This window comes from Komagataeibacter sp. SM21, assembly GCF_041402665.1.
Lineage (GTDB): Bacteria > Pseudomonadota > Alphaproteobacteria > Acetobacterales > Acetobacteraceae > Komagataeibacter > Komagataeibacter saccharivorans.
The window spans coordinates 114308-229650 of sequence record NZ_JBGLOV010000004.1 but is presented as its reverse complement, the minus strand read 5'-3'; the positions used below and the strand labels follow the sequence as shown (position 1 = coordinate 229650).

107 protein-coding genes, 1 tRNA gene and 1 riboswitch (2 of these 109 running past the window's edge) are annotated in these 115343 nt (G+C 62.0%); of the genes, 62 read left to right on the top strand and 46 right to left on the bottom strand.

What is annotated here, in order from left to right; translation table 11 throughout:
• On the bottom strand, positions 1-189 hold the 5' portion of the coding sequence (locus tag ACBR42_RS06450) for a carbohydrate porin (RefSeq protein WP_102325474.1). The gene continues 1290 nt to the left of window position 1, outside the view; the window shows 189 of its 1479 coding nt (coding positions 1-189); the start codon lies at positions 187-189; the stop codon falls past the left edge of the window.
• A gap of 253 nt (positions 190-442) precedes the next feature.
• On the opposite strand from ACBR42_RS06450, the gene moaB reads away from it, so the two are divergent.
• Entirely contained in the window at positions 443-1006 is a 564-nt protein-coding gene (gene moaB / locus ACBR42_RS06445) for a molybdenum cofactor biosynthesis protein B (protein ID WP_102325475.1), read from the top strand.
• A gap of 16 nt (positions 1007-1022) precedes the next feature.
• On the top strand, positions 1023-1598 hold the full coding sequence (locus ACBR42_RS06440) for a DJ-1/PfpI family protein (protein ID WP_110547078.1): 576 nt from the start codon (positions 1023-1025) through the stop codon (positions 1596-1598).
• A gap of 45 nt (positions 1599-1643) precedes the next feature.
• Here the strand turns inward: ACBR42_RS06440 and folE are convergent, their stop codons facing one another.
• From folE to metZ, 3 genes are all read right to left on the bottom strand, one after another.
• Positions 1644-2249 carry a GTP cyclohydrolase I FolE gene (gene folE, locus ACBR42_RS06435; RefSeq protein WP_102325477.1) on the bottom strand — a complete coding sequence of 202 codons (606 nt, stop codon included), beginning with the start codon at positions 2247-2249 and terminating at the stop codon, positions 1644-1646.
• Between the two features lie 60 nt (positions 2250-2309).
• Complete coding sequence (gene apaG / locus ACBR42_RS06430; RefSeq protein WP_102325478.1) at positions 2310-2720, bottom strand: Co2+/Mg2+ efflux protein ApaG; 411 nt, start codon at positions 2718-2720, stop codon at positions 2310-2312.
• 86 nt (positions 2721-2806) lie between these two features.
• Complete coding sequence (gene metZ / locus ACBR42_RS06425) at positions 2807-4009, bottom strand: O-succinylhomoserine sulfhydrylase (RefSeq protein ID WP_118962767.1); 1203 nt, start codon at positions 4007-4009, stop codon at positions 2807-2809.
• Positions 4010-4138: 129 nt separating this feature from the next.
• A riboswitch (SAM riboswitch) is annotated at positions 4139-4219 on the bottom strand.
• Positions 4220-4335: 116 nt separating this feature from the next.
• Between metZ and ACBR42_RS06420 the strand changes: the two genes are divergently transcribed.
• A tRNA-Gly gene (locus ACBR42_RS06420) sits at positions 4336-4409 on the top strand.
• Positions 4410-4444: 35 nt separating this feature from the next.
• Here ACBR42_RS06420 and ACBR42_RS06415 read toward each other — a convergent pair.
• The 11 genes from ACBR42_RS06415 to ACBR42_RS06365 form a co-directional block, all read right to left on the bottom strand.
• Complete coding sequence (locus tag ACBR42_RS06415; RefSeq protein WP_257997658.1) at positions 4445-4927, bottom strand: hypothetical protein; 483 nt, start codon at positions 4925-4927, stop codon at positions 4445-4447.
• Positions 4928-5033: 106 nt separating this feature from the next.
• Complete coding sequence (locus ACBR42_RS06410; protein WP_110547005.1) at positions 5034-5711, bottom strand: membrane integrity-associated transporter subunit PqiC; 678 nt, start codon at positions 5709-5711, stop codon at positions 5034-5036.
• Positions 5708-6661 (bottom strand): MlaD family protein, encoded by a 954-nt coding sequence (locus tag ACBR42_RS06405; protein ID WP_257997659.1) that lies wholly within the window; start codon positions 6659-6661, stop codon positions 5708-5710. Before ACBR42_RS06405 ends, ACBR42_RS06410 begins: the two co-directional genes overlap by 4 nt.
• 5 nt (positions 6662-6666) lie before the next feature.
• Positions 6667-7470: an ABC transporter ATP-binding protein gene (locus ACBR42_RS06400; protein WP_371207518.1), complete on the bottom strand. Its 804-nt coding sequence runs from the start codon at positions 7468-7470 to the stop codon at positions 6667-6669.
• Positions 7471-7475: 5 nt separating this feature from the next.
• Positions 7476-8612, bottom strand: coding sequence for an ABC transporter permease (locus ACBR42_RS06395; protein WP_371207517.1), 1137 nt, complete (start codon positions 8610-8612; stop codon positions 7476-7478).
• 223 nt (positions 8613-8835) lie between these two features.
• Positions 8836-9894 (bottom strand): hypothetical protein, encoded by a 1059-nt coding sequence (locus ACBR42_RS06390; protein ID WP_371207516.1) that lies wholly within the window; start codon positions 9892-9894, stop codon positions 8836-8838.
• Positions 9891-10625: a 2OG-Fe dioxygenase family protein gene (locus tag ACBR42_RS06385; protein ID WP_102325485.1), complete on the bottom strand. Its 735-nt coding sequence runs from the start codon at positions 10623-10625 to the stop codon at positions 9891-9893. The genes ACBR42_RS06390 and ACBR42_RS06385 overlap by 4 nt, the downstream gene beginning before the upstream one ends.
• On the bottom strand, positions 10618-13209 hold the full coding sequence (locus ACBR42_RS06380) for a mechanosensitive ion channel domain-containing protein (RefSeq protein WP_371207515.1): 2592 nt from the start codon (positions 13207-13209) through the stop codon (positions 10618-10620). Before ACBR42_RS06380 ends, ACBR42_RS06385 begins: the two co-directional genes overlap by 8 nt.
• Positions 13210-13401: 192 nt before the next feature.
• Positions 13402-13992 carry an RDD family protein gene (locus ACBR42_RS06375; RefSeq protein WP_118962773.1) on the bottom strand — a complete coding sequence of 197 codons (591 nt, stop codon included), beginning with the start codon at positions 13990-13992 and terminating at the stop codon, positions 13402-13404.
• 111 nt (positions 13993-14103) lie between these two features.
• Positions 14104-15339 (bottom strand): bifunctional glutamate N-acetyltransferase/amino-acid acetyltransferase ArgJ, encoded by a 1236-nt coding sequence (argJ, locus tag ACBR42_RS06370; RefSeq protein ID WP_371207514.1) that lies wholly within the window; start codon positions 15337-15339, stop codon positions 14104-14106.
• Between the two features lie 97 nt (positions 15340-15436).
• Positions 15437-16342: a peptidylprolyl isomerase gene (locus ACBR42_RS06365; protein WP_254057996.1), complete on the bottom strand. Its 906-nt coding sequence runs from the start codon at positions 16340-16342 to the stop codon at positions 15437-15439.
• Positions 16343-16589: 247 nt separating this feature from the next.
• On the opposite strand from ACBR42_RS06365, the gene secA reads away from it, so the two are divergent.
• From secA to ACBR42_RS06270, 19 genes are all read left to right on the top strand, one after another.
• Entirely contained in the window at positions 16590-19331 is a 2742-nt protein-coding gene (secA, locus tag ACBR42_RS06360) for a preprotein translocase subunit SecA (RefSeq protein ID WP_110547079.1), read from the top strand.
• 58 nt (positions 19332-19389) lie between these two features.
• A complete protein-coding gene (locus ACBR42_RS06355) occupies positions 19390-20139 on the top strand; it encodes a YebC/PmpR family DNA-binding transcriptional regulator (RefSeq protein ID WP_102325490.1) in 750 nt (249 codons plus the stop codon).
• A gap of 8 nt (positions 20140-20147) precedes the next feature.
• Positions 20148-20654, top strand: coding sequence for a crossover junction endodeoxyribonuclease RuvC (ruvC, locus tag ACBR42_RS06350; protein WP_102325491.1), 507 nt, complete (start codon positions 20148-20150; stop codon positions 20652-20654).
• Complete coding sequence (ruvA, locus tag ACBR42_RS06345) at positions 20651-21271, top strand: Holliday junction branch migration protein RuvA (protein ID WP_102325492.1); 621 nt, start codon at positions 20651-20653, stop codon at positions 21269-21271. The genes ruvC and ruvA overlap by 4 nt, the downstream gene beginning before the upstream one ends.
• On the top strand, positions 21268-22341 hold the full coding sequence (gene ruvB, locus ACBR42_RS06340; RefSeq protein WP_102325493.1) for a Holliday junction branch migration DNA helicase RuvB: 1074 nt from the start codon (positions 21268-21270) through the stop codon (positions 22339-22341). Before ruvA ends, ruvB begins: the two co-directional genes overlap by 4 nt.
• Entirely contained in the window at positions 22331-22750 is a 420-nt protein-coding gene (locus tag ACBR42_RS06335) for a YbgC/FadM family acyl-CoA thioesterase (protein ID WP_102325494.1), read from the top strand. Before ruvB ends, ACBR42_RS06335 begins: the two co-directional genes overlap by 11 nt.
• A gap of 201 nt (positions 22751-22951) precedes the next feature.
• Positions 22952-23617, top strand: a complete 666-nt coding sequence (gene tolQ, locus ACBR42_RS06330; RefSeq protein WP_102325675.1) for a protein TolQ — start codon at positions 22952-22954, stop codon at positions 23615-23617.
• 2 nt (positions 23618-23619) lie between these two features.
• Positions 23620-24057 carry a protein TolR gene (gene tolR / locus ACBR42_RS06325; RefSeq protein ID WP_102325495.1) on the top strand — a complete coding sequence of 146 codons (438 nt, stop codon included), beginning with the start codon at positions 23620-23622 and terminating at the stop codon, positions 24055-24057.
• Positions 24058-24092: 35 nt separating this feature from the next.
• Positions 24093-25085 (top strand): energy transducer TonB, encoded by a 993-nt coding sequence (locus ACBR42_RS06320; RefSeq protein ID WP_371207513.1) that lies wholly within the window; start codon positions 24093-24095, stop codon positions 25083-25085.
• A 30-nt stretch (positions 25086-25115) separates the two neighbouring features.
• Positions 25116-26480, top strand: coding sequence for a Tol-Pal system beta propeller repeat protein TolB (gene tolB / locus ACBR42_RS06315; protein ID WP_371207512.1), 1365 nt, complete (start codon positions 25116-25118; stop codon positions 26478-26480).
• 249 nt (positions 26481-26729) lie between these two features.
• Entirely contained in the window at positions 26730-27200 is a 471-nt protein-coding gene (gene pal, locus ACBR42_RS06310; RefSeq protein WP_102325498.1) for a peptidoglycan-associated lipoprotein Pal, read from the top strand.
• Positions 27201-27317: 117 nt separating this feature from the next.
• Positions 27318-28079, top strand: a complete 762-nt coding sequence (locus tag ACBR42_RS06305) for a hypothetical protein (protein WP_102325499.1) — start codon at positions 27318-27320, stop codon at positions 28077-28079.
• 20 nt (positions 28080-28099) lie between these two features.
• Entirely contained in the window at positions 28100-29374 is a 1275-nt protein-coding gene (gene tilS, locus ACBR42_RS06300) for a tRNA lysidine(34) synthetase TilS (protein WP_371207511.1), read from the top strand.
• Between the two features lie 130 nt (positions 29375-29504).
• Positions 29505-31445 carry an ATP-dependent zinc metalloprotease FtsH gene (gene ftsH, locus ACBR42_RS06295; protein WP_102325501.1) on the top strand — a complete coding sequence of 647 codons (1941 nt, stop codon included), beginning with the start codon at positions 29505-29507 and terminating at the stop codon, positions 31443-31445.
• A 96-nt stretch (positions 31446-31541) separates the two neighbouring features.
• Complete coding sequence (gene folP / locus ACBR42_RS06290; RefSeq protein WP_371207510.1) at positions 31542-32579, top strand: dihydropteroate synthase; 1038 nt, start codon at positions 31542-31544, stop codon at positions 32577-32579.
• A 50-nt stretch (positions 32580-32629) separates the two neighbouring features.
• Positions 32630-33988, top strand: coding sequence for a phosphoglucosamine mutase (glmM, locus tag ACBR42_RS06285; RefSeq protein WP_102325503.1), 1359 nt, complete (start codon positions 32630-32632; stop codon positions 33986-33988).
• Between the two features lie 3 nt (positions 33989-33991).
• Entirely contained in the window at positions 33992-34801 is an 810-nt protein-coding gene (thiD, locus tag ACBR42_RS06280; protein ID WP_118962780.1) for a bifunctional hydroxymethylpyrimidine kinase/phosphomethylpyrimidine kinase, read from the top strand.
• 131 nt (positions 34802-34932) lie between these two features.
• The gene (locus ACBR42_RS06275; protein ID WP_102325505.1) at positions 34933-35658 is read left to right on the top strand and encodes a response regulator transcription factor; all 726 of its coding nucleotides are present in this window, start codon (positions 34933-34935) and stop codon (positions 35656-35658) included.
• Between the two features lie 432 nt (positions 35659-36090).
• Entirely contained in the window at positions 36091-36489 is a 399-nt protein-coding gene (locus ACBR42_RS06270) for a hypothetical protein (RefSeq protein WP_102325676.1), read from the top strand.
• Positions 36490-36513: 24 nt separating this feature from the next.
• On the opposite strand, the gene ACBR42_RS06265 is transcribed toward ACBR42_RS06270, so the two are convergent.
• From ACBR42_RS06265 to ACBR42_RS06255, 3 genes are all read right to left on the bottom strand, one after another.
• Entirely contained in the window at positions 36514-36774 is a 261-nt protein-coding gene (locus tag ACBR42_RS06265; protein WP_174234098.1) for a hypothetical protein, read from the bottom strand.
• Positions 36775-36996: 222 nt separating this feature from the next.
• On the bottom strand, positions 36997-37620 hold the full coding sequence (locus ACBR42_RS06260; protein ID WP_371207533.1) for a hypothetical protein: 624 nt from the start codon (positions 37618-37620) through the stop codon (positions 36997-36999).
• Positions 37621-37744: 124 nt separating this feature from the next.
• Entirely contained in the window at positions 37745-38434 is a 690-nt protein-coding gene (locus tag ACBR42_RS06255; RefSeq protein ID WP_102325506.1) for a YfdX family protein, read from the bottom strand.
• Positions 38435-38856: 422 nt separating this feature from the next.
• On the opposite strand from ACBR42_RS06255, the gene dinB reads away from it, so the two are divergent.
• Positions 38857-39942, top strand: a complete 1086-nt coding sequence (dinB, locus tag ACBR42_RS06250) for a DNA polymerase IV (RefSeq protein WP_371207509.1) — start codon at positions 38857-38859, stop codon at positions 39940-39942.
• Positions 39943-40093: 151 nt separating this feature from the next.
• On the opposite strand, the gene ACBR42_RS06245 is transcribed toward dinB, so the two are convergent.
• From ACBR42_RS06245 to ACBR42_RS06235, 3 genes are all read right to left on the bottom strand, one after another.
• Positions 40094-40663, bottom strand: coding sequence for a DUF1643 domain-containing protein (locus ACBR42_RS06245; protein ID WP_102325508.1), 570 nt, complete (start codon positions 40661-40663; stop codon positions 40094-40096).
• Between the two features lie 79 nt (positions 40664-40742).
• A complete protein-coding gene (locus ACBR42_RS06240; protein WP_371207508.1) occupies positions 40743-42029 on the bottom strand; it encodes an FAD/NAD(P)-binding oxidoreductase in 1287 nt (428 codons plus the stop codon).
• A gap of 55 nt (positions 42030-42084) precedes the next feature.
• Complete coding sequence (locus ACBR42_RS06235) at positions 42085-43008, bottom strand: MBL fold metallo-hydrolase (RefSeq protein ID WP_102325510.1); 924 nt, start codon at positions 43006-43008, stop codon at positions 42085-42087.
• Positions 43009-43098: 90 nt separating this feature from the next.
• On the opposite strand from ACBR42_RS06235, the gene ACBR42_RS06230 reads away from it, so the two are divergent.
• The 5 genes from ACBR42_RS06230 (at position 43099) to ACBR42_RS06210 (ending at position 48488) form a co-directional block, all read left to right on the top strand.
• Positions 43099-43773, top strand: a complete 675-nt coding sequence (locus tag ACBR42_RS06230; RefSeq protein WP_110547020.1) for a peroxiredoxin — start codon at positions 43099-43101, stop codon at positions 43771-43773.
• 24 nt (positions 43774-43797) lie between these two features.
• Positions 43798-44679, top strand: a complete 882-nt coding sequence (gene purU / locus ACBR42_RS06225) for a formyltetrahydrofolate deformylase (protein ID WP_110547021.1) — start codon at positions 43798-43800, stop codon at positions 44677-44679.
• Positions 44676-45209 (top strand): manganese-binding transcriptional regulator MntR, encoded by a 534-nt coding sequence (gene mntR, locus ACBR42_RS06220; protein WP_118962782.1) that lies wholly within the window; start codon positions 44676-44678, stop codon positions 45207-45209. The genes purU (ACBR42_RS06225) and mntR overlap by 4 nt, the downstream gene beginning before the upstream one ends.
• 21 nt (positions 45210-45230) lie before the next feature.
• The gene (locus ACBR42_RS06215; RefSeq protein WP_371207507.1) at positions 45231-46568 is read left to right on the top strand and encodes a DUF763 domain-containing protein; all 1338 of its coding nucleotides are present in this window, start codon (positions 45231-45233) and stop codon (positions 46566-46568) included.
• A 90-nt stretch (positions 46569-46658) separates the two neighbouring features.
• Positions 46659-48488, top strand: coding sequence for an ABC transporter ATP-binding protein (locus ACBR42_RS06210; protein ID WP_371207506.1), 1830 nt, complete (start codon positions 46659-46661; stop codon positions 48486-48488).
• A gap of 10 nt (positions 48489-48498) precedes the next feature.
• Here the strand turns inward: ACBR42_RS06210 and ACBR42_RS06205 are convergent, their stop codons facing one another.
• On the bottom strand, positions 48499-49578 hold the full coding sequence (locus ACBR42_RS06205) for a retropepsin-like aspartic protease (RefSeq protein WP_371207505.1): 1080 nt from the start codon (positions 49576-49578) through the stop codon (positions 48499-48501).
• Positions 49579-49603: 25 nt separating this feature from the next.
• On the bottom strand, positions 49604-50593 hold the full coding sequence (locus ACBR42_RS06200; protein WP_371207504.1) for an ion channel: 990 nt from the start codon (positions 50591-50593) through the stop codon (positions 49604-49606).
• A 156-nt stretch (positions 50594-50749) separates the two neighbouring features.
• Here ACBR42_RS06200 and ACBR42_RS06195 point away from each other — a divergent pair, with 156 nt between their 5' ends.
• Together ACBR42_RS06195 and speB are read left to right on the top strand one after the other, a co-directional pair.
• The gene (locus ACBR42_RS06195; RefSeq protein WP_282761299.1) at positions 50750-51649 is read left to right on the top strand and encodes a 3'-5' exonuclease; all 900 of its coding nucleotides are present in this window, start codon (positions 50750-50752) and stop codon (positions 51647-51649) included.
• Positions 51650-52335: 686 nt separating this feature from the next.
• On the top strand, positions 52336-53298 hold the full coding sequence (gene speB / locus ACBR42_RS06190) for an agmatinase (RefSeq protein ID WP_102325519.1): 963 nt from the start codon (positions 52336-52338) through the stop codon (positions 53296-53298).
• Positions 53299-53368: 70 nt separating this feature from the next.
• Here speB and ACBR42_RS06185 read toward each other — a convergent pair whose 3' ends face one another.
• The gene (locus tag ACBR42_RS06185) at positions 53369-54046 is read right to left on the bottom strand and encodes a DUF1028 domain-containing protein (RefSeq protein ID WP_118962788.1); all 678 of its coding nucleotides are present in this window, start codon (positions 54044-54046) and stop codon (positions 53369-53371) included.
• Between the two features lie 435 nt (positions 54047-54481).
• Here ACBR42_RS06185 and ACBR42_RS06180 point away from each other — a divergent pair, with 435 nt between their 5' ends.
• From ACBR42_RS06180 to argE, 4 genes are read left to right on the top strand one after another with little or no spacing between them, the layout of a single operon-like run.
• Entirely contained in the window at positions 54482-54988 is a 507-nt protein-coding gene (locus ACBR42_RS06180; RefSeq protein ID WP_371207503.1) for a flavin reductase family protein, read from the top strand.
• Between the two features lie 21 nt (positions 54989-55009).
• On the top strand, positions 55010-56461 hold the full coding sequence (locus ACBR42_RS06175) for a 4-hydroxyphenylacetate 3-hydroxylase family protein (RefSeq protein ID WP_371207502.1): 1452 nt from the start codon (positions 55010-55012) through the stop codon (positions 56459-56461).
• Between the two features lie 28 nt (positions 56462-56489).
• Positions 56490-56897: a RidA family protein gene (locus ACBR42_RS06170; RefSeq protein ID WP_162900523.1), complete on the top strand. Its 408-nt coding sequence runs from the start codon at positions 56490-56492 to the stop codon at positions 56895-56897.
• Between the two features lie 24 nt (positions 56898-56921).
• Positions 56922-58091 carry an acetylornithine deacetylase gene (argE, locus tag ACBR42_RS06165; RefSeq protein ID WP_371207501.1) on the top strand — a complete coding sequence of 390 codons (1170 nt, stop codon included), beginning with the start codon at positions 56922-56924 and terminating at the stop codon, positions 58089-58091.
• Positions 58092-58140: 49 nt separating this feature from the next.
• On the opposite strand, the gene ACBR42_RS06160 is transcribed toward argE, so the two are convergent.
• Positions 58141-58992 carry an alpha/beta hydrolase gene (locus ACBR42_RS06160; protein ID WP_371207500.1) on the bottom strand — a complete coding sequence of 284 codons (852 nt, stop codon included), beginning with the start codon at positions 58990-58992 and terminating at the stop codon, positions 58141-58143.
• On the bottom strand, positions 58989-60245 hold the full coding sequence (locus tag ACBR42_RS06155; RefSeq protein ID WP_371207499.1) for an amidohydrolase/deacetylase family metallohydrolase: 1257 nt from the start codon (positions 60243-60245) through the stop codon (positions 58989-58991). Before ACBR42_RS06155 ends, ACBR42_RS06160 begins: the two co-directional genes overlap by 4 nt.
• Before the next feature lie 131 nt (positions 60246-60376).
• Here ACBR42_RS06155 and ACBR42_RS06150 point away from each other — a divergent pair, with 131 nt between their 5' ends.
• Genes ACBR42_RS06150 through ACBR42_RS06130 form a run of 5 tightly spaced genes read left to right on the top strand, consistent with a single transcriptional unit; the run spans position 60377 to position 65859 of the window.
• On the top strand, positions 60377-62761 hold the full coding sequence (locus ACBR42_RS06150; protein ID WP_132305002.1) for a xanthine dehydrogenase family protein molybdopterin-binding subunit: 2385 nt from the start codon (positions 60377-60379) through the stop codon (positions 62759-62761).
• The gene (locus ACBR42_RS06145) at positions 62758-63564 is read left to right on the top strand and encodes a xanthine dehydrogenase family protein subunit M (protein ID WP_371207498.1); all 807 of its coding nucleotides are present in this window, start codon (positions 62758-62760) and stop codon (positions 63562-63564) included. Before ACBR42_RS06150 ends, ACBR42_RS06145 begins: the two co-directional genes overlap by 4 nt.
• Positions 63561-64694 (top strand): 2Fe-2S iron-sulfur cluster-binding protein, encoded by a 1134-nt coding sequence (locus tag ACBR42_RS06140; protein WP_102325527.1) that lies wholly within the window; start codon positions 63561-63563, stop codon positions 64692-64694. The genes ACBR42_RS06145 and ACBR42_RS06140 overlap by 4 nt, the downstream gene beginning before the upstream one ends.
• Complete coding sequence (locus tag ACBR42_RS06135; protein ID WP_254057997.1) at positions 64684-65190, top strand: MarR family winged helix-turn-helix transcriptional regulator; 507 nt, start codon at positions 64684-64686, stop codon at positions 65188-65190. The genes ACBR42_RS06140 and ACBR42_RS06135 overlap by 11 nt, the downstream gene beginning before the upstream one ends.
• 36 nt (positions 65191-65226) lie before the next feature.
• Positions 65227-65859: a DUF1989 domain-containing protein gene (locus tag ACBR42_RS06130; protein ID WP_371207497.1), complete on the top strand. Its 633-nt coding sequence runs from the start codon at positions 65227-65229 to the stop codon at positions 65857-65859.
• Positions 65860-65879: 20 nt separating this feature from the next.
• Here ACBR42_RS06130 and ACBR42_RS06125 read toward each other — a convergent pair whose 3' ends face one another.
• Positions 65880-67337, bottom strand: a complete 1458-nt coding sequence (locus ACBR42_RS06125; RefSeq protein WP_371207496.1) for a sodium:solute symporter — start codon at positions 67335-67337, stop codon at positions 65880-65882.
• Entirely contained in the window at positions 67334-67594 is a 261-nt protein-coding gene (locus ACBR42_RS06120) for a DUF3311 domain-containing protein (protein ID WP_371207495.1), read from the bottom strand. The genes ACBR42_RS06125 and ACBR42_RS06120 overlap by 4 nt, the downstream gene beginning before the upstream one ends.
• Before the next feature lie 222 nt (positions 67595-67816).
• Between ACBR42_RS06120 and ACBR42_RS06115 the strand changes: the two genes are divergently transcribed.
• From ACBR42_RS06115 to ACBR42_RS06075, 9 genes are all read left to right on the top strand, one after another.
• A complete protein-coding gene (locus ACBR42_RS06115) occupies positions 67817-69211 on the top strand; it encodes a cytosine permease (RefSeq protein ID WP_110547036.1) in 1395 nt (464 codons plus the stop codon).
• Positions 69208-69960 carry a class II aldolase/adducin family protein gene (locus ACBR42_RS06110; protein WP_371207494.1) on the top strand — a complete coding sequence of 251 codons (753 nt, stop codon included), beginning with the start codon at positions 69208-69210 and terminating at the stop codon, positions 69958-69960. Before ACBR42_RS06115 ends, ACBR42_RS06110 begins: the two co-directional genes overlap by 4 nt.
• A 125-nt stretch (positions 69961-70085) precedes the next feature.
• Positions 70086-71837, top strand: coding sequence for a Hint domain-containing protein (locus ACBR42_RS06105; protein WP_371207493.1), 1752 nt, complete (start codon positions 70086-70088; stop codon positions 71835-71837).
• A 172-nt stretch (positions 71838-72009) separates the two neighbouring features.
• Positions 72010-73506, top strand: coding sequence for a 2-hydroxymuconic semialdehyde dehydrogenase (locus ACBR42_RS06100; RefSeq protein ID WP_132304991.1), 1497 nt, complete (start codon positions 72010-72012; stop codon positions 73504-73506).
• 5 nt (positions 73507-73511) lie between these two features.
• On the top strand, positions 73512-74333 hold the full coding sequence (locus tag ACBR42_RS06095; protein ID WP_371207492.1) for a 2-keto-4-pentenoate hydratase: 822 nt from the start codon (positions 73512-73514) through the stop codon (positions 74331-74333).
• Entirely contained in the window at positions 74323-75114 is a 792-nt protein-coding gene (locus ACBR42_RS06090) for a 2-keto-4-pentenoate hydratase (protein WP_102325535.1), read from the top strand. Before ACBR42_RS06095 ends, ACBR42_RS06090 begins: the two co-directional genes overlap by 11 nt.
• Positions 75111-75533: a RidA family protein gene (locus ACBR42_RS06085; RefSeq protein WP_102325536.1), complete on the top strand. Its 423-nt coding sequence runs from the start codon at positions 75111-75113 to the stop codon at positions 75531-75533. The genes ACBR42_RS06090 and ACBR42_RS06085 overlap by 4 nt, the downstream gene beginning before the upstream one ends.
• A 10-nt stretch (positions 75534-75543) precedes the next feature.
• The gene (locus ACBR42_RS06080) at positions 75544-76089 is read left to right on the top strand and encodes a 3-hydroxyanthranilate 3,4-dioxygenase (protein WP_102325537.1); all 546 of its coding nucleotides are present in this window, start codon (positions 75544-75546) and stop codon (positions 76087-76089) included.
• The gene (locus ACBR42_RS06075; protein ID WP_110547042.1) at positions 76086-77087 is read left to right on the top strand and encodes an amidohydrolase family protein; all 1002 of its coding nucleotides are present in this window, start codon (positions 76086-76088) and stop codon (positions 77085-77087) included. Before ACBR42_RS06080 ends, ACBR42_RS06075 begins: the two co-directional genes overlap by 4 nt.
• Positions 77088-77103: 16 nt before the next feature.
• Here ACBR42_RS06075 and ACBR42_RS06070 read toward each other — a convergent pair whose 3' ends face one another.
• Entirely contained in the window at positions 77104-78132 is a 1029-nt protein-coding gene (locus ACBR42_RS06070) for a LysR family transcriptional regulator (RefSeq protein WP_371207491.1), read from the bottom strand.
• A 265-nt stretch (positions 78133-78397) separates the two neighbouring features.
• Between ACBR42_RS06070 and ACBR42_RS06065 the strand changes: the two genes are divergently transcribed.
• The 4 genes from ACBR42_RS06065 to ACBR42_RS06050 all read left to right on the top strand — a co-directional run bounded on the left by ACBR42_RS06065 (position 78398) and on the right by ACBR42_RS06050 (position 84355).
• Positions 78398-79342, top strand: a complete 945-nt coding sequence (locus tag ACBR42_RS06065) for a DMT family transporter (protein WP_102325539.1) — start codon at positions 78398-78400, stop codon at positions 79340-79342.
• 12 nt (positions 79343-79354) lie between these two features.
• Entirely contained in the window at positions 79355-80785 is a 1431-nt protein-coding gene (locus ACBR42_RS06060; RefSeq protein WP_371207490.1) for an MFS transporter, read from the top strand.
• Between the two features lie 109 nt (positions 80786-80894).
• Positions 80895-83147, top strand: a complete 2253-nt coding sequence (locus ACBR42_RS06055; protein ID WP_371207489.1) for an MGH1-like glycoside hydrolase domain-containing protein — start codon at positions 80895-80897, stop codon at positions 83145-83147.
• Between the two features lie 287 nt (positions 83148-83434).
• Positions 83435-84355: a LysR family transcriptional regulator gene (locus ACBR42_RS06050; RefSeq protein ID WP_162900428.1), complete on the top strand. Its 921-nt coding sequence runs from the start codon at positions 83435-83437 to the stop codon at positions 84353-84355.
• A 44-nt stretch (positions 84356-84399) separates the two neighbouring features.
• Here the strand turns inward: ACBR42_RS06050 and ACBR42_RS06045 are convergent, their stop codons facing one another.
• Entirely contained in the window at positions 84400-85830 is a 1431-nt protein-coding gene (locus tag ACBR42_RS06045) for an aminotransferase class V-fold PLP-dependent enzyme (RefSeq protein WP_371207488.1), read from the bottom strand.
• Between the two features lie 141 nt (positions 85831-85971).
• Between ACBR42_RS06045 and ACBR42_RS06040 the strand changes: the two genes are divergently transcribed.
• Positions 85972-86433 carry an Lrp/AsnC family transcriptional regulator gene (locus ACBR42_RS06040; protein WP_102325684.1) on the top strand — a complete coding sequence of 154 codons (462 nt, stop codon included), beginning with the start codon at positions 85972-85974 and terminating at the stop codon, positions 86431-86433.
• A gap of 857 nt (positions 86434-87290) precedes the next feature.
• Positions 87291-89816, top strand: a complete 2526-nt coding sequence (locus ACBR42_RS06035; RefSeq protein ID WP_110547049.1) for a TonB-dependent receptor domain-containing protein — start codon at positions 87291-87293, stop codon at positions 89814-89816.
• A gap of 554 nt (positions 89817-90370) precedes the next feature.
• On the opposite strand, the gene ACBR42_RS06030 is transcribed toward ACBR42_RS06035, so the two are convergent.
• From ACBR42_RS06030 to ACBR42_RS05955, 16 genes are all read right to left on the bottom strand, one after another.
• Positions 90371-91435 (bottom strand): ABC transporter ATP-binding protein, encoded by a 1065-nt coding sequence (locus ACBR42_RS06030; RefSeq protein ID WP_371207487.1) that lies wholly within the window; start codon positions 91433-91435, stop codon positions 90371-90373.
• Positions 91432-92229, bottom strand: a complete 798-nt coding sequence (locus tag ACBR42_RS06025; protein WP_371207486.1) for an ABC transporter permease — start codon at positions 92227-92229, stop codon at positions 91432-91434. The genes ACBR42_RS06030 and ACBR42_RS06025 overlap by 4 nt, the downstream gene beginning before the upstream one ends.
• 18 nt (positions 92230-92247) lie before the next feature.
• Positions 92248-93108: an ABC transporter permease gene (locus ACBR42_RS06020; RefSeq protein WP_102325547.1), complete on the bottom strand. Its 861-nt coding sequence runs from the start codon at positions 93106-93108 to the stop codon at positions 92248-92250.
• Positions 93109-93115: 7 nt separating this feature from the next.
• Positions 93116-94132 carry an ABC transporter substrate-binding protein gene (locus ACBR42_RS06015; protein WP_371207485.1) on the bottom strand — a complete coding sequence of 339 codons (1017 nt, stop codon included), beginning with the start codon at positions 94130-94132 and terminating at the stop codon, positions 93116-93118.
• Between the two features lie 17 nt (positions 94133-94149).
• A complete protein-coding gene (locus ACBR42_RS06010; RefSeq protein WP_102325549.1) occupies positions 94150-94464 on the bottom strand; it encodes an NIPSNAP family protein in 315 nt (104 codons plus the stop codon).
• A gap of 5 nt (positions 94465-94469) precedes the next feature.
• A complete protein-coding gene (locus ACBR42_RS06005) occupies positions 94470-95939 on the bottom strand; it encodes an aldehyde dehydrogenase (RefSeq protein ID WP_132304967.1) in 1470 nt (489 codons plus the stop codon).
• Between the two features lie 24 nt (positions 95940-95963).
• Positions 95964-96998, bottom strand: a complete 1035-nt coding sequence (locus ACBR42_RS06000; RefSeq protein WP_371207484.1) for an LLM class flavin-dependent oxidoreductase — start codon at positions 96996-96998, stop codon at positions 95964-95966.
• Between the two features lie 40 nt (positions 96999-97038).
• Positions 97039-97848 carry an alpha/beta fold hydrolase gene (locus tag ACBR42_RS05995; protein WP_371207483.1) on the bottom strand — a complete coding sequence of 270 codons (810 nt, stop codon included), beginning with the start codon at positions 97846-97848 and terminating at the stop codon, positions 97039-97041.
• Positions 97841-98425 carry an amino acid synthesis family protein gene (locus ACBR42_RS05990; RefSeq protein ID WP_102325553.1) on the bottom strand — a complete coding sequence of 195 codons (585 nt, stop codon included), beginning with the start codon at positions 98423-98425 and terminating at the stop codon, positions 97841-97843. The genes ACBR42_RS05995 and ACBR42_RS05990 overlap by 8 nt, the downstream gene beginning before the upstream one ends.
• A gap of 112 nt (positions 98426-98537) precedes the next feature.
• Positions 98538-99044, bottom strand: a complete 507-nt coding sequence (locus ACBR42_RS05985) for a flavin reductase (RefSeq protein WP_102325554.1) — start codon at positions 99042-99044, stop codon at positions 98538-98540.
• A complete protein-coding gene (locus ACBR42_RS05980; RefSeq protein ID WP_102325555.1) occupies positions 99041-99952 on the bottom strand; it encodes a bifunctional 5,10-methylenetetrahydrofolate dehydrogenase/5,10-methenyltetrahydrofolate cyclohydrolase in 912 nt (303 codons plus the stop codon). Before ACBR42_RS05980 ends, ACBR42_RS05985 begins: the two co-directional genes overlap by 4 nt.
• Complete coding sequence (gene purU / locus ACBR42_RS05975; RefSeq protein WP_110547057.1) at positions 99952-100830, bottom strand: formyltetrahydrofolate deformylase; 879 nt, start codon at positions 100828-100830, stop codon at positions 99952-99954. The genes ACBR42_RS05980 and purU (ACBR42_RS05975) overlap by 1 nt, the downstream gene beginning before the upstream one ends.
• Positions 100827-101408: a sarcosine oxidase subunit gamma gene (locus tag ACBR42_RS05970; RefSeq protein WP_371207482.1), complete on the bottom strand. Its 582-nt coding sequence runs from the start codon at positions 101406-101408 to the stop codon at positions 100827-100829. Before ACBR42_RS05970 ends, purU (ACBR42_RS05975) begins: the two co-directional genes overlap by 4 nt.
• Positions 101401-104436, bottom strand: coding sequence for a sarcosine oxidase subunit alpha family protein (locus ACBR42_RS05965; protein ID WP_371207481.1), 3036 nt, complete (start codon positions 104434-104436; stop codon positions 101401-101403). The genes ACBR42_RS05970 and ACBR42_RS05965 overlap by 8 nt, the downstream gene beginning before the upstream one ends.
• The gene (locus ACBR42_RS05960) at positions 104433-104720 is read right to left on the bottom strand and encodes a sarcosine oxidase subunit delta (protein ID WP_102325559.1); all 288 of its coding nucleotides are present in this window, start codon (positions 104718-104720) and stop codon (positions 104433-104435) included. The genes ACBR42_RS05965 and ACBR42_RS05960 overlap by 4 nt, the downstream gene beginning before the upstream one ends.
• Before the next feature lie 7 nt (positions 104721-104727).
• Positions 104728-105987 (bottom strand): sarcosine oxidase subunit beta family protein, encoded by a 1260-nt coding sequence (locus ACBR42_RS05955; protein ID WP_371207480.1) that lies wholly within the window; start codon positions 105985-105987, stop codon positions 104728-104730.
• An 85-nt stretch (positions 105988-106072) separates the two neighbouring features.
• Here ACBR42_RS05955 and ACBR42_RS05950 point away from each other — a divergent pair, with 85 nt between their 5' ends.
• The 8 genes from ACBR42_RS05950 to ACBR42_RS05915 form a co-directional block, all read left to right on the top strand.
• Positions 106073-107041 carry a LysR family transcriptional regulator gene (locus ACBR42_RS05950; protein WP_110547060.1) on the top strand — a complete coding sequence of 323 codons (969 nt, stop codon included), beginning with the start codon at positions 106073-106075 and terminating at the stop codon, positions 107039-107041.
• Positions 107042-107065: 24 nt separating this feature from the next.
• Positions 107066-107719, top strand: coding sequence for a helix-turn-helix domain-containing protein (locus ACBR42_RS05945; protein ID WP_371207479.1), 654 nt, complete (start codon positions 107066-107068; stop codon positions 107717-107719).
• 104 nt (positions 107720-107823) lie between these two features.
• Entirely contained in the window at positions 107824-108720 is an 897-nt protein-coding gene (locus ACBR42_RS05940; protein WP_118962815.1) for a glutamine amidotransferase family protein, read from the top strand.
• 8 nt (positions 108721-108728) lie between these two features.
• Positions 108729-109406, top strand: a complete 678-nt coding sequence (locus ACBR42_RS05935) for a protein glxC (RefSeq protein ID WP_371207532.1) — start codon at positions 108729-108731, stop codon at positions 109404-109406.
• Between the two features lie 7 nt (positions 109407-109413).
• Entirely contained in the window at positions 109414-110751 is a 1338-nt protein-coding gene (locus ACBR42_RS05930; RefSeq protein ID WP_110547063.1) for an FMN-binding glutamate synthase family protein, read from the top strand.
• Positions 110752-110832: 81 nt separating this feature from the next.
• Positions 110833-112161, top strand: a complete 1329-nt coding sequence (glnT, locus tag ACBR42_RS05925; RefSeq protein ID WP_118962816.1) for a type III glutamate--ammonia ligase — start codon at positions 110833-110835, stop codon at positions 112159-112161.
• A 261-nt stretch (positions 112162-112422) separates the two neighbouring features.
• Positions 112423-114810 carry a beta-L-arabinofuranosidase domain-containing protein gene (locus tag ACBR42_RS05920; protein ID WP_371207478.1) on the top strand — a complete coding sequence of 796 codons (2388 nt, stop codon included), beginning with the start codon at positions 112423-112425 and terminating at the stop codon, positions 114808-114810.
• Positions 114811-114917: 107 nt separating this feature from the next.
• Positions 114918-115343, top strand: the 5' portion of a protein-coding gene (locus ACBR42_RS05915; RefSeq protein ID WP_132304945.1) for an NAD(P)H-dependent oxidoreductase. Its footprint extends 165 nt past the window's final position; the window shows 426 of its 591 coding nt (coding positions 1-426); the start codon lies at positions 114918-114920; its stop codon lies beyond the right edge, outside the window.

Here is a 115343-nt window from a genome sequence, read left to right as displayed (position 1 = left end):
TACGGAAACATTCCGTCGGGAATTGACGTTCAGGCTGGGCTGGGAGCCCACGACGCCCTGACCTTCACCCGCGATGGCCTGCGCCCGTGCGGGCGCGCTCAGGGTGAAAAGCGCCAGAAGAAACAGGGGGAACGGTATTAAAAAGCGGGTAAATGTTCTGATCATCCGCACATCGATAGCATATTTCATGCCTATTATAAACCTTGGGAGGGGAATTATGAAAAAACTAAAGGTATGTAAAATAATCGTAAAGAGGATTTTTTTGTTATAGCAATATATTGATACAGTGCTTCGCTAATCTTTGTTATATCTTTTTGTGCAACGCACAAATACATCGTAAGTTTACGCTTCTTCTCACATATTACTGATTTCTTTATATCCAGCAGGCCCCGGGCGTTCCGGACCGTTGACGTCTGGCTGTCGGAATGGTGAACATGGCCGCATGTCGCGCCTTGATATGAAAAGACCCTTCCTGCCGGTCCGCATCGCGGTCCTGACGGTATCCGATACCCGCACACCGGAAACGGACCGCTCGGGCGATATCCTTGCCAGCCGCATTGCCGGTGCCGGGCATATCGTGGCCGCACGCGCCATCGTGCCCGATGATGCGCGCCAGATCGCGGCCACCCTGTCTGGCTGGATCGCGGATGAGCAGGTTGATGTCGTCATCTCGACCGGCGGCACCGGTGTAACCGGGCGCGATGTCACCCCCGAAGCGTTCGGGCAGGTGATCGAGAAGCGTATCGAAGGGTTCGGTGAACTGTTCCGCATGCTGTCTTACCAGAAGATCGGCACGTCCACGATCCAGTCCCGTGCGCTGGCCGGGGTGGCGGGGGGAACCTACCTGTTCGCGCTGCCCGGTTCGTCCGGCGCGGTGAAGGACGGGTGGGACGATATTCTCGTCTGGCAGCTCGACAGTCGCCATGTGCCCTGCAACTTCGTGGAACTCATGCCCCGCCTGCGCGAACATCTTGCCCCCGGCCCGGATGCTGGACACGGGCACTGAAGGAAAGAAACGGATAATGGCCACACCCAGACTGCTGCTTCTCGCTGGCGATTATGTCGAGGATTATGAGGTCATGGTGCCGTTTCAGGCGCTGACCATGCTGGGCTACCAGGTGGATGCGGTCTGTCCGGGCCGCAGCCGGGGCGAGCATGTCCTGACCGCCATTCACGATTTCGAAGGCGCGCAGACCTACAGCGAAAAGCCGGGCCACCGCTTTGCCCTGACCGCCAGTTTCGATGAAATCCGCCATCAGGATTATGCCGGGCTGGTGCTGCCCGGCGGGCGGGCGCCCGAATACCTGCGGCTGGACGCGCGGGTGATCGAACTGGTCCGCGCCTTTGCCGACAGGCCGATCGCCGCCATCTGCCATGCGGGTCAGTTGCTGGCTGCCGCGCGCATCATTTCGGGCCGCAAGGTGTCGGCCTATCCCGCCTGCCGCCCGGAAGTGGAACTGGCGGATGGCGTTTACGCCGATATCGCCATGGACGCGGCGATAACGGATGGCAGGCTGGTGACCGCCCCCGCATGGCCTGCCCATCCCGCATGGCTTGCGCAGTTCATCGCCGTGCTTGGGGCGAAGGTCACGCTCTGAACCGTCTGCCGGGGCGCGTCATGTGCGTCCCCGGCGCTGTCATGTTCAGATGCCGCTGCTGTTCATGGGCGGACGGTTCAGGATCGACAGGAATTCCCGCCTTGTGTCCGAATTGCTGCGGAAGGTGCCCAGCATGCGGCTTGTCACCATCGACACGCCGGGACGATGCACGCCGCGTGTGGTCATGCACTGGTGCGATGCCTCAATGACCACGCCCACACCGTAGGGCTGGAGTTCTTCGTTGATGGTGTTGGCGATCTGGGCCGTCAGGCGTTCCTGGATCTGGAAACGCCGGGCATAGGCATCGACCACGCGGGCCAGCTTGGAAATCCCGACAACGCGCTTGCGCGGCAGATAGGCCACATGCGCCACGCCGATGATCGGCACCATATGATGTTCGCAATGGCTTTCCACGCGGATATCGCGCAGCAGGACCATTTCGTCATAATCCTCCACTTCGGAAAAGGTCCGGCGCAGCAGGTCGACGGGGTCTTCGGCATAACCGCAGAAGAATTCGTCATATGATTTTATGACCCGCTCGGGTGTATCGCGCAGGCCTTCGCGGTCGGGGTCTTCACCAGCCCAGCGCAGCAGGGTGCGTACGGCTTCTTCTGCATCCGTGCGGGAGGGGCGGGAATCGATGGCGTTCATTATGTGGGTTCTTGTTGCATGGGCGCGTCCCTTGGGAATGCGCGGCAGAGGGGGAATTTGCTAGTGCAGGATGGTCGGGTGGTGCGGGCTGTCCAGACTGAACACGGGTATGGTGACATCGAAATGCTGCCGGCTGGCCGGGCAGATCATGTGGTAAGTGCCCCCCATGAAGCCCGTGGGCGTTTCAAGGGCGGCACCTGACATGTATTCGAAACTGGCGCTGGCGTCGATAAGCGGCTGTTCGCCTACCACGCCATCACCATCCACCCGCTCGATCCGGCCCTGTCCATCCACGATGCGCCAGCTTCGCCGCAGGAGCTGGACCGTTTCCGTACCCTGATTTTCGATACGGATGCGGTAGGCCCAGACATAGCGGTGTTCATCGGGTTCCGACTGGTCATCAAGCCAGAAGGTCTGGACCACCACGCGCACATTGTCGGTCGTCGCCTCGAAACAGGGGGCGTTGTCCATTGTCTCGCCCAGCGGGGACTCCGCTCCTTCCCCACCGGGGGGAGGGAAAGGCCTGTTCTTGCTCATGGAGGGGAACTCCTCGGGGGTTAGCGGTTTGCCAGCGCCGCAATGCCGCGCTTGAGGTCGTCAATCAGGTCGTCGGCATCTTCCAGCCCGACGGAAAAGCGGATCGCGCCATCGGTAATGCCAAGGCGGGCACGTTCTTCGGGGGCCAGCTTCATATGTGTGGTCGTGGCCGGGTGCGTGACAAGGGAGCGCGCATCGCCAAGGTTGTTGGAAATCGAGATGACGCGCAGGGCGTTCATGAAGGCGAAGGCTTCTTCCTTGCCGCCTTCGACCTCGAACGCGACCAGCGTGGAACCGGCGGACATCTGCTTTTGCGCCAGTTCATACTGCGGGTGATCCTTGCGACCCGGATAGAACACGCGCGCGATGCCCGGTGCGTCCGCCAGGAAGTCGGCCACCTTTGCCGCATTCTGTGTCATGGCGTTCACGCGCAGGGCAAGTGTCTCGATGCTCTTGAGCATGACCCAGGCGTTGAAGGGGGACAGGCTGTTGCCGGTATTGCGGGTGAAGGGGCGCAGCACCTCGTCAATCCACTTGGCATTACCCAGAACCGCGCCACCCAGCACGCGGCCCTGACCGTCGATATGCTTGGTGCATGAATACACGACCACGTCCGCACCCAGTTCCAGCGGCTTCTGGTACAGCGGGGTGGCGAAAACGTTATCCACCACCACGATGGCGCCCGCCTTGTGGGCAAGATCGCAGATCATGCGGATATCAAGCACATCCAGCATCGGGTTGGACGGGCTTTCCAGCAGCACGGCGCTGGTGGGCCTGGACAGCGCATCCTTCCACGCGGCCAGATCGCCGCCATCGACAAACACCGTCTCCACGCCGTAGCGGGGCAGCAGTTCGGCTACGATCCAGTGGCACGAACCGAACAGGGCGCGCGACGCGACGACCCGGTCACCGGAACGCACCTGCGCCAGCAGCGCGGAGGAGACGGCCCCCATGCCCGTGGCGGTCAGCACGCAGGATTCCGCGCCTTCAAGGTCGCACAGGCGGCGTTCAAGGTTGGATACGGTCGGGTTGCCGAAACGCGAATACTGGTAATGCGAGACATCGCCGGTAAATGTGCCTTCCGCCTGTTCGGCGTTGTCGTACACAAAGCCGGAGGTCAGGAACATCGCCTCGCTGGTTTCACCGTAGGGGGTGCGTTCAAGGCCCGCATTGATCAGGCGCGTTGCCGGGCGGAGGGTTCTGGGATCAGGCTGGTCAGTCATGACGGATGTGAATTCCTGCAAACAGGGTGGTCTGGATATGCGGACCACGACCCGTGCGCACGGGTCATGTGCGCCAAGTCAGGCCCGCAAGGGCGGTTCACGACCGTGGAAACCATGATACCCGCGCCCTGCCGACGGGATCAGGCCTCTTTAGCGCGTATGTTTTACCTCGCCGCAAGCCGGCCATATCAAATCACGAGGGCCCGGCACATGGCGCGCCGGACATTGATGCTTATTGCGGATCAGGGCCGGGTGCGTCAACTGCTGCCCGTGCTGCATGGGGGTGATTGCATCTGCCATGCTTGTGCAGTATAGAAAGCCCGCATGCGGGTGTAGTTCAATGGTAGAACGGCAGCTTCCCAAGCTGCATACGAGGGTTCGATTCCCTTCACCCGCTCCATTTTCCCTGAAAAATCCGGCGATCCTGATGCACCCTTACGGGGCTGTGGTGGCCTGCGTGTCCGTATAGGTCGTGCCATTCCAGACCCAGCGGTCCGTACCATCGACCAGCAGGTCGTGCATGCCGTCATGGGTCTGGGGCGTTATGACGACCGGACCGCTTACGGAATCCAGAACCCGTGTCCAGTTGCGCCGGGCATCGGGCAGGTAAACCGATGTGGAACAGCCCGCCGATCCGCACAGGCTGACGGATTGCACCTGCACGAACAGCGCCGTGCGCGACGGGTCATCGGACAGTTGTCCCGATCCGGTCAGCAGCACCGGGCGTTCGCCATGTGTGGTGGCGGTATGCAGGTCTTCCACCATCAGCCTGCGGGCCTGACGGTCCAGTTCCGTGCCGGGATGCTGCGCCAGGATGACAGGCGCGCCAGCCGCACGCGCCATGCCCGGCGCTGTTGTCAGCAGTATGGATGCGACGAGCCCGCCTGCAAGCGGTGAAATGGAAAAGGCACGCGGCATGGGGGAAACCCTCCCTTGGTTACATAAGGTTATGCACCCAATGCCCCGTGCGGGGGAAGGTTTCAGCCGTGTTCGGGGCACGAAAACCGTCCCCGTTGCCGATGGATCAGTGTCGGCCGTGCTGATGTCCGGCGGGGGTGGAGGCTTCCCCGGTGGGCCAGCTCGCCTCGATCCGGTTGCTCAGTTCGTTGAGCAGGTTTTCCGTCACCCCGGCGATATTGGCGTTCCCGCTGGTATTGCCGTCCGTGACGATGACGGTGCGGTTGCGCAGGATGTTGGCGCGCGAATCCTCCGGAATGATGGCCCAGTCCGCATTGAGCGCGGATTTGCCATCCCGGCTGACATCAAGGCGGCTGATATTGAGCTGAAGCCGCCACGTGGGGCGGTCCGGCTGCGGCTGGTCGGTTACGAACATGTCCGGCCATTTCTGGGCAAGGCGGGCGGTAATCAGGTCTGTCGCGCCCACCGACAGTCGGCTGGCCCACCGGCCCAGCCCGCTACGCACGATTTCATGCCCGTCGCGGACCATGATGTCCTGACTGTCCAGATAATCCGGCAGGCGGGCGCGCTCGACTTCGATGACCGGGGTTGCGCCGGTGATCGGCTGACTGGTCGTGGTGGGAGACAGCGCCCCGGTTGCGATGGCGGGCGCCCCCAGCGTGTAGAAGCGCACCGGCGCCGAGGAACAGGCCGACAGCATGAGGGCCGAAAGCAGCAGGCCGCCACCTGCCCGCAGGGCCGGATGCAGACGGGAAGGGGAGACAGCGGGCTGGCGCGATTTCATTGGTTGCGTCCCATAAGCAGAAGTTGCGGATTACTTTCGACTTCATTGGCGAATCCGCGCAGCCCGTAACCGGCTTCCATGATGTCGCGCATCGTAGCGTCAAGATTGAGCCTGTCACGCGATTGCGGGTCGGTCAGGGTGCGCAGGCTGGCAAGGGCTTCACGCGCCTGTGTCATGGTGTGGTGCGTATTGTCGATCAGGGCCTCCAGCTCCGCATGGCGGGCGGCGAACTGGTGATCATTGGCGGTTATCAGCCTGTCCATCGCATTGATGGTGCGGGCCGACTGGTTCTGTATGTCGGCCATGGCGGCGCGGATGCTGCGCACCGCGTCCTCGCTATGGGTGGATGTGGTGCGGATGCTGGCGATCATGCCCGGCAGGTCGCGGTTTATGTCCGCCGCCAGCCTGCGGATGCTCACGATCGCAGCCGCAAGATCCCCCTGAAGCCGCTTGACGGATGTCGCGACAAGCATGCTTTCCATCTGCTGCAGCGCCGTCTGGCCCATCGGTATTTCCGGCAGGTGGCTCATGCCCGGATGCATCACGGCGGGGGTGGCGGGCGACATGTCCAGATCAAGCTCGGTCTGTCCCGTCACAAGGCTGTGCAGCGCCATTTCGGCGCGCAATCCGCTGTGGACCAGTTCGGATAGCGGCGGCAGGTCGCCTCTGCCCGGCGTGTGTGCCGGATCGAACAGGATGGTCACGGGCATATAGGTCCTGTGATCGACCGGATTGACCCGGACCGACATGCTTTCGACCGCACCCACCGTCACCCCGCGCAGGTTGACGGGCGAACCGATATCCAGCCCGTTGGTCGGGCCTTCAAACACCACGATGGCCTCACTGCCACGCCCCGGCAGGGGCAGGCTGCCGCTGCCCACCAGAATGCCAAGCGCAATGGCCCCACACCCCAGTACGGCCGAGCCGATCAGCGTCTGCCTGCCGGCCATCGGGATTACCCGTTTCCGTGGGAGCTGGAACTGTCCAGCTGTTCACGGTGCATGAAGGCGTGGACCATCGGGTCGTCGCAGTGATCGCGCAGCCATGTGGGGGAGCCGTGGGCGATTGCGGTTTTCTGTTCGGCATCAAGGAAGATGCCGTCATCAGCAATGTGGAACAGGCTGGACAGTTCGTGGCTGACGATGATGATCGTGGCCCCCAGCCCGTCGCGCAGGTTCAGGATCAGGTCATCCAGCCGGGCGGAGGTGATCGGGTCAAGCCCGGCGGAAGGTTCATCAAAGAACAGGATATCCGGGTCCAGCGACATGGCGCGCGCCAGCCCGGCGCGCTTGCGCATGCCGCCGCTGAGTTCCGATGGATACTGGTCAATGGCATGCAGCATGCCAACCAGCCCCAGCTTCAGTTCCACCAGCCGGCGGATGACGGGGGCCTCCAGCTTTGTGAACATCTGCATGGGCAGGGCCACGTTCTCGCCCACCGTCATCGAACTCCACAGCGCGCCACTTTGGAACAGGACGCCAAAGCGCCGCCCGATGCGGATGCGGCTGGCGTCGTCGCCTGCCCAGTAATCGTCCTTTTCCACCTTGTACGTGCCGCCAGTGGGGCGCAGCAGGCCGATCATGCTCTTGAGCAGGGTGCTCTTGCCGCAGCCCGACCCACCCATGACGGCGAAGATACTGCCGCGCTTCACCTGGAACGACACGTCATGCTGGATCACGCGCGGGCCGAAGGCCAGCGTCAGGTCATTGACGGTAATCAGCGCCGGACGGTCGTCGGTGGAGGGCATCTGGTTATTCATGGCGCTCAGATCCCGATAACATTGGCGATGACCGCGAAGATCGCATCCAGCGCGATCACGCCCACGATGCCCACAACCACGGCCTTGGTCGCAGCAATACCCACATCAGCCGCGCTGCGCCCGGCCTTCAGCCCGATGCGGCAACTGGTCAGCCCGATGAAGGAGCCGAATACGAAGCTCTTGATGAAGCCGAAGGTGAACTGGTCCAGTGGCAGGGCGCCCAGCGTTTCGTGGAAGTAACCCAGCGGCGAGACATGCAGCATGATGTAGGACACGCAGAACCCGCCCAGCATGCCGATCAGGCAGCCATACAGGTAAAGCAGCGGCATGGTGAAGGCGAGCGCGAGAACCGAAGGCAGGATCAGGTAATTGGAAACCGGGATGCCGAATACCTGTAGCGCGTCGATTTCCTCATTACCCTGCATGGTGGAAATGCGCGCGGCATAGGCGCCGCCGGTCCGGCCCGCCATGATGATGGCGGTCATGACGGCCGACATCTCGCGCACCATGGCAATCGCAACCAGACTGGCGACATAGATGTCCGCCGCGAATTTGTGCAGTTCCACCGAACCGACAAAAGCAAGGATCGCGCCGACAAGGAAGTTCACCACCCCCACGATCAGCAGGGCCGCCGGTCCCGCCGCGTTCAGGTCGGACATGAGATCGACGGTGCGCATCATCCCGCGGCCCAGCGCGGTGGCAATGCCGCCGCGTGCGGCATCCGCCCCCATCTCGCTTACGCAGCCGACCTCGTTCAGCGTATCGAGCGTGAACTGACCCACGGCGGCAACCGGCGCGAAAGCGTGCCTGGCAGGTGGTGGCGGCTGCGGCGGATTTTCAGGCAGCAGGTCCAGCAGCTTGTGCGCGGATTCCGGCAGGGTGTCGATGCGCAGTTCCACGTGCGCCTCGCGTGCGTCGCGCATGAGTTCCCACAGGAAGGAGATCAGCGATGTATCCCATTTTCCCAGATGTTCGGTGCTGAATTCCACCGGTTCGTTAGGCGGGATATCCTTCAGGGCGGATTGGGGAAAGTCGGGCACGCGCCCGTCCTGCGCGATCCAGTCTCCTGACAGGGTGACAAGGGTCCGGTTCGCCTCGGGCTGCAGATGCCATTGTGGTGCATCATTGACGGACGTGTTCACCTGTCTCTCCAACCTCAGTGCCGCTACCGCCCCTGCCCGGTCGCGGGGACGGCGGGCGCCAGACGAATTCCGTTCCTGTCACCTGCCTGCGTCGCGCATGCGAATGGCCGGGTTCCTGTACAATCTCTAGTTCCCATACCAGATGACCCGCATGGCACAAGCCCCGCCACCGGGGAGGCTACGCGATGGCAGTGCATGGCTTTGGCGCGCATGAGGGGATGGTCTAGCGCGGGGCATCGGCGGGCAGCCTGTCCATGATGGCATCATCCGCCCGGCCGGTGCGGATGGTGGCGGCGATGTCGGTCATGAGGCGTTGCGCCACGGGAATGCGGTAATGCAGCGGGTCCCAGAAATTATCGCGGTTTTCCGTAAGTGTGCTGTCGTGGTTGAAATCCAGCGCCACCGTGTCCGGCGTCCGTGCCGCAAGGCGGCCCACCCCCAGCCTGCATGCCTGCAGCCGGGCTGCCGCAATACTGCCAGCCGTTCCGTGCAGCATGGATGATGCGGGCGGAAACCACAGGATCTTGAGGGTGGAAGCTGGCATGCGTTCGAGCATTTCCGCCAGAAGACCCATGGTGGCCGGGGGGGTATCGGCCATGCCGGGCGGGGCGGGCGTGTTGTCGGGCGGTGCCCAGCGCGCGAAGACGGCCTGCACACGGGCCGGGTCGTAATGATCGTCGGGCGGGACGAAGCTGGTATAGCCATCGGTCCCGAAACGCTGCGCTTTCAGCCCGGCCAGCCACAGGAACTGGTTCGCGGCTTCCTGCAGGGCGTAGAGACTGGCCATATGCAGGTAGCCCGTCCATGCCGGATGGCCGTACATCCATTCCGGCCACGGGCGGTTGGGAGATGTCAGGCTGCCGGGGCGTTCATGACACCATGCCGCATCAATCCCGATCATGACGATGCGCGGCCGGGGATGATGGCGCAGGAACATGTCCAGTTCCCGGGCCTGTTCCCACGGGCTGGCGCTGTTCATGGCCATGTTGAGGAAACGGGCGTCGAATGCCCGGTCCAGCAGGGCAGGCTGCATGAGGCGGCTGGTCGATGTGCCGATGACCACGGAATCGAACCGGGGGTTACGCGCCAGCGCGGGCATGGTGTAGCGCGCATTGGATGTAACGGGCACGCGCGCGAACCGGGGCGAAAGGGGCAGGGCATCCCACGGGTCAACGGTTACGATGAACAGGTAAAGTCCGCCGCCCGCCATCATGATGGTGATGAGGGCGAGCAGGCAGAACTGTCGCCACCGGCTGCCCCGCCCCGGTGGAGCAGGCGTCATTGATGGCGGAACGTCACGACCAGTACATCACGATAGGCCGGGCGCGACGGGTCCAGCGGCCGTACGGCGGTGACCCCGTGATAGACGCGGTTGTCGTTGACAATGGCCGTATCGAACGGCTGGTCGAGCATGAAGCCGCCAACCATGGTGCGTTGCAGGTCATGGATCGTCGTTTCGCCGCTCATGACGTTTTCGCGCCGGATCATGACCACCATCACCCAGTCCACACCATCGCGGTGCAGCCCTTCGGGGGTGGGCTGGCCCGGACTGTCATCCGATGCCTCGATGCGGAACTGGTGGATTTCGGTGTGCCAGATATCGGGCAGACTGGCCGGATCGCTCAGGTCGGTCACGATCCGGTGCATGAGCTGCAGGATGGCGAGAAGGGCCGGATGCGCGCCCGTTTCCGGTTCCACCGCGCGGAACCAGCGTTCGATGCCACCATTGAGTTCGTTGTAATCGCGGCTCTGGTAATGGGGCTGGTGTTTCTTGCGCTGGATGCCACCATCGCTGATGGCAAACGTGGCATGGCGACGGCGGCGGTAGCGACCGCCGTCGGCCATGTAGCGGTCCAGTCCCAGCCGGTTCCAGCTACTGGCGAAGCTGTCCCAGTCCCGCAGGCCATAATGTTCCAGCAGGGGCAGCATCTCCCCTGCCGGGACGAAGGCGTAGCCGTCCATGCGCAGGGGGGATTCCAGCCGCGTCAGCAGGGAAGTCGTGCCATCAGCCATGGGTGGAATCTTTTCCTTCCGCTCTGCTGGCGTCACTGCCGCCTTCCTTATGCGATCCATCGGCAGCCGGGGCGTCGGCCTGTTCGGGCCTGGCCGGGGCTGCGATGGCCTGTGATGCCCGCGCAATCATTTCCGGGTTTTCTTCCATGTTCATGCGCAGCGCGCCAGCAGGGCTGTTCGCCAGCAGGTTGACGGAAGTCGGGATCGGGAAGGCAACCTTTTCCTTGACCATCCGCGCTCCCAGACGGCTGTAATATTCACGGTAGACCTTCCATTTCGCGCCTGCCGCCGTGCGGATGGAACCGAGGAACTTGGCCCCGTTGCCGTCCGCCTGCTCCAGACCCAGGAATGCGAAATCCGACTTGATGAGCGGCCCATATACCGGGTCCTTGCGCAGTTTCGCCAGTTCATCCTGCAGGATCGCGCTGACGCGGTGCGGGTTTTCCGACAGGTCAAGCATGAAGCTGACCACCACAAGGTTGTAATCGCGCGATGTATTGGCGATCGACGTGACGGAGGAGAACGGAATGATATGCAGGTCCCCGTTCACCGCGCGCAGGCGCAGGGTGCGGATGGACAGATGTTCCACCGTGCCCGAAACGCTACCCGCGGTAACCCAGTCGCCCACCTGCATCGCGTTTTCCACCAGCATGAAGAAGCCGGTGATGAAGTCCTTGACCAGGCTCTGCGAACCGAAGGCGATGGCCGCACCCATGATGCCAGCACCCGTCAGCAGCGGGGTCACGTTGATGCCGATCTGCGACAGGGTGGTCACCGTCACGATGATGATGATGAAGGTCAGCAGCACCGTTCGGATGATGGGCAGAACCGTGCGCAGCCGTGTGGCGCGCGATGCCTGTTCCGATGTCTCGAAGCGGGTGATCTGGTTCTGCAGCATCGCGTTGACGACTTCCCACACCACGATGGCGATGGTGTAGGCGATCATGATCGTCAGCATCGCGCCCACGATCCGCGGGCCGAGCGTGCCATGCAGGAAGAAGCCGATGGCCGGCAGGCCCCAGGACTGCAGCAGCAGCACCACGGTCACGAATATCAGCATGATGGACAGGCTGCGGCGCGCGATCGGGTAATAATAGTCCACCCGTGCCTGCAGGCCCGGATAACGTTTTTCCGTGGCCTCGGGCACATGGAAAATCCTGTTCTGCAGGCTGAACGCCAGAACCGACAGCAGGCGGGCGGCAAGGATGACAATGATGGTCAGCGAAAGGGTGCGCAGTATCCATGTATAGCCACCGCGGATCTGCGTGGCCCAGACCAGCCACAGGGCCAGGTCAAAGAACATGGCGGGGATCCACCAGAAGCGGACCATCCGGCCCACGAACAGCCAGAACGGCTTTTCCTGAAGTCGTGAGGAAGGCTGCAGCGCCGCCCCCACATGGTAGCGGATGCGCCAGATGAAGATCGCGATAAGGATATGCTCGATCAGCACGACCGCGCGGATGATGGCTTCCGTGCCACGCGCGGGCATGGCGAACACCGTGCCCAGCGTGGACAGGCAGACCACGATGGAGGGCGCTGCGACAAGGAAGTTCCACCACCGCGTGACCATGCGTGCCGTGGCGTCCGACGCGCTGCACAGGCGGATGGTGGGGGAATGGGGAACAAACACCGTTTCCAGCAGCAGGTAGATCACGCGCGCGATGGCGTAGGCGTTCGTCAGCGTGATGGTGACCATTGCGGCCTGATGGGTGGATGTCAGCAGCGCCGAACCGGCGTAACCCACCCCGAAGAACAGTGCGACGGGCAGCAGTTTGATCAGGAAGTGCAGCAGCGAATAGGGAATGCGCGTGATGACGCGCAGCGTTTCATGCTGCTTGCGGTCGTCCTGCTTGCGGGTCTGTTCGGTTTCCTGTTCCGCCTTCGCGTCCGCGCCGGTTGCGGCGGGGGAGACGGGCTGGCTGTTTTCCTGCTGGTCTTCCGTCGTCAGGCGGCGGTTCAGGTTCGCTTCGGTCGCGACCGCGCGGGCGGTTACGGCGGCCAGTGGCTTGCGGGTCGCGATGGACAGCCCGCGTTCGGCCAGAAGGGCCAGCACGAAAATGATGCCCGCCCGGGTCAGCGCATCCAGCAGGATCTGCCGGGAATCCGCATTGGACAGGATCGAATGGACCCAGCGGCCCACAAAGGCCAGATCCTTGAACAGCGCCATGAAGTTCTGGCCCTGCTGCAACGCGATGTCGCGTATGTGGGTCAGTTCATTCATGGTCTGGGAACTGATGCTGTCGGGTTCGAGCGACACATCGGAACTGGCGGCGGGTGCCGGTGCGGCCTTGGCTGGCGCGGGTGTCGGTGCCGGTGCGGGCAGGCCCTTGGCGATCGCTTCCAGCGTGCGGGTGAACTCCTCGCGCTTTTGCGGGTCATTCATGACCGACAGAACCTGCTGCGCCTGCTGGGCGTTGATGCCCTGCGTGCTGGCGGTGGCCGGGGCTGCCTGCGGGTCCGCCGCCCTGCCTTGCGACAACCAGGGCGTGAACACCAGCATGAGAAGAGCGAGGACTGTCAGGATGCCGCCCCGTATGGCGCGGCGTGGCACGGGATGGGCTTTAGTCGCAAATTGGGCCGGCATGCCGATTGTTCACCTCCAGGAAAATAGGAAACCCGACAACAGGGCGACACTCGCCCCACCGTAACGACCATGCTGCCGCGTGTGTCGGGGCACGCGACCGGGCATCAGGTTGCCGTAAAAGAATCCGATATCAGAGTAATAAAAGATTGCCACGGGCACCAAGGTTGCATGCCGTCGTGCCTTTTCCCCGTTTCAGCCCCATAGCGGGGGTGGCGGCGCAGGGGCGCGGGCTTCGCGGCGGATGACGCAGGTACCGGCCAGAATGTCATGCAGACCCTGCTTGCGCTGCGTCCACATGACCATGAGAAAGCCGATCCCAAGGATCAGCGCCGACAGGTATTTGCCAAAATAACGCCCGGCGGAACGCAGCAGCGTGATGCGGTTGCCATGCAGGTCAGTCACCCGCAGGCGGCATACCATCTTGCCCGGCGTGGCCTGCAGGGTCGATGCCTCGCACACAATGAAATAGGCGGCGGGCAGGAGCAGGGAAATCAGCTCGAACATCCCGTTGCCGTTCCAGTGCATGTGCGGCGTGGTGGACAGGATGGTGTAGTCCGCGTGCTGGATATAGGAAATGCGGTAATCCCCCCCGCTGCCGCCAATCGGCTGCGGGTCGAATATGGAAAAGGACAGGCTGGGGGGAACCAGCAGCAGCCCCAGCAGGGCCAGAATCGCCCATACCACGATGGAATCGATCACATAGGCGACGACCCGGATCCAGAACCCGCCATAGGTCCAGACATCCTGTGGGTGGGGATCAGGGCGGGCAAACTGGTACATCATGCAGGGGCGTTCCTGTCTGGCTGCAATGGAATTACCTCAACAGCAATGCCATCGCGGCGCGCGGAACGGAACAGGAAAATAAGCGCGCGCCCGACCGGCGCACGCTGCAGGCTAGCTGCGGTAGGAACCGTTGATGTCGATGTAACCGTGTGTCAGGTCACAACCCCACGCCTGCGCCGTGCCGTTGGCCAGCCCCAGATCGATCGTGATTTCGATTTCCTGCCCTTTCATGTGGGCGACGACCGGGGTTTCATCATAATCCGGCACGACCGTGCCGTTCTGCGCGATCCATGTGCCGCCAATGCCCACGCTCAGCGTATCGCGGTTTGCAGGTTCACCGCACTTGCCCACCGCCATGACAACGCGGCCCCAGTTCGCGTCCTCACCGGCGACGGCGGTCTTGACTAGCGGGGAATTGGCAACGGCCATCGCAACCCGGTGGGCCGATTCATTGGAAGTCGCACCCGTGACGGTGATGTGCATCATCTTCGTCACGCCTTCCCCGTCGCGGATGACCAGCAGTGCCAGGTCAAGCAGAAGGGAATCGAGGGCCGCGCGGAAATCGGCCAGTTCAGGCGCATCCGCCTGCGTGATTTCCGCATTGTCCGCCTGTCCGGTGGCGAACAGCAGGACCATGTCGGAAGTGGAGGTATCGGAATCCACGGTAATGCAGTTGAAACTGCGGTTGACCCCGTCCGTAAGCAGGGACTGGATCACGCCCGCGGGCAGCTTCGCATCGGTGGCGACGAAAGACAGCATGGTCGCCATGTCCGGCGCCACCATGCCACTGCCCTTGGCGATGCCCTGAATGCGTACGGTGGTGGACCCGATGCGCGCCGTGCGGGTCGCGGCCTTGGGGAATGTGTCCGTGGTCATGATGCCACGCGCGGCATCCGCCCATCCATTTTCGGACAGGGTGGCGTGCAGGCCCGGCAGTGCCGCCGAAATCTTCTGGTAGGGCAGGATCTCGCCGATGACGCCGGTGGACGCAAGGAAGACCTCGCTTGCGGCACAGTTCACCAGCCGGGCGGCATCGGCCGCGTTGGCCTGCGTCGCCTCGAAACCGGCACGGCCCGTAAAGACGTTCGCATTCCCCGCATTGACCACCAGCGCGCGGGCGCGGCCATCGGCCATCGCGGCGCGGCACCAGTCCACCGGGGCGCCGGGGCACTTGCTGCGGGTATAGACACCGGCCACCGTCGTACCCGGCGCAAATTCCGCCATGACCAGATCGGTGCGTCCCTTGTAGCGGATGCCGGCCTCGGTTGCGCCAAAACGTACACCCGCCAGTGGGGGCAGTTCAGGCAGTGGCCGGGCGAGGGGGGACACGGGCAGGGCGTTGGCCATGGTCAGTCACGATCCTGGAATGACAGCGGAAGATGGGAAACAGGGGAAAGGCCGTGGGTGGAGATGCCTGCGCATCCCCACCCCGGCGGCAGACCGTTCAGTGCGTGGGCTGCGTTTCCGGCAGCGGCTTGCCATCGGGTCCGAAGCGGACGACCTTGACCTGCGCCAGTGCGTTGCTCACGGCTTTCTGCACGCCGTCCTGGATCAGCTTCTGGCGGATCTGGTCGCGTGTCGCTTCAAGCGTGGGGGTGGCTGCCGTGCGCTTGCCCAGTACCTGGATCACGTGCCAGCCGTACTGGGTGTGAACCGGGGTCTGGCTGAAGCTGTTGGGCTGCATGGCCGATGCCGCGTCCCAGAACGTGGGCAGCATGTCACCCTTCTTGAACCAGCCCAGATCGCCGCCATTCGACTTGGCCGAGCCGGGATCTTTCGACAGCTTGGTCGCAAGCTGGGTGAAATCGGCCCCGCCCTTGAGCTGCTTGATGATGTCGTTGGCTTCGGCTTCGGTCTGGACCAGGATGTGACGGGCGTGGATTTCTTCCGCGCCCGGCTTGTTGGCGTAATTCTGGTCGTAATACGCCTTGATGGCGTCATCCGTCAGCGCCGGTGTGACCTGTGCGGACAGATAGGCGTTCTGCAGCGCGTTCTGCGATGCGGTTTCCATCTGCTGGCGCACGTCAGGCTGCTTGTCCAGGCCGGACTTGGTCGCGGCGATCTGGATGGCGCGCTGGTCGACAAGCTGGTTGAGCAGGATCGGCACGATGATGTTATCGGGCAGCTTGCGAAGCTGCTCGGGCATCGAGGCCATGGCCTGACGCACGTCGGTAAGGCGGATGTCCTGTCCGTTCACGCTGGCGAGGACCGGATTCTGGTCCGCCGTGCCGGTTGTGGCCGGCTTGGCTGCCGCGGGAGCGGGGGAGGCCGCGAATGCAGGAGGAATGATGAAGGAGGAAGCAAGCAGGGCCATCGTTGCGACAGCCTTTGCCGGACCGGTCGTCCGCATGTGCAAAAAACCCTAGTTATGAACGCGTTCGGCAGGCATCATGACGAAGGGCGGCCCGGCCTGCAAGGGCCGGATGCCCGATGGCTGTTTTTCGCCATTCCACCCGCATCGCTGTGGTCCATCGGTTGACCAGTTGCGGTGTGGGTCCTATCTCATGTCTCCGCGCGAGAATTTTATCCGCCACGCCTGTCCCCGCCCTGCCGGTTTTGTGGCGGGTGCGCGGGAATGTCATTCCGGGAAGGTCTTCATGTTCGCCAGTATTGCCCGCGCTCTGTTCGGAACCGCCAATGACCGGGCGCTGAAATCATATCAGCGGCGCGTGCCCGCGATCAATGCGCTGGAACCGCAGATCCAGGCGCTGGACGACGCGGCCCTGACCGCGAAGACACAGGAATTCCGTGACCGGATCGCGAAGGGCGAAACGCTGGACGCCCTCCTGCCTGAAGCCTTTGCCGTCTGTCGTGAAGCCTCCCGACGCGTGCTGGGCATGCGCCATTTCGATGTGCAGCTTATCGGCGGCATGGTGCTGCATGATGGCAAGATTGCGGAAATGCGCACGGGTGAAGGCAAGACGCTGGTCGCTACACTTGCGGTCTATCTCAGCGCGCTGGCCGGACGTGGCGTGCATGTGGTGACGGTAAACGACTATCTGGCCAGCCGTGACGCCGAACAGATGGGCACGCTGTACTCCTTCCTCGGGCTGACCACCGGCGTGGTCGTGCCCAACATAGCCGAGGAGGAGCGCCGCGCCGCCTATCGCGCCGACATCACCTACGGCACGAACAACGAATTCGGTTTCGATTACCTGCGCGACAACATGAAGTATCGCGTGGAGGACATGGTCCAGCGCCCCTTCCACCATGCCATCGTGGATGAGGTCGACTCGATCCTGATCGACGAGGCGCGCACCCCGCTCATCATCTCCGGCCCGGCGGAGGACAGTTCCGACCTGTACCGTGCGGTGGACGAGGTCATGGTGGCCCTGGTGGCCGACCCCGAAGCCTATGAGAAGGACGAGAAATTCCGCTCCGTCATCCTGACGGAAAAAGGTGCGGAACAGGTGGAGGACCTGCTGCGGCAGGCGGGCGTCCTGCAGGAGGGCGGCCTGTACGACAGTCACAACGTGGCGGTGATCCATCATGTCCAGCAGTCCCTGCGTGCCCACACGCTGTTCACCCGCGATGTCGATTATATCGTGCGCGGTGGCAAGGTGGTCATCATTGATGAATTCACCGGCCGCATGATGGATGGCCGACGGTATTCGGACGGCCTGCATCAGGCGCTGGAAGCCAAGGAACATGTGGAGGTCCAGCAGGAAAACCAGACGCTGGCCTCCATCACGTTCCAGAACTATTTCCGCATGTATCCGCGCCTGTCCGGCATGACTGGCACCGCCATGACGGAAGCGGACGAATTCGCTGATATCTACAAGCTCGAAGTGATCGAGATCCCGACCAACCTGCCCGTCGCCCGAAAGGACGACGATGATGAGGTCTACCTGACCGCGCGGGAAAAATACGAGGCGGTCAGCAACCTCATCAAGGAAATCAGCAGCACATCGGGGCAGCCGGTGCTGGTTGGCACCACCTCCATCGAGAAGAGTGAATACCTCTCCTCCCTGCTGCGCCAGAACGGGATCGAGCATAACGTGCTCAACGCCCGCTTCCATGAACTGGAAGCCGAGATCGTGGCGCAGGCCGGTGCGCCGGGCGCGATCACCATCGCCACCAACATGGCCGGGCGCGGGACGGACATCAAGCTGGGCGGCAATGTGGACATGCTGATCAGCCAGCAGCTTGGCGGTATCGAAGACCCCGAAGAACGCGCCATGCGCGAGCAGGAACTGCGCGCGAAGGTGACCCGCGACCATGCCACGGTAAAGGCTGCGGGCGGACTGTATGTCATCGGCACGGAACGGCATGAAAGCCGCCGGATCGACAACCAGCTCCGTGGTCGTGCGGGCCGTCAGGGCGATCCGGGCAATTCGCGCTTTTTCATCTCGCTTGAAGATGATCTCATGCGCATCTTCGGCACGGACCGCATGGGCAACATGCTGCAGAAGCTGGGCCTGAAGGAAGGGGAGGCCATCGTCCATCCCTGGATCAACAAGGCCCTTGAGCGCGCGCAGAAGAAGGTCGAGGCCCGCAATTTCGACATGCGCAAGAACACGCTCAAATATGATGACGTGATGAATGACCAGCGCAAGGAAGTGTATGCCCAGCGCCGGGAATACATGGCGGCGGAGGATGTTTCCGCCATCATCACCGAAATGCGCGAAGACGTGGTCCACGATCTGGTCGCCCGCCGCATCCCCGAAAAGTCGTTCCCCGAACAGTGGCTGAAAGAGGAACTGACACAGGACATACAGACCACGCTGAACCTGTCCCTGCCGATTGCGCAGTGGGCGGAGGAAGACGGCGTGGACAGCACGGTCGTAACCGAGCGGATCGAACAGGCCACGGCGCAGGCGCAGGCCAGCCGCGCGGCCAATTTCGGCCCGTCCGTCATGCGCTATGTTGAAAAGCAGGTTCTGCTGACAACATTCGATGCGGTGTGGAAGGAACATCTGCTGGCGCTGGATCAGCTTCGGCAGGGCATCGGGCTGCGGGCCTATGGTCAGAAAGACCCGCTGAACGAGTTCAAGCATGAGGCATTCGAACTGTTTCATGCCATGCTCGAACACCTGCGCGTGCGCGTGACCTCGACCATGGCGCGGGTGGAAATGGCGCCCCCGCCCATCGACAATCCGTTCGCGGGTGTGGCTGAAATCCATTCCGATCCCGAAGTGCCGGGGCTGGAAAACGAACCGGGACCGGGTCTCATGCCCGATGCCACGGGCCGCCAGCCCGATCCGTCCATGGCGACGCCGATCGGCGGGGCTGCGGTCATGCCTGATGACCCGTCAAGCTGGGGCGAGGTTTCACGCAATGCGTCATGCCCCTGCGGGTCGGGCAGGAAATACAAGCACTGCCACGGGCGGCTGGTCTGACCAGCCCCCCGGCAGGCAGGCACGAATACAAGACGAAAGACAGGATCAGAGACGAACGATGGCGGGTCATTCCCAATTCAAGAACATCATGCACCGCAAGGGCGCGCAGGATGCCAAGCGGGCCAAGCAGTTTGCCAAGGTCATTCGTGAAATCACCGTGGCCACGCGCGAAGGCATGCCTGACCCGGCCATGAATCCGCGCCTGCGCGCCGCCATTTCCGCCGCGCGTGAAGTCAACATGCCCAAGGATACGGTGGAGCGCGCGATCAAGAAAGCATCGGGTGCTGGCGGTGGCGATGACTACGCGGAAGTCCGTTACGAAGGGTACGGCCCCGCCGGTGTCGCCGTGATCGTGGAAGGGCTGACCGATAACCGCAACCGCACTGCATCCGACGTGCGCGCGGCCTTTTCCAAGCATGGCGGCTCGCTGGGGGAGACGAATTCGGTTTCCTTCATGTTCACCCGGCTTGGCGTCATCACCTATCCGCTTGATGCGGCCAGCGAGGACGACCTGATCGAAGCCGGTCTTGAAGCTGGTGCGGAAAATGTCGAGACCGTGGACGGCATGCACGAAGTGACCTGTCCGGTCGAATCCTTCTTCGCCGTGCGTGACGCGCTGGAAACCCGCTTTGGCGAACCGGCTTCGGCCAAGCTGGACTGGCGTCCGTCCAACACGGTCGAACTGGATGAAGACAAGGCCCGCAGCGTGTTCAAGCTGATTGACACGCTGGAAGACCATGATGACGTGCAGGCGGTGTACGCCAATTTCGACGTGCCGGACGACGTGGCCGAAAAGCTGTCGGCCTGAACCGGCCCGTGGTCCGCATTCTTGGCATTGACCCCGGCCTGCGGTTTACAGGCTGGGGCGTGGTCAATGCGCAGGATAACCGGCTGACCCATGTCGCCGATGGGGTGATCGCCACCGAATCGGCGCATAGCGTGCCGGAACGGTTGCGCCAGCTTCATGACGCGCTGCTGGAACTGGCGCGCAACTTTGCCCCCGATGAAGCAGCGGTGGAAGAAACCTACGTCAATCGCAACGGGGCCGCGACGCTTAAGCTGGGTTATGCCCGTGGCGTAGGGCTGCTGGTGCCGATGCTGCTGGATATTCCCGTATCCGAATACGGGGCGAAAACGGTCAAGCGCGCGGTGGTGGGAACCGGTGCGGCAACGAAGGAACAGGTCAGCATGATGGTCCGCCGTATCCTCCCAACCGCCCTGCTGAAGCGCGCGGATGCTGCCGATGCGCTGGCCGTGGCCATCTGCCATGCCCATCACCGCACCAGTGCTGCCCACATCGCCCGCGCCACGAGGATGGCATGATCGCGCAGTTGCGTGGCCTGCTGGCGCAGGTGGAAGCGGATCGCTGCGTGATTGACGTCAGTGGCGTGGGCTATCTGGTGCAGGCGTCCAGCCGCACGCTGGCTACCTTGCCCCAGCCCCCGGAACTGGCCTGCGTGCTGGTGGAAACCGTGGTGCGCGAGGACGCGATCCTGCTGTACGGCTTTGCCGAGGCATCGGAACGCGCATGGTTCCGCCTGCTGACGACCGTGCAGGGCGTGGGGGCGAAGGTGGCGCTGGCCATCCTGTCCGTCCTGCCGCCGCCGGAACTGATGGGCGCCATCGCCACGGGCGACAAGACCATGCTGACCCGTGCGGGCGGGGTCGGTGCCCGGCTGGCGCAACGTATCGTGACCGAACTGCGTGACAAGTGCGAAGGCATGCCAACCGGCCTGCCCGCGGGGACAGTGGTTTCGGCCGCGACCATCGCCGTTCCTGCCGCGCGGGGGATTGCGGCGGATGCGCTGCTGGCGCTGTCCGGTCTCGGCTTTCGCCGTGCGGAGGCCCAGCCGGTCGTGGAACGGGTGATCGACCGGCTGGACGGCAAGGCCGATCTGGATATCGTGATCCGTGATGCCCTGAAGGAACTGGCCCGATGAGCAGCCATCCCGAGCGTGAGATCGATGCCCGCCGGGGGGAGGAAGACGGCAACGAAAGCTCCCTGCGGCCCCAGACGCTCGATGATTTTACCGGGCAGAAGGCCAGCCGGGAAAATCTTGCCATTTTCATCGCCGCCGCCCGGCAGCGCGGTGATGCGCTGGACCATGTGCTGCTGCATGGCCCGCCGGGGCTGGGCAAGACCACGCTGGCGCAGATCGTGGCGCGGGAACTGGGGGTGGGCTTTCGCGCGACTTCCGGGCCGGTCATCCAGCGCGCGGGCGATCTGGCCGCGATCCTGACCAATCTTCAGCCCCGCGACGTGCTGTTCATTGATGAAATCCATCGCCTGCACCCCGCCATCGAGGAAGTCCTGTACCCCGCGATGGAGGACTTCCAGCTTGACCTGATTATCGGGGAGGGGCCCGCGGCGCGTTCGGTGCGGATCGACCTGTCTCCCTTCACGCTGGTCGCCGCCACCACGCGGGCGGGACTGCTGGCGACCCCGCTGCGCGACCGTTTCGGCATTCCGCTGCGTCTGGTGTTCTACACGCCCGAAGAACTGTGCCAGATCGTGACACGCGGCGCGCGCAAGCTGGAATTCGACCTGACCCCGGAAGGGGCGGAGGAAATCGCCCGCCGTTCCCGTGGCACGCCGCGTATTGCCGGGCGCCTGCTGCGCCGCGTGCGCGATTTTGCCGCCGTGGCGCGGGCCGGGCGCGGGCCGGTTGACCGCGCACTGGCCGATGCGGCGCTGTCACGTCTGGAAGTCGACTCGATGGGGCTGGACGGCATGGACCGCCGTTATCTGCGCCGCATTGCCGAATTTCATCATGGCGGCCCCGTTGGCGTGGAAACGCTGGCCGCTGCTCTCGCCGAAGCCCGCGATACGCTGGAAGATGTGATCGAACCCTACCTGATTCAGGAGGGACTCGTGCTGCGGACCAGCCGGGGCCGGATGCTGGGTGAACGTGGCTGGCGCCATCTCGGGTTGCAGCCACCCGCGCGTATGCCGGGGCAGGGCGACCTGCTGGCGGACGGGGGCATGGGAGACGGACCGGATGGAACATAAAATTGATTTCCGTATCTATTACGAAGATACGGATGCAGGCGGCGTGGTCTATCACGCCCGCTATCTTGCACTGGCCGAACGCGCCCGGACCGAGGCCATCCGCGCGCAGGGGCAGGCGGCATCCGACCTGCTGGCCGATTATGGTCTGGCCTTCGTGGTGCGCCATGCCGCGATGGATTACCGCGCGCCGTTACGGCTGGATGACATCGTATGCGTCACGACTCGCATGACGGAACTGGGTGCCGCCAGTTGCAGGCTGGTGCAGGATTTCCACCGGGTTGGCGCGGATGAAGCCGGGGCCGACTGCGGCACGCTGGATGTCCGTCTGGCCTGTATTCGTGCCGGTGACGGGCGTGCTGCCCGATTTCCGCCGCGATGGCGTGATCTTCTGCGCGCACTCGTAGCCTGAACAACGCGAAGGCATGCACGCTTTGCGTTGTTTTCGTGTCATGGCTTGACCATGACGCAGGGCTGTGCGGAAAGCGGGTTGGCCGTGGCTTGCTAAATGGGCAATCTTCGTGTTTGAGCGAACGGCCAAGGTGTGCAGGAGGCGTATTTGGACCAAGCGGTTAACGCGGCGAATCTCGGGGCCGCAGCGGGCGATCTGTCGATGTGGGCGTTGTTCATGCACGCGTCGATTGTCGTCAAGCTGGTCATGGTCGGGCTTGTGACGTGCAGTGTGATTGTCTGGGCAATCATTTTCGACAAATTCACGACCATCCGCCGGGTCACCCGGCTGGGCAATGATTTCGAGGAGCGGTTCTGGGCTGGCGGCAGTCTGGACGATCTGTACGAATCCGACGGGGCCAAGCCGGTCCACCCTATGGCCGCCGTATTCGGTGCGGCGATGGGGGAATGGCGGCGTTCATCCCGTATCGCCGGCATCGATCTGGTGCATGGCGGCGTGCAGGACCGCGTCAATCGCGCCATGGCCATCACCATCACGCGTGAAATGGACCGGCTGAACCGCTGGGTCATTTTCCTTGCCACCATCGGGCCGGTGGCCCCGTTCATCGGCCTGTTCGGCACGGTGTGGGGTATCATGCACGCCTTCGGCTCCATCGCGGCGATGCACAACACCAACCTGTCGGTCGTGGCGCCGGGTATTTCCGAAGCCCTGTTCGCAACGGCCATCGGCCTTGTTACGGCCATTCCCGCCGTGATCGCCTATAACGTGATCAGCAACAGCATGAGCGTGTTCGAGGACCGGCTGGATGCCTTCGGCACCGAGTTCGCAGCCATCCTGTCGCGCCAGTCAGAAGAAAGGGGCGCCTGACCATGGGGGCAAGCCTGGGCGATCTGCGTGGGCGGCGGCGCAAGCGGCGGCTCATGGCCGAAATCAACGTCACCCCGCTGGTTGACGTCATGCTGGTGCTGCTCATCATCTTCATGGTGACGGCGCCGATGATGACCAGTGGCGTGAATGTCGATCTGCCCAAGACGGATGCGGCGCCGGTCAATACCGATACCAAGCCCATCACGGTTTCGATCCGCTCCAACGGCGATCTGTATCTGGGCGATGACCCGGTGTCGCAGGCCGAACTGGTCGACCAGCTCAAGGCGGCGGCGCAGAATGACCGTGAACACCGCATTTTCGTCCGGGGTGATTCCCATATCGATTATGGCCGCGTGATGCAGATCATGGGTCAGATCACGGCGGGTGGATTCACGCATGTCGCCCTTCTTGCGCAGCAGCCGCCCGGCGGCGGTAACTGAACCAAACCCAAACTGATACCGGGAGCCGTCTGATCGTGGTGCCACCGCGTCGTTCCGAGCGTATCCTCATGCGTCGCTCCGTTCTGGTATCGGGGGGCCTGCATGTCGCCCTGCTGCTGGGCATACTGCTCAAGCTTCCCATGCCGGTTCCCAGGGAGCCGCCCCCGCCGCCTACGATCGAGATGGAATTCACGAACGATGGCGGCACATCAGCGCCCCATAAGGGTGAAAAGCCGGCCCCCAAACCTGCACCGGCCCCCGCGCCGGTAAAGCAGGAAGCCCCGCCCGCGCCTACCCCGCCGGAAAAAGCACCCAATGAGGAAGCGGCCCCGCCGCCGCCGCCGCCACCGCCCATGCCGCCACCGCAGCAGGCACCCAAACCCGTGCCGGATGCCCCCACGCCCCCGCGTGAACAGCAGCCGTCGCCCGATGCCGTGCGGCTTCCGCCGCCACCGCCCAAGGCAGCGCCCGCGCCCGCGCATGCACCGGTGCCCCCATCGGCCCAGCCGCAGCCCGATGCCCCGCCCAAGGTGCAGCCGCCGTCGCGCATAACCCAGCCGAATGAAGCGAAGAAGAGCGTGCCCGACACGCATTCCCTGCTCGCGACGCTGGATTCCTTTCGTGCGGACCAGAAACAGACCCATCCGCCCAAGGCGCGCCCCAACCCGGCGCAGGGCGGGGCGCCGGATGGCGGCGGTACGCCGGACGGGGATATCACCAGTGCGCTGAGTTCCGCCGAACAGAAGGCGATCGGCAGTTCCGTGCGCCGCTGTTATTCGGAAGATACGGCCGCGCGTAATTATGCCCAGTTTGTGGCGCATCTGGTCGTGACCGTGGATGGGACCGGCACGGCGCGACTGGTGGAATTCGCACCGCAGACGCAGGCCCAGATGGACTCCGACCCCTCATATCGTGCGCTGGCGGAACGCGCGCGTGATGCGGTGCTCAGCCCCACCTGTGCCAAGCTGCCCATTCCGCAGAACCTGCTGGGCCAGACCCGGCAACTGAAATTCGTATTCCGTCCCTGATCTCAAGCGGACGAAGGCGAGGAGAAGAAAATGACGTCAAGCGTAAAGCCATTGATTCCTGATGATGACGCAGCACGGCTGGCGGCGGCATTCGGGCGACGTGGGTTCATGGCGGCCGGTGTGGCGGGGGGACTAGTGGCGACACCACTATTCGCCTCCGGCACGGCGCGCGCGCAGGCAGGCGATGCGGAAATAACGGTGGATCAGGCCCGGACCGCCCCCATCCCCATCGTCCTGCCCTCGCTGGGCAGCGGTGTGGCCCAGCAGATTACGGATGTGATTTCCGCCGATCTGGGCAATAGCGGCCTGTTCCGTCCCATCAGCGCCACCATGCCGCAGGGCACGCCGGATTTTTCCACCTACAAGTCACTGGGCGCGCGTGCGGCCATGACGGGCAAGGTCGTGGATCAGGGCAGTTCGCTGCGTGTGGAATTCCGCCTGTGGGATGTGCTGACGGGCAACCAGCTTCAGGGCACGGCCTATACCGCCGGGTCACAGGACTGGCGTCGTATCGCGCATATCATTGCCGATGTGATCTACAGCCGCATGCTGGGTGAGCAGGGATACTTCAATTCCCGCATCGCCTATATCGCACGTTCCGGCCCACGCCAGCACCAGACCACCCGCCTCGCCATCATGGATCAGGACGGGGCGGACAGCCGTTACCTGACCAATGGCCAGTGGCTGACGCTCATGCCGCGTTTCAACCCGGCCAATAATGAACTCGCCTTCCTGTCTTATGCCAATTACAGGCCGCGCGTTTACCTGTTCAACCTTGGTACCGGCCAGCAGCGCCTGCTTGGTGACTTCTCGGGTATTTCATTCGCACCCCGTTTCTCGCCCGATGGGCAATCCGTCATCCTGTCGGTCACGCGCGGAGCCGGGTCCGACCTGTATGTGGTGGATCTGGCCAGCATGGCGCGGCGGCAGCTTACGGCCTCCGGCGCGATCGACACCAGCCCGTCCTTCAGCCCCGATGGCACGCAGATCGTGTTCAACTCCGACCGTGGCGGCTCGCCGCAGCTTTATATCATGAGCGCCTCGGGCGGGGATGCGAAGCGCATTTCCTACGGTCACGGCCATTACGGCGCGCCGGTCTGGTCCCCGCGCGGGGATCTGATCGCCTTCTCGCGCATTGCCGATGGCAGCTTCTCGCTTGGCGTCATGGCGCCGGATGGAACGGGGGAGCGTATCCTGACGGAAGGCTTCACGGTGGAAAGCGCCTCCTTCTGCCCCAATGGCCGTGTTCTGGCCTTCTGCCGGCAGAGTTCGGGGGGGGCAAATGGTGCCGGATTTGCAACAGGTATCAGCACAATTGATATCACCGGCTTCCATGAACGCGCCCTGCCGGCGGGAAGCGCGTCCGATCCGGCATGGTCGCCGCTGAATAAGTAATAATTACAATATGTTGGGCAGGCACTATTCTGGAACCTGCGTGGATATCAAATGGCCGGTATGTGTTTGCCTGACATTGACGGAAACTTCTTGCCAAATGTATGCTGGCGGTGGTTTCCAGCGATCGCGAGTCTCTGTTTTTACAGTTGTGTTTAACAGGACGTAACGAGACTCGGGGCCGTCCCATATTTAAATCCGGAAATTCAACAAATGGTTTCGACGCAAGAAACCGATCCAGGATCAAAAGTAATGAAACTGAAGCTTTTTGGCGCGGCTGGTATGGCCCTCTTCCTGGCAGCCTGTTCCGATCACGCGAACAAGAATGTGAATACGGGTGCCGCCACGCAGCAGGTTGGTCCGGCTCCGGGCAGCGAAGCTGATCTGGTGGCGACGGCTGGTGACCGTGTTCTGTTCCCGCTCAACCAGAGCGGCCTGTCGAGTGACGCGAAGGCGACCCTCGACAAGCAGGCGGCGTGGCTTGCGAAGTATCCGCAGGTGCACGTGCAGATTGCCGGTAACTGCGATGATCGCGGCACCGAGGAATACAACATTGCCCTGGGTGAGCGTCGCGCCAATGCCGCCCACGACTATCTGGTTGCCAAGGGCGTCGATGGCTCGCGCCTGACGACGATCTCCTACGGCAAGGACCGTCCGACCGCCGTTGGTGACGACGAGCAGGCATGGGCCCAGAACCGTAACGCCATCACGTCGGTGCAGTAATCCACTGCCTCTGCGTCCCATGACGTAATGGAATAAGTATGAAACCGGTCGGGCGCTTATCGCCCGGCCGGTTTTGTTTTAGGTATGCATGCGTAGTGTTGCAAAAGGGTTTGGTCCATGCGGTCTGTGTTGTCATGTTTCCTTTCAGTCGCTGCCCGGTCCCGTCAGTGGGGCAGGGTGGGTATGCTGGCGGGTGGCGTATCGCTGGCCTGCCTTGGTGGCGCGCGCGCTGATGACAACAGCGGCAACCTGACCCTGCAACTGCTTGACCGCGTCAACACGCTGGAACAGGAAGCGCGCGACATGCGCGGTGAAATCGACCAGTTGACCAATCAGGTCCAGCAGCAGAATGCAGCGCTGAGCAAGCAGATCGATGACATGAATTTCGCCATGCAGCATGGCCATGGCGCGGCCCCTGCTGGCGGGGCGGCGGCTTCCGCATCTCCGGCTGCTTCTGCTACCGCACCGGCGGCCACGGAAACGCCTGCGGCAAAACGCACGCCGGACGATCTGCTGAAGGCGGGGACCGATGCGCTGATGCAGCATGATTACGTGACGGCGCAGGCGGATGCGCAGCAGGTCCTGTCTGGTCCCAAGAGTGCAAAGCAGGTCGATGCGCAATACCTGCTGGCCCAGTCGCTGGCCGGGCAGAAGCAGTACCGGCAGTCCGCGCTGGCCTATTATGATGCCTATAACCGTGCGCCCCATGGCGCGCGTGCCCCCAGTGCCCTGCTGGGCGTGGCGGCAACGCTTGTGGCGCTCAATGACAGGGCTTCCGCCTGTCAGGCGCTGGACAAGCTGGCCAGCGAGTTTCCCCAGCCTGCCGACCGCATCAAATCCGCTGAACAGGTCTATCGCAAGCGCGCCAAGTGTAACTGACCGCCATCCGGTTCCAGAGAATGGAAGCGGCTGAACCGGTAGGCCAGCAGGGCTTTGACGCCATCATGACCGAACTTGGCCCATGGCCGGGTCAGGGGATACCTGTGGCAGTGGCCGTATCGGGTGGGGCGGACAGTATGGCGCTGGCCATCCTTGCCCGGCGGTGGCGGGGCGATGTGATCGCGCTGGTCGTGGACCATGGACTGCGCGCGGAATCCCGGACTGAAGCGGAACAGACGGTCGCGCGCCTGTCCATGCTGGGTATACAGGCCCGCCTGCTGACCCTTGAGGGACTGGAACGTGGCTCCCGCATGGCCGAACGCGCACGCCGCATGCGCTATCAGGCACTTTTTGCCGCCTGTCGCGATCTTGGGGCGCTGGATCTTCTGGTGGCGCATCATGCCGGGGATCAGGCCGAAACGGTCATGATGCGCGGACGTGCCGCCAGCGGTCAGGACGGTCTGGCCGGGATGGCGCTGGCCCTTCCCGTTACCGATGTCAGGCTTGTTCGCCCGCTTCTGGCTTTCACCAAGTCCGCGCTGTACGCCACCGTGCGCGCGGCGGGGGTGACATGGGTGGAGGATCCATCTAATGCCGATCTGCGGACCGAGCGCGCCCGTGCCCGGCAGGCCCTGCGTCAGGACGCGGTGCTGGGCGGCAGCCTGTTTGCACAGGCGCGGCAGGCGGGGCAGGCCCGCATGGCGCAGGACCACGATGATGCGTTGTGGCTGGCGCAGCATGCGCGGTTCCATCCGGGTGGATGGGTCGTGCTGCCGGCCGGTCTGGCACCGCCCCGCATTCTTTCCGCCCTGATCGGAGTGGTGGGGGGACGTGATTATCCGCCAAGGCGGGACGCGGTGGCGGGGCTGGTCCATGCGCCACGGGCGGCGACGCTGGCGGGTGTCGTGATCGTGCCATGGCGGGACGGGCAATGGCTGCTGGCGCGTGAGGAAGCAGCGATGGCGCCCTGCGTCTCCGCCGGGACAGGCTCTGTGTGGGACAGGCGTTTCGTGCTGCGGGCCCGACACGTGCCGAAAGATATGTATATCGGCGCAGCGGGGCCGGTAGCGCGCTGGTGGCCTGCGGGGCAGGGGCGTTCCGGGTGGCCGGCCTGCGTGTTGCGTACGTTGCCGGCCCTGTGGCACGATGGGCGGGTTATGGCTGTGCCGCATATGGGACTGTGCATGCATGACGGCATCGCAGATGCGTTTTTTGTAAACCAGCCCCCCCATCCCGCCTTTTCGGGTGCCCTGTTTGGCTGCCCGACCGCCCTGCCTGTCGGGGCCGGGCAATAAAAGGTGGTGGATTGGGGGTGTGAATATCCCTTGATCGTCCTATGTATGATAAACGTAGTGAACGTGGCGCCTGTTCGTCTGCCCTCTGTCGGGTAATGCGAAGGGGCCAGCGGATGGAACAGTAGGCAAGATGAACAATTTTGGCCGGAACCTGGCCCTGTGGGTTATCATCATCGTCCTGTTGCTGCTGCTGTTTAACGTTTTCCAGCCCGGAAGCGTGCAGCACGCATCGCAGCAACTGGCATATTCCGATTTCATCGGGGACGTGAACAGCGGGCATGTCCGGTCTGTTGTGGTGCAGGAACATAATATTACCGGCACCCTGACGGATGGCACCTCGTTCGACACCTATGCCCCGCAGGACCCGACCCTGATTCCGCGCCTGACGGAAAAAGGGGTGGAGGTTGCGGCCAAGCCGCTCGAAAGCGACACCAATCCCATCCTGCGCTACCTGATCAATTACGCGCCATTGCTGCTGATGGTCGGTGCGTGGATTTTCATCATGCGCCAGATGCAGTCCGGTGGCGGTCGCGCCATGGGCTTTGGCAAGTCGCGCGCGCGCATGCTGACCGAAAAGCAGGGCCGCGTTACCTTTGATGACGTGGCGGGCATTGATGAAGCCAAGGGTGAGTTGCAGGAAATCGTGGATTTCCTGCGCGATCCGCAGAAGTTCACCCGTCTGGGCGGCAAGATCCCCAAGGGCGTGCTGCTGGTCGGCCCCCCCGGCACGGGTAAGACCCTGCTGGCCCGCGCCATCGCGGGTGAGGCGAACGTGCCGTTCTTCACCATTTCCGGTTCCGACTTCGTTGAAATGTTCGTGGGTGTTGGCGCATCGCGTGTGCGTGACATGTTCGAACAGGGCAAGAAGGCTGCCCCCTGCATCATCTTCATTGACGAAATTGATGCCGTCGGCCGCCATCGTGGCGCGGGCCTTGGCGGTGGCAATGATGAACGTGAGCAGACGCTGAACCAGATGCTGGTCGAAATGGACGGGTTTGACAGCAATGAGGGCGTGATCCTGATTGCCGCGACCAACCGCCCCGACGTGCTTGACCCCGCCCTGCTGCGTCCCGGCCGTTTTGACCGTCAGGTGGTCGTGCCCAACCCCGATGTGGCGGGCCGTGAAAAGATCCTGCGTGTCCATATGCGCAAGGTGCCGCTGGCATCCGATGTGGACCCCAAGGTCATCGCCCGTGGCACGCCCGGTTTTTCGGGTGCCGATCTGGCCAACCTTGTCAACGAAGCGGCGCTCATGGCCGCCCGCCTTGGCAAGCGTACGGTCGCCATGCTGGAGTTCGAGAACGCCAAGGACAAGGTGATGATGGGGGCCGAGCGCCGCTCCCTCGTCATGACCGAGGACGAAAAGAAGATGACCGCCTATCATGAAGGTGGCCATGCTCTGGTTGGCATCCTGACCCCCGGCTCCGATCCGGTGCACAAGGCGACGATCATCCCGCGTGGTCGTGCGCTGGGCATGGTGATGAGCCTGCCGGAAAAGGACCGTTATTCCGAAAGCCGTTCATGGTGCATTGGCAAGCTGACGCTGGCGATGGGTGGCCGCGCGGCGGAGGAAATCATCTTTGGCCCCGATAATGTCTCCACCGGCGCATCGGGCGACATCAAGATGGCGACAGACGTGGCCCGCCGTATGATTACGGAATGGGGCATGAGCGAAAAGCTCGGCATGGTGGCCTATGGTGGCAACGGGCAGGAAGTGTTCCTTGGTCACAGTGTGACGCAGAACAAGAACGTGTCCGAGGAAACCGCGCGTGAAATCGACAACGAGGTGCGCAAGCTGATTGATGCGGCCTATGACCGCGCGCGCACCCTGCTGCTGGATCATATCGACCAGTTGCACCGTCTGGGTGAGGCCCTGCTGGAATATGAAACCCTGACGGGTGAGGAAATCCGGCAGGTGCTGCGTGGCGAGAAGATCGAGCGTGTGGTGGTCGATGACCCGATGCCGGAAAACCGCCGTCCGTCAGTGCCGCCTTCTGCACCGTCAGCGCCGGTCGAACCGCTGCCTTCGCCGGAAGGCAATGGTGGGGTTGGCGCAGCCCCGGCGAGCTAGAACTGTCTTACAGATGTTGAATATATGGCGGGGTAGCCTTGGGCTGCCCCGCCATTTTTGTATCTGGTGATAGAAAAACTGGATAGAAGAGGAACAATGGACGACCGGCTGATCGAACCCCTTGGCCTGCTGCACGGTACTGCCGCCCGGCAGGCGGTTGAGGCAGGCATTGCGCTGTGGCTGGGACAGGGAACGCACGCTTTCGCCCTCGCCCGCCTGATCGGGGGCGGGGAAGCGGGCCGGATCGTGCCGGTATCCGCCATCCCGTCGCAATGGGCGGATGTCGTGGCCCGGATCACGGCCCCTGTATCCGATGCGGGCCTGCCCACGGGGCCGCAGGTCATGGGGATCATCAACGTAACACCCGACAGCTTCAGTGACGGTGGCCAGCATTACACGACGCAGGCCGCGTTCGACGCCATAAAGGCCATGTATGCGCAGGGCTGCCGGATCGTGGATATTGGTGGGGAAAGCACCCGTCCCGGCGCTCCACCCGTCGCGGCGGAGGAGGAATGGCGGCGCATCGGCCCGGTCATCCGCGCGGTGCGGGCATGTTCCGCGCTGGATGGACTGCATATTTCCGTGGATACCCGTCAGGCCATGGTCATGGATCAGGCCCTGCTGGCCGGTGCCAGCATGGTCAACGATGTCTCGGCCCTGACGCATGACCCGCTGGCCCGTGCGGTTGTCGCGCGACATGAGTGTGCGGTTACCCTCATGCACATGCGCGGCACGCCCCAGACCATGCGGCAGCACGCGGTTTATGATGATGTCGCCGCAGATGTGACGCGTGAACTGTCCCGCCGCGTGGATGAAGCCGTGGCCGCAGGCATAGAACGTACGCGCATGGTGGTGGACCCGGGCATCGGCTTTGCCAAGACGGGTGCTGGCAATCTGGAACTGCTGGCACGTCTGCCCATTCTTTCTAATCTGGGCTGTCGCGTTCTGCTTGGTGTTTCGCGCAAGCGCATGATTGGGGAAATCTGCCATGAACCCGATGCGTCCCGCCGCGATCCCGGAACGGTGGCGGCCACGCTGCCGGGAATGGTTTTTCCCGGTATCGTCATGCGGGTTCACAATGTTCCAGCCATGATGCAGGCCATGCGCGTAAGGCAGGGGCTGGATCGGTCATAACAGGTAAGGTAGGTCGTGTACGACCAGAACGTATCCGGAGATCCCCCGTCATGGTAAAAACAAGAAAGCTGTTCGGCACAGATGGCATTCGCGGGACGGCCAACCGCTTTCCCATGACGGTCGAAGTGGCGCAGAAGCTGGGGCAGGCCGCAGGACTGCATTTCATCCATGGCACGCACCGCCACCGCGTTCTGCTGGGCAAGGATACGCGTCTGTCGGGCTACATGATCGAATGCGCGCTGGTATCGGGTTTTCTGTCCGCCGGCATGGATGTGACCCTTGTGGGGCCAATGCCGACACCGGCCATCGCCATGCTTACCCGTTCGCTTCGGGCGGATCTGGGGGTGATGATTTCCGCATCGCATAACCCGTATGGCGATAATGGCATCAAGCTGTTCGGTCCCGATGGGTTCAAGCTGTCCGACGAGATGGAAGCCCGGATCGAGGCGGCCATGAATTCCGATCTGACCGACAGGCTGGCCGCACCCGACCAGATCGGTCGCGCTTCACGGCTGAACGATGCGGCGGGGCGGTATGTGGAAAGTGCCAAATCGTCCTTTCCGCGTGGGCTGCGGCTTGATGGCCTGCGTATCGTGATCGACTGCGCCAATGGCGCGGCCTACCGCGTGGCCCCGACGGCGTTGTGGGAACTGGGGGCCGAGGTCGTGCGTATCGGCTGCGATCCCAATGGCATCAACATCAATGAAGGCTGTGGTTCCACGCGGCCCGAAGCCCTGTGTGCGGCAGTGCTGCGTCATCGGGCTGATATTGGCATTGCCCTTGATGGCGATGCCGATCGTGTCCTGATTTCGGATGAAAAGGGACGTCTGGTGGACGGGGATCAGATCCTTGCCCTCATTTCCAAGTCATGGGCGCGGCAGGGGCGGCTGGCTGGCCGCCATATCGTGGCGACCGTCATGTCCAATATGGGGCTGGAGCGGTATCTGGAAACGCAGGGGCTGGAACTGGTGCGCACAGCGGTGGGCGACCGCTACGTTGTGGAAAAGATGCGCGAACTGTCGGCCAATATTGGCGGCGAACAGTCCGGGCATATGGTCCTGTCCGATTTTGCCACAACGGGCGACGGACTGGTCGCGGCCCTTCAGGTTCTGGCCGAAGTCGTGGAGACCGGTCGCCCCGCCAGCGAGGTCTGCACCCTGTTCCAGCCTTACCCGCAGTTGCTGCGCAATGTCCGTTTCGCCGGGAAAAGCCCGTTGCATGACCCGAAGGTGCAGGAAGCCCGTGCGGCGGCGGAAAAGCGGCTGGGGGATCGTGGGCGGCTGCTGTTGCGTGAGAGCGGAACCGAGCCGCTGGTCCGCGTCATGGCGGAAGCCGAGGATGAAGCGCTGGTAAAAGCCGTGGTCGAGGATATGTGCGAGGCCATTACCGCGATCCAGATGGCGGACTGAACCATGCGCGGACGCATTCTCATCATGGCGGGCAGTGACAGCGGGGGTGGCGCTGGCATCCAGGCGGATATCAAGACGGTGACGGCGCTGGGTGGTTTCGCCATGACGGCCATAACGGCCCTGACCGCGCAGGATACGCAGGGCGTGCATGATGTCATGCCGGTGCCGCCGTCCTTCATCGTAGCCCAGATGCGGTGCGTCATGGATGATCTGGGTGTGGACGCCTTCAAGAGTGGCATGCTGGACCGGGCCGAGGTGATCGAGGCCATAGCGGACGTGCTGGTGACAGGCCCCGATGTTCCTTACGTGCTGGACCCGGTCATGGTCGCCAAGGGTGGGGCGGCGCTGCTGCATGACAGTGCGCTTGCGACCCTGCGCGCGCGCCTGCTGCCGCTTGCATCCATCCTGACCCCCAACATCCCGGAAGCCGAGACCCTGCTGGGCCGCTCCATCGCGCATCGTGGGGATATGCTGGCCGCCGCCGGTGATCTGCTGGCGCTTGGACCAAAGGCCGTGCTGCTCAAGGGTGGGCATATGTCGGGCGACGAACTGGTGGATGTGCTGGTGGGACCGGGAGGAGAGGTTGAGGAATTCGTCTCGCATCGGATTCACACCCGCCATACGCATGGTACGGGCTGCACGCTTGCCAGCGCCATTGCCACCGGGCTGGGTCAGGGCATGACATTACGTGATGCTGTCATGCGCGCGCGCGCTTATGTGCGCGAGGCGATTCTTGCAGCGCCAGGTTATGGGGCGGGTGCGGGGCCCCTTAACCATGCTGTTGGTATCGGGCATCAGAACATTAATTATTAATTAATTAGAAGCCGCTTCTGATATACATAAAATTCATGAGAAAGCGGTAATATATAGTCAACTTTAGGTTGTTCATTAATACCGATGCACCTATAGGTAGATGAAGTGTAAATATCTACTGGATGGTCGATATGCGGATTTTGCTTGTTGAACCGAATGCCCTGAAAGCCGAAGAGACCTGCCGGCACATGGAAAGAGCGGGGTTCACAGTAGATCATGTCGACACGGGGCATGATGCGCTGGGAATGTTAAAATCCTATAACTATGATTTGGCCGTTATGGATATTTGCCTGCCCGATGTGGATGGGTACGAGGTGATCCGTGTCAGCCGGGTGGCGCGGGTGCCGACGCCGGTGCTCATCCTGTCTGATGAGAAAGCCGCTACCGCCAAGGTGAAGGCCTTTTCAACCGGGGCCGATGATTATGTGACGCGCCCTTACGAATCCATGGAACTGACGGCCCGGATGCAGGCCGTAATTCGCCGTTCGAAGGGGTACAGCGAGCCCACCCTGCGCGCGGGACAACTGGAACTGTGTCTCGACAGTCGTGAAGTGCGGGTGCAGGGGCGGCTGGTGCATCTGACCGGCAAGGAATATGTCATCCTTGAGCTGCTCCTGCTGCGGAAGGGGATGGTGCTGACGAAAGATGCGTTCCTGAACCATCTGTATGGCGGCATGGATGAGCCGGAAATGAAAATCATCGATGTTTTCATCTGCAAGCTGCGCAAGAAACTGCAGGCCGCCGGTGGCGGGCAACTGATCTCCACCGTATGGGGGCAGGGCTATGTCCTGCGGGATGATGGGGCGCCCTTTACCGTGCCTGCGACCCCGTCCGGTACGCCGGTGCAGGCGAGCTGAATCTAGGCCGGACCGACCTGTCCGTGATTAAGATGCAGTTGCTTGAAATTCCCTGATTATCCAGAAGCTATCCCGATTTTAGGGGAATTGCCGGGATGATCAGGGCCCTATCTGCCCTGAAAAAAACGCAATGGGCTGCTATACTGTCCAGTAAAACAAAAAAAGGCAGGTTCCCCATCATCTGGGAAACCTGCCAAGTCTAAAGTGATGATTCGATGTGCGATGCCCCCATCGCCCTATTGTTATCGCATTGGTATTCCTTGCCCAGACATGAGATAAATCAAAGTTGGGCAGAATAATGCATATGCTTTTTCTGTGGCATCTTTATTCCATTCCCGTGATGGGACAGGATGCGGGAATTAACAGGATAGAAACGGGCAGCAGGCGATGGGTAACAAAAAGGCATTGAGACATCTATTCACCAGCAGTGCGCTGCTGCTTGCCGCGGCTACGGGCCTGAGTGCATGCGAAAGCGCGCATGACCGGATCGTGGATAAGGAAAACAGCCTTGCGGCAGCGGGTTTCGTGGCGCGCCCCGCTGATAATGCCGAACGGCAGACGATGTTGCAGAAGCTGCCCCCCAACCGGTTTCTGCAGAAATCGTTCGGGGATCACATGCTCTACATCTATTCCGATCCCAAGGTGTGCAACTGTCTTTATGTAGGTAATCAGGCGGCTTACGGACGTTACATGTCCTACGTGCAGGCGCAGAATCTGGCGGACCAGCAGCAGATGACCGCCGATACATACCAGGATGCTTCGTGGAACTGGGGCATGTGGGGCTGGGGTGGCGGCGGCTGGGGCGGCCCGTGGGGCGGCGGCTGGTGGTAATACGCAGGCGGGTCCGCACCCGCCTTATCTGACGGGCGGAACTTCGGTGGGTTTGGGCCGATGGTCGGCATAGACGATCATCTGCCATGCTTCGCGTGTATCGGGGCGGTGCGGATGGGCATGGATGGGGGGCAGAAGCTGTCCCTCGGTCGCCGCTATTTCCACCCCGCAGCCGACACAGCGGTAAATACCCGAATGGGGTGCCACCGAGCGCGGGGGATGGATCTTGTCGAATTCAGGATCGGTCCACGTATCAACAAATTGCGCGGACTGGTAAAGGGCCATCCCGTTCTCCATCATTGCCGGTAGCGGTTGTAAGGCTGTCGTATACAGGGTGATAACGCTATCCCCCATGTTATGATGCAGCACCACACGCTGCATAGATGTAGAATACGGATATTGCCATTATTACAGGCCACTCTGCCGTCACGATGTTGATGACGGAGTCGAAACAGGCCCGTTCAGCAAAAGTATAACAGAAGTATAACCGCCAGAGCGATTCCGCCCTTAATCGGGGGAGCGCAGCGTCAGCGACTGGTCGATGGTCTGCGTTACGATGGCGTTCAGTGCGCCATGCGCTGCCGTCCACTGGAAGGGATCGGCATCGTTATTGAATGTCGGGTCAAGCTGATCGTCATGAACCGTGCCGTAAGCCTGAAAATACATGTCGGGCCGTGCCGGAATGGTATCCATTGTCCATGTCCAGTCATCTGACAGCAGGGCTGTCGCACCAACCATGGCGCACGGATGCGCATGTGACAGTGTCACGGCATGCGTGGTCATGAGCGCCGCCTGCGGACGATGATAGCTGGTGTCGCCGCCGATATCTTCCATCTGTAGCTGTCGCCTGCGCGTTTCTTCCGCAGCAGAAATGCCCCGCCAGCCATCCCCATCCGGCGGGGCGTGTGCACGGTCCAGCGGATCGGATGCGGGGCCGAAGGCATGGCCCGCATAGTTCAGGGCAGTCCCTGCCGGCACCAGTACTGGCCCGCGGGCCGGGGTATCCTGTATGAAGCTGTTATCCAGCGTATGCTGTTCCAGACAGATCTGGATGCGACCGTCCGCCCATGCGGGATGAAACAGGCCGGTCATCGCCGCGCAGGCCACACCCAGAATAATGACGAGTCGCATGGGGAACAGCCTGCCCCGTTCCATCTGACCCTCACGACCACCCGGCTTGCCTGTGGTGGAAACCGGGTGGGGCAGGATCATGGCATACACGGAGAATATACGGACCTGGGCGTCGGGCCGGGTCTTAGTGGGCGGCTTTTTTACCAGCGCCCTGACCTGCCGGGGTGCCGACCATGTCTTCGGATACAAAGCGGATGCTGTTCTGTGCGTCCTGCAATGCGTTATCGGCATTCTTGACGTCTTTGCCCGTCAGCAGGTTGGTTGCGCGATAGACATCGCTCGCACTGGCATCCAGCGGGGCGATGGCCAGCACGAAATCAACATCCACGCCCGCGACCTGCAGGGTCTGCGCCGCCTGGCCGGGCTTGCCCTTGTTCAGGCTGGTATTGGCGGAAGTCACTGCGGCTCCCTTGGGGGAGGTGGGCTCCAGATCCTCGGTCACGATGTATTCGCCATCAACCGGCAGCCATGCCACGGGCTGGGTTCCCGGCGCAGCCGACGGGGCGGGCGCACCCTTGGGGGCTTTTTTCGCCGGAACCAGCTGGGCTTCGGCCTTCATGAACACCCGGTTGTCGCTCTTGGCGCGGGTCAGGGCGTTGTTGGCGTCAACCAGCAGCTTCTGGGCGCCCGCAATGTCATTATTGGCCAGCGCGCTGCGGGCCATGGCGATATCGTCAAAGGCGCGGCTGCCATCGATCGACAGCTTGGCGAAGTCGCGGTTGACCGCACGCCCGGCGGACGGGGTCGCATGGGCGGCGCCAATCACCGTACCGAGCATGAGCAGGGATGCAGGCAGGAAGGCGAATTTCTTCATGGTTCATACTCCGGTCTTTATCGTGGTATCATTGCGTGCCCCCTGTGCGAACAGAAGCCATAGCGATGCAATGCGGCTGCCCTGTCATCGCATGCCGGACGGGAATGGGCGCATGGAATGTGAAATGCGGTATGGTCATGTTTCCGCCATGCGGTAGTATGAAGATATGCCGTTCCCGTTCGGAACGGATGTATCGACCAAGGAATGAACCATGTCTGAATGTGCTACCAAATGCCCCACCAAGTCCCCCTGCCTGAAGGGCGTTCTGGTTTTCGGCGCGATCGCCGGCCTGATCGTGTTTTTCCTTAAGAAGAAGAAGTGCAACGGCTGATCTGCCGTAATGCCGTATCGGCCATGCCCCGGCGGGGTGTGGCCATACGGCCCATAGGCATGTTGCCCTGTTCCGGTCGCGGTGCGCCGTGATGGACCGGCAGGAAGTGACGCGCCGTATCATCCATGTCGATATGGATGCTTTCTATGCCTCGGTCGAACAGCGTGACAATCCGGACCTGCGTGGCAGGCCGCTTGCCGTAGGGGGCGCGGGGCGTCGTGGTGTTGTTGCCGCGGCCAGTTATGAAGCCCGGCGTTTCGGGGTCCGGTCGGCCATGCCGTCCGTCACCGCCCAGCGCAAATGTCCAGATCTTGTATTTGTCCGGCCGCGTTTTGATGTGTACCGCGCGGTATCAGCCCAGATCCATGCAATCTTTGCCCGGTTTACGCCGGTCATCCAGCCGCTTTCGCTGGATGAAGCCTATCTGGATGTAACCGATCCCCTGCAGGCTTATCCATCCGCTACGGCCATTGCCACGGCAATCCGCGCGCAGATCCATGATGAGACGGGCCTGACGGCATCAGCAGGCGTATCTTACAATAAATTCCTGGCCAAACTGGCGTCGGATTATCGCAAGCCCAACGGTCAGTTCGTGATTACGCCCCGCATGGGCCCCGATTTTGTAGCGAACCTGCCGGTGGAGGATTTCCACGGTATTGGCCCGGCCACGGCGGCGCGCATGCACGCGCTGGGTATCCGCACCGGCCTTGACCTGCGCACGCAGCCCCTGTCACGACTGTTGCGGCATTTTGGCAAGGCGGCGGATTTCTATTACGGCATCGCCCGTGGCATTGATGAACGTCCCGTAGAGGTCAATCGGCCCCGCCGTTCAGTGGGCGCGGAGCGCACATTTGACGCCGATATCCATGAATGGGTCGGCGCGCAGGCCGCGATTGCCGATCTGTCGGAACGGGTCTGGGGCCGATGCCTGACGCGCGGCCTGACCGGCATTACCGTGACCGTGAAAGTCAAATATAACGATTTCAGGCAGATCGTGCGCGGGCGTACGGAAGCCGAACCCGTGCGCGATGCGCCCGATCTGGGACAGCGCGCCATGGATCTGCTGGCTCCCTGCTTTCCGCCCCGGCGCGGCATAAGGCTGCTGGGGGTCACCGTATCCGGGCTGCGCGAAGCCGGGGAGGAACCTGCCCCCCGTCAGCTTGCCCTGTTCGGGTAACATCCTGGACGACGGATGGCAGCGACAGGAAAGCAGGCTGTCCGTCGTCTTTCCCAGGAGCCTGCACCTGTAGAAGGCAGGCCGGATTCGGTGATCTGGTCAGGGAGAGACGCGGAATATGGCCTCCATGTCTTGCCGCCTGTTGTAAAAATCAGGCAGCGGGGACCGGCGGCAGGGGTTCGGGGCGCAGGTCGGCGGGCAGGTACAGCGGATGTTCCGGCCGACCGGAGCGACGGCTCAGGCGCATGGCGCTGACCGTAATCCCGTGCTGCTGGAGCATGCGCACCACCTCCGGCCCGCGTGCCAGCAGCCCCTTGAGCAGGGGCGAGCCATAGGCCGCGATGACCAGATCGGCCTTGCGCGCCATCTCCAGCAGATGGCGGTCATTATCCGGGCCGACCGGATCGGGCACTTCCGTCAGGCGTTTCTGGTCGGTGCAGCGATAGGCGAATGTATTGCCCACCAGCAGCGTGCCATATCCCCATGCGCGGGCGTAGCGCTGGCATTTGGCTACGGTGCGGTCATCGCCATCCTCTGTCGCGACGGAGGGATTCATCATAAGCCACATCACCGCCGGCAGCGCCGGGTCCCATGTACGGGTCAGGGTGTAGCGATAGCATTTGTCCGGTCCGCCATAAATGGCATGGCTGACCACATCGGCGGAAAGGCGCAGCGGGCGGGAATGGCCCACATGGTGGCGGGGCGGTTGCTGGGTATTCATGGGCGGTATTCATACGCATGGCCGCGCGGAGGTCCACCCCCGCGCGGCCATGGTATGGTAAGACAGTAGTTCCGCAGGTTCAGCGCGGCGTGCCGATCTTGTGCGGTGCGACCATGAGTTCACGGCCCTTGAGCATGCCATCCCAGTACAGCACCGGCATCACCCATTCCTTGAGGAACCATGCCAGTTGGGTCGGCTTGCGGCCATCAAGCAGCCATGTCGGCAGGGTCGGCTCCAGCTTGCCGCCATAGCCGAACTCGGCCAGCACGATCTTGCCGCGTTCGACCGTCAGCGGGCATGCGCCATAACCATCGTAATCGGCAACCATCGGGCGGTGATCCAGCGTGGCCAGCACGTTGACCGCGACCACCGGGGCCTGCACGCGCACGGCGGCGGCTGTCTTGGCGTTGGACGTGTCTGCAACATCACCCAGCGCGAAGACATTTTCATATTTCATATGGCGCAGCGTTGCGGGATCGACCGCCACCCAGCCACCATCGCCCGCAAGCGGGCTGCTGCTGATGACTTCCGGCGCGCGCTGGGGCGGGACGACATGCAGCATGTCGAATTCCGTCTCGACCGTGGCCTTGGCGCCGTCCTCGCCCACATTCTCGAATGTTGCGATACGGCTGGCCCCGTCCACCTTCGTCAGGCGGGATTTCAGTTCCAGATCGATGTTGTAGCGCTTGATGTATTCCATCAGGGCGGGAACGAACTCCTTCACCCCGAACAGCCCCGGTGTTGCGGTGTGGAAAGAGACGTGGATGTTGTCCGCAAGGCCACGGCGACGCCACGCATCGCATGCCAGATACATCGCCTTCTGCGGCGCGCCCGCGCATTTGATCGGCATGGGCGGCTGGGTGAACACGGCGTTGCCACGGCCCAGCGTCTGCACGAGCTGCCACGTATAGGGGGCAAGGTCATAGCGGTAGTTGGAGGTCACGCCGTTGCGGCCCAGCGTTTCGGTCAGGCCGGGTATCGCGTCCCAGTCCAGCGTAAGGCCGGTCGCAACCACCAGCACGTTGTAGCGGATGGACGATCCGTTCGACAGGTGGACAAGATTGGCGTCGGGTTCAAAACCGGTCGCCGCCGCCTGCACCCAGTCCGCTCCGGCGGGGATCAGCTTCTTTTCCGACCGGCGGGTCTGGGACTGCTTGAATACGCCGCCACCCACCAGCGTCCAGCCCGGCTGGTAGAAATGCGAACCCGAGGGTTCGATGATCGCGACCGTGATGCCGCCCCGGCGCTTGAGGATGCTGGACGCGGTGGAAAGCCCGGCGGCCCCGCCGCCCACCACGACGACATCATAGGTCAGGCCCCGTGCGGAACTGGACAGGCTGGGGGCGGATGCGGCGGTATCTGTCATGAATGGTCTCCGTACTCAGTAATGAAAAAACCGGAAATGGCGGAGCGCGGCGCTGTCAGGCCTGATTGACCGGTATTTTTATGTAACTTACACCATTGTCTTCGGGTTCAGGCAGGTTGCCGCCGCGCATGTTGACCTGCACGGACGGCATGATCAGGTTCGGCAGCGACAGCGTGGCGTCCCGCGCGGTGCGCATGTTCACGAACGTTTCTTCGTCCACCCCTTCATGAACGTGGACGTTATGGCGACGTTCCGCCCCGATGGTGGTTTCCCATACGTAGTCGTCGCGTCCCGGCGCCTTGTAGTCGTGGCACAGGAACACGCGCGTTTCGTCTGGCAGCGAGAGCAGCCGCCGGATGGAATGGTACAGCATGCGGGCATCCCCACCGGGGAAATCGGCGCGTGCGGTACCGTAATCGGGCATGAACAGCGTATCACCGATAAAGGCGGCATCCCCGATCACATAGGCCATGTCAGCCGGGGTGTGGCCCGGTACATGCATGGCCGTGACCGGCAGCGTGCCCAGCCTGAACTGCGCCCCGTCATGGAACAGATGGTCGAACTGCGACCCGTCGCGGGCAAAGCGGGTGCCCGCGTTGAACAGCCGCCCGAAAATGCCCTGTACGCGGATGATGGCATCTCCGATCCCCAGCTTGCCGCCCACACGTTCCTGCAGCCACGGGGCGGCGGATAGATGGTCGGCATGGACATGGGTTTCCAGAATCCATTCCACCTTCAGCTTTTCGGCGGTCACATAGTCCACGATTTCCTGCGCGAAGGCGGGATCGGTCCGGCCCGATGCCGGGTCGTAATCCATCACGCTGTCCACGATGGCGGCGGTCCGCGTGGCCGGGTCATGGACGACATGCGTGGCCGTGAAGGTCGGGATGTCAAAAAAGGTCCTGATGACCGGAACCTGTCCCGTCGCGCGACAGGTGGCGATCTGGCTGGCTGCTGCCGTGATGACAGGGTCTGGCATGGAACGCCTTCCATAATTTCTAAATTACATAATAAATGTATGTTATAAGATGGCTTGCGTCAAGGCGCGGCAGATGCAAAAGGGCAGGACATGAGCAGCGAGGGCAGCATATCCGCAACCGGCCATGTGATGGACATGCGCCCGTTGCGTATCGGTGACGTGGCGCCTGATTTTCAGGCCCGTACAACCAAAGGGGACATCCGCCTGTCGGATTTCCGCGGGCAGTGGCTTCTGTTTTTCTCTCACCCGGCTGATTTCACGCCCGTCTGCACCAGCGAATTCATTGCGCTGGCCCAGGCCGCGGACCGTTTTGCAAAACTGGACTGCGCGCTGCTGGGCCTGTCGGTGGACAGCCTGTATGCCCATCTGGCGTGGCTGGAAGCGATCCAGAGCAGGCTGGGGATCGAGATTCCTTTCCCGCTGGTGGAAGATCCGTCCATGGCGGTGGGTCGTGCCTACGGCATGCTGGACCGCACGGCCAGGAACAGTGCGACGGTGCGCGCGACCTACGTGATCGACCCCGCTGGCGTTATCCGTGCCCTGGTGTGGTATCCCATGTCGGTTGGCCGGTCGGTGGAAGAACTGCTGCGTCTGGTCGAGGCCCTGCGCCGCAGTGATGGCGATACGGTCATGACACCCGAAGGCTGGCAGCCCGGCGATGACGTGGTCAGGCCTGTCCCCACCACGCAGTCCGGCGTATGCAGCGCGGGCACGCGCTGGTTCTATGATGTCATGCCCGATACGGGCCGCCCGCCGGCACGCTAGCGCCGTGCCAGCCAAGGGGGAAACATGTCCGCGCACAAGCCAGAATCCTGCCGTTCCTATGTCCTGACACTGTCATGCCCGAACCGGCCGGGTATTGTCGCAGGTATCAGTCGCGCCCTGTTTGATCTGGGTGCCGACATTGCAGGCGCACAGCAGTTTGACGAGCAGGAAAGCCATGTTTTTTTCATGCGCATCGTGTTCAGCCTGCCCGCCAGTGAGCCGGAACTGGCCACGCTTGAGGGCGTGCTGGCCGGGATCGCCGCCGATCTGGACATGAAGTGGTCGCTGCGGGAAAGCGCGCGGCCCACCCGTACCGTCATCATGGTCTCGCGTTTCGATCACTGTCTTGTCGATCTTCTGTACCGCTGGCGCATAGGTGAACTGGCGATCGAACCGGTCGCCATCATCGCCAATCACCCGCGTGAGACATACGCCCATATCAATATGGAAGGCGTGCCGTTCCATTATCTGCCCGTTTCATCCGCCAACCGGCCCGAACAGGAAGCCCGTATCGAACAGATCGTGTGCGATACCGGGGCGGAACTGGTGGTTCTGGCGCGTTACATGCAGATCCTGTCAGACCGGATGAGCGCATGGCTGGCGGGGCGGTGCATCAACATCCATCATTCCTTCCTGCCCGGTTTCAAGGGCGCGCGGCCCTATCATCAGGCATTCGCGCGCGGGGTGAAGCTGATTGGTGCCACCGCCCATTTCGTAACCCCCGATCTGGATGAAGGACCGATCATTGAGCAGGATGTCGAACGGATCACCCACGCTGACAGTCCCGATGACCTGATCCGCAAGGGCCGCGACATCGAACGCCGCGTTCTGGCGCGCGCCGTGCGCTACTTTACCGAACGGCGGGTTATCCCCACCGGCCACAAGACAATCGTTTTCAGCCCATGACACCACCCCCGACACCTGATGGGAACCATGGCGCGGGCCCCGCGCGGAAAGTGGCAGCGCAGCGCGTGCAGGCGATGCCCGACCCCGATATGCAGTCAGCCGGGTTCCGTCAGGCGCGCCTTGCGCGCAAGACCGCGCTGATCGAGGATTATGTGGAACTGATCGATGATCTGCTGAATGACGGTCAGGAAGCGCGGCAGGTCGATATCGCGGCGCGGCTGGGCGTATCGCAGCCAACGGTGGCCAAGATGCTGGTGCGGCTGGAAGCGGATGGTCTGGTCACGCGCCGTCCATACCGGGGCATATTCCTGACGGATGCCGGACATGACATGGCGGCCCAGAGTCGCAAGCGCCACCATACGGTCGAACGCTTTCTGCGCGCGCTGGGGATCAGCGACGCCAATGCCCGTATTGATGCCGAGGGCATGGAGCATTACGTGGGGGCTGAAACGCTGGCGGCCTTCAGTCAGGCGCTTGAGGCGGGACTGGCCGATTTTCTCGTGGCGGCAAGGAAGAAGCGCAGCGGCTGACCCGTTGCGGGAGGGGACGCCATGACCAGACGCGCGGGCGCGGCCGACCTGCCGCTGCATACGGGCCGGGTGCCCGCATGGCTGGGACAGCGCATGGCGCGCCTTGGGGCCGTCATCACGCAGGCGGTCATCCATCATTACGGGCGCGATGAATTCCTGCGCCGCCTTGCCCATCCCTTCTGGTTCCAGTCCTTTGGCGCGGTCATGGGTATGGACTGGCATTCGTCAGGCATGACAACCAGCGTGATCGGTGCGCTCAAGCGCGGGCTGGCGCCGCTTTCGGGTGAACTGGGGCTGTATGTGTGTGGCGGGCGTGGGCGGCATTCGCGCCGCACGCCCGATGAACTGCTGGCGGTGGGTCAGGAAACGGGTCTGGATGCCACGCCGCTTGTGGCGACCAGCCGCATGGTGGCCAAGGTTGACAGTGCCGCCGTGCAGGACGGTTTTGATCTGTACCTGCATGGCTTCGTAGTTGCGGCGGACGGGAAGTGGACCGTCGTGCAGCAGGGCATGCATACCGGACGGCGCATGGCGCGGCGCTATCACTGGCTGTCCGAGGGTCTGGGCAATTTTGTCGAAGCTCCGCATGCGGCCATAGATGGCCGGGCAACGGGTGACACGATCATGAACCTGACGGACCGGCGGGCGGATGCCTCCCGTCGGGGACAGGTGGACCTGCTGCATGATCTGGGGCCGGACCGGCTGACGCGGGAGCTCATGCGGATCGAGGGGCTGGCCCCGCCACCCGCCCCGGCGCAGGGTGAACTGCCGTATATGTGTCTGCCCGCCCATCACGATGTCCGGCCGGAGGACGTGAACATGCGCCGTCTGCACGGCGCGCTGGCTGCGGCGACCGAAGCGGGGCCGCGTGATTTCACCGAACTGCTGCGTGTTCCCGGCGTTGGCGCGCGGACGGTGCGCGCACTGGCGCTGGTGGCGGAAGTGGTGCATGGCGCACCGTGCCGGTTTTCAGATCCGGCGCGGTTTTCCCTTGCCCATGGTGGCAAGGACCGCCACCCCTATCCTGTTCCGGTCGCGGTTTATGACCGGACCCTGTCGGTCATGAAGGCTGCGGTGACGGCAGCGAAACTGGGGCGCGAAGAACGGCTGGACGCCATACGCCGTCTGGACAGCGCGGCGCGGCGGCTGGAGCGTGATGCGCACGGCCCGTCCTTTTCCGCCATCATGGCTGAAGAACGCGGGCGTTCGCACGAATATGGCGGCCGCTCCGTATTCGGGCATGAACCACCACCGCCCCGGCGGGTTTCAGAAGGGCAGGGGGACAGGATCATGCGCCATGAGGACCAGCCACAGGACCAGCAGGGAACCGATCGTGATGCGTCCCGCCACGCGGGCTAGGGGTGTGTGTGTCATGCAGGCATGATACGGGGCCAAATACGGCGGAAGTGCGGATAATCCATCCGTCATGCCACAGGGGCAGCATCATTCATGACAGTGCCAGATCATACGCCGCCTTCATCATCCGTTCCCGCCACGCAGTCCGATACGCTACGCATTACAGCCCTGCGGCGTTACCGGTACCGGCCTCTGCGCTTCATCCTTCATTACGTGCGGCTGCATGCACGCGGGCATGCGGTCATCATTACCGCCATTGTGGTGGCGGTCGCGTGCAATGTGGGGATGTCGGCCATCATCCGCCATCTGGTCAACGGCATGACGGAAGGCGGGCAGGGAACGGTGGCCGTATGGGTTTCCATCATCCTGTTCTGTGTCACGATCATATGTGACAATGCGGCATGGCGTGTCGCAGGGTGGCTGGCGTCGGGTGAATTCGTGCGCGTGGGCGGCGATGTGCGGCAGGACCTGTTTCGCTACCTGACCGGTCATGCCGCCACCTATTTTGCCGACAGGCTGTCCGGCTCCCTTGCCGCGCGGGTTTCGGCGGCCGCCAGCGCGGTCGTGGCGCTGGAGAACATGGGGGCGTGGAACCTGCTGCCTTCCATGCTGAACCTTCTTCTGGCCATCGCCACCCTTGGCACCGTCAGTCCGTGGATGGCGCTGGTGCTGGTGGCCATGACCATGCTGGTGGGACTGGTCATATACCGGCTGGCGGGGCGGGGGCAGGACCTGCATCTGTCCTATGCCGCCGAAGCGGCGGAGGTGGATGGCGAAATGCTTGATGTCATGCAGAACCTGCCGCTTGTGCGCGCCTATGGCATGATCGATTCGGAACATGCCCGCATGCGCCGGCGCATACGCGGCGAGACCGGGCTGCACTGCCGTTCGCTGCGCTATATGGAAAAGCTGCGCATGATCCATTCGCTTGTCACGGCGGTCATGACCACGGGCCTGCTGATATGGGCCGTGCTGCTGTGGCGGATGCACAGGGCCACCACGGGTGATGTGGTGATGGTGACGACGCTGGGTTTCCTGATCCTGAACTGCACGCGCGATTTCGCCTTTTCGATGGTGGAGGCGATGAAACATGTCACCCGCCTGTCCGAAACGCTGGAGCATCTGCTTGCCCCGCATGAACAAAGCGGCGTGCCCGAGACGGCCATCCTGCCTTCCGCCGCGTGCCGGGGGCATGTCAGGCTGCACGATGTGACCTTTGCCTATCCCGGTGGGGCGCCCGTCCTGTCGCATTTCAGCCTTGATATTCCCGCGGGCACCCGCGTCGGGCTGGTGGGGGTTTCGGGGTCGGGCAAGAGTACCGTGCTGGCCCTGCTGCAACGACAGCGTTTCGTGCAGGATGGTGCCGTGGAGATGGATGGCATCAACATCCTGCAACTGGATGAAGCCAGCCTGCGGGCCGCGATGGCGGTCGTACCACAGGATGTGTACCTGCTGCGCCGCACGGTGGGAGAAAACATCCGTTATGGCCGCCCCGACGCGACCGAAGGCGAGGTCCGCGCCGCGGCGGAAGCCGCAGGCTGCACCGATTTCATCGCCGCCATGCCGCATGGTTTCGATACGGTGGTGGGAGAACGCGGTGTGATGCTGTCAGGCGGCCAGCGCCAGCGCATAGCGATTGCGCGGGCCTTCCTGCGTAATGCGCCGATCCTGATTCTGGATGAGGCCACCAGTGCGCTGGACGGCGAAAGCGAACGCCATGTCCACGCGGCGCTTGAGCGGCTGATGGTGGGGCGCACCGTAATTGCGGTGGCCCACCGCCTGTCCACCCTGCGCGGGTTTGACCGGATTGTGGTGATGGAACGCGGCAGGATTGCCCAGCAGGGCAGTATGGCGGAACTGGAGCGCGTGCCTGGCCCCTATCGTGATCGCCTGCTGGCCCATGGGGGCGACATGCTGCCCTGAAAGGCTGCTTTTATTGCGTTGGGCTGGCCGGTGATGCGGGTGCGGCGCCTGCAGCGGGCGTGCTGTCGGGGGCAGGGGGCGGCGTATCGACCATGCGGGCGACGGCGGTGCGGGTGCTGAGCAGGCCATGCGTTGCCTGTCCCCGGTCGTCGGGCACGTTCTGCTGCGGGGTCATGAACAGCATGCCCTGCGGAAAGGAGATGAGGATGCGCCTGCGCCGCAGGAAGTTCATGCCAAGCACGTTGTAGCTGGTTTTCTCGATATTCGCATCCAGTGGCAGGTCATGCCATGACCCGATGGTGATGTTATCGAAATGATGCCTGTGCCCGTTCAGGATTTTTCCGGCATTGGTGCGTACGTTCATGTCGTCATGAAGTATCGTTTTGGTCAGCCCGATCTCGCGCGCGGTCCTGCGTGAAAGGGATGAAAAATCCGCCCCCGGTTCGATTTCCATGCGTACGGGACGGTCGCCCACCTGCATCAGGAGGCCGGTCAGCCGCCCCGTGGCGTCGGGCAGCATGATGACGCTGGTGCTACCTGCCCCCAGCCAGTCCAGTCCGGGTGCGCAGTCCGGGGTATCGGCAGTCAGGAACAGGATCATGCGCCGGGCCGGAAAATCCAGCAGGACATTGTAGTTGCTAAGGATGTCGTATCCGATCACGCCCAGTACGTCCTGATTGCCGATCTGGGGGATGCGCATGCCCTCCAGCAGCGCGGGCACGTCCTGTGCCGCGCCGTTGCTTATGCGCAGGTCATGCAGGACGGTCGTGTATGTCGTGCCGGACCCGGCGATGGTCTGGATATCGACCGGGGCCTGAACGGGAAAATCGGTGGGCGTGCGGGCATAGACCCCGACCCGGCCCTGCGTGATGCTGATATAGGCCAGACCGTTCACGCCGTTGAACGTGGCGGGAATGATCGGGCTGCCGCTATTGGTCAGCAGGGGCACCGTAATGACATGGGTCAGGCAGGCATCCGGCAGGCCGTCGTAATCGGGCCGGGGTTGCGGTGCCGCCTGCGCGGCGGCGGGGGGATGATGGGGCGTTGCACGGGCGGGCACGGCGCAGGCTACGGACATGCCTGCCAGCATGATTGCCCGGCACAGACGGATGGCTTTACCGCCCTTCTGGCTGGTCCGCCATATCTCCCGGCGTCGCGGTATGTTCGGCCTGCGGGGCTTCGGTATGGTCAAAGCGGGTATAGTCAACGGTGATCCGTCCATCCGGCCCGGCATTTATAATATCGACGAAACGATGATTATACAGCATCCGGTCAAATCCGTAAGCGGATCGTGCGAAAACGGTCTGTCCCGATGCTTCGTCCGTTCCCGTCAGGCTTATGATGATTTCGGCTTCCTGCGCTGACAGGTCGTGTTCCGTCAGGCCATAAAGCGGGCTGTGTTCGGTAATGACATGGGTGGGCGTGCACGCGAAACGCAGCACCGGGATATGGGACTGCTGCAGGGGCAGGGGATCGAACTGCCGCACCACGCGTCCCGCTGGCGTGCGGATCAGGCGGGCGAGGGCGAATTCGACATCTACCGACAGGATCGGGCTGCGCCTGCAGTTCGCAATGCGGATATCAAGATGAAGCTGGTTGTCTTCTGTCAGGATAAGCGCCTGCTGGCTGAACATGATCCGTGCGCGCGGGCGCGAAAAACGGGCGAAGACCAGTCCCGTCGCCAGCGCGTTGATCATCATGCCGCCCAGCACTTCCACCGTTGCGATCAGGTTTGCCGTGCGGCTGACCGGTGTCATGGCGCCATAGCCGACGGTGGACAGGGTCTGGACACTGAAGAAGAAGTAATCGGCAAAGCTGCCTGCATGCGCGCCGCTTACGCCCGCGCCGTCCAGCATGTAAAGCAGGGCGAATACAATATTGACGCCCACATAAAGTAGTAGCGAGCCATAAAAGAAGCGGCTCCACGGCGCGGTCAGGGCATGATGGTAGAAGTCAGACCAGATGCGGTCCACATGCCCCACCCGCACGACCGTATCATGCCCACGGTCTTCCAGTCGGTGGTGCATGAATCTATGGTGCCGCGTGCCCCCGGTGGTGGAAGCATGCAGGGGCGGTGTGTACGGTGGCCCGGCGTTCTGTGCCATGGCGTATCCAGTCTGTATGTGCCGTGTTGTGTCAGGACCGGCTGACCTGATTTATTTCATAATATGTCAAGCATTGTGGTGCAGCAACGGGTGCCGGGTAGACAGGGCCCTGCGCTGTTCGCATATCCATGACTGGCACGGCGCAGGAGGCGGCACATGACGGAACTGACCCCCGAACAGATGGAACATATGGCAACCACGCTGGAGGGGAGCGGACAGTACCGCATTCTCCGCCCGCTCGCGCCCCGCATGCTGGCGGACTATCCGCAGTCTTCCGGTACGCGGCTTGGCATGTTTCTGGACCTTGAAACCACGGGGCTGAGTGCGACGAAGGACGAGATCATCGAATTCGGGATCGTTCCTTTCGTCTACACGCTGGAGGGACGGATTCTGGGCTGTCTGGAACCCTTCAGTCGCCTGCGGGAGCCATCATGCCCCATCCCGCCGCAGATCACGGCCCTGACCGGCATTACGCCCGAAATGGTGGCGGGGCAGTCCGTAACGCCTGAAGAAGTGGCCGGGTTTGTCGCGCCTGCTTCTCTTATTATCGCACATAATGCAGATTTTGACCGAAAGTTCGCCGAGCGCTTCAGTCCCGTATTCACAACCAAGCCCTGGGCCTGTTCCATGCGCGATGTGGACTGGGCTGCCGAAGGGTACGAGGGGCGCAAGCTGTCCTATCTGGGGATGCAGGCAGGTTTCTGGTTTGACGGACATCGCGCGACGGATGACTGTCAGGCCGGGATTGCCATTCTTGACCGCGAACTGCCGGTATCCGGTCGTCCGGCACTGTCGGTGCTGCTGGAAAACGCGCGGCAGGTGCGGTGCCGGATCTGGGCTGAAAATGCGCCCTATGAATATAAGGACGTGCTGCGCCAGCGTGGTTATCGCTGGAATGACGGCACGGACGGCAATCCGCGCGCATGGTCCATTTCCCTGCCGGAAGGGGACGTGACGGCGGAACTGGCCTTCCTGTCAGCCGAAGTGTTCGCCCGCCCCGTTGATCTGCCCGTAACCCGCATTACGCCATGGGACCGTTTTTCAACACGGTGTTAGGAGGGGGAAGCTACTTTCCTGAATCCGTCCGTTCGGGATGAATGATTTGATTACGAAACAGATTGGGGGGAATTAAGGGGCCTGTGATATTCATGTAACCCGCATGGCTGTCTGCCCGGTGAATGCGTTTGAGCGGGCTGGCCGTGTATGTTTGCGAGGCATGAAGGACATCTATTGGGTAGGTAAAAGACGGTTTTTGAGTGTCGTCTTTTTTACAAGGCGTATCTTCTGAACTTTTGAAAAATCTTCACCAGAACTTTTATTTATCAGATGCTTCAGGAGATTGGACTGTATGGTTAAACCATGCAGTCTGGATATAACTGTTTCATAATATTAATGAAATGTCGCGTTGTCATATCTATGTGCTTCGGCAGGCAGGGTATGTTTTTGTTACGACTTGATAAAGACAATACCCGCTGATAGCGTAACCGCTACAGTGCAGGCCAGCAGGCGCGCTGCACATGTCCGGGCATCCGATACGGTTTCAGTCCCGTGCCTCTCTGGTTCGGTTTGACGGATATCGGGCTGTTGTCGTGGACAGGTTTCGGGGGCGTGCATCCTCTGTCAGATGCCGGGTCCACTGTCCCGTTCTGAACGGAATCCGGTCGTGGACAGGTGTCGCGTTGCTGGCAGGCGTACTGATGATGTTTGAACTTCTTACGCCATTACGGCAGGACGGCGAGTAAATGAGTAACGCCTACGATTCAGGTCGCCTTGATCTTCCTTTTGTCGGTATCTGCAGTTTTGGCAAATACCCGATCCAGACCGACTGGTCCGCGATCGATGCGGATGTCGCCATTATGGGCGCGCCGTTTGATGGGGGTACGCAGTGGCGTGCCGGTACCCGCTTCGGCCCGCGCGGCATCCGGGAGGCATCGACCCTGTTCGCCTTCGGTCATGCGGGTGCGTACGATCATGAAGATGACGCCACCTACCTGTATGGTGAAGGCTGCCGCATTGTTGATATCGGGGATGCCGATATCGTCCATACCAATACCGAACGCAGCCACGCGAATATCGAAGCAGGCGTGCGGGCCATACTGGCCGCAGGCGCATTGCCGGTCGTGCTGGGCGGGGATCATTCGATCAATATCCCCTGTATCCGCGCCTTCAGTGAACAGGAACCGATCCATCTGATTCAGATCGATGCGCATCTGGATTTCGTGGATGAACGTCAGGGCGTGCGGCACGGTCATGGCAACCCGATGCGTCGGGCGGCGGAACAGCCTTATGTTACCGGCATGACGCAGATCGGCATCCGCAATGTCTCCTCCACCGCGCGGGAAGGATATGATGATGCGCGGCGTTTCGGTTCGGATATCCTCAGCGTCCGGCAGGTCCGCAAGATGGGGGTGGAAGCCCTGCTGGAGCGTATCCCGGCAGGGGCGAACTATTACCTGTCGCTGGATATTGACGGTTTCGATCCCTCAATCGCGCCGGGTACGGGCACGCCCAGCCATGGCGGGTTCCTGTATTACGAAGTGCTGGAATTTCTGGCGGGACTGGCGCAGCGCGGGCGTATCGTGGGCATCGACCTTGTGGAAGTCGCCCCCGATTATGATCCGTCGAACATCACATCCATTCTGGCGGCACAGGTGCTGCTCAACCTGATCGGGCGCATCCTGCATTTCCGCAAGACGCCAGCCTGACGGTTCTTTGCCCTCACGTTAAGTAACGTGAGGGCGTCGCCTGTTCCGGGCCGGGCATGAAAGCCGCTTTCTATTCGTCCCCCGGCACACCGTAGGAGGGGGATTCCACCGGATTGACGCTACGCAGCGTATAGTCGCGCATCTGTGGCTGCCACAGATCCCACAGATCCTGAAGCTGCGCGATGGGTGTGTCATGCCAGTCAACCCGCAGGTCCGCCAGCGGCCAGCTATGGGTATCGACAACCAGCATCCCAGCCGATCGCACCGGTCCTGCTTCCCCGCCCGCTTTCAGCCCGGCGGCAAGGGTTGTGACCAGCCGCTGTCCCAATTCCATCGTCGTGTCCGTGGCCAAAAAGGCTTCGACCATGGCGGCGGGAACCGTGTCATTGGCCAGCAGGTTGCCAGCACAGGCGACATTGTGCCCGGTGGCTGATGTGTACAGGCCCAGTGTTTTCTCACCCGACCAGACAGCGGTAAGGCCGGTGTCATCAATTGCCGAAATCTGCCGGTAAGCCGCGAATTCCGATCTGCGCACCAGTATGGCGACACATTCTTCCGCCGTGGCGCCGCGTTCAAGCAGGTCCAGCCCTGCCGGACCCAGCGAAGGATCGGTAATGTTCTGCGTGGCGACAGCCCCGGCACCGGCGCGTGCAAACGCGCAACGGCTGGCCACTGCGGGGGAGGAGGACGAAACGGCGATCCCGAACTGTCCGGTACGCGCGCATCGGGCGACAACTGAAAATGTCATGCGGTTCCTGTCATTTTACCGTGCCGGATGAACCGCTCTGCTTGTGCGTTCATCAATCCGGCTTCGGGTATCAATACTTTGGGGCGGGTCCCGTCTTTTCCTGATCGGAATAATTAACGTATTGGAAGCCTATAGTGATCGGCATGGATTTCAAGGGGCCAGGTTATCCGCCTCAAGGGGCTGCGGTATGATGAGTGGTCTCTGTATTCAGCAGGATGAAATACAGAAGACATATGAAAATATAACAGTATTTCAAAATTCATACGTCACCAGAAACCATGTGCGCACGATAGGGGATCGGAAAATCCGATGGGCGGGATCGGGATTTAATTCTTTGCCCCCTGCTGGTTCCGGCACAGGATCATGACAGGTCGGCAATGAACGTGAACCGCCAGACGGGCACGTATCCGGCACGGACTGGTGCGAGGTACGGACATGACAGACACAAACCCCCTGAAGAAGAAGTTCCTCGACGCAATGCGCAGTGTCGCGACCCCGGTTTCAGTCGTGACCACCGATGGGCCGGGTGGCCGGTTCGGGCTGACGGTCAGTTCCTTCAACTCCGTTTCCGCCGATCCGCCGGTCATATCGGTATGTATCAACCAGCGTAGTCCCATGATTGCCGCACTGGCGCGGAACGGGCGCATGAACGTCAATGTCCTGACCGAGGCGGGGGGCGAAATCGCGTCTGTCTTCGCGGGGCAGGCAGGACGGTTTTCCGCCTTTGATTTCGCCTGCGCCACATGGTCGCGCGATGATGCGGGGCTGCCGGTGCTGGATGATGCGCTGTCCACATTTTCCTGCGCCATCACGGCCACCATCCCCACGGGTTCCCACATGGTGTTCCTGTGCGCGGTCGAAAGCGTGAATTCCCGTGATGCCCACACACTTCTTCATTACCGGCGTGAATTCTGCCGCCCGGTTTCCATTCTCTCCCATTAAGACAGACGGAAGGTTTCGCCGATGATCCGCACAGGCAGGCAGTATCTTGATTCGATCCGCGACGGTCGGCGCATCTGGGTCAATGGGGAGCGCGTCAATGATGTGACCACCCATCCGATGTTCCGCCCCATCGTCAATATACGCGCACGTATTTACGACATGCAGCATGAAGATGCGTTCCGTGACCGGATGACCTATGTCGATGGGGAGGGGAACCGTTCGGCAATCGGCCTGAAATTACCCGAAACCAGACAGGACTGGGACGACAAGCGCCTGTCCACCGATACCGTTCTCAACGAGGTCGGAGGCGTTGTAACCCGCGTGGGTGATGAGACGATCGGGGAGATGTGGTCCCTGTACGACGGGCAGGACCTGCTGAACGAGGTCGATCCGCGCTTTGCCCAGAATATCCGCAATCATGTAGTCAGGGCGATCTATGCTGATCCGTTCCATGTTTCGGCCAATACCGATCCCAAGGGCGACCGTTCCAAGCGCCCGCAGGATCAGGACCCGGACATGCTGCTGCATGTGGTGAAGGAAACGGATGCCGGGATCATCGTGCGTGGCGCCAAGTATGAGACGGCGGCGGCCTACGCCAATCAGGCCTTTACCAAACCCACCATCGCCAACTGGGGGGATTCCGCCCTGTCCGATTACGCGGTGGGGTTCGTGTGTGACTTTTCCTCGCCCAACCTGAAATTCATCTGTCGTACCGGTTTTGCCGGTCGCGCGCCGGAGACGGATTATCCCCTTTCCAACCGGTTTGATGAGGTCGAAGCCCTCGTGGTGTTCGATGACGTGCTGATCCCGTGGGAAAATGTGCTGTTCTATCGCCATACGAAGGCGGCGACCTTCATCCGCGCCACCCTGCATCGCTACAGCGCATTCGCGTTCGTGCAGCGTAACCTGAAACTGGCGGACATGATGATCGGCACCGCGTTGTTCAACGTGCGCCAGACCGGTCTGGACCGGCAGCAGGCCGTTCAGGAAAAACTCGCACGCCTTGCCTGCTATCGCGAGGGGATCAACGCGCACCTGACCGCCGCCATCGCCATGGCGGAACCCAGCCCCGGCGGGCTGCTCATGCCCAATCAGTCCCTGCTGATGAGCGGGCGCGTGCTGGCGTGCTCGCAACTGCATGAAATGATGCACCTGACGCGCGAACTGTGCGGCGGACAGATCTGCGTCACGCCGGATGCTGCGGCCTTTGCCGACCCGGAAACGGGGCCGTGGCTGCAGAAATTCTATACCATTAACGAAAACTGGGTGGCGGATGACCGGCGCAGGCTACTGGCCTATGCGCGCGATCTGCTCAATTCCGATTATGCCGGACACCGCCTGACATTCCAGCTTTTCGCGCAGTCACCGCCATTTGCGCATCTGGCGGCTGTGTATCGTAATTTCGACTGGAACCCGTCGCTGGATTTCGTGAAAAAATCCGCCGGTCTCAGTGATGCTGTCGTGGGAAAGTAAGGATATCATGACCGATCTGCCAGCTACGGTGACACATCGCCGCATCCGCCCGTTCAACACGCGCGAAACCTATCCCGAGCAGAATCTCGATAACGACCTGTGTCAGGCGGTCGTGGCGGGAAAGATGGTCTATCTGCGCGGGCAGGTACCGCAGGATCTCGACACGCGGGAGAATGTCGCGGTCGGCGACCCGGAAGGGCAGGCGCGCAAGGTGGCGGAGAATATCCTTCTCCTCCTGTCCGAAGCGGGGGCCGAACCACGCCATATCTGCAAGGTGACGGTCTATCTGACCGATATCCGCTATCGGGAAGTGGTCTATCGCACCCTTGGCCAGTATCTGCGCGGTGTATTTCCCGTGTTTACCGGGCTTGTCGTCGTGGCGCTGGCGCGGCCGGAATGGTTTGTGGAAGTTGATATCATCGCCCAGCTTGACTGATCGATGACAGGGGAAAACCGGTCCATGCAGTCTGGCGCGGACAAAAGCGGCACGATCGCCATTCTGGAACGTCTTGTCGCATTTCCAACCATCTGCGGCACGTCCAATGCTGACCTGATCGACTGGGTGGAACAGTATCTTGTCGCCACCGGCGCGCGGGTCGAACGCGTGCCAGGCGATGCGGAGGGACGTTCCAGCCTGTTCGCCACAATTGGCCCGGATGGCCCGGATGGCATCATCCTGTCCGCCCATTCGGATGTCGTGCCTGTCGCGGGACAGGACTGGACGACCGATCCGTTCCGGCTGACCGCGCGCGATGGCAGGCTTTACGGTCGTGGCAGCAGCGACATGAAGGGTTTTCTTGCCTGCATGCTGACGGCAGCCGCCAGTGCGGGGCGCAGGACATTGCGTCGCCCGTTGCATCTGGCCATTTCGCATGATGAGGAACTGGGCTGTCTTGGCGTGCGCTCCTTACTGCGCGCACTGGGACAACAGGGTGTGACCGCCACCGGTTGCGTGGTTGGCGAACCGACGGAAATGGGGGTCGCCGTCGCGCATAAGGGCAAGATCGCCCTGAAGATAACATGCCATGGCCGCGCCGCGCATTCCGCCAATCCGTTCAGGGGGCAGAACGCCATTGTTCTTGCATCCGAAATGGTTATCGCGGCCGGACGGCTGCAGGATCATATCCGGCAGGAGGAAACGCATGACGGGCGTTTTGAAGTGCCGTTTTCCACCGTTCAGATCGGCCTGATCGACGGGGGCACGGCGCTGAACATCGTGCCCGACCGCTGCGTGATCATGGCGGAAATCCGCCTTCTGCCGGGATATGATGGTGCGGATTACGTCGCGTGGCTGCATGATGCCGCCCGGCGGATTACCGATGATGGGGCAAGAGGAGGGATCACGGTCGAGATCGTGAATGCCTATCCGGGTCTTGCCAGTTCAGGGGACGGCGGGATTCTGGCAACCGGCCTGCGCCATGCGCGGCAGAATAAAACGGGTGTCATAGATTTCGGCACGGAAGCGGGACTGTTCGAAAGCGAACTGGGTATTCCGTGCATTGTCTGCGGGCCGGGTTCGATTTCACGCGCGCATAAGGCCGATGAATACATCCTGCCTGCCGAACTGGCGGAAGGGGATCGTTTCCTTGCGGGTATCCTTGACGATCTGTGTGCGGAACCGGGGGCGTGATGGCGGCATTGCCCGAAGCTTTTTGAAAAAAGCTTCACCAAAAACTTCTTTATGGTGGGAAGGCTGTTTCAGATGGCAGCATCATCCGTGCAACGCGCACCAGTTCTCCCTCAGGCTGGCGGAGGGCATCCAGCACGGTGAAATGATCGGCTCCCGCCACGGGGACCAGCGGGCCGGGACAGTGCCGGGTCGCGCGCATCCGGTGTAGCGCGATACTGTCGTGACACAGGGCGGGCAGTTCACGGCTGCCATAGGCAATGGCCAGCGGTTTTTCACATGCGGGCAGGCGCAGCGGGGAAAGTGTCGCCACTTCCGCATCACTCAGGCGTAGCGCCGTATTGAATCTGGTGTCACGCAATGGCCCCAGTTCAAATATGCCCGAAATGGCCAGTCCCGCCGTGACCGCCCTGTGCCCCAGCATCAATGCGGCCAGCATCCCGCCCGCCGACCAGCCCGAAAGCAGCCGTGGGCCAGCCAGACCATAGGTGGGGCCATGCCGGTCCAGCCATGTCAGCGCGGTGTCAATTTCCTGCGTAATGGTGGTCAGCGATGCCTCTGGGGCCAGCGTGTGCCCCACCATCGCCACCGACCAGCCATGCGCGCGCAGCCCTTCGGCAAGGCAGGCAAAGCCTTCCGGTGCGTTCATCTGCCAGTACCCGCCATGGATGAATACCAGACACGGCGCATCCAGCCGGGCGGCGGGATAAAGCTGCCATACGGTGCGCGCACCGGGGGCGTAGGCGACATCCACCCGCCCCGGCAGGCTGTGCGCGCGCATGCGGGCGGATTGTGCCCGCAGCGCGCTCATATATGTCTGGCTGTCCGCTACGGCGGCGGCGTTGTCGTATGCCGCGTTGCGCGCCGCCTGATCCAGCCGCCCCCATTCTTCGGTCGGATTCATGCCAGCGGCGGGATCAGCGGGCTGTCCGCCTTGTGCATTCTGCCCGCGCGCAGACAGAATGCCGGGGCCAGCATTTCATCCACCTCCACGCTGACGCCGCTGTTGTCGGACATGGTAAAGCGACCGCGCACATGATCCAGAACGGAAATGTCCGCCTCGCGCCCGACCTGAAGCGATCCCAGCGTATCGGCCATGCCCAGCATCCGCGCGGGATTGGATGTGACGGTTGCCACGACATCATCCATCGGCATGCCAAGATAAAGCAGTTTCGACATCGCATGGGTCAGGTTGAACGGCGCGACCCCGGCAAAGGGATTGCGGCCCCGGTCGTCCAGATCGGTGGCGGAGGGAACGCGCACGTTATAGCCATGCATGTCAGCCCCCAGCGTGTAGGGACGGATGCCTGCCGCCATGACCGTGCGCGCCATGTCGAATGAAAAATGCGACCCGTGGCCGACATCCACCGTTACGCCGCGTTCCAGCGCGGCCCATACCACGGGATGCACTTCCCCCGTTTCCATTGAAATGAAACCACCCGGATGCCGCGTGAACGGATGGGCCAGAATATCCCCCGGTTCCATCAGCGGCATCAGTTCGCGTACGATTTCATCGGGGTCGATATCGGGTGCATCCTCCTTCATCGGCCAGAGCTGGCCCAGATGGATATAAAGCGGGATGCCCGCTTCCCGCGCGATGCGCTTGCCGATGCGGATGACATCCAGCCCCCAGCGCGACACGCCGCCCAGTTCGCAATGCGCCTTGATCCCGCGCACCAGATCGGCATTTTCCCGCGCGGCGCGCACCGAATGTTCGACGTTGGTCTGACCGGGGCCATACAGTTCGGGGTAAAGGTGGCCTTCCAGCCCGCCCACCAGATAGGCGGACAGGAAACACAGCACCCTGCTGTCCGACGGGTTGGAAATGAAATTACGGAACCCGCCAATGGTCATGCAGCTTGGTCCGCCCTGGTCAACCAGTGTGGTGACACCCGAACGCACGCCCACCAGATCGGCATTCAGGCCGAAGCGACCGGTTACATGTTCATAGATATGACCGTGCGTGTCGATCATGCCAGCCGTCACGATCTTGCCCGATACGTCATGCGTCTCGCGTGCCGTGGCATCAGGGCCGATCGTGGATTCGATCGCCACGATCCGACCATCGCGAATGCCGATATCGGCCACGCCGTGGCGTCCGGTCATCGGGTCGATAAGGGTGCCACCACGCAAAAGCGTGTCAAATGCCGAATTCATTGGTTGCCTCCGCCGCTATTAACAGTCAGTATACTGACGATATACGGGCGTGCAAGCCTGATATGCGGCCCGCCGCGATTCTTCACCCCGCCCGGTCCCCGCCGGGCGTGCGATCAGGGATATAAGGCGTAATGACCACAGATGATGCCCCCCGAAGCAACAGCTTTCCCGGACATAATAATAAACAGGGCGTGGGTCAGTCCGTCCCACGCAAGGAAGATGATCGTTACTTGCGTGGAACAGGGGAGTACGTTGGCGACATCCGCCTGTCCGGCATGCGCGAACTGGCCTTTGTACGCAGCCCCTATGCCCATGCGCGGCTGGGCGCGATCCACAAACCAGCGGGGCGGGAGGACTGCGTATTCACCGCCGCCGACCTGCATGGGGTGGAGCCGATTATCGCCAATTCCGGCCTGCCGGGTTTCAAATCCTCCGCACAGTATGCCCTTGCGTATGAAAAGGTCCGTCATGTGGGGGAAGCCGTAGCCGTCTGCGTGGCCCCCACGCGGGCGGAAGCGGAGGATCTGGCCGCGACCGTGGTTGTTGATTACGAGGAACTGCCCGCCCTGTCGGACATGCTGGATGCCATAACACCCGGTGCGGCGCTGGTGCATGACCACTGGGGCGACAACCTGTTCCTGCAGACGCAGGTGGCGGGGGACGTGGACGAAATCATCCGCACCGCGCCGATCCATGTAAAACGCACCCTGCGCACAGCGCGGCAGTGCATGTCCCCCATGGAAGGGCGCGGCGTCATCGCCCGGTGGGAGTCGCGGCTTAACCAGCTTGTGCTGATTACATCGACCCAGATGCCCCATATCGTGCGCACGGGGCTTGCTGGCTGTCTTGGTCTTTCAGAAGAGCAGGTACGCATCATTGCCCCCGATGTGGGCGGGGGGTTTGGTTACAAGGGCATTCTTCTGCCCGAGGAAGTCTGCGCGGGCTTCCTTGCCCGGCATCTTGGCCATCCCGTACGCTGGCTGGAAGACCGGCGCGAACAGCTTGCGGGGAATGCCAACTGCCGCGAACATCATTATGAACTCAACGCCTATGCCGATCGTGACGGGCGGCTGCTGGCGGTGGATGCCGATGCTTCGGTCGATGCCGGGGCGTATTCGATCTATCCCTTTTCCGCCTGTCTGGAAGCAGCGCAGGTGGCCAGCATCCTGCCCGGTCCGTACCGCATGCAGGGCTATCGCTGCCATACCCGTTCGGTGGCGACGAACAAGGCCGGGATCGTCCCCTATCGCGGGGTTGCGCGCGCGGGCGTGTGTTACGCGATTGAAAGCCTCATGGACGATATTGCGGTGCAGGCCGGTCTTGAACCGTGGGAAGTCCGGCTGCGCAACCTCGTGCCTGCCGAACTCATGCCTTTTGATAACATCACCAACAAACATTTCGACAGCGGCGATTACCCCGAAGCCCTGCGCCGCGTGGTGAAGGCGATTGATGTGCCCGGCGTGCGTGCGCGTCAGGCGGCGATGCAGGGGCCGGTCAGGCTGGGGCTGGGGATTGCGATCTTCTGCGAACAGGGGGCGCATGGCACTTCGGTCTACCATGGCTGGGGCATTCCCATGGTGCCGGGTTTTGAACAGGCGGTCGCCCGCCTTACGCCCGATGGCGGGCTGGAACTGCGCGTGGGTATCCAGTCCCACGGGCAGGGGCTGGAAACCACGCTGGCGCAGGTCGGCGCCGAAGTGCTGGGCATTCCGATTGAGCGGATTCAGGTGGTGCATGGCGATACGGCGCTGACACCCTATTCAACCGGCACGTGGGGGTCGCGCTGCATGGTGATGGCCGGGGGCGCTGTTGCCACCGCCTGCCGCGAACTGGCCGAACGCATCGTGGCCATTGGCGCCAAACTGCTGCAGGTGCGTGCGGAAGATGCGCGGATAGTGGACGGCGCGGTCGTAAGCGGGGAGCGCACCGTAACCATAGCGGAGGTCGCGCGCACCTGGTACCTCCGCCCACAGGAACTGCCTGCCGATGTCTCTCCCGCCGGGCTGGAGGTGACGGGCGGCTACCGGACCCGGCGTGATACCGGCACGTTCAGCTACGCCGCCCATGCGGTTGTCGTGTCGGTCGATACCGAGATGGGGGATGTAAAGATCCTTGATTACGCGATCTGCGAGGATGGGGGCGTGCTGGTCAATCCCATGATCGTGGACGGTCAGGTCAATGGCGGTCTGGCGCAGGGTGTCGGCACCGCATTGTATGAGGAAATGCCCTTCGACGCGGCGGGGCAGCCGCTGGCCACCACGCTGGCCGATTACATGCTGCCCGGTGCTACGGAAGTGCCGCTGCTGCGCATCGATCATATGGTTACGCCTTCGCCCTATACTGAATTCGGGCAGAAAGGCATCGGGGAAGGTGGAGCGATCGGGCCACCAGCCGCCATTGCCAACGCGGTCAATGATGCCCTGCGCCCGCTGGGTGTGCGCATGGATCGCCTGCCGATCACGCCGCACCGGATCGTGTCCGCCCTGATGGCGCGCGAACAGGGAGTTGCCTCATGAAGCCTGTCGATTTTGCCTTCGATCAGCCCGCCACGCTGGCACAGGCCAGCACCATGCTGGCGACAGAAGGGGCGCGGGCCATGGGGGGCGGGCAGTCTCTGGGGCCGATGCTCAATTTCCGTGTGGCCCGTCCCGCGCGGATTGTGGCGCTGCATGGTCTGGTGGAATGTCAGGGGGTGGAGGATGCGGGTGATGCCCTGACCCTTGGCGCATCCACGCCCCATGCGGCAATCGAGGACGGGCGTACGCCCGACCTGCCCGGCGGGATACTGTCACGGATCGCGGCCAATATCGCCTATCGGGCGGTCCGCACGCGCGGCACGATGGGCGGCAGCCTGTGTCATGCCGATCCGGGCGCGGACTGGCTGTGCACGCTGGGCGCGCTGGGTGCGCTGGTGCTGACATGGACCCCGCGTGGCGGGCGCATGGTGCCGCTGTCGGGCTTTGTCACCGGTGCGTTCCGCACAGTGCTGCAACCCGGTGAAATCGTGCAGGCCATACGTATTCCCCGCCCCGGCGCGGATTTTGGCTGGGGATACGTCAAGGCGTGCCGCAAACCGGGCGAATTCGCGCATGCCATGTGCGCCGTGTTGCTGGACCCCGCGCATGGGGTAAGGCGCATGGTCATCGGGGCGACCGGTGGGCCGCCCGTCGTGCTGGAAGGGGATCGTGCCGATCCGGCCGCGGTCGAAGGCGCGCTGGAGGGGGTGGGACTTGGTCCCGTCGAACGCCGCATGCAGGCGGTGATCGCCGGGCGTGCAATGGAACAGGCCATGCAGGCACACAGGGGAACGCGCGCATGAGCACACTTACACTCACGCTTAATGGCAGGCCCTGTACGGGGGATGCGACGCCACGGACCAGTCTGGCTGATTTCCTGCGCGAGACCGAGCTGCTGACCGGTACGCATGTTGGCTGTGAACATGGCGTATGCGGTGCCTGTACCGTTGTGATGGATGGCCAGCCCGTGCGGGCCTGCATCACGCTGGCGCATTCATGCAGCGGGCGGGACGTGCGCAGTATCGAAGGATTGGCCACGGATGATGTGATGGCGCAACTGCGCGCCGCCTTCACCGCCGAACACGCGCTGCAATGTGGCTACTGTACACCGGGCATGCTGGTGACGGCGCGCGATATCGTCACGCGCCTGCCTGATGCGGATAGCGAACGCGTGCGGCTGGAACTGGCGGGCAACCTGTGCCGCTGCACGGGGTATGGTGGCATCGTGCGCGCGATCATGCGCGTGCTTGAGACGCGACGGGGCGTTCAGGCCGCTATCCCGCCCAGGCTGCCCGCCGCAACCTTTGCCCGCCGCAAGCGCGATGAGGGCGTCATCCCCATGACAGCCCCGATGGCGGAGGGGGCCACAGGTGGCAATACCCCCAACCGGATGCGGCAGGTCCTGCGCATCGGCGTGCCTGCCAGTGCGGTATGGGATGCGGTGCGTGACCCGGAACTGGTGGTCGGCTGCGTGCCGGGGGCACGCCTGCTATCGCGGGAAGGCAATCAGCTACGCGGGGAAATGACCGCAAGCCTTGGCCCGATTCAGGCCAGTTTTCAGGGGGAGGCGACGGTACGGTACGCAACGGATGCGATGCGCGGCGCACTGACGTGTCAGGGGCGCGATCAGGCCAGTGGCACACGGCTGTCGGGACAGGCGGATTTTACCGTTGTGCCGGATGGGAACGAGGCCAGCCGGGTGGAAATCGACATGCACTATGCCTTGCGCGGGCCGCTGGCGCAGCTTGGGCGTGGGCCGGTGGTACAGGTATTCGCCAATGAAATCGCCCGCACTGTCGGTCTGAACCTTCAGGCCCGCTTGCGCAATGAGGAAGCCCCTCCGCCGCCTGCACGACTGGGGGCGGGCCGGCTGCTGCTAACGATTATTTGGCGCGCCCTGCGGCGGCTGGTATCGTGGGGTCATGACACATGAACCTACCGTCGCCCGTGGCGATGCACCGGGCTGGATGGGCGACATGGCGCAGCTTGGCGCACGACCGGGATTCCTGATCCGTCGGCTGCACCAGATCCATGTCGCCCTGTTTGCCGAGGAATGCGGCGTGTTCGGCATAACCCCGGTGCAGTACAGCATCATGTGCGTGGCGCAGGCGCGACCGGGACTGGACCAGAGCGAACTGACACAGGAAGTTGGCGTGGATCGCGCCACACTGGCCAATGTGCTGGCCCGGCTGGAAAAACGCGCGCTGGTACGGCGCGAACGCACCACGCGCGACCGGCGGCTCAAGCGGGTTTACCTGACCGAAACCGGGGCGGCCCTGCTGGAAGAAATGGCCGAGCCCGCCCGCCGGGCGCATGCGCGCACCATTGCCGCGTTGACAGGGGGGGACAGGGATGCCTTCCTCGATGCGCTGACCCGGCTTGTGATCGCCGGCAACGAATATGGCCGTGCGCCCATGCGTATCGGCTGATTCCCCGCCCGTCCTGATGCCAGGGAGACCGCGCGTATGACTGTTGCCCTGACCCTGCCCGAAGGAAGCCGCGTCATTCACCGGGAGACCGTTGCGCCGAAAAAGCCGTGGTCGCGCGTGCTGGCTACGGGGCAGTTTCTGAGCATTGTCGATCTGTACGGCCAGCAGGCGGTGGATTTCCTGTGCTTTACGGCGCATGCGCCCCATGCGCGGCTGAATGTTCCCAATACCGTCAAGCTGAACCGCTCGCTTTACGTAACAAAGGGAACGGATCTGTATTCCGACCGGGCGGAGAAGATGTTTTCCGTTATCGAGGATACATGCGGTTTTCACGATACGCTGGCCGGGTGCTGCAGTTGCGAGATGGATCGCCTGCGCTATGGCGTGGAAAAAACCGAAAGCTGCCGCACCAATTTCATTTCCGAGCTGTCAAAATGGGGGCTGGGACCATCGGAAATCGTCTCCAACGTCAATTTCTTCATGCGGGTGAAATTCGCCTCCGACGGGGCGCTTGAAATTGCTGAAGGGATCTCCCGCCCCGGTGATTACGTGACCCTGCGTGCGCATATGCCGGTTCTGGCTGTCCTGTCCAACTGCCCGCAGCAGAACAACCCCTGTTCAGGCTTTGCGCCGACCCCGATCGAGGTCATCGTCAGCGAAGCCGTGTGACGTGATGGCCTTGTGGCGGATCATGCCTTTGCGCTGTATCGCGCGCCTGACAGGCGGCTGACCGCCAGCATGGTGATGATGTTCAGCCCCAGCGCAAGGCTGCCGATATTGATATCGCGTATCCAGGCGGGCAGGGCAGGGAACATCGTGGCCATGGTGGCATGGGTCAGGACAGTAATCATAACAACCGTAACCCCCACGCATATGCCCGCCCCGGCTCCCGCCGTATTGACGATGCGGCGCGCGGGCAGGCTGGCCACGAGTGACGGGAACAGTTGGGTGACAAAGCTGTAGCCCATGATCAGCAGCCCAACGATGCTGATGGAACTGTCCAGCGCGAACCAGACCGCAACCAATGTTACGACCGGCACCATCATGCGCGCCACGCGTCCCACCCGCGCACGGTCCCGGGGGACGAAAACCATGGCGTAGACATTGTTGGCCACCAGTGTAGCGGTGGCGATCAGCATCATCGAACCGGGCACGATTGCCGTAAGCAGTCCCGCCGCCCCGATCAGCCCGACAAACCATTGCGGAAAGGTCTGGATCGACAGGCGCAGCAGGGCCATGTCGATCTGGCCGCCTGTCAGACCGGGCACCTGCCCGATGGCGGCGAAGCCCACGATCATGGCAAGGATCATGACCAGCGTGTAAAGCGGCATCAGCACGGCATTGAGGCGAAAGCTGCGCGCCGCATGCGCCGACAGGGCGGAGCCGAACGTATGCGGCCACATATAGATGCCAAGCCCGGATATGATGATGGTCGAACAGTACCATGACGGGCTGAACCCGCTGGTGGACAGTGTCAGCAGGTCAGGCCGCATCTGTCCGATACGGTCGAACATCGCCCCCATGCCACCGTAATAGTGCCATGGCATGTACAGTCCCAGGAATGCGACAATTCCCAGTACCAGCACATCCTTGACCGTAGCGGTCCATGCTGATCCATGCATGCCGGACACCACGACATACACGCACATGACGCTCGCCCCGATCCACACGGAAAGCGAGGGTGAGAGCAGGCCATAGGACGTGGCCTGCACGATGATGCCCAGCCCCTTGAGCTGGAGTACAAGATAGGGGATCATGGAAACCAGACCCACCACTGCCACCAGCAGCGCCAGCGGTTTGCTGTCGTAACGGACACGAAAGAAATCGGCCTGCGTCAGCAGCCCGTGCCTGCGCCCGATTCGCCATACAGGTGGCAGAAGCCAGTAAGACAGCACGAAACCCAGTGCGGTGTAGGCAACCATGTACAGTGCCGCGACCCCATGCGCGTAGGCATAGCCCCCTCCCCCCAGAAAGGTGAAGGTCGTGAACACCTCGCCTGCCATCAGCACGAACATGAAAACCGGGCCGAAGCTGCGACCACCCACGCTCCACTGTTCAAGGTCCATGCGGATGCCGCGCCGTGCCATAAGGCCCAGCGCAAGCGCGCCCGCAATGGTGCCCATTATGATAAGCAGCGCCACGTTCATGGTGCGTCATCCCCATCGTGGCCGTGGTTGGCGGGATCAAGCAGGTAGATCACCCCCATGCTGACGGAACACATGCACACCGATACCACCGTCCAGAACACGAAGAAGGGCATGCCCAGCACCATGGGCCGGTAACGGTTGGCCAGCACGCTGCCCGCCATGATCATGACCAGAGGCACGGGTGCCACGACCATGCGGATGATCGTGTTCAGCCGGGTACGGCGCGTGGGGGTGTGTGGGGTCGTCGTGCCTGTCAATAGCGTGTTCCATGGTCAGGGTGCGTAAACAGAGCCGGGATTCCGTACGGTATCGTTACGAAAAAAACCATGTCTGTAAAGAATTTGCCTATACTGACTTCAGAAGGCCGTGACGTGCTTGCATTCATACCGTTCGCATGCTGACATTATCGCGTTAACGATATGTCCCTGCACGCCATAGGCCGCGTGATTATGCCCTGCCCCCTGTCTGTGAGAGCGTGAATGGCAAGCCCTACCCCATCCTATATCGAAAACGAAACCATCTATCCCATTCCACCCGATCGCAGGCATGGCACGGCGCGCTACCTTTTCACCTTATGGTTTGGCGCCAACGTCAAGATCCTGACAATCATCACCGGATCGCTGGCGACGACGGCGTTCCATCTTGATTTCCGTTCGGCGGCGATGGCGCTGATTGTCGGCAACCTGGTGGGCGCGGTGTTCATGGCGCTGCATGCGGCACAGGGTCCCCGTCTGGGCGTGCCGCAGATGGTCCAGACCCGTGGGCAGTTCGGTACCTATGGCGCGGTGCTGGTCACGGTCATCGTGATCCTGATGTATGCGGGCTATACCGCGTCCAACGTGACCATAGGGGGCCGGTCGGTTCATAGCCAGTTTCCCGTCGTGCCCCAGTCGGCTGCCATCCTGCTGATCGGTACGTCCAGCCTGCTGGTCGCCATATGCGGCTATGACATGATCCATCGCTGCGCGCGTTACCTGTCGATCCTGTCGGCTTTTACGCTGGTGTTGTGCTTTATCTGGATCATCGGTGTGCAGGGCCTGCCTGCCGATTTCATGTCCCGTGGCAGTTTTTCCGTCCATGACTTCCTTGGCGCAATGTCGGTCGCGGCCCTGTGGCAGCTTTCCTACGCGCCCTATGTTTCGGATTATTCGCGTTACCTGCCACGCGATACCGGCGCGGTGCCTGCATTCTGGGGCACGTATGGCGGCGTGGTGACGGGGGCGACATTCCCCATGCTGCTGGGCGCGCTGTTCGGTATCCTGGCCGATGGGGGGGATGTCATCGCAACCCTGTCGCACAGTCTGGGCGGGCTGAGCTGGTTCGCCGTGCTGGTGTTCTCGGTTACGGTGGCGTGCTGCGGGGCGCTGGATATCTACGGTGGCATGCTGGCCGCGATTACGGTGCTGCAGACCTTCCGCGCCGGATGGCGGCCCGGTGCGGGGGCGCGGGTGATCTTCTGCTTCGCGCTGTTTGCGTGCGGGACGGGGGTTGCGCTGAATGCGCAGGCCGACTTCCTTGAAAACTACATGAACTTCCTGTTTCTGCTGCTGTATGTTCTGGTGCCGTGGACGGCGATCAATCTGGTCGATTATTACCTGATCCACCGTGGCGAATATGATGTGGCATCCTTCTTTCGCCCTAATGGCGGTATTTACGGGCGATGGAACGGGACGGCCCTGTTCTGCTACGTGGCTGGCACACTGGTGCAGGTACCCTTCATTTCCTCGACGCTGTATACCGGCCCTGCCGCGCGTGCGCTGGGGGGAGCGGACCTGTCGTGGATGGTGGGGCTGATCGTGGTCTGCCCGCTTTATTACGTGATCTGCCGCCTGCGCGCGGGGCGCGTGGCCGCTGGCGTCCGGCAGGTATCATGAACACGCGCGGGACGGCGGACATTACGCCAGAGCACGCGCTGCGTGTCGATCTGGCTGCCGCTTACCGCACTGTCGCACTTGAAGGGGGCGATGACGGCGTGTTCAACCATTTCTCCGCCGCCGTGCCGGGGGCGGAGGGGGAATTCCTGCTCAAGCCCTTTGGCCCGCTGTTTGAGGAGGTGACGGCATCCGGCCTGATCCGGGTCGATCTTGCGGGGCGCATCGTCGCGGGGCAGGGGATGTGGGAGCCAACGGCCTTTCACATCCATGCGCGCATCCACGCCGGGGTGCCCCGGGCACGCTGTGTGATGCATACCCACATGCCCTATGCCACGGCGCTGACCAGCCTTGCGGATATGCGCATCCTGCCCATTACGCAAAGTGCGATGCGCTTTGTCGGGCGCGTGGGCTATCTGGAAGAATATGAAGGACTGGTTCTGGATGAGGACGCAGCCCTGCGGCTGGTCGCGGCCCATCGCGATCACGACGTGGTGCTGATGGCCAATCATGGGGTATCGGTCATCGGGCGGGATGTCGCCGCCTGTCTGTATGACCTGCATTATCTGGAAATCGCCGCGCGGGACCAGTATCTGGCCCGTACCATGGGCGCACCACTTCGCTCCGTGGCGCCTGATGTCGTGGCCCGCGCGGTCGGGCAGATGGTGACGGAACGTGAAACTTCGGCTGCCGTGCATCTGGCGGCGATGAAGCGGCGGCTGGACCGCCTGTTGCCCGGATACGCGGCGTAGGTCATTTCAGCGCGCCGTTATCGGGGCGACCGGAAACCCTTTTTTCATATCTGTATGAGACGAGAGGATGGGCGCAAACGATCGCCCACAATCCACGTAACCTCTGGCGGATGGGAACAGGGCAGATGGGAAATATCGGGAATGCCTATTTTGACACCGACAATACGGTTACGGAAAGTGGGTCCTATACGCTTGCCCCCACCTCCGTACTCGGTGTTCTGGGCTCTGCCAGCATGGATGTTGAATCCGGTGATGGCAGCCCGGTTTCGGCAAATGTTTCCCTTGATGGGCTGCTCGATACGCCCATAACGGCGCTGAGTACCTACACGGTAACCGCAGGGGACAATACATCCGTTACGGTCACGGCCGGGACGGTGGCGCTGGGCACCAGCGTGATCGTGGATGCGGACGGGGGTGATGTCAGTCTCGCCGGTGGGTTGCTGACCGCGCTGTCGGGTGTGACCATCAACATATCCAATGGCGGCACATTTGATGGTAACGGCGTGATCTCGGCCGCCAGTGGCCTGACCCTCAATTTTCAGGGGGGCGGCGGAACGCTCAATCTTGCCGGGTCCAGTGGCGGTCTCGCCCTGCTTGATGGCGCCAGTATCAATGGGTTCGGCACGGGCGACCGCATCATTGTGGAAAGCGATGGCGCGCCAGCCACCATAACCAGTGTCGATTATGACAGCTTTCTGGGCACGTCGACCGTAACATTTTCCAATGGTGATACCCTGGACCTGAACGGGCAGTATCAGGATACCGATCCGGGGACGGATAATTATCTTGGTACCGTGGCCGATACGGATGGCGCAGGCACGGTGCTGGTCTGTTTCCTGTCCGGTTCAATGGTGCGTACGGCACAGGGCGATGTAGCCATAGAAGAAATCCGCGTGGGTGATGAAATTCTGGTCCATCATGAGGGACGGCAGGTGTTCCGTCCCGTCATATGGACGGGAACCGCCACGGCCAGCGTGAAACCCGGCCCCTATCCCGATGAGGCGGGGTATCCGGTACGCATCGTAAAAGATGCCATCGCCAGCGGTGTTCCCTACAGGGATATGCTTGTCACGCCCGAACACTGCCTGTTCTTTGATGGCCGCTTCCTGCCGGTGCGCATGCTGGTCAATAACCGCAGCATTTATTACGACCGCACCATATCAACCTATACCTATTATCATATTGAAACGGCAAGCCATTCCATCATTACGGTGGATGGCATGCTGACGGAAAGCTATCTGGATACAGGAAACCGGCATGGCTTCAGGCAGACGGGACCGGTTGTCCGGTTTCCGGGGCAGGAAAAGACATGGGCGCGGGACAGTGCGGCACCACTGGATGTGTCGCAGGATTTCGTCAGGCCGCTTTTTGACATGATCGACGCCCGTGCATGCGCCAGTGACATCCCTGCACGCCATGATGTGCTGGAAACCACGGCGGATGCTGATCTGCATCTGGTAACGGATAGCGGTGCGGTCATCCGTGCGATGCGTGAAGCCAAGGGTTTCACCTTTTTCATGATTCCGCCTGGCGTGCAGGAAATTCGGATCATGTCGCGCACCAGCCGACCGTGCGACACAATGGGGCCTTATGTCGATGACCGTCGGCATCTTGGTGTCCTGATCCGTGACATCAGACTGTTTGAGGGCAATGCAGCGCGCGCCCTTACCGCACATCTGGGTCTGGACGCCCCGAATGGATGGCACGATAGCGGCAGCGCGGACCGCCGCTGGACGGACGGGAAGGCGGTTGTGGAACTGGGCAGGCGGCAGCATGCGCTGAAGGCGCTGCTGTGTATCGAAATACTGGCCGCCGGTCCCTATCATATTGCGGAGACCACGCATGAAGGAAATGGCCTGACACGCCTGATCGCCTAACAGGGGTATCCCTGTTCCGCTTCGCGGGAACAGGGCCGCGGCACGGTAATGATCATTCCGCTACACAAACGGTGCATGGTATTCCGAACGTTCATGTGGGTCTGAAGTAAATTCCATTGCGGGTGTCCCGTTTCCATCTGAATACTCCATTCAGATATTACGAGGACGCAGCATGTCCCTGCACGCAGACAGACCAATGCGGACCCATGAGGGCCTGCCGCTTCTGGGCAACTTCATCAATGGCCAGTTCGAATATACGGACCGGCTGTTCCACGACATAAGCCCCGTCGATGGCACGACCATCGCCTATGTGAACGAGGCCGATGCGCAGCAGGTGGACCGCGCCGTGCAGGCCGCACGGCAGGCGCTGGAAACCGGGCCGTGGGGCCGCAGCACGGTAACACAGCGTGTAGCCGCCCTGCGCGCGGTGGCCAGTGGCATCGAAGCGCGATTTGAGGAATTTGTCGCCGCCGAGATAGCCGATACCGGCAAGGACACGCATCACACCCGCACCATCGACGTGCCGCGCGGGATCGCCAATTTCCGCTTTTTTGCCGACCTGATCGCCACAATGGGCAGCGAAAGCTACCATACCGATACAGCCGATGGCGCGGGCGCGCTCAATTACGTGCGTCGTCGTCCGGTGGGTGTGGTTGGTGTGATCGCGCCATGGAACCTGCCGCTGCTGCTGCTGTCATGGAAACTGGCGCCTGCACTGGCATGCGGTAATGCGGTTGTGGCCAAACCATCGGAAGAAACACCCTATACCGCTACATTACTGGCGCAGGTCATGGATGACGCGGGCATACCGGCGGGGGTTTTTAACCTGGTGCATGGTTTCGGCGCGGATTCCGCAGGCGCCTTCATAACACGCCACCCCGGTATCGACGCCATTACCTTTACGGGTGAAAGCTCCACCGGCACCACCATCATGCAGGCGGCGGCACCCGGTGTTAAGCCGGTATCCTTTGAACTGGGCGGCAAGAACGCAGCCATCGTCTTTTCTGATGCGGATGTGGAGGAAGCCGCGGACGGTGTCGCCCGTTCCGCGTTCTCCAATTGCGGGCAGGTCTGTCTGGCGACGGAACGGGTTTATGTGGCGCGCCCCCTTTTCGACCGTTTCGTGCAGGCATTGCGGGTGCGGGCCGAAGCCCTGTCCCCCGCGCGGGCAGACAGCGGCGCGGGGATCGGCCCGCTGATTTCCCATGCGCACCGCAGGAAGGTTCTGGGGTATTACGCCCGTGCCGTAAGTGACGGGGCCTGTGTGGTGACCGGTGGCGACATGCCGTGGTTTGGTGATGAGCGTGATGGCGGGGCCTTTATAGAACCCACCATCTGGACCGGCCTGCCCGATGATGCCGCCTGCGTGCGGGAGGAGATTTTCGGCCCTGTCTGCCACGTCGCCCCCTTCGATACGGAGGCGGAGGTGCTGCAGCGCGTCAACAACTCCCCCTACGGTCTGGCCGCAGCCGTATGGACCAATGACCTGCGCCGCGCGCACCGTGTGGCGGCCCGGATCGATGTGGGGATCGTCTGGGTGAATACATGGTTCCTGCGTGACCTGCGCACGCCGTTCGGTGGCGTGAAACTGTCCGGTATCGGACGGGAAGGGGGCATGCGCTCGCTGGATTTCTATTCCGAAACCACAAATATCTGCATCAGGATGTGACACCCATGAATATGCCAGTCCTGACCGGGACGGCGGAACGTGCGTTCCGTCAACTCCAGACCGCTGCGCGTACCGGCGTGGCCTGCGCGCCCGTGCGTGACCTGATCGGCGGGGCTGCTGCCGTCGATACCGCCTATGCCGTGCAGAGTGCGCTGGTCGCGGCCCGTGTGGCGGCGGGGGCACGTATCGTCGGGCGCAAGATCGGCCTGACCGCCCCGGTCGTACAGCAGCAGTTCGGTATCGACCAGCCCGATTACGGTGTCCTGACCGCCGATATGGAAGTGGCACCCGACGGGATCATTCCCGTGGGTACAACCCTGCAGCCCCGGTGCGAGGCCGAAATCGCCTTCGTCCTGTCGCGTGACCTGCCCCATGTCGATCCCGGCATGGCGGAGGTCATTTCCGCCGTGGACTACCTTCTGCCCGCCATCGAGATCGTGGATAGCCGCATCGCCGGATGGGATATCACCGTGGCCGATACCATTGCCGATAACGCGTCATCCGGCCTGTTCATACTGGGGCAGGACCGACGGTCCCTGCGTGATGTGGACCTGTATGCCTGCGGCATGGTGATGGAATGTCGCGGGGGCGAGGTCTCGACCGGCGCGGGGGCGGCGTGCATGGGGTCCCCGCTTAACGCACTGCGCTGGCTGGCGGCTGAAATGGCCCGGCTCGGCATGCCGCTGCGTGCGGGGGAAGTGGTGCTGTCGGGTGCGCTGGGGCCGATGGTCGCAGCCCGGCCCGGCGACAGTTTTGACGTGCGCATCAATGGTCTGGGCGCAGTCAGCGTCCGCTTTGCGCCAAAGGGGGAACACCATGGCGATTGACGCCACCACCATACGCGCCGTGGCGCGGCGGCTGGATGATGCAGCGCGGCAGGGTCAGGCGATCGAACAGGTAACGGTGCAGATGCCGGAACTGGATCTGGACGATGCCTATGCCATACAGGCGCAGCTTGCTGCCTTGCGCATTGCGCGCGGCGAGCGGATCGCTGGCGTCAAGATGGGCTTCACCAGTCGCGCCAAGATGCGGCAGATGGGCGTGTCCGACCTGATATGGGGGCGGCTGGGGGCCGGTATGGAACTGCCCGATGGCGCGGTATTCGACATGTCCACGGCCATTCATCCCCGTGTGGAAACCGAACTGGCCTTTATCCTGCGCCGCCCGTTATGTGGTCCCGTCAGCACGACGGAAGCGCGTAACGCGATCGAGGCGGTCCTGCCTGCGCTGGAAATCATTGACAGCCGCTATCGGGATTTCCGCTTCAATGTTGTGGACGTGGTGGCGGATAATGCGTCCGCCCGTGGGTTCGTGCTGGGTGAGCCTGCATCGGCGCGGATGGATTTTTCCAACCTTGGCATGGTCCTGCATCTGGACGGGCAGGTGGTGCAGACCGGATCGTCCGCCGCCATTCTTGGCCATCCGCTGCGCGGGCTGATGGAAGCCGCGCGACTGGCGGGCGAACGTGGCGCGCGGCTTGAAGCGGGCGAGATCGTGCTGGCGGGTGCGGCGACGGCAGCGGTGGCGCTAAGGCCGGGCTGCCATGTCTCGGCCACGGTGCAGTCGCTGGGGCGTCTTGGCTTCACAACAACGGGAGAACGGTCATGACGGAAGGTGTGGTCGCGGGGCGCGCGGTGCCGCGCGGGCGTTTTCCCCATCTGCGGCGGGCAGGGGATTTCCTGTTCGTATCGGGTACCAGTTCCCGCCGCCCCGATAACAGTTTTGAGGGCGTGCGCGTGGATGCAATGGGCACGACCGATCTGGACATCCGCGCGCAGACCCGCGCGGTGATCGAAAATATCGACGCGATCCTGCGCTCGGTAGGGGCCAGTCTGGCCGATTGCGTGGATGTCACCACCTTTCTGGTCAATATGAACGATTTTGGCGGCTATAACGCGGTGTATGGCGAATATTTCGGCTTTGACGGGCCGACACGCACCACGGTGGCCGTTCACCAGTTGCCCCATCCGCATCTGCTGATCGAGATGAAGGTAACCGCCTTTTATCCGCAACCCGGTCCGGCGTGAGGGATTTCACATGACACGGCTTTCGGCATTCAGTTTCCGTAAATGGGTCGATGACAACCGCCACCTGCTGAAGCCGCCGGTCGGCAACCAGCAGATATGGACCGACACCGGACTGATGGTGACGGTGGTGGGTGGTCCGAACCAGCGGACGGACTTCCATGATGATCCGGTGGATGAGTTCTTCTACCAACTTGAGGGTGACATGGTGCTCAAGGTGGTGGATCGCGGCCAGCATTACGATGTCCCGATCCGCGAAGGGGAGATTTTCCTGCTGCCGCCGCATGTGCGTCATTCGCCCCAGCGTCCCATGCCGGGATCGGTCGGCCTGGTGATCGAAAACGCCCGTCCCCCAGGCGAGATGGACGGGTTCGAGTGGTACTGCTTTGAATGCGGCGCGCTGGTTCACAGGGTGGAGGTGCGGCTGCACAGCCTCGTGACCGATATTCCCCCGCTTTATGATGCGTTCTACGCCAGCACCGAACAGCGCACCTGTCCGCAATGCGGCGCGCTGCATCCGGGCAGGACAGCACCCGATGGCTGGGTCAGGCTGCCATGATCATTGACCTTCATTCCCACTTCCTCCCTGCCGCATGGCCGGACCTGCAGGCGCGTTTCGGCACGCCCGACTGGCCATGGATGCGTCATGTCGATGATGAACATGCGATGCTCATGCTGGGCACGCGCGATTTCCGCCCGGTCTACGATGCGTGCTGGAACGCGCAGCGGCGCGTGGCGGAAATGGATCGGGACGGTATCGACATTCAGGTCATTTCCGCCACACCCATCCTGTTCGCCTATGGTCGGCCAGCGGCGCAGGCCGAATACTGTGCGCGGATATTCAATGACGCGGCGCTGGAAATCTGTTCCCACGCTCCCACGCGGCTGCGTGCGCTGGCGCAGGTGCCGTTGCAGGATACCGACATGGCCTGCCGGGAAGCATCGCGCGCCATGGCCAGCGGGCATGTCGGGGTGCAGATCGGCAACCATGTGGGTGACCGTGGTCTGGATGACGCGGGCATCATGACCTTCCTGCATCACTGCGCGCAGGAAGACATTCCCCTGCTGATCCATCCATGGGACATGATGACCAATGCGCGGATGGGGCCGTACATGCTGCCATGGCTGGTGTCCATGCCAGCGGAAACGCAGCTTTCCATCCTTTCCCTTATCCTGTCGGGTGCGTTCGAGCGTCTGCCGCGTAATCTGCGGCTGTGTTTCGCCCATGGCGGGGGCAGTTTTCCCTACCTGCTGGGGCGTGTTGATAATGCGTGGCGCAACCGGGACATCGTGCGCGTCGACTGTCCCAACCTGCCATCGAGTTATGTGGACCGTTTCCATGTCGATTCCGCTGTGTTCGACCCCGACGCGCTGGAACTTCTGGTTCGCGTGATGGGGGATGAGCGGATCATGCTGGGATCGGACTATCCCTTTCCGCTGGGGGAAAGCCCGGTTGGCGGCCTTGTGCGGTCTGCCACGTTCCTCGGTGCGGATGCACGTGCGCGGATACTGGGGGGCAATGCGGCGGCGTTTCTGGGCCTGTCCCGCAACGTGTGAACAGGGCCGGGGGCATTTACGCCATGGGGCCGGGGAAATCCGTTCCTTCGTCCAGCAGCGGGCAGGTGGGCACGTCGTCCACCGCGCGGCGCAGTGCGGCGATCATGTACCGGGCGGCAGCGGTGCGGCTGCTGTTCAGTCCGGTGGTGATGCCTATGGGGCTTATGGTTGCACGCAGCAGGATGGGCAGCAGCACCATCCGGCCCGCCTGCGTTTCGATCTGGGCGCTCTGCCACGGCATGACGGCCACATAATCATCCGCCGCCAGCAGGCCGCGATTGGTCAGCAGGGATACGGATTCCACCGCGCCGCGCGGCGGCGGCACGCCTTCGTCGTGAAATGCCTGATCCACCTGCTGGCGCAGTACCGTTCCCGGCGGGGGCAGTATCCAGTCCGCCATCGCCAGATCCGCAAGGTGGAGCGCCCCGCGTCGCGTCAGGGGATGTTCAGGACGGGTGACGATGCAGGCGACATCATGCAGCAGGATTTCATCGGCCAGATGGTCATGTTCGCGCGTATCGGGAATGCGGCCTGCGATCAGGTCGATTTCACCACGCAGCATGGCGGGTACCAGTACGTCATTCGTCCCCTCGATGACGGAAACCGTCAGGCCCGGTCGTTCCCGGCGCAGCAGGGCGATTGCACGGGGCAGCAGCACGGCCGATGCGGATTGCAACGTGCCCACCATCACACGGCCACCCGTGGGATCGGGGCTGGTCACGTCCGCGGCGGCCTGTATGAACATGTCCATCATCACGCGCGCATGCGCCAGCAGGACCTGACCCTGTGCGGTGGGGGTGGTGCCCGAACTGGTGCGCGCGAACAGGCGGGTGCCGAACAGCATCTCCGTTTCCTGCAATGCTTTCGTCACCGCCGACTGGGTCATGTTCAACTGGCGCGCCGCTGCCGCAAGCGATCCGGTCCCGGCTATGGCCATGACCATGCGCAGGTGGCGAAAGCCCAGACGGGCAATAAGATGATCCGACAGGACGTTCCCCTTCCGCATGGCCGCGACACGGTATGTTTCGATAATGGGTCGTAACATTTTTCTGCTGCAACGGGTAAGTCATCCCCTTGCGTGGCAGATACGCCGTGATGCGTCAGGCCGGGTCCAGCGGTGCATCCTTATCCATGCGCAAGGCGGGGCGCGGCCCTGTCGTATACGTATTCATTATACCTTTGACGAAACGAATGCCGTATGGGAGGCGTGTTGTGACGCACGCGGATGCGGAATCGCGCCCGGTCGTGCCGCCGCCCAGAAAAACATTCCTGTCCATCGTCGCGCATCGTGCGCGTAACCGGAGCCCGTAGTGACCGCATCCGCGTCCAGCCCGCCGCTTGGCGGGGTCAGCAGGACCACTGGTATTTCATCGGTGGCCTACGTCCATCTTCTGATGATCTATGTGATATGGGGCAGCACCTATCTTATGGTGAAAATATGCCTCCACGGGGTCGGGCATATCCTGCCGCTGCATATCCAGTTCGGGCGCGAAGGGTGTGGCGCGCTGATTCTGGCGTCACTGGCCCTGTACCGGCACGGCCTGCCCCAGCGCCTGCGCTGGCCCGATCTGGTGCGTTGTATCGGCACCGGCATGCTCATGTGGGCAGGTGGCAATACGCTGGCGACATCCTGCGCGCCCTATGCCAGTTCTGGCTTTATCGTCATGTCGATGGGGTCGATCCCGTTATGGTGCGCGCTGTTCGACTGCGTGGTGTCACGGACCCGTCCATCCATGCGGGTGGTGGGTGCGCTTCTGGCCGGACTGGGGGGGCTGTTCATGGTGGTCTGGCCCGTCATTTCCGGGCATGGCGGCATTTCAGGGCCACATCCGGTGCTGGTGGTTATGGTATTGCAGCTTTCAGCCATGACGTGGTCGCTGGGTACGGTGTTGCAGCGTCCCCTCGCCGGGCGGCTGGCGCCGGAATGGACGGCGGCGATCCAGATGGCCTGCGCATCATGCCTGCTGGCTTTTGTCCTGTGGGTGCGGGGCGCGCCACTGCCGGATTATCCTGCGCCCGCGCAGATCGGCGCATTCGTCTATCTGGTCATTTTCGGCGGTGTGGTCGCGCCTGCATCCTATGTGGTGGTCCTGCGCACGTTTTCGCCGGAAATTGCGTCTACCTTCGCCTATGTCAACCCGGTGGTGGGGTTGCTGCTGGGGTGGGCCGTTCTGGGTGAACAGCCCGCGCTGCTGTCCATTGCCGGGATTGTGGTGGTGCTTGGCAGCGTTGCGCTGATCATGCGACGGTCGTGAAGGGCGCGCACGATGGTGCCGTTATTGCGCACCGTCGTGCTGGCCACCATCCACAGCAAGGATAATGTCTGCATGCCATCGTCCCGCCCGACCGTAGTCCATGATGTTTCGGTTCCGTTTCAACTTGGGCTGGGCGAGCGTATGAGCTACGCCTGTGGTGATCTGGCCGGTAACGCCATGTTCGGCATTACGGGGTCCTACCTGCTGTATTTCTATGTGAATGTCTGTGGCCTTGCCGCGGGTCAGGTTGCGATCCTGATGCTTGCCGCGCGTGTGGTCGACAGCGTGGCCGATCCGTGCATCGGTTACATGATCGACCGGCGCAGGCTGTTCCGTGGCCGTGTCGGCCCCTACATGAAATGGTTTTCGCTGCCATTGGGGCTGGCGCTGCTGCTGTGCTTTATCCGCCTGCCAGTGGGCGCGGGCGGGCGGCTGGCATGGGCGTACGGAACCTACCTGTTGATGGGCATCATGTTTTCGATGGTGAATGTGCCTTACGGCGTGTTGCCCAATGTCATGACGCGCAATGGTCGTGACCGACTTTCCCTGGCCATGTTCCGTATGATGGGGGCGACGGGCGGCACCTTTTTCATGGGGGCGGTCACGCTGCCGCTTGTCCACTGGCTGGGTGGCGGGAATGAACGCATCGGCTATCCGGCGGCGATGGCGGTGATCGGGCTGCTGGGTGGGCTGGTGCTGATGGTGCCTGCCTTTACATGCACGGAACGCTATGTCCTGCAGCCTGCCCATAACCCGCTGCGTGTCATGCTGGCATCCCTGCTGCGCAATCGGGCATGGGTAGTGGTAACGGTCGTGCTCAGCCTGTTTTACATCAACCTTACGGCGTTTTACGGTCTGTCGCTTTATTACGCCACGGCGGTTCTTGGTGGGCCCGCGACGTTTGGCGGGTTGCTGATTTCGGTCATGGGGATTGGCAAGGTGCTGGGTGTGACCTGTTCGGGCTGGCTGGTGCGCCGGATCGGGCAGCGCGCGACGGTGGCGGTGCCCTATGTGCTGTCGGCGCTGTGTCTGGTGATGTTTGTATGCGCGCCCAATCGACCGGTGCTGCTGGGCACAGTTTTCGGTCTTGCCTGTTTTTTTGAAGGTATGACGCTGCCGGTATTTTACGCGATGATTGCGGATGCAATCGATCTTGGCGCAGTGCTGACGGGGGTGCGGGCGGCTGGGCTGGCCTATTCCATAAACAGTTTCATGGGCAAGGTCGCGTGGGCTGCTGGCGGTGCGCTGTCGGCGGCCATGCTGGGCTGGGGTGGTTATGTCTCCGGTCTGGCGGTGCAGTCCCCGCAGGCGCGGGCGTTCATCTGCATGGGGTTTGTCGGCGTCCCCATTTTCATTGCCTGCGTGTCGGCTGTTCTGGTGTGGTTCTATCCATCCGAGGATGAGGTCATGGCGATCAGGCTGCGTGCGCATGCCGGCGCATGACCGGGGACGCCGGGCGCCCTTGACGATGGCCCGGCACTCCGATCTTGTTCTGTTTTCGAACTGAAATCCGCTCCATACGCAACCCGTGATGAAGGATAGGTGCGACAGGATGATTGTCGATCCAACAATACCCGTGCAAAGGGCATGGAACACATGGTCCGACCGCCCTGCGGAACTGACCTACCTGCCGCTGGGCGTAAAGCTTACCCCGATCCTGTATTCCACCAGCCAGCGTAGGGCGACACTCCTGCCGCCCGGTGCGGATATCGTGTTCGGGCGGCATGCGGCGGATGGCGCACGGATCGAATTTGAAACGCGCCACGCGGGCACGCATCTGGATTTCCGTTATGACCGGGCTGATCCGTACGCGGTGCGGGGGGAGTGGAATGGCCGCGTGCCGGGGGAATGGGGATTACGTTATTGGGTGACGTTATGCCTGTCGGGTGCGAAGGGGGAGGAAGTTGTCTATCGGGATGGGGCGGCCGTCATCCGTGTGGGCACCCGCCATGTCGCCCTTGTAACGCGTGAGGAGGCGGTGCAGGTCACGGCGCATGATACGGTGGAAGCCGTGGCGGCGGATTACGATACGAACGGCTATTTCCACACCGCCACGCGCGGTACGTGCGGACGTGTTATTGCACTGCGTTTCAATCTGGAAATGATGCGCAGCAATGCGTTTGCCGCAGCCGTGGCCGACTGCCCCGATCTTGCCATACGCAACGCCCGTGCTGCGCTGGCTGCGCCAGCAGGGGATGCGTGCCTGCCGGTCCAGACAGGCAGGCACGCAGGCGCGCTGGATGCGGTGCGTGACGTGATGGCATGGAACACGGTTTATGACGGGATCAATCACCGACCCTATACTTCTGTCAGCCGGATATGGAATCTGGGAAAATTCGCGGTCTGGTTCAACGATCAGACCTATGCTGCGCTGATGACGGGCCTGTTCGATACGGGTATTGCGCGCGAAAACATGGCCGTGGCGATGGCCAGCGCCACCCCGCAGGGCAATTTCGCATGCATCGTCACGTCCAACGATGCATGGGTTGACCGGACACAGGCCCCGAACGGGGCCTTCATGGCATGGATGATGTATCTGCGCACGCGCGATCGTTCGTTGCTGGAACTGGTCTATGGCCCGCTGGTGCGAAACCAGCGATGGTGGCGTACCCATCGCGACCCCGATGGGCGGGGGCTGGTATCGTGCGGAACCTCTGCCGTGGGGGAAGGGCTGTACAAGGGCACCCATTTTGGCGCGCGCAACGAAACGGGCATGGATAATTCCCCTACCCATGATGAAGCGGTGTATGATCCGCACACACGTACGCTGTCGCTTCTGGATGTCGGGCTGAACTGCACGCTGGCGCTGGATGCGGAAATGCTGGTGCTGATCGCGGCTGAACTGGGTCATGATACGGAAGCAGCCGAATTCGCCGCCCTTGCAGCCTCAGGCCGCGCGTTGATCCGTGATGAATTATGGGATGAGACGCGTGGCATTTTCGCCAACCGTCAGCGCGATGGTGGTTTTGTCCGTAGTCTGGGACCGACCAGTTTCTATCCGCTGATCTGCGGTGCGGCGACCCCGGAACAGGCGCACAGCCTGCTGCGGCATCTGGAAGATCCGGCGACGTTCGGCGGTGAATACGTGCTGCCCAATGTCACGCGCGATGATCCTGCTTTTGCCGATAACGTATATTGGCGAGGGCGTATCTGGCCGAACGTGAATTATTTCGTCTGGCATGGCCTGCGTCGTTACGGTTTTGATGAACAGGCATCCCGCCTTGCGGCGCAGAGCATGGCGCTGTTCAACCAGTCATGGACCACGCGGCGCATATCGGGCGAGAATTACAGCGCCATTGACGGGGAGGCATCGGACCAGCCCGATACCGACCTGTTCCTGTCGTGGGGTGCGATGCTGCCCATGCTTGGTGTGGCAGAGGTCATGGATTTTAACCCGTGGACCGGTTGGGAAATCACTATTACGGGTCAGGATACCGTGCTGGGGCCGGTGCAGTCCCCGCTGGGTGCGCTTACACTGATGGTGCGTGACGGTGTGATGCGCCTCATGCGTGGTGCGCGCGTTCTGCTGTGTTGCGATATGGTGGGACGCATGACGGATATCGTGCTGGATAAGGGGATGTTTTCCTGCCGCCTTGCGCCTGCGCGATCGGGACGGATTATTCTGGGCCTGCCGTTTGTTTTACCTGAAAAGATGATCGCCGCGCAGGTAAATGGACATGGCGTCGCCATAACGGGCGATACGGCAACAGGCAGCCTGATCGCACTGGATGATATCGGCGCGGGGGCAACAGTATCGGTGCATTATACCCCGACCATCGCCGCGGCGATGGCGCCGGGTGCATGATGTCCGGTCTGTTTTCGGCGTAATAAGGCAGCGCTCTTCAACACCGGATATAACAGGGCGGGGGTGTTGCCTGTAGGACAGTCTGTACGCAGCAGCACGGTCCGCTACGCTGCCCCCGGTGCATGCGGGCGGGTAAGGATCGGTTCGTAAGATCGGCCGCAGGTATGGCCTCACGCCATCCCCTTGCCAAGGCAGGGAAACCGACCCATGGTGAGGTTTGAGCGTATGGTCGTGTCTGGTGCGCCTGCATGTGTCCGGACCAGTAGGGAACGTATATGATACCGCCGGTGCGTTATACCCTTCGGCAACTGCGCTATTTTGTCGCCACCGCCAATACCGGCTCCATCGCGGCGGCGGCGCGACAGATTCATATTTCCCAACCTTCCATCTCGGCCGCTATCGCCAGTCTTGAGGCCAGCTTCGGCATACAGCTTTTTTTGCGTAACCATGCCAGCGGCCTGTCCCTGACACCGGAAGGGGAGGCGTTCCTTCAGAAAGCCTGTTCCTTCCTGCAGCAGGCGCATGACCTTGAAGCCGCCATGTCCGGCCTGTCCGGCAAGGTGACGGGCGAAGTCCATATTGGCTGCATGTCCACGCTTTACCCGTTTGTCGGTCCATTGCTGCATAGGGTGTTCCAGACCCGTTACCCGCAGGCGCATCTGCGCATCATGACGGGGCACCACCGGGATCTGACGGAAAAGCTGCGGCGCGGCGATATATGCGCGATGATATGCTACGACCTGCAACTTGATCCCGATGTCGATTTCCATCCCTGCGCTGCCTTGCCGCCCTTCGTTTTGGTGGGGGAGACGCATCCGCTGCGGTTGCGGGAAACGGTGGCGTTGCGGGAAGTCATGGACCAGAAGTTCATTCTGCTGAACCTGCCGGTATCACGGGATTATTTCGTCTCGATTTTTGCGCGCAGCCATATCGAACTGAGCAATTTTGAATGTGTTGACTGCATGGACACGGTCAGAAGTCTGGTGGCCCATGGGCATGGGTTCAGCCTGCTGAATGTCAGGCCGCGCAACAGGGCCTCTCTCGACGGGTCGCCCCTTTATTATCTGCGCCTTTCCGATGATGTTCCGGTGTTGCGGTACGGACTGGCGTCAATTGATAATGGCTGGAACAATCCCCGCCTGACCCTGCTGCGCGAAATCTGCGATACCTACCTTGTCGGCAATGAAATGCCCGGCACCGAACCGTAACGGGGCCATGCGGATGGACTTCTCCCGCATGGTCCGTTCAGGGATTATGCCATTTCCGTCGTTATGGCCTGAAAGCGGGCGGTTTCCATGTCGCACGCATAGGCATCGACCATGGGGTAGGGGCTGGATGCCAGTTCGTTGACCGCATGGATGATGAAATCTGCTTTGTGGTCATCGGTCAGGGCGCAGAAATTCAGGCGCGTCCAGCCGGGTTTGCGTATTTCGCTTCCGTTCAGGATGTTCTGACGCAGTTCTTCCGACATGAGCTGGTCGATGCCCAGCAGATCATGCGCGTATGGACCCGCGCAGGCGCATCCGCCACGGGCCTGAATGCCGTACAGATCCGACAGCATGCGGGTGAACAGTTGCTGATGGATCAGGCCACCCTGACGGGTATCGTGAACCTGTATTGAAAAGATCGGCAGGCAGCGGCTGGCGGCAGGGTTGCCCAGTATGGTGATATGCGGATTGTGCTGCCACGCCTGCAGGGCGCGTTTGTGCAGTGTTGCATGTCGCGTATCAAGCCAGTCCTGTCCCATCGCTTCCTTGACAAGAAAGGCCAGCCCGGCGCGGACATCGCCGATGACGTTGGGCGTGCCGGCTTCTTCCCGACTGGTCAGGCTTTCGGCATAATCATGTCCCCAGGGGGAGACAAACCTTACGGTTCCTCCACCGGGAAAAACCGGCCGCGTACGCCTGACTGTGGCATCACGCACGATCATGATGCCCGATGCCGCAGGCCCACCCACGAATTTATGGGGTGAAATTACCACGGCATCCTTCTCACAGGCGGTACCGGCCTTCATGTCGATGGGAAGATACGGGCCGCCGCCTGCGTAATCCCACACGGACAGGGCGCCATGTGCCTTGAGCATCCTTGTGACTGCATCGACATCCGTGATGATCCCGGTCACGTTTGATGCCGCCGAAAAGGCGCCGATCCGCAAGGCGTCGGGATCTGTCGCTGCAAGCGCCCGTTCGAGATGGTCCAGATCGGGACCACCCTCCGGCGCTTCGTCAATCACCATGATATCCGCACCACTTTCCCGCCATGGCAGGATGTTGGAATGGTGTTCATACGGCCCGAGAAAGACGACCGGACGTGGTCCCGTCCCCACGGCATCGGATACCCCGATCAGGTGAACCAGCCGGTTCAGTCCCGCAGTTGCCCCCGAACCGCAGAACACGGTGGAAAACCCGGTTTCCGCCCCACATATCCGTGCAATATGCGCCCGTGCCGCCTGACGCATGCGGGTCATGTAGCGCCCACAGAACGAGGCCTCGGTATGGGAATTCGCGTAATAGGGCAGCACGCGATGGGTTACGAAATCCTCGACCTGTCGCAACGCACGGCCTGATGCCACGTAATCGGCATAGACAAGGGGTTTTGTGCCAAACGGCCCCGGAACGGGTGCGCCTTCACCAATCAGGCCCGCGCGCAACCCCTCCACCCCAGCGGCCTGCAGACCGACCATGAATTCCGATATCGACATGTCATCCACTTGCATCGCATAACCCACCGCCTTCATTGCGGGATGATGTTAATGGGGTTCCGTAGGGATTTTTTCCCTATTTCATGGTTGTTTTTTGCTGAATGTGTGGTCATACGATCGTTTATGAGCAGAAAACCTGATGAATTTGATCGCTCCATCCTACGGGCCCTGCAAAAAAACGCGGGCCTGTCGCAGCGCGAACTGGCGGACATTGTTGGCCTGTCCCAGAATGCGTGCTGGCGGCGGCTGAATGCGTTGCGGGCAAGCGGTTTGGTTGGCAACCAGACGCTACGGCTTGATCCGGCAAGGCTGGGGCTTGGCCTGACCGTTTTTGTCATGGTGCGGACCCGCAATCATTCGCGCGAATGGCTGGAGCGGTTTCACAAGGCCGTGACAGCCATTCCTAATGTCATCGATTTCTACCGTATCGCGGGCGATTACGATTACATGCTCAAGATCATCACGCAGGATATGGAATCGTTCGATACGATCTATCGTACCCTTATCAGCCGCGTGGATCTGGATACGGTCACATCCTATATGGCGATGGAGGCCATATCCGCGAACCGTGACCTGCCGGTCTGAAGGCGGTTGCGGTGCTGGATGTTGCCCTGCCGATCCAGTGGAGGGGTTTTTCCGCTGACCGGAAAGATACATAGGGATGAACCGGCTTTGTAATGAACTGCGTTTCCTTTGTTCGTTACGACCTGATATCGTAATATGATGATCGTGCAGGACTGTCGGGGGATGAAGGAACCTTCAGGCAGGAAAGGCGTTTTAGCCGGATGATATCTTCTGCGCGTGGGGAAACGCCGGGAACTGACCATGGAACAGGTGGCGTGGCAGGTTTTGTTGCGAATCTGTAACGTGGTAATTTCCCAAAGGTTGCAGGTCCCGTTTATTATTCTGGAATCGAAATCACGCATGCGGGTGAGCGGCCAGGTGTATCTGCTGCGCCACATCACGATTCGTATACGTGATACGAATTTCCGATATGCAAAAAGATTTGTCCCTCCACCATTTCGTTAAAAAAATGATTTTGTGCATGTGTATGCCCTGATGGGAAAGGGGAGAATTTGCCCCGGTTTTCAGCCGTATTGTGGATTATTCCATCTATTATTAAATACTTATCCGACGCGTCCATTTTCCTCCTGTTGCGTTTGCGGCAGAAGGAGTATGTGAATTTCGACACGGAACAGTCCGAATTTCCATGATGAGCATTCCTTCTGGCGCGCCACATCATGTGACCTGTTTGCCACATCGGTTTTTCGATTCCTTATATCGATATCGAAACCGGTTGATATCGACATCGAAACTGGTGGAACATATTTCCACGGGCGGGTTGAAAAATTCATCAATGTTGCTCTCGACTGACTTAATTTTGAACGAAACGCCAATGTGTGGCCCTGCGCGGGGCCGTTTACAGGTGCTGCGGAGGCTTCATGAACAAACGACGCTCATTATGGAACGTCCTGCTTCTGACTACAGTGATCGCTGGCGTAACGGATGAAGGCGCGCGCGCCGCTTCGACGTTACCGCAGACGACGGCAGCGGGTGGCAACACCACCCATTCCGGTGCGGCCCATGTTTCCACCACGGGAACGCCTGTCCGGCATACGACGCGCAACACGGCTGTTGTCTCCCACAGCAACCCTGAGCAGCTCAGTGTTCATGCCAGTCATCTGCGTCCGCATGGAACGGTCGTATCCATGGGACAGGCCATGTTCCAGCAGCAGGCGCCGGGCACCAACCCGATGAAGGCCCTGTCGACCATGCCGGGCATCATGTTCAATTCGGATGATCCGCAGGGAACGAACACCTGGTCGCAGCAGCTGTACATGCATGGTTTCCAGCAGCAGGAAATCGGCATGACGCTGGATGGCATGCCGCTGGGTGAAATGACCTATCGTAACTATAACGGTCCGCCTTCGCCCACACTGGCCGTATCTTCGGAAAACGTGGACCGTATTGATGTCTCTCAGTCCGCGGGCGCTGAAGATATCGCCGCCACCAACAACCTCGGCGGTTCGCTGGCCTATGTGTCAAGCGACCCGAAGGACAAGATGGGTGGCAAGGTCACGCAGGGTTTCGGCAGCTATGACAACTACCACACCTTCGTACGCTTCGACAGCGGCAAGCTGAACAGCTCCGGCACCAAGTTCTTCGCGTCCTACATGCGTCAGGACGCGCAGGTATGGCGTGGGTATGGTGAGCAGTTCTACCAGCAGGTCAACGCCAAGCTGGTCCAGCCGATCGGGAACGACAGCAAGCTCGTCGCCTTCTTCGACTGGGGTGACCTGCACCAGTTCACGCCGCAGGATGAATCGCCGCAGATGCAGCAGCAGTTGGGTTACTATAACTCCAACTACTACAATGGCGGTACGAGCGGCTTCATTGCGGCAAGTAATGCCGCGAATGGCAACTATCCGTCAAACCTTGCGAACAGCAGCATTTCCGACAAGGGTGACGCGGCCTATTACGACGGTGCCACGAACAACAGCGACATCATGGGCTACATCAAGGCCGATCTGGCGCTGACCAAGCATGTCCGCTGGATCACGACGGCCTATGGTCAGGGTGAGAGCAACCAGACCACCTGGGGCCTGCCGATCGGCAATAATGGCAATGGCTATGATCCGTCCTACTATACCCACCTGAACCAGACCTATGGCTATACTTCCGCCCTGGGTGAAATCGTCAAGCAGCCGTCGATCGAGCGCTTCGGCATCACATCGAAGGTTCAGTACGATGTGGCGCACAACCACATTTCCGGTGGTGTCTGGTACGAAAACAACGCGTATTCATCATCCATGTGGATGTATGGTCAGCCGACGGTTCTGGCCAATGGCCAGCTTTCCGGTTCGATCAATCAGCCGCTGAACCACTTCAAGAACCCGGTTGAGGAACTGTTCAACCAGAACTACAACACGAACACCTTCACCGCGTTCGTGATGGATACCTACAATCCGCTGCCCAACCTTGCCCTGCATTTCGGCATGAAGGCGCTGCTGAACACGACCCGCGTGGGCGATGGCTACCTGAACCAGTACTATTACGGCAATGTTGGTGGCATCACGTCCGGCGTCAGCCAGACGATCGCACGTCCCTTCCTGCCGCATGTCAGCGTGGACTGGCACTTCCTGCATAACCATGAACTGTTCTTCGACATCTCCGAAAACGTTCATACCTATGCGGAATCGGGCTACAAGCTGTCGAATTCCCCGTTCGCCGTTACTCAGGGTTCGTACAACACGAACATCAACAGCGTTCACCCGGAATATGACTGGACGTTCGCCATCGGCTACCGCTTCACGCATCGCCTGCTTGATGCATCGGTCTATGCCTATCGCACCAACTTCCATAACCGTCTGCAGGCCGTCAGCGTTGCGGGCCAGTCCGTCCAGAACGCCAGTGGCTATGCGGTCATCAATACCGGCAGCGTGACCATGAACGGTGTCGATGCCGCCATTACGCTGCATCCGTTCACACGTGGCATGCTCCGCAGCCTGTCGCTGACCAACAGCGTCAGCTACAACCACGCGGTCTATGACGACAACTTCAACTCGTCGGGAACAGGTCCGTCCACGGCAGGCAAGCGCGTCGTCAACTATCCGCGCTTCATGTATAAGGGCCGTCTGTCCTATTCCTACAAGAATGCCCTGTTCTACATGGATGGCAGCTACACCGGGAAGCGTAGCTATGACTATACCGGTGACTACAACATTCCCGGCTACTGGATGTCGGATCTGGGCATGCAGTACCGCATGGGCAACATGGGCCGTTACAACAAGCATATGGACTTCATGAAGGACGTGACCTTCGCCTTCAACATCCAGAACCTTGCGAACACCCACTGGATCTCCACCATGGGCGAAAATGGTAACGCCATGACGGGTGGTTATACCAACCAGTCCATGCTGTTCGGTGCGCCGCGCATGTTCTTTGGTTCGGTTTCCGTCGACTTCTGATCCATCGTAAAACCTGCCTCACATCCATGACGTGAGGCAGGACTGGACAGCATAAAAGCCTGAACAGGGGCACACCGGTCCGTATGGATCTGGTGTGCCCTTTTTTATTGCTGGATGAGTTCCATGCGCATCGGACAGTTCTGTCTACGGGGCAGGGTTGTTAAGGGAAGCGGTCCAGAATCTGACGGTAATATTTAGGATCTATTTAAGAACCGGTCGGTGCGTATGGCGCCCCTACGCCTTACTGTTCTGGCAGAGTTGTTATCTGCGGTAGTAGTCGGGAAGCAGTGCCGTCCACTCAAATATCGTGCCGCATAAACTTTTGTGAAGATGTAAGTTACCGGACATGCAGCCCCGACTGTTCAGAGGCTGTTTGAAAGGTTCGTCTGGAAACATTCAGAAATTGTAAGGAAGTTTTTGGCTGAGCTTTTTTAAAGAAGCGTCGGAAGACGTCGTCTGTATTGGAAAAAGGCGACGTCCAGAAACTTTTCCTGTTCAGCCCGATGATGTCAGCCCCGCATCAATATCGTGCGGGTGTCCTGTTTCATGAACGGTTACCGGAAAACAATGGCCTTATGGGGTAGCCAGCCAACCGATACCCTGTCGCCCGTCTGGGGTGGGTGTTCGGTGCCATCAATGTAAACACGCATTGTCAGGGTGTAATCGCCGGGAATTTCTATTTCGTAATTCATGACATTGCCAAGGAAATACGAACTCCTGACCTGTCCATCAAACGAACAGGCGCAGTCTCCGGTCTTCCGAAAGGTCAGATCCTCCGGCCGCATCATAAGCAGCGGATGGTCTACATCCCCACTGTCGCAGATACGGACGTTTTCAACACATGCCCCACCGGGCAGCCTGATCGTGCCTGCTGCCGCATCCATGATCTCGACAGGTATGAAATTGGAATTGCCAAGGAACCGCCCCGCAAACCTGCTACGCGGGGATGTATACAGATCGGTGCAGGTGCCGATCTGTTCCACCCTGCCGGTATTGAACAGGATGATGCGGTCCGACAGGCGCAGGGCTTCTTCCTGATCGTGGGTGACATACAGGATCGTGACACCCGTGCGTTCATGCACGCGTTTGATCTCGCCCTGTATTTCCTCGCGCAGTTTCTTGTCCAGCGCCGAAAGGGGTTCATCCATCAGCAGGATTTCAGGCTCATAGACCATGGCGCGGGCAATGGCCACGCGCTGCTGCTGCCCGCCCGACATCTGCGCGGGGTAACGCCCGGCAAGCTGTTCCATCCTGACCAGCCGCAGCATTTCGTTCGTGCGGGCTTCAATTTCATCGCGGGGGCGTTTGCGCACGACCAGTGGAAAGGCAATGTTCTCGCGCACGGTCATGTTGGGAAAGAGCGTGTATTTCTGGAACACCATGCCAATATTGCGGTGGTTGGACGGCACATCCAGAATGGTGCGTCCATTGACCAGCACGTCGCCGCCGGTCGGCTCCATAAGGCCCGCGATCACATACAGGGTCGTGCTTTTTCCTGACCCGGACGGGCCGAGGAATGTCACGAACTCCCCCTTACGGATATCAAGCGAGACATTCTGGACGGCGACATTCCCGTGATATGATTTATGGAGATTGCGAATGCTGAGAAAGGCCGTCATTTTTTCTCACTTTTCATGAAATTGGCGCCGAATATGAACAGGCCGCTCAGTACAATCAGCACGGTCGATACGGCGGCGATGACGGGCGAGAGATCCTGCTGCAGATTGCCCCATATGCGGACCGGCACGGTCTGAAGTGACGGGCTGGCCATGAAAATGGCCACCACGACTTCATCCCATGATGCAAGGAAGGAAAAGATCGCAGCCGAAAACAGCGCCGGACGCAGGCTGGGCAGCGTAATACGCATGATCGCGTAGGTACGGGACGAACCACACAGCACGGCGGCGTTTTCAATCGCCGGATCGATATGTGCAAGCCCGTTCAGGATGGCCCCGACCGAAAAAGGCAGGGCGAGGATCAGGTGAGCAATCACGAACCCGCAGAATGTGCCGTTAAGATGGATACGCAGAAAGAACGCATAGAGCGCGATTGCCGTCACCACGACCGGCAGGATCATGGGCATGAGGAACGCCGTCTCACACGCCGGCCGCCACGCCGTTCTGGTGCGCGATATGCCAATGGCCGTTATCAGGCCCAGAAGGACGGACAGCACGGTGACGGTAAGACCGACCTCCAGGCTGACCATAAAGGAACCCAGCCAGTCCGGGTCCGTAAACAGTTCGCGGTACCACCGTAGCGTCCAGTGCGGGGGCGGAAAGACCAGCCATGGTGATGAGTCGAATGACAGCATCACGATCAGCACCAGCGGACAGACAAGAAAAGCGGTTACAAGGGTGGTAATGATGCCCAGCGCGATCCGCCATGGGCCAAGGTTTTCGAAGGAAAGCAGCATGGCTGTCTTGGCCTCTGGCTATGGGGTCGTGTGGGGCTGGCGGTTAAGCCGCCGCTGCACGCCGTACAGGAACAGCGTCATGACCAGCAGGACAAGGGCCGCCGCCCCCGCAAGCCCCCAGTCCAGAACCGACTGCACAAGCTGCGCGATCAGTTCGGCCAGAACCATGCGTGATTCACTGCCCAGCAGGGAAGGGGTTACGTAATACCCAAGCGACATCACGAATACCGACACACCCGCGCTGCCCAGTGTGGTGGCGATTGCGGGCAGGAAGATGCGCCGGAAACTGGTCATCCGCGATGCGCCACATAATGTGGCGGCCTGAAACAGGGCGGGTTCCAGCATGGCGATCCGGTTGCGCAGGGGAAAGACCACGAAGGGCAGCATGATATACGTCATGCCTACGGTCACGGCGAACAGACTGTTCATAAGGGGCAGTGGTTCGGCAATCAGGTGCAGGGCCAGAAGGGTCTGGTTGATGGGGCCGGTATCCTGCAGCAGCACAACCCATGCGTAGGTCCGTGCCAGCAGGTTCGTCCACATCGACAGGATCAGCACTAGCTGCACCGGCTGGCTCCACCGCCGGGGGGCTATGGCCAGAAACCATGCGACCGGCAGACCCAGGGCAAGGGAGACCGCTGTGACAAGCGTGGCCAGCAGGAATGTATTGGCAAAAATACGTCGGTATGCGGACGTGAAAAACAGCGTGCGGTAATGCTCCAGCCCCAGCGATGGCACGGTAAAACTGAGCATCAGCGTAAGGCATAGCGGAATGACAAAGAACACGGCCAGAAAGATGAGGCCGGGCAGAAGCAGGCCATAGCTTTCCAGCCATGGCCCACGGGCCACACGCAGGCGTCTGGTCGGGAAAATGCTCATGCCCTGCCTATTCCGCCTGCCATGCGTACCAGCGGCGGGCAATTTCATCATGATGGGCAGCCCAGTACGCGATATCGGGGTCTATGTGACTGTCCGCATGGGCCTGCGGGGCGGCCACCCGGTCTTCCGGCGTCATCAGTGCCAGACTGGCCAGATTGATCGGTGCATAGCCCGTCATATGGGCAAAGGCAGCCTGTGGCGCGGCCGAGGTGGCATAGCCGATCAGTTGCCGCGCCACATCGGCATGGCGCGCGCCACGGGGGATGACCAGCATGTCGGCCACGGTAATATTCTGCTCCCATGAAATGCCGACATCCACGCCCCCTTCCTGCAGGGCGCGCAGGCGGCCATTCCAGAACATGCCTGCGGTGACAGAACCCGCCGCCATCATCTGCTGGGACTGGGCACCCGAACTCCACCACCGGATGGCGGACTTGATGGTGTCCAGCTTGCGGAAGGCGCGGTCCAGATCCAGCGGATAAAGCTGATCCGGCGGCACGCCATCGGCCAGCAATGCGATTTCAAGCACGCCGGGGGAGGGGAATTTGTACAACGCCCGCTTGCCCGGAAAATGCGCGATATCGAAGAACTCACGCCAGTTGGCCGGATGCGGTCCTTGCGGGTTCGCATACCCCAGCACGAACGAGAAATAGAAACTGCCCACACTGTAGGGACTGACAAAACGCGGATCGATCTGCGTCAGGTCGGATGCGGGCAGGCCCAGTGGTTCAAGCAGCCCGTCGCGCGCGGCCTTGGCGGCGAAATCGGCTTCCACATCCACGACATCCCACGCCACATTGCCGCTTTCGACCATGGCCTGAAACTTGCCGTAATTGGTCGGACCGTCCTTGAGAACGGGAATACCCGTTTTTTTTGTAAACGGTTCCAGCCAGTTCCGTGCCTGCATGGCTTCGGTCGATCCCCCCCAACTGGTAAAAACGGGGGCATCGACCGCATAGGCCGCCGCAGGAAGCACGGCAGGCAGCGCCATCATCATGGCCAGTGTCATTACGATCCGTCGCATGCGTCAGGCCACGTACGTTATTGCAGGGGCGAGAAGGATGCCGGAAGGACGATCTTGCTCTCCATCGTGTCGATATGCTGCTGGATACGGGGCATGAAGGCCAGCCATGCCGGGTCCTGCAACAGTCGGGCGCGCCGCGCCGTACGGTCGTTGAGGTCCTGATAGGCCCAGATATGCACGATCTGGTTCAGCGGCCCGATATCGGAAAAGAAATAGCCGATCAGGGTGCCAAGATGCGGCTGCTGTATGGCGATACCTTCCTCGGCCACGGCCTTGAGATAGGGGGCAACACCACCCGCCCGCAGGGTGTAGGTTCTGATTTCGTAAATCATGGCGGTCACCTCATTACAAACGGGTCGGAGATGGGGGTATCGCTGGTGCGTATCCACACCGATTTGGTGCGGGTATAGTCCAGCATGGCTTCCATCCCGCCTTCACGCCCCAGCCCGCTCAGGCCGTAGCCGCCAAAGGGCATCATGGGCGAAACCATGCGATAGGTGTTGACCCATACGATCCCCGCGCGCAGCGCCGCCGTCATGCGCTTGGCGCGGGCAAGATCGCGGGTGAAAACACCGCAGGCCAGTCCGTAGGGCGTATCATTGGCCTGTGCCACCGCATCCGCTTCATCATCGAAGGCGATGACGCTGAGTACGGGGCCAAAGAATTCTTCCCGCAGGCACGGCGTATCGCCGTTTTCGCACAACAGGATCGTGGGGCGGAAATAATAGCCTTCCCCATGGTGCCCGGGTGGTGCGCCACCGGTTACAAGCCGGGCGCCTGCGGCAACGCTGCGCGCGATCAGGTCCTGGATATGGGTGACCTGACGTTCGGTGGCGAGGGGACCCATTTCGGTCGCCATGTCATCGGGCGTGCCGATATGGATGCGTTCGGCGCGCTCCTTCAGCCGTGCCAGGAGGGCAGGCAGGATGGCGCGGTGCGCGATCAGGCGCGAACCGGCAACGCAGCTCTGGCCACTGGCGGCAAAAATACCCGATATGATGGCATTGACCGTGCTGTCCAGATCCGCATCGGGAAAGACCACCACAGGGGACTTCCCACCCAGTTCAAGCGTCAGGTAAGCAAGGTTTTCGGCACTGTTGCGCACCACATGGCGCGCCGTTTCCGGGCCACCGGTAAAGGCGATGCGTGATACCAGCGGGTGGCTGGTCAGCACGCGCCCGCAATCATCGCCAAAGCCGGTCAGGATCGAAATCACGCCGGGGGGAAAGCCCGCTTTGTCCACCAGCCGGGCAAAGGCCAGAAGCGGGGCCGGACCATCTTCCGATGCCTTGAGCACGACCGTGCAGCCCGCCGCCAGCGCCGGGGCGATTTTTACCGCCGAAAGGAAAAGCTGCGAATTCCATGGCACGACGGCGGCGACGACCCCGATGGGCTCGCGGCGCAGATAGGCTTCCGTATCCGCCTTGTCGATATCGATGTAACGCCCTTCGACCTTGTCGGCCAGACCGCCGTAATAGCGGTAATACTCCGCCACATAGGCAATCTGCGCGCGCGTTTCGCGGATGATCTTGCCGGTGTCGCGCGTTTCCAGTTCCGCCAGATGTGGTGCTTCGGCTTCGATCAGGTCCGCAAGGCGGAACAGCAGCCTGCCACGCTGGCTGGCGGTCAGGCCAGACCACTGCGGCGCGCGAAAGGCCCGGTCGGCCGCGCGGACCGCACGGTCTACATCCGCTTCACGCGCGCGCGGCATGCGCGCCCATGGCTGGCGGGTCGCGGGGTTGATGCTGTCGAACGTGGCTGACGCATCTTCAAAACGGCCGTCGATATAATGCTGGAAAGTCTGCACGCCTGCGATCCTGTCATCGATGCGTTACGAAAAAGCGGGCATCACATCCCTGATGAACCGCTCGAGCGATGCCTTCTTGCGTTCAAAGGGCATCAGGCTGTCGATCCAGAAACTGTACTGGTCGTAGCCCATGGCTTCGTAATTTTTCAGCCGTGCAATCACTTCATCGGGCTGCCCGATGACAAGGTTGCGGTGAACGGTTTCGGGCGCATACATCGTCATTTCCGCCATTTCGGCGTCGCTGAGTTCCTGTATCAGGCCATTTTCAATCGGGCGCTGGTTCTTGAACCATGCGCCGAAGTAACAGTAGAAGCGGCTCAGTTCATGGTCTGCCTGCGTGGTATCTGCCTCATCGGCGGCGACGTAGGTGTGCATGAGCAGCATCACCTGCGGGCGCGGCACATCGGGATGCTGCGCGCAGCCTGCGTTGAAGCGGTCCATCAGGCTCTCCACTTCCTCATCGCCCGATGCAAGCGGCGTGACCTGCACGTTGCAGCCGTGTTCCACCGCAAAGGCGTGGGAGTTCGGGTCGCGCGCGGCAAGCCACAGCGGGATTTCACTGCCCATCGGCTTTGGTACGGATGTGGTCTTGGGAAACTGCCAGAACGTGCCTTCATGCGCGTAATCGCCCGCCCACAGCTTTTTCAGCACGGGCACCATCTCACGCATGCGCTGGCCTGCCGTCCAGGCATCCAGCCCCGGCATCATGCGTTCGTATTCAAAGGCGTAGGCACCACGTGCCACGCCCAGATCCAGCCGCCCACCGGTTGCGATATCGGTCAGCGCCGCTTCCCCCGCCAGACGGATCGGGTGCCAGAAGGGCGCGATCACCGTGCCCGTTCCCAGCCGGATGCGCGATGTCTTGCTGGCAAGGTAGGCGATATTGATCAGCGGATTGGGGGCGATGGTGAATTCCATGCCGTGATGTTCACCAATCCAGGCGGTTTCCATGCCGCCTTCTTCAGCGATCCGGACGAGCTGCTCCAGTTCATCGAAAAGCTCGGCATGGGTCTGGTCGGCGCGATAGCGTTCCATATGAACGAACAGCGAAAACTTCATTGATACATACTCCCGACGGCTGCAATCAGGCAGTGCTGGTTCAGCCAGGCTGGAAAAAATCGGCAATGGCCCGGTTGCTCGTGTCCGGGTGGACGTAGCTCATCATGTGGCGCTCGCCCGGCAGGATCACGGCCTTCCCGTGTGGGGCGGCCTGCGCCATGGCCTGCGACATGGCGGGCGTGGAATTGGGGTCCAGTTCCCCCGTCAGGAACAGGGCTGGCTGCGCCAGTTGCCCAAGGCGGCCCACATGGGCGCTATCGGACCGGGCGAACAGGCGGTAAGTGCGGGCATATCCTTCGGGCTGGATGGCCCGCAGGGCGTGATCGAGGGCTGCCCGTTTCGGGGCTGCGTTCGGTGCGGGTTCGGGGCCGAACCAGCGGTCCAGCGTCGGTCCCCAGTCCTGTTCGCCCGTCTGTGGCTTCAGGGCTGCGGCCCGCGCGGCGATGGCGGCTTTCTGTTCGACCGTGCGGTCATATACGCCATTCATGGCGATGAGCCGCTTTACCCGCTCCGGTGCGCGCAGGCCCGCCTCGATCGTGATCAGCGCGCCCATGGAATGCCCGACAAGACAGACGGATGGCACGTCCAGATGATCCATGAGGCGCGTGAACTGGTTGCTGTAATCCGCCAGCGTGGGCTGTTCCGGCGGCAGGGCGCTGAGACCGTGCCCCAGCATGTCGTAGGCGATGCAGCGGTATCGGGGCGCGAAAAAATCAATCTGCGGCGCCCAGAAGTCCAGACTCATGCCCACGCCATGCACGAATACGATCGTGCCCTGCGTGGCCTGACCCGTGGCGGGTCCGGCAATGCGGTAGCGTGTGCCCTCGTGGTGGCGGATTTCGTCAGCCATGCGTGCTGCCAAGCTCGGCCAGATCCTGATACCGGTCACCGATGCGGTGATGGGGGCGACCGCCGATGGAGGCACCCAGAACCACCACGATTTCGTCATGCGCCGGGGCATCGTTGATGGAGAACTGGATGGTCAGGTAATGCGAGCGTCGGCCCGCGTCATTCTTGTCCATGAGCGGCACGGCAATCGGGGCATCGGGGCCGCCACGCGTATTGGTGAAGGCAAGATAGGACTGCGCGTTCACCGCACGCCGGTAATGGTTGCCAAAGCGCAGGGTGTGGATCAGCGCGGAAGCGTGTTCGACTTCCCCGTCCGTGCCGACCACGGCAGCCTTGCCGTAGGCTTCGATCCGGTCGCCGCCACCGGTCATTTCCAGCATGCGCGCGGTCATGAGTTCACCCAGTGCTGGGGCGATGGCATGGATTTCCGGTTTCAGGTCTTCGACGAAGCCACGTCCCGCCCACGGGTTTTTCAGGACTGCCGCCACGGCGAAAAGCTGTAGCGGAACAGGTGCCTCACGCCCCCCTTCGATCAGGGTTTCTTCTTTGTAAGACACGATTTTTCTGAGTGATAGCACCTGAGCGTTCCTCCCGATAGTTGTCTTAAGGGAAAGTTTATTTCCTGAGATTAATATAATGAAGGCGGGAATAGGAAATTATTTTTTTGTCACCGAAACATTTTCCGGCCGTTCAGGCCGCGCCGGTCTGTTCCGCCCCGACCATGCCGATCGGGTGGTAGCCACGGCGGAAATAGATCAGCCCCGCGCCATCCGTCCCGATTTCGATATTGCGCACCACGCAGAACAGGACACTGTGCGTTCCCACGGTGGAAACATTTTCAATCGTGCAGTCGAAGGAGACGATGGCATCTTCCAGCACCGGCGCGCCGCCCGTGCGTTCATGCCAGCGCGCCTGCCCGAAGCGTGTCTCGTTATCCGCCTTGCTGGCGAACAGGCCGGACAGTTCCTGATGGCCGGAACTGAGGACGTTGACGCAGATGACGCCGTTTTTCACAAACGCATCATGCGACCGGCTGCGTGTGTTGATGCAGACCAGCAGCGTGGGCGGCGTATCCGTGACCGAGCATACGGCAGAAACCGTCATGCCCGCCCGCCCGGCATCGCCATCGGTGGTGATGATGCTGACCGCCGCGCCAAGATGGGACATGGCCTCACGGAACAGGGACTGATCGATCATGGGGGTGAACCTTTCTGCTTTCCGGCCTGTGCCGATTGCGCCGCGCGCAGCGTGTTGTGCAGCAGGCAGGCAATGGTCATGGGGCCTACGCCGCCCGGCACGGGGGTTATGGCGCCCGCATGCGGGGCGACTTCATCAAATGCGACATCGCCCGCGATGCGCGTGCCCTGCGGTGTTTCGATGCGGCTGATACCGACATCGATCACCAGCGCGCCGGGCCGTATCCAGTCGCCGCGCACCAGTCCGGCATGGCCCGCCGCCACGACGACGATGTCGGCCCGGCGTGTCTCCTCGGCGACATTACGGGTCTTGAGATGGGTGACGACAACCGTGCAGCCTTCCGCCAGCAGTAGGCTTGCCATCGGGCGGCCCACGATATTCGATGCGCCGATGACCACCGCATGCAGCCCTGCAAGGTTTTTCCGTACGGATTTGAGCAGGATCAGGCAGCCCATGGGCGTGCAGGGGATCAGGCCATCACGCCGCCCCACCGCCAGTTTGCCCGCATTGGCGACGTGAAACCCGTCCACGTCCTTTTCCGGCGCGATGGCGTCCAGCACCGCATCGCGGCTGATATGGGCGGGCAGCGGCAACTGCACCAGAATCCCGTGCACGGACGGATCGGCATTGAGGCGCGCGATAATGTCCAGCAGGGCGGCCTGCGATATGCTGGCGGGCAGATGATGGGCAACCGAACGCATGCCCACGGCCTCGGTCTTGCGGACCTTGTTGCGCACATAGATCGTGCTGGCGGGGTTTTCCCCCACCTGTATCACGGCCAGACCGGGTGGAAAGCCATGCGTTTCCACAAACCGGGCAACACCCGCGCGGGTCGTGTCCGTCAGGTGGGCGGCATGGACCTTGCCCGCGATCACCTGTGCCGGGTGTATGGATGGTTGCGCGGACATCAGGGCGTGAACACGATGGTCTTGCTGCCGTTCATCAGCGCGCGGCGTTCGATATGGAAACGCACGCCACGGGCCAGCACGCGCCGTTCGATGTCGCGGCCCTTGCGGATCAGGTCATCGGGTGAATCGGCGTGCGAGATGCGTTCCACATCCTGTTCGATGATCGGGCCTTCATCCAGGTCACTCGTGACATAATGCGCGGTGGCCCCGATCAGCTTGACGCCCCGGCTGAACGCCTGATGATACGGACGCGCGCCCTTGAAACCGGGCAGGAAGGAGTGGTGGATGTTGATGCACCGCCCGCTGAGCCGGGATGCCATCGCATTGGACAGTACCTGCATGTAACGGGCCAGAACGGCCAGTTCGGCCCCGGTTTCGTTAAAGATCGTCCAGATCTGTTCTTCCTGCGCGGCTTTCGTTTCTTTCGTGACCGGCAGGTAGTGGAACGGGATGCCGTAGAAATCCAGATCCGCGAACGTCTCACGCGGATGGTTGGAAATGATGCCCACGGGGTCAATCGGCAGTTCGCCGATGCGCCAGCGGTACAGCAGGTCCACAAGGCAGTGGTCGAAGCGGGAGACCAGCAGCAGGACCTTCTGGCGGTGCTGCGTATCGGTCAGCGACCATTCCATGGAAAAGGTGTCGGCTATCCGGGTGATCTGGGTACGCAGGCCCTGCCCGATATTGTCCGTGGCGGTGACTTCAAAGACAATCCGCATGAAGAAGCGGTTGCTGTCCGTGTCATCGAACTGCTGGGCTTCGGTTATGTTGGCGCCCAGTTCGTAAAGCTGCTGGCTGATCGCGGCCACGATGCCGGGGCGGTTGGGGCAACTCAGTGTCAGGATGAAAATGGCCGGGGAAGTCGCATTGCGAGTCATGAAATACGGTCCGCTTGTGGAATGCCGCCAAGCATGGCGGTGTGGAGTTCATGGTGCAGGCTCTGGGCCACACTGCGGAAAACAAGGAATTCGTAGCACGGCGTGTCGTCCACCTGACGGAGGATGACAGCAATATGCCCCGCAAGGGTCAGGGCCACGTCACCGGCGGCGAAAGCGCGCGGATGCAGGTCGACCGGAACCAGTTTGGCTGCGATCGCGCGTGCGCCCGGTCCGCGCAGTTCAAGGGCGGTGCGGCTGTCACCCTGCGCGGTCAGGGCCGCGAATGCGGCGCATGGCGACAGTCGCGTGAGCAGGTCCGTGCCTGGCGTGGCGCGCAGGAGCCACTGGTCCGGGCCTGCCCAGATGAAGGTGATGCCATCGGCATTTTCGACGCTGCGCGGCGTATCGGGCAGATCGACGCCAAATTCTTTGTCGACAAAGGCGCGCAGGGTGTCGGCCTGACCACGGAAGGCGGCAAGGCTTACGCTTTCACGCATGGCCCCGGCCCGCAGCGTCACGCCGTGGGCGGTCAGGGGAACAGGCGATACGGCATCGCGGGGGTGGAGGACTTCAGGCATGCAGCCGTTCTCCGTTGGGATCGACAAATACGGGTGAGACAACCCGCGCGGCGGTCACGCTATTGCCCAGCGGGTTATGGACCATGACCGTCTCGCCCAGACGCGCCGGGCCGTTGGACAGGAAGCCGAGCGCAATCCAGCCGTTCAGCGTGGGCGACCACGCGGCGGAGGAAACCCAGCCCTGATCATGCGCGGCGGTCGCTTGCGCGCCTGCGGGCAGCAGGTGGCCGCCCGCGACCAGTTCATCGCCCGTATTGACCGGCACAAGCCCGATCAGGGTCGGACGCGCCGGGTCGGTCAGGGCAGGGCGTGCGGCCATGGCGCGTCCGATAAAGTCCTTGCGGGTCGAAAGCATCCGGCCCATGCCCAGATCGTGCGCCGTGGTCTGGCCATTGAGTTCCGGCCCGGCGGGATGCCCCTTTTCGATACGCATGACACCAAGCGCTTCCGTGCCGTAGGGCGCGATCCCGTAAGGCGCGCCCACTTTCATCAGAAGCCGCGCCAGCGCATCGCCAAAGCGTGCGGGCACCGCAAGTTCGTATGCCAGTTCCCCCGAGAAGGACAGACGGAACAGACGCGCTTCCTGCCCGCCGCAGATGGTGACGGTGGCAGCGGCCATATAACCGAAGGCTTCGTTGGAAATGTCGAATGCCGGATCGACGATATGGCGCAGCACATCGCGTGACTTCGGCCCGGCAATGGCAAGCTGCGCCCATTCATCCGTAACCGAGATGAAGCGCACATCCAGTTCGGGCCACAGCCACTGATGGCACAGTTCCAGATGCTGCATGACCGGACCCGCATGGGCGGTGGTCGTGGTCATGACATAGTGGTTTTCATCCAGTCGGGCGGTCGTGCCGTCATCATAGGCAAATCCGTCCTCGCGCAGCATCAGGCCGTAGCGCGCCCGCCCGATGGGCAGCCTGCGCCATGCGTTGACGTAAACCCGTTCCAGAAAAGTCGCGGCATCCGGGCCCTGAATATCAATCTTGCCCAGTGTCGTGACATCGCAGAAGCCAACCGCCGTGCGGACGGTGCGGACTTCCCGGTTGACGGTGTCGCGCCAGTGCGTCTCGCCCGGTCGGGGGAACCACTGGGCGCGATGCCACAAGCCGTTGGCCGTAAAGATCGCGCCCTGTTCCGTGGCCCAGTCATGGGTCGGTGTCAGGCGATCGGGTTTGAAATGCCTGCCCCGCGCCGCGCCGGCCAGCGCCCCGATGGCGACGGGCTGCACGGGGGGGCGGAACATCGTGGTGCCGGTCCGGGCGATGCTGCTGCCCGTCTGTTCGGCCATCTGGGCCAGCGCGTTGACATTGGCCGTCTTGCCCTGATCCGTGGCCATGCCCAGCGTGGTGTAGCGCTTGAGATGTTCGACCGAACGGAACCCTTCGATCGCCGCCAGCCGCACATCCTTTGCCGTCACGTCATTCTGGAAATCGATGAACGCCTTGCCTGTCTTGGCTGGCCGGTCCAGCGGCAGGGCGTGCCATAGCGGGACGATGGCGTAGCTTTCTGTCCCGGCTGCAGGCAGGTCGGCCACGGTGGCGCTGAACCCGCAGGCCAGTGCCGCGTCCTGTCCGCAGGTCGCCCCTTCGCGCAGGCAGTCGGGCGTGGCGAACGTGCCGTTCGCCACGCCCGCGGTTCGCATGCCAGCAGGCATCGTGCCGGGGATGAAGGCGCACAGGGTCTCGTCATAAACCGGTTTCGTGCGCTGATGTGTCGTCAGGCTGAGTTCGGGGTTCCATCCGCCGGACATGGCGATAAGATCGCACGGCACGCGCTGCGTCAGGCCCGAATGTTCCCGAATGACGGCGGCATGGATGCCCAGGCGGCCATAGGTATCGGCAATCGCGCCCCCCATGAACAGTTTCGCACCCGTAAGCTGCGCCATGTCGCGCGCCAGTGGCGTTTCGGTCGTGCGGGCATCGACAATGGCGGCGACCGTGGCGCCCGCGCGGTGCAGGTCGCGTGCGGTGCGCAGGCCGTCGTCATTATTGGTGTAGACAATGGCGCGCTGGCCGGGTGTGACGCCAAAACGGTTGATGTAGGTCCGCACAGCCCCCGCCAGCATGATGCCCGGGCGGTCGTTGTTGGGGAATACGATGGGCCGTTCAATCCCGCCGGTCGCTACAATGGCGTGCCGGGCCACGATGCGCCACAGGCGCTGGCGCGGCTGGTCCGGTGCGGGTGTGGGCACATGGTCGGCCACACGTTCCAGCGCACCATAGGTACCGCCGTCATAGGTGCCGAAAACGCAGGTGCGGGTCATGATCCGCACTTCGGGCATCTGGCGCAGTTCGTCCATTGCCTGTTCGGCCCACTGCCATCCGGGCATGCCGCCGATTTCACCATGTTCGGCGCGCAGGCGGCCGCCCGGCAGGCTGTCCTGCTCGCACACCAGAACGCGTGCGCCCGTGCGCCCCGCGGTCAGTGCCGCCGCAAGCCCGGCGGGGCCGGTGCCCACGACCAGCACATCGCAGAAAGTGGTGGCCTTTTCGTAAATATCGGGATCGGCTTCATCCGCCGCGCGGCCCAGACCGGCGGCACGGCGGATCATGGGTTCGTAAACCTTTTCCCAGAAGGCGGCGGGCCACATGAAGGTCTTGTAGTAGAACCCGGCGGTGAATACGGGTGAAAACACGCCGTTGATTCCCAGCACGTCCATGGCCAGCGATGGCCAGCGGTTCTGGCTGGCGGCCTCAAGCCCGTCGAACAGTTCGGTCACGGTGGCGCGGCTGTTCGGCTCGCGGCGCGCGCCGGTGCGCAGTTCCACAAGGGCATTTGGCTCTTCCGCCCCGGCGGACAGGATGCCGCGCGGACGGTGATATTTGAAAGACCGTCCCGCAAGGCGCACGCCATTGGCCAGCAGGGCGGAAGCCAGCGTATCGCCCGGATGGGCCGCGTAACGTCTGCCATCGAACGTGAAATGTATGGTCCGGCTGGTGTCGATACCATTGCCCGTGGTGGTCCGCATGGATTGCGACGGATTACCCGCTGCGGATGATTTCCCCTGACGGAGCAGTTTCATGATCCAGCGCCTTCCTTGTCTGCGCGCGCGACATCCACCGCGCGGACCACGTCCGAAATGGCATGCGTGCGCGTATCGCGCGTGACAACCAGCCACGAACGGCACCCCGCGCCGTGGTACCACAGTTCGCGGTGCGGCCCGGCGGGGTTGTCGCGCAGGTAGACGTAATCGACCCAGTCCTGCGCGGGCGCCGTTGGGCTTTCGGGGCGGCGGACGGTGGCGTCGCCGCGATAGGTGAATTCTTCCAGGCCGCGCGGTCCGCAGCAGGGGCAGTTCAAACGCATCGGAACCTCAGTGCAGATTGGGCTGTGCGCCCATGCCTTTTTCATCAATCACCGCGCCCCTGACGAAGCGGTCCAGCCGGTAGGCGGTTGCCGTCGGGTGGGGTTCGTCACGGGCGATAAGATGCGCGAAACACAGGCCCGAAGCCGGCGTGGCCTTGAAGCCGCCGTAGCACCACCCTGCATTGAGGTACAGGCTGTCAACCGGTGTGCGGTCAATGATCGGGCTGCCATCCATGGTCATGTCCATAAGTCCGCCCCAGTGGCGCAGCAGCCGCACGCGCCCGATCCGGGGCATCAGCGCCATGCCACCTTCGCACACATCCTCGATCACCGGCATGTTCCCGCGCTGGGCATAGGAATTGTAGCCGTCGATATCGCCGCCAAACACCAGCCCCCCCTTGTCGGACTGGCTGATGTAGAAATGGCCCGCGCCAAAGGTGGCCACGCAGTCGATGAAGGGCTTGAGTCCTTCGCTTACGAATGCTTGCAATACATGGCTTTCGATCGGCAGGCGCAGCCCGGCCATGGCGGCCACGCGCGATGAATTGCCCGCGCAGGCCAGCGCCACGCGCCCCGCGCCGATATAGCCGCGCGTTGTCTCCACGCCCACCGCGCGCCCGTTCTGGGTACGGATACCGGTGACTTCGCAGTTCTGGATGATGTCCACGCCCAGCCGGTCGGCCGCGCGGGCATAACCCCATGCCACGGCATCGTGGCGGACGGTGCCACCGCGCCGTTGCAGCAGGCCACCCTGTATGGGAAAGCGGGCATTGTCGAAATTGAGGAAGGGCAGCTTGCGCCGCACGGCCTGCGCATCCAGCAGTTCGGCATCCACGCCGTTCAGCCGCATGGCGTTGCCACGGCGGATATACGCATTGCGCTGTGCGTCGTTATGGAAAAGGTTGAGCACGCCGCGCTGGCTGACCATCGCATTGTAATTGATGTCCTGCTCCAGCCCTTCCCACAGCTTCATGGCGCATTCATAGAAGGGGACATTGCCTGGCAGCAGGTAATTGGAACGGATGATTGTCGTATTGCGGCCAATATTGCCGTTGCCGATCCAGCCTTTTTCCACCACGGCCACGCGCTTTATGCCGTATCGTCGCGCCAGATAGTACGCGGTGGCCAGGCCATGGCCCCCGCCGCCTACGATGACGACATCATACGCCGCCTGTGGCGTGGCATCGCGCCATGCGGGCTGCCAGCCGGTATGGCCACGCAGCGTTTCCCGCAGAAGGGAAAAGAGGGAGTAGCGATTGCTTGGCATTACGACATCTTCAATCCGTTATCGAAAGGGACGGTAACGCGTTTCGTGCTGGAGAAAGTATAAATTTTGCTTATGGTATGATCCCATGGCGCTTCCCGATCCCCCTTTTGACCTGTCCGCCCTCAATGTCTTTCTGGCGGTGTGCGATAACGGCAGCATGGCGGCCGCAGCACGGATGCTGGGCGTTACCCAGCCCGCCGTGTCGCAGGTGGTCGCCGATCTGGAAAAACGGATCGGCACACAGCTGTTCGACCGGGGCGTGCGGCCCATGGCGCTGACCGCCGCTGGTACCGTGCTGCGCCAGTATGCCACGGGCCTTATGGTGGAAATGCGCCAGATTGCGGTGCGGCTGCAGGAAATGCGTTCGGGCCGGGTGCGGCAACTGCGGATCGGCGTGGTGGATTCCCTGTCGCGTGCGGTGATGGGCGATGTCTCGGCTTTCATGCGCGCGCGTGTGGACCGGCTGATCGTCTATGCGGGGCTTACGGAATCCCATGCCGCCGCACTGCTGACCCGGCAGATCGATTTTATCCTGAGCGTGGATAATCTGGAGGACATCCCCGATCTCGAACGCTGGCCACTGTTCGAGGAACCATACCTGCTGTTGTGCCCCGCACAGGTCGCAGCCCCCACGACAGTCGCGGAACTGGCCGATCTGCTGACCACGCGGCCATTCGTGCGGTTTTCGCTACGATCCCGCACGGGGGGAGAGGTGGAACGCTACCTGCGCAGGCTGAAGCTGGAAATCCCCTTCGGGCAGGAATTTGACCGCCCCGATGGCGTGCTGGCGGCGTGTCGGCTGGGGGGCGTGGCGATCACCACGCCGCTGTGCCTGTATGAAGCGGGGTATGATCCGTCATGCGGGCTGGTCTGTCACAGGCTGCCCGTGGGCGGGCTGCGGCGGCGGTTGACGCTGGTGGCGCGACGGCGTGAATTCGGCCGCCTGCCACTGGATTTTGCTAAAACGCTCCGGGCTGTTCTTATGGAGCGCACACTTGGCGAACTGGCGGAGGATTTCCCGGCCTTTGCCGCCCAGATGGACGTCCTGTCCTGATGGATATTTTTCTGGAGACCACGTATGGCCACGGCCCGTAAAGCACGATCCAAGAAAACCGCAGCAGAACTGACCACCGGGTCTTCCGCCGGTCCCGTACGGGAACTGACACTGGAGGAATCGCTGGGCGCGCAGATCCGCCTGCTGCGCCGCCGCGCGGAACTGACTGGCGCCGATCTGGCCAGCGCGGCGGGAATTTCGCTGGGCATGCTGTCAAAGATCGAAAACGGGCAGATTTCCCCATCGCTGGCCACGCTGCAATCGGTCTGCCGCGCGCTGAATGTCCCCCTGAGCCAGCTATTCGCCACGTTTGAGGAACAGCGTGACTGTTCATTCGTCAAGGCGGGGCATGGCGTGGTGATCGAACGCCGGGGCACGAAAGCGGGCCATGAATACCAGTTGCTTGGCCATCTGCTGGGTGGGGGCACGGTGGTTGAACCCTATCTCATCACCCTGCATGAGGACGCCAATCCCTATACCAGTTTCCGCCATCAGGGGGTGGAACTGATCTACATGCTCAGCGGGCGCGTGCTGTACCGCCATGGCGACGAATCCTATGACATGGGACCGGGCGATACCCTGCTGTTCGATTGCCAGGCACCGCATGGTCCTGAGGTTCTGCTTGAAAAACCAATGAAATATCTTTCGATCATCATCTATTCCCGCCAGTCGGAATGACACCAGACTTTTCCAGAAAGGAAAGTTTTATTCTTTCCAGTTGACAGGGGCAGGGGATGCGGGCTTGATGACTGCATCTTTTCCTCTCTCGGCGGAGAATGACGATGTGTGGCATCGTTGGGTTATTTCTGAAAAATCCCGCGCTTCAACCTGAACTGGGCCTGCTGACCGCGCAGATGCTCCGGGTCATGACGGAGCGTGGTCCCGATAGCGCGGGTTTCGCGGTTTACGGCGGCGCGCGGCATGGACAGACCAAGATCACGGTCCGCGGCCTTGTCCCGTCCGATATGGCGGCGTTTGAAAAGGGCCTGCTGGCCTGCGCCGGTACGGGGGTTACGTTCCTGTCGCGTGACGATCATACGGTCATCACAGTGCCCACCGAACATGAAAAGGCCGTGCGCCAGTTCATTGCGGCATTCGGCCACGGCGTATCCTTTGTCGCCAGCGGCGACAGCATCGAACTCTACAAGGGTGTCGGCCTGCCCGAAGATGTGGCGACGCGCTTCAACCTTGCGGGCATGAGCGGTACCCATGCCATCGGCCATACCCGCATGGCGACGGAATCCGCGGTCACGACCGCAGGCGCGCATCCGTTTTCCACCGGGCCGGACCAGTGTCTGGTGCATAACGGTTCGCTGTCGAACCATAACACCCTGCGCCGCCAGCTCGTGCGCGAAGGGCTGACATTCGAGACCGAAAATGACTCGGAAGTGGCGGCAGGATACCTGTCATGGCGGCTGTCGCGCGGTGAGCGGCTTGATGAAGCACTGACCGCTTCGCTGGCTGATCTGGACGGGTTCTATACCTTCGTTGTCGGCACGCGCGACGGTTTTGCCGTGCTGCGTGACCCCGTGGCCTGCAAGCCCGCCGTCATGGCCGAAACGGATGATTACGTGGCGTTCGCTTCCGAATACCGTGCCTTCGCCCAGCTTCCCGGCATCGGGAATGCAACCGTTTTCGAACCCGAGCCCCAGCGCGTCTATCATTGGGAACACGCATAATGAGCAACATGCAGGAAATCGATCTGGCGGAATGCACGCTGCGGGATGCAAACAGCCAGTTGCAGGGTGAGGACGTAACCGGCGCATGGGTTATCCGTAACCCGCGCGGCCGTCATGCCCTGGCTGTCGGGCTGACCGCGCCGGTGGATGTGCTGGTGGACGGGCAGGCGGGTTATTACGCCGCCGGGATGAACCAGCGCGCCAATGTCACCATCAACGGCAATGCCGGTCCCGGCGTGGCCGAGAACATGATGAGCGGTCGCGTGCATGTATCGGGCAACGCCAGCATGGCCGCCGGTGCGACCGGTCATGGCGGACTGCTGGTCATCGATGGCGACGCTGGTGCGCGCTGCGGTATCTCCATGAAGGGGATCGACATCGTCGTGCGTGGCTCGGTCGGGCATATGAGCGCGTTCATGGCGCAGTCCGGCACGCTGGTCGTATGCGGCGAAGCGGGCGAGGCGCTGGGGGACAGCCTGTACGAAGCGAAGCTGTTCGTGCGCGGTGACGTGAAAAGCCTTGGCGCGGACTGCGAGGAAAAGGAGATGACGCCACAGGATCTGGCCCATCTGCAATCCCTGCTCGATCGCGCCGGGATTACGGAATATCCGGCCGACAGCTTCCGTCTCTACGGGTCCGCCCGCCGCCTGTATCACTTCCACGTTGATAACGCCGCTGCTTACTGAGGCCATCATGACAGACAACAGCAAGAAAATCCCCCGGACAAAGCCGCGTTTTTCAGCAACGTTCGACCCGTTCACCATTTCCGAAATCCAGCGTGCCGCCGCAACGGGCATCTATGACATCCGTGGCGCGGGCACGAAGCGCAAGCTGCCGCATTTCGATGACCTGCTGTTCCTTGGCGCATCCATTTCGCGTTATCCGCTGGAAGGCTACCGGGAACGCTGCGATACCGATGTCGTGCTGGGTACGCGTTTCGCCAGGAAGCCCATTCGCCTCAAGACGCCGGTAACGATCGCGGGCATGTCTTTCGGCGCGCTGTCGGCACAGGCGAAGGAAGCGCTGGGGCGTGGCGCGAGCGCCGTCGGAACGTCCACCACCACGGGTGACGGTGGCATGACGCCCGAGGAGCGCGGACATTCCTCCATTCTGGTCTATCAGTACCTGCCGTCGCGCTACGGCATGAACCCCGATGACCTGCGCCGCGCCGATGCAATCGAGGTCGTGGTTGGGCAGGGTGCGAAGCCCGGCGGCGGCGGCATGCTGCTGGGACAGAAGATTTCCAGCCGTGTTGCGAAGATGCGCGACCTGCCCGAAGGGATCGACCAGCGTTCCGCCTGTCGCCATCCCGACTGGACCGGTCCCGATGATCTTGAAATCAAGATCGAGGAACTGCGTGAAATCACCAACTGGGAAAAGCCGATCTATCTCAAGATCGGCGCCAGCCGCCCGTATTACGATGTTTCGCTGGCCGTGAAGGCCGGGGCGGACGTGGTCGTGCTGGACGGCATGCAGGGTGGCACGGCGGCGACGCAGGAAGTGTTCATCGAACATGTGGGCCTGCCCATCCTTTCGGCCATCCGTTCCGCCGTGCAGGCGCTGCAGGATCTGGGCATGCACCGCAAGGTGCAGTTGATCGTGTCCGGCGGTATCCGCAGCGGTGCTGACATGGCCAAGGCGCTGGCGCTGGGTGCGGATGCGGTCGCCATCGGCACGGCGGCCCTTGTCGCGCTGGGGGACCAGAGCCCCGATCTGGCCGAGGAATATGCCCGCCTTGGCACGGTTCCCGGTGCCTATGACGACTGGCAGGACGGACGCGACCCCGCAGGCATCACCACGCAGGACCCCGAACTGGCCGCGCGGCTGGACCCGGTTCTGGGTGGGCGGCGTATCGCCAATTACCTGTCCGTCATGACGATGGAAGCGCAGGCGATCGCGCGTGCCTGCGGCAAGAGCCACCTGCATAACCTCGAACCCGAAGACATGGTCGCCCTCACCATGGAAGCGGCGGCAATGACCCGAATTCCGTTGGCCGGTACGGAATGGTACCCCGGAAAAGGCAGTTTCTGAAGTGATTGCAGGGACGTCGCCTGACCGGGGGCGTCCCTTCTCCTTCTTTTGCGCAATACTGGATAAACGGAAGTTCTGGTGATGGTTCAAGACACGACCAGCGGGCGTGAACCCGTTGACCTTGCCGCCGTGGCTGAAGAGCGGGGCATACGGTATTTTCTTATTTCCTTTACGGATCTGTCCGGTGCGCAGCGCGCGAAACTGGTCCCGGCTGCGGCCATAAAGGGCATGCAGAAAAACGGGGCGGGCTTTGCCGGTTTTGCCGCCGCGTTCGAGTTTTCTCCCGCTGATCCCGACCTTGTCGCGGTGCCCGATCCGTCATCGCTGATCCAGCTTCCATGGAAACCGGAAGTCGGCTGGCTGGCCTCCGACCTGAAAATGCACGGGGAATGGGTCGAACAGGGACCACGTAATACCCTGCGGCGCATGATCGCGCGTGCCACGAAGCATGGGCTGACGGTCAAGACGGGCGTGGAATGTGAATTCTTCCTGCTGACGCCGGACGGGCAGGCCATTGGTGACGCGCATGATAACGCGGCCAAATCCTGTTACGACGCATCGGCGCTTATGCGGCGGTACGATGTGATTGCCGAACTGTGCGACGCCATGCTCGGCCTTGGCTGGGAGCCGTACCAGAACGACCATGAAGACGCGAATGGCCAGTTCGAGATGAACTGGATATTTGATGAAGCCCTCATCACCGCCGACCGGCATGTGTTCTTCAAATTCATGGCGCGGTCCATTGCGGAAAAGCATGGCCTGCGGGCCACCTTCATGCCCAAGCCCTTCATGCACCTGACGGGCAGCGGGTGCCATGCCCATATCTCGTTGTGGAATGGCGACACGAACATCTGTTACGCGGAAAACGATCCGCTGGGCCTGTCGGAACAGGGCTATAATTTTGTCGGTGGCCTGATCGAGAATGCGGATGCGCTGTGTGCGTTCCTCAACCCGGTGGTCAATTCCTACAAGCGCATCAATGCGCCGCGCACGGTATCGGGTGCGACATGGTCGCCCAATTCCGTGACCTATGCCGGCGACAACCGGACCCACATGATCCGTGTGCCGGGCAAGGGACGTTTTGAAATGCGCCTGCCCGATGGTGCGGCCAATCCGTATCTGCTGCAGGCGTCCCTGCTGGCGGCGGGACTGGATGGTCTGGAACGCAGGATCAATCCGGGCGCGCCATTGGATATCAACATGTATACCGAAGGCCACAAGGTAAAGGATGCCAAGAAACTGCCCCTGAACCTGCTGGATGCGGTAAGGGCGCTGGACGCATCCGATGCGATGCCGCGTATACTGGGCAAGGGACTGGTCGAGCCGTATGCACGGCTGAAAATGGCGGAATGGAATGCCCATTGCGGTCATCTGTCGGAATGGGAGCGGCAGACGACACTGGACTGCTGAGTGGTATAAGCAGGGTTTATACTTTATGGCCGGTCGTCGCGTGGATAACCGGCGCAACCGGCCATAAAGGCTGCACGGCATGGGCCCTGATCCCGCCCTGACCCTGTAATATACAAAAAGATACTTGATCGTAATGGTTGGCGTGGCACTGTCATCGCATCATTTGCCATGCACCGCAGGATCAGGACGATATGACAGCACTGACCCCTTTCCGCCATCACGTTGGTAGCAGCATGGCCCGCCGCGGGCCGGATGCCTGACATGGCGGGGGGCGGAGGGCTGACGCGGCGGCGCGTCATCGGCAATGCCGTGGTCGTGGCAGGCAGTAATGCAGCGGGTTTTGACGCCCTCGCGGCAATGGTGCCCGACCGGGTGCAGCCGCGCAGCATGCCCTTCGGCCCCGATCGTGTGACCCTGCTGCCTTCACCGTGGCTTGATGCGATGGAGGCAAACCGCCGCTATCTGCTGTCGCTCGATGCCGACCGCCTGCTGTCGGGTTTTCGCACGCAGGCGGGACTTGCACCCCGTGCCCCGGTTTATGGCGGCTGGGAATCCGATACGATAGCCGGGCATACGCTGGGGCATTATCTCAGTGCGCTGGGCTATGTGCGCGTGCAGGCGCGTTGCGACAGGGCGGGGGAGCGTATCGCCTATATCGTGGCGGAACTGGCAGCATGCCAGCGCGCGCGGGGTGACGGGTTTGCGGGCGCGTTCACCCGGCGCACCCCGCAGGGCAAAATTGAACCCGGCATATATGTATTTGATGAAATCCGCCGGGGCGATATCCGCGCAAAACGCTTCAGCCTGAACGGGGCATGGGCGCCGCTTTATAACTGGCACAAACTTCTGGCGGGCCTGCTGGATGTGGACAGGTTATGCGCAACCCCCGGTGCGCGGGACGTGGCGCTGGGGCTGGCTGGTTATATCGACAGCGTATTCGCCACGCTGGATGACGCGCGGACGCAACAGGTCCTGTCGTGTGAATATGGCGGTCTGAATGAGTCCATGGCCGAACTTTACGCCCGCACTGGCGATATGCGCTGGCGTGCGCTGGCGCGGCGGATCAGCGATCGCGCCACCATGGCGCCCCTCTGTGCCGGTCGGGATGAACTGGACGGACTGCACGCCAATACAATGATCGCCAAGACCGTTGGCGCGGCGCGGGTGTATGAAACCACGGGTGACAGGCAGGCGGCGGTGGCTGCGCGCACGCTATGGTCTTCAGTCACTGACCGGCGGTCCTATGCCTGCGGCGGGACGGGTGATTTCGAATATTTTACGACGGCGGGGCCACATGGGCCGGGGGATATGGGCGCGCATATCAATGCCCGTACGTGTGAAACCTGCGCCACCTACAACATGCTCAAGCTGACCCGTCATATTCATGGCTGGTCCCCTGATGCGGCGCAGTTTGATTATTATGAACGCGCCCACCTGAACCATATCATGGCCCAGCATGATCCGCAGACCGGCATGTTTACATATATGCTGCCGATGGGAACGGGTGCTGCGCGTGATTTTTCCATGCCTGCCGATGATTTCTGGTGCTGTGTGGGCACGGGGATGGAAAGCCATGCCCGCCATGGGGAGTCGATCTGGTGGCAACGGGGCCGGGATGAAATTACGCTCAACCTGTTCATTCCATCCGAACTGCAATGGCATGAACGGGGCGCGCGGATCGTGCTGGATACGCGCTATCCGCTGGATGGGCAGGTGACGCTTTCCATCCGCGAGATTACGGGGACTGATCCGTTCACGCTGGCGCTGCGTGTGCCCCGCTGGGCGGGACAGCCGCGTCTGCTGCTTAATGGCAGGCCAGTTGCCGCTGTCGTGGAGCGGGACGGGTATGTGCGTATCCGCCGTGTGTGGCGGGCGGGGGATACGCTGGGTATGGCACTGGTTTTTACCCTGCGGCAGGAACCCGCCCCCGGTGGTGGGGTGCTGGCCCCATCGGCCTTTTTCTACGGACCGCTCCTGCTTGCTGCTGATCTGGGGCCAGCGCGTGGGGAATGGCCATGGCGACAGCCCCAGCCCGCGCTGATTGCTGATGATGCGTGCGCCCTGCCTGTTCGGATGAATGACGGGAATGGCATCGCCTTTCGCGTGGCGGCCCTGTCAGCCGGGCAGGGGGCATGGCCCGGTGAACTGGTGCTGCGGCCGTTTGCGCAGATGCAGGCACGGCTGGCCGCGCCTTATCTGCCCTGCATTCCGGTAGCGGCATGGACGCCCGCACTCCGCCAGCAACTGCTTGCCGCAACGCGCGATGCCGATGATGCACAGGTGGTTGATGCTGTCGATCCGGCGCGTCCGCATGCCATGCGTGGCGCGGTGATGTGTAATCGTCTGGGGCGGGCGGGATGGATTACCGCGACGGACATGCGTGTGCACCTGCATGTGGCCGCGCAGCCCGTGGCGCTGCGGGTCCTGTATTACGACGATGATGTCAACCGCCTGTTCACCGTGCGGGTGAACGGCCATGTCATTGCGACGGAAAATCTGGATGGCCGTAACCCCGGCGTTTTCGCATGGCACCGCTATGACATCCCGCCCGACATTGTTGCGCGACGGCGGCAGGTCGAAGTCAGTTTTGTCGGCGCGGGTGCGCGCGGGGTGGGGCAGGTATTCGGCGTGCAGACCATCCACGCCTGATCGTCGCCGTCTTACGTGGGGAGGGCCAGTATGCCATCTTTCCGGTCCCGAACGCGGGTGGGGTATCTGAAGCTCCCGCCGTGTGACTGTCTGGAAAATGGTACCGAATGAAAAAGATATTTCTCATAAACGGCGGCAAGGCTTTCGCCCATTCCCATGGCCGCCTGAACGCCACATTGCATGACATTGCAGCCGAACATCTGACCGCCGCAGGTTTCGAGATCCGCCGGACGACCATTGACGCGGGATACGATATTGAAACGGAGATTGAAAATCACCTGTGGGCCGATGCGCTGATCCACCAGTTTCCGGCATGGTGGATGGGCGTGCCATGGACGGTAAAGAAATACCTTGATGAGGTCCTGACGGCGGGGCACGGTCGTCTTTATGCAAATGACGGTCGTAGCCGGGCGCATCCCGAACGTCATTATGGTTCCGGCGGGCTGTTGGATAACCGGCGCTACATGATTTCCACAACATGGAACGCCCCGCAGGAGGCGTTTACCGACCCTGCCCAGTTCTTTGAGGGCAGG

What these genes read in the sequence shown, in the direction of transcription:
- moaB (WP_102325475.1), top strand. Translation starts at nt 443, where the DNA reads ATGTCGCGCCTTGATATGAAAAGACCCTTCCTGCCGGTCCGCATCGCG.
- ACBR42_RS06440 (WP_110547078.1), top strand. Translation starts at nt 1,023, where the DNA reads ATGGCCACACCCAGACTGCTGCTTCTCGCTGGCGATTATGTCGAGGAT.
- folE (WP_102325477.1), bottom strand. Translation starts at nt 2,249, where the DNA reads ATGAACGCCATCGATTCCCGCCCCTCCCGCACGGATGCAGAAGAAGCC.
- apaG (WP_102325478.1), bottom strand. Translation starts at nt 2,720, where the DNA reads ATGGACAACGCCCCCTGTTTCGAGGCGACGACCGACAATGTGCGCGTG.
- metZ (WP_118962767.1), bottom strand. Translation starts at nt 4,009, where the DNA reads ATGACTGACCAGCCTGATCCCAGAACCCTCCGCCCGGCAACGCGCCTG.
- ACBR42_RS06415 (WP_257997658.1), bottom strand. Translation starts at nt 4,927, where the DNA reads ATGCCGCGTGCCTTTTCCATTTCACCGCTTGCAGGCGGGCTCGTCGCA.
- ACBR42_RS06410 (WP_110547005.1), bottom strand. Translation starts at nt 5,711, where the DNA reads ATGAAATCGCGCCAGCCCGCTGTCTCCCCTTCCCGTCTGCATCCGGCC.
- ACBR42_RS06405 (WP_257997659.1), bottom strand. Translation starts at nt 6,661, where the DNA reads ATGGCCGGCAGGCAGACGCTGATCGGCTCGGCCGTACTGGGGTGTGGG.
- ACBR42_RS06400 (WP_371207518.1), bottom strand. Translation starts at nt 7,470, where the DNA reads ATGAATAACCAGATGCCCTCCACCGACGACCGTCCGGCGCTGATTACC.
- ACBR42_RS06390 (WP_371207516.1), bottom strand. Translation starts at nt 9,894, where the DNA reads ATGACGCCTGCTCCACCGGGGCGGGGCAGCCGGTGGCGACAGTTCTGC.
- ACBR42_RS06385 (WP_102325485.1), bottom strand. Translation starts at nt 10,625, where the DNA reads ATGGCTGATGGCACGACTTCCCTGCTGACGCGGCTGGAATCCCCCCTG.
- ACBR42_RS06380 (WP_371207515.1), bottom strand. Translation starts at nt 13,209, where the DNA reads ATGCCGGCCCAATTTGCGACTAAAGCCCATCCCGTGCCACGCCGCGCC.
- ACBR42_RS06375 (WP_118962773.1), bottom strand. Translation starts at nt 13,992, where the DNA reads ATGATGTACCAGTTTGCCCGCCCTGATCCCCACCCACAGGATGTCTGG.
- argJ (WP_371207514.1), bottom strand. Translation starts at nt 15,339, where the DNA reads ATGGCCAACGCCCTGCCCGTGTCCCCCCTCGCCCGGCCACTGCCTGAA.
- ACBR42_RS06365 (WP_254057996.1), bottom strand. Translation starts at nt 16,342, where the DNA reads ATGCGGACGACCGGTCCGGCAAAGGCTGTCGCAACGATGGCCCTGCTT.
- secA (WP_110547079.1), top strand. Translation starts at nt 16,590, where the DNA reads ATGTTCGCCAGTATTGCCCGCGCTCTGTTCGGAACCGCCAATGACCGG.
- ACBR42_RS06355 (WP_102325490.1), top strand. Translation starts at nt 19,390, where the DNA reads ATGGCGGGTCATTCCCAATTCAAGAACATCATGCACCGCAAGGGCGCG.
- ruvA (WP_102325492.1), top strand. Translation starts at nt 20,651, where the DNA reads ATGATCGCGCAGTTGCGTGGCCTGCTGGCGCAGGTGGAAGCGGATCGC.
- ruvB (WP_102325493.1), top strand. Translation starts at nt 21,268, where the DNA reads ATGAGCAGCCATCCCGAGCGTGAGATCGATGCCCGCCGGGGGGAGGAA.
- ACBR42_RS06335 (WP_102325494.1), top strand. Translation starts at nt 22,331, where the DNA reads ATGGAACATAAAATTGATTTCCGTATCTATTACGAAGATACGGATGCA.
- tolQ (WP_102325675.1), top strand. Translation starts at nt 22,952, where the DNA reads ATGTGGGCGTTGTTCATGCACGCGTCGATTGTCGTCAAGCTGGTCATG.
- tolR (WP_102325495.1), top strand. Translation starts at nt 23,620, where the DNA reads ATGGGGGCAAGCCTGGGCGATCTGCGTGGGCGGCGGCGCAAGCGGCGG.
- tolB (WP_371207512.1), top strand. Translation starts at nt 25,116, where the DNA reads ATGACGTCAAGCGTAAAGCCATTGATTCCTGATGATGACGCAGCACGG.
- pal (WP_102325498.1), top strand. Translation starts at nt 26,730, where the DNA reads ATGAAACTGAAGCTTTTTGGCGCGGCTGGTATGGCCCTCTTCCTGGCA.
- ACBR42_RS06305 (WP_102325499.1), top strand. Translation starts at nt 27,318, where the DNA reads ATGCGGTCTGTGTTGTCATGTTTCCTTTCAGTCGCTGCCCGGTCCCGT.
- tilS (WP_371207511.1), top strand. Translation starts at nt 28,100, where the DNA reads ATGGAAGCGGCTGAACCGGTAGGCCAGCAGGGCTTTGACGCCATCATG.
- ftsH (WP_102325501.1), top strand. Translation starts at nt 29,505, where the DNA reads ATGAACAATTTTGGCCGGAACCTGGCCCTGTGGGTTATCATCATCGTC.
- folP (WP_371207510.1), top strand. Translation starts at nt 31,542, where the DNA reads ATGGACGACCGGCTGATCGAACCCCTTGGCCTGCTGCACGGTACTGCC.
- glmM (WP_102325503.1), top strand. Translation starts at nt 32,630, where the DNA reads ATGGTAAAAACAAGAAAGCTGTTCGGCACAGATGGCATTCGCGGGACG.
- thiD (WP_118962780.1), top strand. Translation starts at nt 33,992, where the DNA reads ATGCGCGGACGCATTCTCATCATGGCGGGCAGTGACAGCGGGGGTGGC.
- ACBR42_RS06275 (WP_102325505.1), top strand. Translation starts at nt 34,933, where the DNA reads ATGCGGATTTTGCTTGTTGAACCGAATGCCCTGAAAGCCGAAGAGACC.
- ACBR42_RS06265 (WP_174234098.1), bottom strand. Translation starts at nt 36,774, where the DNA reads ATGGCCCTTTACCAGTCCGCGCAATTTGTTGATACGTGGACCGATCCT.
- ACBR42_RS06260 (WP_371207533.1), bottom strand. Translation starts at nt 37,620, where the DNA reads ATGCGACTCGTCATTATTCTGGGTGTGGCCTGCGCGGCGATGACCGGC.
- ACBR42_RS06255 (WP_102325506.1), bottom strand. Translation starts at nt 38,434, where the DNA reads ATGAAGAAATTCGCCTTCCTGCCTGCATCCCTGCTCATGCTCGGTACG.
- dinB (WP_371207509.1), top strand. Translation starts at nt 38,857, where the DNA reads ATGGACCGGCAGGAAGTGACGCGCCGTATCATCCATGTCGATATGGAT.
- ACBR42_RS06245 (WP_102325508.1), bottom strand. Translation starts at nt 40,663, where the DNA reads ATGAATACCCAGCAACCGCCCCGCCACCATGTGGGCCATTCCCGCCCG.
- ACBR42_RS06240 (WP_371207508.1), bottom strand. Translation starts at nt 42,029, where the DNA reads ATGACAGATACCGCCGCATCCGCCCCCAGCCTGTCCAGTTCCGCACGG.
- ACBR42_RS06235 (WP_102325510.1), bottom strand. Translation starts at nt 43,008, where the DNA reads ATGCCAGACCCTGTCATCACGGCAGCAGCCAGCCAGATCGCCACCTGT.
- ACBR42_RS06230 (WP_110547020.1), top strand. Translation starts at nt 43,099, where the DNA reads ATGAGCAGCGAGGGCAGCATATCCGCAACCGGCCATGTGATGGACATG.
- purU (WP_110547021.1), top strand. Translation starts at nt 43,798, where the DNA reads ATGTCCGCGCACAAGCCAGAATCCTGCCGTTCCTATGTCCTGACACTG.
- mntR (WP_118962782.1), top strand. Translation starts at nt 44,676, where the DNA reads ATGACACCACCCCCGACACCTGATGGGAACCATGGCGCGGGCCCCGCG.
- ACBR42_RS06215 (WP_371207507.1), top strand. Translation starts at nt 45,231, where the DNA reads ATGACCAGACGCGCGGGCGCGGCCGACCTGCCGCTGCATACGGGCCGG.
- ACBR42_RS06210 (WP_371207506.1), top strand. Translation starts at nt 46,659, where the DNA reads ATGACAGTGCCAGATCATACGCCGCCTTCATCATCCGTTCCCGCCACG.
- ACBR42_RS06205 (WP_371207505.1), bottom strand. Translation starts at nt 49,578, where the DNA reads ATGCTGGCAGGCATGTCCGTAGCCTGCGCCGTGCCCGCCCGTGCAACG.
- ACBR42_RS06200 (WP_371207504.1), bottom strand. Translation starts at nt 50,593, where the DNA reads ATGGCACAGAACGCCGGGCCACCGTACACACCGCCCCTGCATGCTTCC.
- ACBR42_RS06195 (WP_282761299.1), top strand. Translation starts at nt 50,750, where the DNA reads ATGACGGAACTGACCCCCGAACAGATGGAACATATGGCAACCACGCTG.
- speB (WP_102325519.1), top strand. Translation starts at nt 52,336, where the DNA reads ATGAGTAACGCCTACGATTCAGGTCGCCTTGATCTTCCTTTTGTCGGT.
- ACBR42_RS06185 (WP_118962788.1), bottom strand. Translation starts at nt 54,046, where the DNA reads ATGACATTTTCAGTTGTCGCCCGATGCGCGCGTACCGGACAGTTCGGG.
- ACBR42_RS06180 (WP_371207503.1), top strand. Translation starts at nt 54,482, where the DNA reads ATGACAGACACAAACCCCCTGAAGAAGAAGTTCCTCGACGCAATGCGC.
- ACBR42_RS06175 (WP_371207502.1), top strand. Translation starts at nt 55,010, where the DNA reads ATGATCCGCACAGGCAGGCAGTATCTTGATTCGATCCGCGACGGTCGG.
- argE (WP_371207501.1), top strand. Translation starts at nt 56,922, where the DNA reads ATGCAGTCTGGCGCGGACAAAAGCGGCACGATCGCCATTCTGGAACGT.
- ACBR42_RS06160 (WP_371207500.1), bottom strand. Translation starts at nt 58,992, where the DNA reads ATGAATCCGACCGAAGAATGGGGGCGGCTGGATCAGGCGGCGCGCAAC.
- ACBR42_RS06155 (WP_371207499.1), bottom strand. Translation starts at nt 60,245, where the DNA reads ATGAATTCGGCATTTGACACGCTTTTGCGTGGTGGCACCCTTATCGAC.
- ACBR42_RS06150 (WP_132305002.1), top strand. Translation starts at nt 60,377, where the DNA reads ATGACCACAGATGATGCCCCCCGAAGCAACAGCTTTCCCGGACATAAT.
- ACBR42_RS06145 (WP_371207498.1), top strand. Translation starts at nt 62,758, where the DNA reads ATGAAGCCTGTCGATTTTGCCTTCGATCAGCCCGCCACGCTGGCACAG.
- ACBR42_RS06140 (WP_102325527.1), top strand. Translation starts at nt 63,561, where the DNA reads ATGAGCACACTTACACTCACGCTTAATGGCAGGCCCTGTACGGGGGAT.
- ACBR42_RS06135 (WP_254057997.1), top strand. Translation starts at nt 64,684, where the DNA reads ATGACACATGAACCTACCGTCGCCCGTGGCGATGCACCGGGCTGGATG.
- ACBR42_RS06130 (WP_371207497.1), top strand. Translation starts at nt 65,227, where the DNA reads ATGACTGTTGCCCTGACCCTGCCCGAAGGAAGCCGCGTCATTCACCGG.
- ACBR42_RS06125 (WP_371207496.1), bottom strand. Translation starts at nt 67,337, where the DNA reads ATGAACGTGGCGCTGCTTATCATAATGGGCACCATTGCGGGCGCGCTT.
- ACBR42_RS06115 (WP_110547036.1), top strand. Translation starts at nt 67,817, where the DNA reads ATGGCAAGCCCTACCCCATCCTATATCGAAAACGAAACCATCTATCCC.
- ACBR42_RS06110 (WP_371207494.1), top strand. Translation starts at nt 69,208, where the DNA reads ATGAACACGCGCGGGACGGCGGACATTACGCCAGAGCACGCGCTGCGT.
- ACBR42_RS06105 (WP_371207493.1), top strand. Translation starts at nt 70,086, where the DNA reads ATGGGAAATATCGGGAATGCCTATTTTGACACCGACAATACGGTTACG.
- ACBR42_RS06100 (WP_132304991.1), top strand. Translation starts at nt 72,010, where the DNA reads ATGTCCCTGCACGCAGACAGACCAATGCGGACCCATGAGGGCCTGCCG.
- ACBR42_RS06095 (WP_371207492.1), top strand. Translation starts at nt 73,512, where the DNA reads ATGAATATGCCAGTCCTGACCGGGACGGCGGAACGTGCGTTCCGTCAA.
- ACBR42_RS06090 (WP_102325535.1), top strand. Translation starts at nt 74,323, where the DNA reads ATGGCGATTGACGCCACCACCATACGCGCCGTGGCGCGGCGGCTGGAT.
- ACBR42_RS06085 (WP_102325536.1), top strand. Translation starts at nt 75,111, where the DNA reads ATGACGGAAGGTGTGGTCGCGGGGCGCGCGGTGCCGCGCGGGCGTTTT.
- ACBR42_RS06080 (WP_102325537.1), top strand. Translation starts at nt 75,544, where the DNA reads ATGACACGGCTTTCGGCATTCAGTTTCCGTAAATGGGTCGATGACAAC.
- ACBR42_RS06075 (WP_110547042.1), top strand. Translation starts at nt 76,086, where the DNA reads ATGATCATTGACCTTCATTCCCACTTCCTCCCTGCCGCATGGCCGGAC.
- ACBR42_RS06070 (WP_371207491.1), bottom strand. Translation starts at nt 78,132, where the DNA reads ATGTTACGACCCATTATCGAAACATACCGTGTCGCGGCCATGCGGAAG.
- ACBR42_RS06060 (WP_371207490.1), top strand. Translation starts at nt 79,355, where the DNA reads ATGGTGCCGTTATTGCGCACCGTCGTGCTGGCCACCATCCACAGCAAG.
- ACBR42_RS06055 (WP_371207489.1), top strand. Translation starts at nt 80,895, where the DNA reads ATGATTGTCGATCCAACAATACCCGTGCAAAGGGCATGGAACACATGG.
- ACBR42_RS06045 (WP_371207488.1), bottom strand. Translation starts at nt 85,830, where the DNA reads ATGGTCGGTCTGCAGGCCGCTGGGGTGGAGGGGTTGCGCGCGGGCCTG.
- ACBR42_RS06040 (WP_102325684.1), top strand. Translation starts at nt 85,972, where the DNA reads ATGAGCAGAAAACCTGATGAATTTGATCGCTCCATCCTACGGGCCCTG.
- ACBR42_RS06035 (WP_110547049.1), top strand. Translation starts at nt 87,291, where the DNA reads ATGAACAAACGACGCTCATTATGGAACGTCCTGCTTCTGACTACAGTG.
- ACBR42_RS06030 (WP_371207487.1), bottom strand. Translation starts at nt 91,435, where the DNA reads ATGACGGCCTTTCTCAGCATTCGCAATCTCCATAAATCATATCACGGG.
- ACBR42_RS06025 (WP_371207486.1), bottom strand. Translation starts at nt 92,229, where the DNA reads ATGCTGCTTTCCTTCGAAAACCTTGGCCCATGGCGGATCGCGCTGGGC.
- ACBR42_RS06020 (WP_102325547.1), bottom strand. Translation starts at nt 93,108, where the DNA reads ATGAGCATTTTCCCGACCAGACGCCTGCGTGTGGCCCGTGGGCCATGG.
- ACBR42_RS06015 (WP_371207485.1), bottom strand. Translation starts at nt 94,132, where the DNA reads ATGCGACGGATCGTAATGACACTGGCCATGATGATGGCGCTGCCTGCC.
- ACBR42_RS06010 (WP_102325549.1), bottom strand. Translation starts at nt 94,464, where the DNA reads ATGATTTACGAAATCAGAACCTACACCCTGCGGGCGGGTGGTGTTGCC.
- ACBR42_RS06000 (WP_371207484.1), bottom strand. Translation starts at nt 96,998, where the DNA reads ATGAAGTTTTCGCTGTTCGTTCATATGGAACGCTATCGCGCCGACCAG.
- ACBR42_RS05995 (WP_371207483.1), bottom strand. Translation starts at nt 97,848, where the DNA reads ATGGCTGACGAAATCCGCCACCACGAGGGCACACGCTACCGCATTGCC.
- ACBR42_RS05985 (WP_102325554.1), bottom strand. Translation starts at nt 99,044, where the DNA reads ATGATCGATCAGTCCCTGTTCCGTGAGGCCATGTCCCATCTTGGCGCG.
- ACBR42_RS05980 (WP_102325555.1), bottom strand. Translation starts at nt 99,952, where the DNA reads ATGTCCGCGCAACCATCCATACACCCGGCACAGGTGATCGCGGGCAAG.
- purU (WP_110547057.1), bottom strand. Translation starts at nt 100,830, where the DNA reads ATGACTCGCAATGCGACTTCCCCGGCCATTTTCATCCTGACACTGAGT.
- ACBR42_RS05970 (WP_371207482.1), bottom strand. Translation starts at nt 101,408, where the DNA reads ATGCCTGAAGTCCTCCACCCCCGCGATGCCGTATCGCCTGTTCCCCTG.
- ACBR42_RS05965 (WP_371207481.1), bottom strand. Translation starts at nt 104,436, where the DNA reads ATGAAACTGCTCCGTCAGGGGAAATCATCCGCAGCGGGTAATCCGTCG.
- ACBR42_RS05960 (WP_102325559.1), bottom strand. Translation starts at nt 104,720, where the DNA reads ATGCGTTTGAACTGCCCCTGCTGCGGACCGCGCGGCCTGGAAGAATTC.
- ACBR42_RS05955 (WP_371207480.1), bottom strand. Translation starts at nt 105,987, where the DNA reads ATGCCAAGCAATCGCTACTCCCTCTTTTCCCTTCTGCGGGAAACGCTG.
- ACBR42_RS05950 (WP_110547060.1), top strand. Translation starts at nt 106,073, where the DNA reads ATGGCGCTTCCCGATCCCCCTTTTGACCTGTCCGCCCTCAATGTCTTT.
- ACBR42_RS05945 (WP_371207479.1), top strand. Translation starts at nt 107,066, where the DNA reads ATGGCCACGGCCCGTAAAGCACGATCCAAGAAAACCGCAGCAGAACTG.
- ACBR42_RS05940 (WP_118962815.1), top strand. Translation starts at nt 107,824, where the DNA reads ATGTGTGGCATCGTTGGGTTATTTCTGAAAAATCCCGCGCTTCAACCT.
- ACBR42_RS05935 (WP_371207532.1), top strand. Translation starts at nt 108,729, where the DNA reads ATGCAGGAAATCGATCTGGCGGAATGCACGCTGCGGGATGCAAACAGC.
- ACBR42_RS05930 (WP_110547063.1), top strand. Translation starts at nt 109,414, where the DNA reads ATGACAGACAACAGCAAGAAAATCCCCCGGACAAAGCCGCGTTTTTCA.
- glnT (WP_118962816.1), top strand. Translation starts at nt 110,833, where the DNA reads ATGGTTCAAGACACGACCAGCGGGCGTGAACCCGTTGACCTTGCCGCC.
- ACBR42_RS05920 (WP_371207478.1), top strand. Translation starts at nt 112,423, where the DNA reads ATGGCGGGGGGCGGAGGGCTGACGCGGCGGCGCGTCATCGGCAATGCC.